The organism is Enterococcus innesii, from assembly GCF_022846515.1.
GTDB lineage: Bacteria > Bacillota > Bacilli > Lactobacillales > Enterococcaceae > Enterococcus_D > Enterococcus_D innesii.
Window position 1 is genome coordinate 2,225,858 of sequence record NZ_AP025635.1, and the last position, 115,343, is coordinate 2,341,200.

Annotated in this window: 121 protein-coding genes (2 of these 121 running past the window's edge); 103 read left to right on the forward strand and 18 right to left on the reverse strand. The window is 43.9% G+C overall.

Going from position 1 to position 115,343, the window contains the following annotated elements; translation table 11 throughout:
- From ENLAB_RS10415 to ENLAB_RS10475, 13 genes are all read left to right on the forward strand, one after another.
- Window positions 1-36 carry the end of a class I SAM-dependent methyltransferase gene (locus ENLAB_RS10415; protein WP_244351060.1) on the forward strand. The gene continues 570 nt to the left of window position 1, outside the view, so only the last 36 of its 606 coding nucleotides appear in the window; the start codon falls outside the window, past its left edge; it ends in the stop codon at window positions 34-36.
- A 249-nt stretch (window positions 37-285) separates the two neighbouring features.
- Entirely contained in the window at window positions 286-1,305 is a 1,020-nt protein-coding gene (locus tag ENLAB_RS10420; protein WP_005226832.1) for a LacI family DNA-binding transcriptional regulator, read from the forward strand.
- Between the two features lie 123 nt (window positions 1,306-1,428).
- Complete coding sequence (locus tag ENLAB_RS10425) at window positions 1,429-2,730, forward strand: pyrimidine-nucleoside phosphorylase (RefSeq protein ID WP_005226834.1); 1,302 nt, start codon at window positions 1,429-1,431, stop codon at window positions 2,728-2,730.
- A gap of 13 nt (window positions 2,731-2,743) precedes the next feature.
- Entirely contained in the window at window positions 2,744-3,406 is a 663-nt protein-coding gene (gene deoC, locus ENLAB_RS10430; protein ID WP_008376411.1) for a deoxyribose-phosphate aldolase, read from the forward strand.
- 51 nt (window positions 3,407-3,457) lie between these two features.
- Window positions 3,458-3,856, forward strand: coding sequence for a cytidine deaminase (locus ENLAB_RS10435; RefSeq protein WP_005226837.1), 399 nt, complete (start codon window positions 3,458-3,460; stop codon window positions 3,854-3,856).
- 64 nt (window positions 3,857-3,920) lie between these two features.
- Complete coding sequence (locus ENLAB_RS10440) at window positions 3,921-5,039, forward strand: BMP family lipoprotein (RefSeq protein ID WP_077453918.1); 1,119 nt, start codon at window positions 3,921-3,923, stop codon at window positions 5,037-5,039.
- Between the two features lie 138 nt (window positions 5,040-5,177).
- Complete coding sequence (locus ENLAB_RS10445; RefSeq protein WP_005232559.1) at window positions 5,178-6,788, forward strand: ABC transporter ATP-binding protein; 1,611 nt, start codon at window positions 5,178-5,180, stop codon at window positions 6,786-6,788.
- Complete coding sequence (locus tag ENLAB_RS10450; protein ID WP_305879421.1) at window positions 6,781-7,932, forward strand: ABC transporter permease; 1,152 nt, start codon at window positions 6,781-6,783, stop codon at window positions 7,930-7,932. Before ENLAB_RS10445 ends, ENLAB_RS10450 begins: the two co-directional genes overlap by 8 nt.
- Window positions 7,932-8,885 carry an ABC transporter permease gene (locus tag ENLAB_RS10455; RefSeq protein ID WP_005232556.1) on the forward strand — a complete coding sequence of 318 codons (954 nt, stop codon included), beginning with the start codon at window positions 7,932-7,934 and terminating at the stop codon, window positions 8,883-8,885. Before ENLAB_RS10450 ends, ENLAB_RS10455 begins: the two co-directional genes overlap by 1 nt.
- A gap of 194 nt (window positions 8,886-9,079) precedes the next feature.
- Complete coding sequence (gene deoB, locus ENLAB_RS10460; RefSeq protein WP_244351064.1) at window positions 9,080-10,246, forward strand: phosphopentomutase; 1,167 nt, start codon at window positions 9,080-9,082, stop codon at window positions 10,244-10,246.
- 10 nt (window positions 10,247-10,256) lie between these two features.
- A complete protein-coding gene (locus tag ENLAB_RS10465) occupies window positions 10,257-11,075 on the forward strand; it encodes a purine-nucleoside phosphorylase (RefSeq protein WP_008376402.1) in 819 nt (272 codons plus the stop codon).
- Window positions 11,076-11,100: 25 nt separating this feature from the next.
- Complete coding sequence (gene deoD / locus ENLAB_RS10470; RefSeq protein WP_005226852.1) at window positions 11,101-11,805, forward strand: purine-nucleoside phosphorylase; 705 nt, start codon at window positions 11,101-11,103, stop codon at window positions 11,803-11,805.
- Window positions 11,806-12,003: 198 nt separating this feature from the next.
- The gene (locus tag ENLAB_RS10475; RefSeq protein WP_077453914.1) at window positions 12,004-13,191 is read left to right on the forward strand and encodes an iron-containing alcohol dehydrogenase; all 1,188 of its coding nucleotides are present in this window, start codon (window positions 12,004-12,006) and stop codon (window positions 13,189-13,191) included.
- Between the two features lie 53 nt (window positions 13,192-13,244).
- On the opposite strand, the gene ENLAB_RS10480 is transcribed toward ENLAB_RS10475, so the two are convergent.
- From ENLAB_RS10480 to rpiA, 4 genes are all read right to left on the reverse strand, one after another.
- On the reverse strand, window positions 13,245-13,892 hold the full coding sequence (locus ENLAB_RS10480; RefSeq protein ID WP_244351066.1) for an SGNH/GDSL hydrolase family protein: 648 nt from the start codon (window positions 13,890-13,892) through the stop codon (window positions 13,245-13,247).
- Window positions 13,893-13,994: 102 nt separating this feature from the next.
- Window positions 13,995-14,681 (reverse strand): 2,3-diphosphoglycerate-dependent phosphoglycerate mutase, encoded by a 687-nt coding sequence (gpmA, locus tag ENLAB_RS10485; RefSeq protein WP_005226871.1) that lies wholly within the window; start codon window positions 14,679-14,681, stop codon window positions 13,995-13,997.
- Window positions 14,682-14,873: 192 nt separating this feature from the next.
- Complete coding sequence (locus tag ENLAB_RS10490) at window positions 14,874-15,455, reverse strand: recombinase family protein (RefSeq protein WP_077453912.1); 582 nt, start codon at window positions 15,453-15,455, stop codon at window positions 14,874-14,876.
- A gap of 152 nt (window positions 15,456-15,607) precedes the next feature.
- Window positions 15,608-16,282: a ribose-5-phosphate isomerase RpiA gene (gene rpiA / locus ENLAB_RS10495; RefSeq protein ID WP_142962350.1), complete on the reverse strand. Its 675-nt coding sequence runs from the start codon at window positions 16,280-16,282 to the stop codon at window positions 15,608-15,610.
- A 303-nt stretch (window positions 16,283-16,585) separates the two neighbouring features.
- Here rpiA and rpsL point away from each other — a divergent pair, with 303 nt between their 5' ends.
- The 4 genes from rpsL to tuf all read left to right on the forward strand — a co-directional run bounded on the left by rpsL (window position 16,586) and on the right by tuf (window position 21,041).
- Entirely contained in the window at window positions 16,586-16,999 is a 414-nt protein-coding gene (gene rpsL, locus ENLAB_RS10500) for a 30S ribosomal protein S12 (RefSeq protein ID WP_003127956.1), read from the forward strand.
- 70 nt (window positions 17,000-17,069) lie between these two features.
- The gene (rpsG, locus tag ENLAB_RS10505) at window positions 17,070-17,540 is read left to right on the forward strand and encodes a 30S ribosomal protein S7 (protein ID WP_003127957.1); all 471 of its coding nucleotides are present in this window, start codon (window positions 17,070-17,072) and stop codon (window positions 17,538-17,540) included.
- 80 nt (window positions 17,541-17,620) lie between these two features.
- The gene (fusA, locus tag ENLAB_RS10510; RefSeq protein ID WP_005226900.1) at window positions 17,621-19,705 is read left to right on the forward strand and encodes an elongation factor G; all 2,085 of its coding nucleotides are present in this window, start codon (window positions 17,621-17,623) and stop codon (window positions 19,703-19,705) included.
- A 148-nt stretch (window positions 19,706-19,853) separates the two neighbouring features.
- Window positions 19,854-21,041, forward strand: a complete 1,188-nt coding sequence (gene tuf / locus ENLAB_RS10515; RefSeq protein ID WP_005226902.1) for an elongation factor Tu — start codon at window positions 19,854-19,856, stop codon at window positions 21,039-21,041.
- Between the two features lie 131 nt (window positions 21,042-21,172).
- Here tuf and ENLAB_RS10520 read toward each other — a convergent pair whose 3' ends face one another.
- Window positions 21,173-21,898, reverse strand: a complete 726-nt coding sequence (locus ENLAB_RS10520; protein ID WP_244351068.1) for a nitroreductase family protein — start codon at window positions 21,896-21,898, stop codon at window positions 21,173-21,175.
- On the reverse strand, window positions 21,882-23,327 hold the full coding sequence (locus ENLAB_RS10525) for an aminotransferase-like domain-containing protein (protein WP_244351070.1): 1,446 nt from the start codon (window positions 23,325-23,327) through the stop codon (window positions 21,882-21,884). The genes ENLAB_RS10520 and ENLAB_RS10525 overlap by 17 nt, the downstream gene beginning before the upstream one ends.
- Window positions 23,328-23,434: 107 nt before the next feature.
- Between ENLAB_RS10525 and thiD the strand changes: the two genes are divergently transcribed.
- The 34 genes from thiD (at window position 23,435) to truA (ending at window position 42,258) form a co-directional block, all read left to right on the forward strand.
- Window positions 23,435-24,265: a bifunctional hydroxymethylpyrimidine kinase/phosphomethylpyrimidine kinase gene (thiD, locus tag ENLAB_RS10530; protein ID WP_140965156.1), complete on the forward strand. Its 831-nt coding sequence runs from the start codon at window positions 23,435-23,437 to the stop codon at window positions 24,263-24,265.
- 326 nt (window positions 24,266-24,591) lie between these two features.
- On the forward strand, window positions 24,592-24,900 hold the full coding sequence (gene rpsJ / locus ENLAB_RS10535) for a 30S ribosomal protein S10 (protein ID WP_003127966.1): 309 nt from the start codon (window positions 24,592-24,594) through the stop codon (window positions 24,898-24,900).
- 22 nt (window positions 24,901-24,922) lie between these two features.
- Entirely contained in the window at window positions 24,923-25,552 is a 630-nt protein-coding gene (gene rplC, locus ENLAB_RS10540) for a 50S ribosomal protein L3 (protein WP_003127967.1), read from the forward strand.
- A gap of 29 nt (window positions 25,553-25,581) precedes the next feature.
- Window positions 25,582-26,205 carry a 50S ribosomal protein L4 gene (gene rplD / locus ENLAB_RS10545; RefSeq protein ID WP_005226910.1) on the forward strand — a complete coding sequence of 208 codons (624 nt, stop codon included), beginning with the start codon at window positions 25,582-25,584 and terminating at the stop codon, window positions 26,203-26,205.
- Window positions 26,205-26,498 carry a 50S ribosomal protein L23 gene (locus ENLAB_RS10550; RefSeq protein WP_005226911.1) on the forward strand — a complete coding sequence of 98 codons (294 nt, stop codon included), beginning with the start codon at window positions 26,205-26,207 and terminating at the stop codon, window positions 26,496-26,498. The genes rplD and ENLAB_RS10550 overlap by 1 nt, the downstream gene beginning before the upstream one ends.
- Before the next feature lie 39 nt (window positions 26,499-26,537).
- On the forward strand, window positions 26,538-27,371 hold the full coding sequence (gene rplB, locus ENLAB_RS10555) for a 50S ribosomal protein L2 (RefSeq protein WP_005226912.1): 834 nt from the start codon (window positions 26,538-26,540) through the stop codon (window positions 27,369-27,371).
- A gap of 42 nt (window positions 27,372-27,413) precedes the next feature.
- Window positions 27,414-27,692, forward strand: coding sequence for a 30S ribosomal protein S19 (gene rpsS, locus ENLAB_RS10560; RefSeq protein ID WP_005226914.1), 279 nt, complete (start codon window positions 27,414-27,416; stop codon window positions 27,690-27,692).
- Between the two features lie 23 nt (window positions 27,693-27,715).
- Window positions 27,716-28,063 (forward strand): 50S ribosomal protein L22, encoded by a 348-nt coding sequence (gene rplV, locus ENLAB_RS10565; protein WP_003127973.1) that lies wholly within the window; start codon window positions 27,716-27,718, stop codon window positions 28,061-28,063.
- 13 nt (window positions 28,064-28,076) lie between these two features.
- Window positions 28,077-28,733 (forward strand): 30S ribosomal protein S3, encoded by a 657-nt coding sequence (gene rpsC, locus ENLAB_RS10570; RefSeq protein ID WP_005226916.1) that lies wholly within the window; start codon window positions 28,077-28,079, stop codon window positions 28,731-28,733.
- Window positions 28,734-28,735: 2 nt separating this feature from the next.
- Window positions 28,736-29,170 (forward strand): 50S ribosomal protein L16, encoded by a 435-nt coding sequence (gene rplP, locus ENLAB_RS10575; RefSeq protein ID WP_005226918.1) that lies wholly within the window; start codon window positions 28,736-28,738, stop codon window positions 29,168-29,170.
- On the forward strand, window positions 29,160-29,348 hold the full coding sequence (gene rpmC / locus ENLAB_RS10580) for a 50S ribosomal protein L29 (protein ID WP_002288664.1): 189 nt from the start codon (window positions 29,160-29,162) through the stop codon (window positions 29,346-29,348). The genes rplP and rpmC overlap by 11 nt, the downstream gene beginning before the upstream one ends.
- 24 nt (window positions 29,349-29,372) lie before the next feature.
- A complete protein-coding gene (gene rpsQ, locus ENLAB_RS10585) occupies window positions 29,373-29,639 on the forward strand; it encodes a 30S ribosomal protein S17 (RefSeq protein WP_003128005.1) in 267 nt (88 codons plus the stop codon).
- Between the two features lie 60 nt (window positions 29,640-29,699).
- Complete coding sequence (gene rplN / locus ENLAB_RS10590; protein WP_003128006.1) at window positions 29,700-30,068, forward strand: 50S ribosomal protein L14; 369 nt, start codon at window positions 29,700-29,702, stop codon at window positions 30,066-30,068.
- 35 nt (window positions 30,069-30,103) lie between these two features.
- Window positions 30,104-30,415: a 50S ribosomal protein L24 gene (gene rplX / locus ENLAB_RS10595; RefSeq protein ID WP_003128007.1), complete on the forward strand. Its 312-nt coding sequence runs from the start codon at window positions 30,104-30,106 to the stop codon at window positions 30,413-30,415.
- A gap of 27 nt (window positions 30,416-30,442) precedes the next feature.
- Complete coding sequence (gene rplE / locus ENLAB_RS10600; RefSeq protein ID WP_005227088.1) at window positions 30,443-30,982, forward strand: 50S ribosomal protein L5; 540 nt, start codon at window positions 30,443-30,445, stop codon at window positions 30,980-30,982.
- Between the two features lie 18 nt (window positions 30,983-31,000).
- Window positions 31,001-31,186 (forward strand): type Z 30S ribosomal protein S14, encoded by a 186-nt coding sequence (locus ENLAB_RS10605; RefSeq protein ID WP_003128010.1) that lies wholly within the window; start codon window positions 31,001-31,003, stop codon window positions 31,184-31,186.
- Window positions 31,187-31,218: 32 nt separating this feature from the next.
- Window positions 31,219-31,617: a 30S ribosomal protein S8 gene (gene rpsH / locus ENLAB_RS10610; RefSeq protein ID WP_005227093.1), complete on the forward strand. Its 399-nt coding sequence runs from the start codon at window positions 31,219-31,221 to the stop codon at window positions 31,615-31,617.
- A gap of 31 nt (window positions 31,618-31,648) precedes the next feature.
- Window positions 31,649-32,185 (forward strand): 50S ribosomal protein L6, encoded by a 537-nt coding sequence (gene rplF / locus ENLAB_RS10615; protein ID WP_005227095.1) that lies wholly within the window; start codon window positions 31,649-31,651, stop codon window positions 32,183-32,185.
- A gap of 57 nt (window positions 32,186-32,242) precedes the next feature.
- Entirely contained in the window at window positions 32,243-32,599 is a 357-nt protein-coding gene (gene rplR / locus ENLAB_RS10620) for a 50S ribosomal protein L18 (RefSeq protein ID WP_081118833.1), read from the forward strand.
- 20 nt (window positions 32,600-32,619) lie between these two features.
- Window positions 32,620-33,120 carry a 30S ribosomal protein S5 gene (gene rpsE, locus ENLAB_RS10625; RefSeq protein WP_003128014.1) on the forward strand — a complete coding sequence of 167 codons (501 nt, stop codon included), beginning with the start codon at window positions 32,620-32,622 and terminating at the stop codon, window positions 33,118-33,120.
- Between the two features lie 13 nt (window positions 33,121-33,133).
- Entirely contained in the window at window positions 33,134-33,313 is a 180-nt protein-coding gene (rpmD, locus tag ENLAB_RS10630; RefSeq protein ID WP_003128015.1) for a 50S ribosomal protein L30, read from the forward strand.
- 40 nt (window positions 33,314-33,353) lie between these two features.
- The gene (gene rplO, locus ENLAB_RS10635) at window positions 33,354-33,794 is read left to right on the forward strand and encodes a 50S ribosomal protein L15 (protein WP_003128016.1); all 441 of its coding nucleotides are present in this window, start codon (window positions 33,354-33,356) and stop codon (window positions 33,792-33,794) included.
- Complete coding sequence (gene secY / locus ENLAB_RS10640; RefSeq protein WP_005227099.1) at window positions 33,794-35,089, forward strand: preprotein translocase subunit SecY; 1,296 nt, start codon at window positions 33,794-33,796, stop codon at window positions 35,087-35,089. Before rplO ends, secY begins: the two co-directional genes overlap by 1 nt.
- Before the next feature lie 60 nt (window positions 35,090-35,149).
- Window positions 35,150-35,794, forward strand: coding sequence for an adenylate kinase (locus tag ENLAB_RS10645; RefSeq protein WP_005227100.1), 645 nt, complete (start codon window positions 35,150-35,152; stop codon window positions 35,792-35,794).
- A 188-nt stretch (window positions 35,795-35,982) separates the two neighbouring features.
- Complete coding sequence (gene infA, locus ENLAB_RS10650; RefSeq protein WP_002288695.1) at window positions 35,983-36,201, forward strand: translation initiation factor IF-1; 219 nt, start codon at window positions 35,983-35,985, stop codon at window positions 36,199-36,201.
- A gap of 32 nt (window positions 36,202-36,233) precedes the next feature.
- On the forward strand, window positions 36,234-36,350 hold the full coding sequence (rpmJ, locus tag ENLAB_RS10655) for a 50S ribosomal protein L36 (protein WP_002288710.1): 117 nt from the start codon (window positions 36,234-36,236) through the stop codon (window positions 36,348-36,350).
- Window positions 36,351-36,367: 17 nt separating this feature from the next.
- Complete coding sequence (gene rpsM / locus ENLAB_RS10660; RefSeq protein WP_005227102.1) at window positions 36,368-36,733, forward strand: 30S ribosomal protein S13; 366 nt, start codon at window positions 36,368-36,370, stop codon at window positions 36,731-36,733.
- Window positions 36,734-36,760: 27 nt separating this feature from the next.
- Window positions 36,761-37,150, forward strand: coding sequence for a 30S ribosomal protein S11 (gene rpsK / locus ENLAB_RS10665; RefSeq protein ID WP_005227104.1), 390 nt, complete (start codon window positions 36,761-36,763; stop codon window positions 37,148-37,150).
- 79 nt (window positions 37,151-37,229) lie between these two features.
- Entirely contained in the window at window positions 37,230-38,168 is a 939-nt protein-coding gene (locus ENLAB_RS10670) for a DNA-directed RNA polymerase subunit alpha (RefSeq protein ID WP_008376367.1), read from the forward strand.
- 70 nt (window positions 38,169-38,238) lie between these two features.
- The gene (gene rplQ, locus ENLAB_RS10675) at window positions 38,239-38,619 is read left to right on the forward strand and encodes a 50S ribosomal protein L17 (protein WP_003128038.1); all 381 of its coding nucleotides are present in this window, start codon (window positions 38,239-38,241) and stop codon (window positions 38,617-38,619) included.
- A gap of 271 nt (window positions 38,620-38,890) precedes the next feature.
- The gene (locus ENLAB_RS10680; RefSeq protein ID WP_005227109.1) at window positions 38,891-39,727 is read left to right on the forward strand and encodes an energy-coupling factor ABC transporter ATP-binding protein; all 837 of its coding nucleotides are present in this window, start codon (window positions 38,891-38,893) and stop codon (window positions 39,725-39,727) included.
- Window positions 39,703-40,569: an energy-coupling factor ABC transporter ATP-binding protein gene (locus tag ENLAB_RS10685; protein WP_005232516.1), complete on the forward strand. Its 867-nt coding sequence runs from the start codon at window positions 39,703-39,705 to the stop codon at window positions 40,567-40,569. The genes ENLAB_RS10680 and ENLAB_RS10685 overlap by 25 nt, the downstream gene beginning before the upstream one ends.
- The gene (locus tag ENLAB_RS10690; RefSeq protein ID WP_086293759.1) at window positions 40,559-41,356 is read left to right on the forward strand and encodes an energy-coupling factor transporter transmembrane component T family protein; all 798 of its coding nucleotides are present in this window, start codon (window positions 40,559-40,561) and stop codon (window positions 41,354-41,356) included. Before ENLAB_RS10685 ends, ENLAB_RS10690 begins: the two co-directional genes overlap by 11 nt.
- 155 nt (window positions 41,357-41,511) lie before the next feature.
- Window positions 41,512-42,258 (forward strand): tRNA pseudouridine(38-40) synthase TruA, encoded by a 747-nt coding sequence (gene truA / locus ENLAB_RS10695; RefSeq protein ID WP_077453904.1) that lies wholly within the window; start codon window positions 41,512-41,514, stop codon window positions 42,256-42,258.
- A gap of 58 nt (window positions 42,259-42,316) precedes the next feature.
- Here the strand turns inward: truA and ENLAB_RS10700 are convergent, their stop codons facing one another.
- On the reverse strand, window positions 42,317-43,630 hold the full coding sequence (locus tag ENLAB_RS10700; RefSeq protein WP_194194964.1) for an MFS transporter: 1,314 nt from the start codon (window positions 43,628-43,630) through the stop codon (window positions 42,317-42,319).
- A gap of 287 nt (window positions 43,631-43,917) precedes the next feature.
- On the opposite strand from ENLAB_RS10700, the gene ENLAB_RS10705 reads away from it, so the two are divergent.
- The gene (locus ENLAB_RS10705; RefSeq protein WP_142962356.1) at window positions 43,918-44,904 is read left to right on the forward strand and encodes an Rgg/GadR/MutR family transcriptional regulator; all 987 of its coding nucleotides are present in this window, start codon (window positions 43,918-43,920) and stop codon (window positions 44,902-44,904) included.
- A gap of 202 nt (window positions 44,905-45,106) precedes the next feature.
- Here ENLAB_RS10705 and ENLAB_RS10710 read toward each other — a convergent pair whose 3' ends face one another.
- Both ENLAB_RS10710 and rpmB read right to left on the reverse strand, forming a co-directional pair.
- Window positions 45,107-47,755, reverse strand: a complete 2,649-nt coding sequence (locus ENLAB_RS10710; RefSeq protein ID WP_077453901.1) for a YfhO family protein — start codon at window positions 47,753-47,755, stop codon at window positions 45,107-45,109.
- Between the two features lie 162 nt (window positions 47,756-47,917).
- Window positions 47,918-48,106 carry a 50S ribosomal protein L28 gene (gene rpmB / locus ENLAB_RS10715; protein ID WP_003128045.1) on the reverse strand — a complete coding sequence of 63 codons (189 nt, stop codon included), beginning with the start codon at window positions 48,104-48,106 and terminating at the stop codon, window positions 47,918-47,920.
- Between the two features lie 266 nt (window positions 48,107-48,372).
- Between rpmB and ENLAB_RS10720 the strand changes: the two genes are divergently transcribed.
- The 14 genes from ENLAB_RS10720 to ftsY all read left to right on the forward strand — a co-directional run bounded on the left by ENLAB_RS10720 (window position 48,373) and on the right by ftsY (window position 66,615).
- On the forward strand, window positions 48,373-48,735 hold the full coding sequence (locus ENLAB_RS10720; RefSeq protein WP_005227125.1) for an Asp23/Gls24 family envelope stress response protein: 363 nt from the start codon (window positions 48,373-48,375) through the stop codon (window positions 48,733-48,735).
- Window positions 48,736-48,781: 46 nt separating this feature from the next.
- A complete protein-coding gene (locus tag ENLAB_RS10725) occupies window positions 48,782-50,464 on the forward strand; it encodes a DAK2 domain-containing protein (protein WP_086293769.1) in 1,683 nt (560 codons plus the stop codon).
- 111 nt (window positions 50,465-50,575) lie between these two features.
- Complete coding sequence (recG, locus tag ENLAB_RS10730; RefSeq protein ID WP_244351074.1) at window positions 50,576-52,606, forward strand: ATP-dependent DNA helicase RecG; 2,031 nt, start codon at window positions 50,576-50,578, stop codon at window positions 52,604-52,606.
- A gap of 45 nt (window positions 52,607-52,651) precedes the next feature.
- Window positions 52,652-53,671: a phosphate acyltransferase PlsX gene (gene plsX, locus ENLAB_RS10735; RefSeq protein WP_016611488.1), complete on the forward strand. Its 1,020-nt coding sequence runs from the start codon at window positions 52,652-52,654 to the stop codon at window positions 53,669-53,671.
- 110 nt (window positions 53,672-53,781) lie between these two features.
- Window positions 53,782-54,024: an acyl carrier protein gene (gene acpP / locus ENLAB_RS10740; RefSeq protein ID WP_005227129.1), complete on the forward strand. Its 243-nt coding sequence runs from the start codon at window positions 53,782-53,784 to the stop codon at window positions 54,022-54,024.
- A gap of 323 nt (window positions 54,025-54,347) precedes the next feature.
- Window positions 54,348-55,355, forward strand: a complete 1,008-nt coding sequence (locus ENLAB_RS10745; protein ID WP_060791587.1) for an ABC transporter ATP-binding protein — start codon at window positions 54,348-54,350, stop codon at window positions 55,353-55,355.
- Window positions 55,356-56,300 (forward strand): ABC transporter ATP-binding protein, encoded by a 945-nt coding sequence (locus ENLAB_RS10750; protein ID WP_077453896.1) that lies wholly within the window; start codon window positions 55,356-55,358, stop codon window positions 56,298-56,300.
- On the forward strand, window positions 56,300-57,256 hold the full coding sequence (gene opp4B, locus ENLAB_RS10755) for an oligopeptide ABC transporter permease (RefSeq protein ID WP_005227132.1): 957 nt from the start codon (window positions 56,300-56,302) through the stop codon (window positions 57,254-57,256). Before ENLAB_RS10750 ends, opp4B begins: the two co-directional genes overlap by 1 nt.
- Window positions 57,257-57,319: 63 nt before the next feature.
- Window positions 57,320-58,189 (forward strand): ABC transporter permease, encoded by an 870-nt coding sequence (locus tag ENLAB_RS10760; protein ID WP_153883525.1) that lies wholly within the window; start codon window positions 57,320-57,322, stop codon window positions 58,187-58,189.
- A 16-nt stretch (window positions 58,190-58,205) separates the two neighbouring features.
- A complete protein-coding gene (locus ENLAB_RS10765; protein ID WP_077453895.1) occupies window positions 58,206-59,990 on the forward strand; it encodes an oligopeptide ABC transporter substrate-binding protein in 1,785 nt (594 codons plus the stop codon).
- Between the two features lie 213 nt (window positions 59,991-60,203).
- Entirely contained in the window at window positions 60,204-60,896 is a 693-nt protein-coding gene (gene rnc, locus ENLAB_RS10770; protein WP_005227136.1) for a ribonuclease III, read from the forward strand.
- 15 nt (window positions 60,897-60,911) lie between these two features.
- A complete protein-coding gene (smc, locus tag ENLAB_RS10775) occupies window positions 60,912-64,490 on the forward strand; it encodes a chromosome segregation protein SMC (protein WP_244351076.1) in 3,579 nt (1,192 codons plus the stop codon).
- Between the two features lie 12 nt (window positions 64,491-64,502).
- Window positions 64,503-65,321, forward strand: a complete 819-nt coding sequence (locus tag ENLAB_RS10780; protein WP_244351078.1) for a Cof-type HAD-IIB family hydrolase — start codon at window positions 64,503-64,505, stop codon at window positions 65,319-65,321.
- A gap of 1 nt (window position 65,322) precedes the next feature.
- Complete coding sequence (ftsY, locus tag ENLAB_RS10785; RefSeq protein ID WP_081118844.1) at window positions 65,323-66,615, forward strand: signal recognition particle-docking protein FtsY; 1,293 nt, start codon at window positions 65,323-65,325, stop codon at window positions 66,613-66,615.
- 282 nt (window positions 66,616-66,897) lie between these two features.
- On the opposite strand, the gene ENLAB_RS10790 is transcribed toward ftsY, so the two are convergent.
- Window positions 66,898-67,266, reverse strand: a complete 369-nt coding sequence (locus tag ENLAB_RS10790; protein WP_077453891.1) for a BlaI/MecI/CopY family transcriptional regulator — start codon at window positions 67,264-67,266, stop codon at window positions 66,898-66,900.
- Between the two features lie 246 nt (window positions 67,267-67,512).
- On the opposite strand from ENLAB_RS10790, the gene gshAB reads away from it, so the two are divergent.
- Window positions 67,513-69,777: a bifunctional glutamate--cysteine ligase GshA/glutathione synthetase GshB gene (gene gshAB, locus ENLAB_RS10795; RefSeq protein ID WP_244351080.1), complete on the forward strand. Its 2,265-nt coding sequence runs from the start codon at window positions 67,513-67,515 to the stop codon at window positions 69,775-69,777.
- Between the two features lie 71 nt (window positions 69,778-69,848).
- Here the strand turns inward: gshAB and ENLAB_RS10800 are convergent, their stop codons facing one another.
- Both ENLAB_RS10800 and ENLAB_RS10805 read right to left on the reverse strand, forming a co-directional pair.
- Entirely contained in the window at window positions 69,849-70,268 is a 420-nt protein-coding gene (locus ENLAB_RS10800; protein ID WP_005232469.1) for a hypothetical protein, read from the reverse strand.
- A gap of 14 nt (window positions 70,269-70,282) precedes the next feature.
- Window positions 70,283-70,735: a YueI family protein gene (locus ENLAB_RS10805; protein ID WP_086293789.1), complete on the reverse strand. Its 453-nt coding sequence runs from the start codon at window positions 70,733-70,735 to the stop codon at window positions 70,283-70,285.
- A gap of 107 nt (window positions 70,736-70,842) precedes the next feature.
- Here ENLAB_RS10805 and ENLAB_RS10810 point away from each other — a divergent pair, with 107 nt between their 5' ends.
- The 6 genes from ENLAB_RS10810 to ENLAB_RS10835 all read left to right on the forward strand — a co-directional run bounded on the left by ENLAB_RS10810 (window position 70,843) and on the right by ENLAB_RS10835 (window position 74,343).
- Window positions 70,843-71,412 (forward strand): GNAT family N-acetyltransferase, encoded by a 570-nt coding sequence (locus tag ENLAB_RS10810; protein WP_077453888.1) that lies wholly within the window; start codon window positions 70,843-70,845, stop codon window positions 71,410-71,412.
- A gap of 15 nt (window positions 71,413-71,427) precedes the next feature.
- Complete coding sequence (locus ENLAB_RS10815; protein ID WP_005227145.1) at window positions 71,428-71,805, forward strand: iron-sulfur cluster biosynthesis family protein; 378 nt, start codon at window positions 71,428-71,430, stop codon at window positions 71,803-71,805.
- Between the two features lies 1 nt (window position 71,806).
- Window positions 71,807-72,700 carry a metallophosphoesterase gene (locus tag ENLAB_RS10820; RefSeq protein WP_244353421.1) on the forward strand — a complete coding sequence of 298 codons (894 nt, stop codon included), beginning with the start codon at window positions 71,807-71,809 and terminating at the stop codon, window positions 72,698-72,700.
- A gap of 84 nt (window positions 72,701-72,784) precedes the next feature.
- A complete protein-coding gene (locus tag ENLAB_RS10825; RefSeq protein WP_244351082.1) occupies window positions 72,785-73,006 on the forward strand; it encodes a DUF2829 domain-containing protein in 222 nt (73 codons plus the stop codon).
- Window positions 73,003-73,752 carry a 3-oxoacyl-ACP reductase gene (locus tag ENLAB_RS10830; protein ID WP_201705659.1) on the forward strand — a complete coding sequence of 250 codons (750 nt, stop codon included), beginning with the start codon at window positions 73,003-73,005 and terminating at the stop codon, window positions 73,750-73,752. Before ENLAB_RS10825 ends, ENLAB_RS10830 begins: the two co-directional genes overlap by 4 nt.
- A gap of 24 nt (window positions 73,753-73,776) precedes the next feature.
- Entirely contained in the window at window positions 73,777-74,343 is a 567-nt protein-coding gene (locus ENLAB_RS10835; protein WP_086293794.1) for a nucleotidyltransferase family protein, read from the forward strand.
- A 91-nt stretch (window positions 74,344-74,434) separates the two neighbouring features.
- On the opposite strand, the gene ENLAB_RS10840 is transcribed toward ENLAB_RS10835, so the two are convergent.
- From ENLAB_RS10840 to acnA, 4 genes are all read right to left on the reverse strand, one after another.
- Window positions 74,435-74,974 carry a biotin transporter BioY gene (locus ENLAB_RS10840; RefSeq protein ID WP_086293796.1) on the reverse strand — a complete coding sequence of 180 codons (540 nt, stop codon included), beginning with the start codon at window positions 74,972-74,974 and terminating at the stop codon, window positions 74,435-74,437.
- 106 nt (window positions 74,975-75,080) lie between these two features.
- Entirely contained in the window at window positions 75,081-75,935 is an 855-nt protein-coding gene (locus tag ENLAB_RS10845; protein WP_244351084.1) for a helix-turn-helix domain-containing protein, read from the reverse strand.
- A 104-nt stretch (window positions 75,936-76,039) separates the two neighbouring features.
- Window positions 76,040-77,290 carry an NADP-dependent isocitrate dehydrogenase gene (gene icd, locus ENLAB_RS10850; protein ID WP_223079584.1) on the reverse strand — a complete coding sequence of 417 codons (1,251 nt, stop codon included), beginning with the start codon at window positions 77,288-77,290 and terminating at the stop codon, window positions 76,040-76,042.
- Window positions 77,283-79,979: an aconitate hydratase AcnA gene (acnA, locus tag ENLAB_RS10855; RefSeq protein WP_244351088.1), complete on the reverse strand. Its 2,697-nt coding sequence runs from the start codon at window positions 79,977-79,979 to the stop codon at window positions 77,283-77,285. The genes icd and acnA overlap by 8 nt, the downstream gene beginning before the upstream one ends.
- Window positions 79,980-80,213: 234 nt before the next feature.
- Between acnA and ENLAB_RS10860 the strand changes: the two genes are divergently transcribed.
- From ENLAB_RS10860 to spx, 4 genes are all read left to right on the forward strand, one after another.
- Window positions 80,214-81,575, forward strand: coding sequence for a citrate/2-methylcitrate synthase (locus ENLAB_RS10860; protein ID WP_185932301.1), 1,362 nt, complete (start codon window positions 80,214-80,216; stop codon window positions 81,573-81,575).
- A 253-nt stretch (window positions 81,576-81,828) separates the two neighbouring features.
- The gene (locus ENLAB_RS10865) at window positions 81,829-83,271 is read left to right on the forward strand and encodes a peptidoglycan DD-metalloendopeptidase family protein (RefSeq protein WP_200125825.1); all 1,443 of its coding nucleotides are present in this window, start codon (window positions 81,829-81,831) and stop codon (window positions 83,269-83,271) included.
- A gap of 286 nt (window positions 83,272-83,557) precedes the next feature.
- The gene (locus ENLAB_RS10870; RefSeq protein WP_200125827.1) at window positions 83,558-83,959 is read left to right on the forward strand and encodes an Asp23/Gls24 family envelope stress response protein; all 402 of its coding nucleotides are present in this window, start codon (window positions 83,558-83,560) and stop codon (window positions 83,957-83,959) included.
- 50 nt (window positions 83,960-84,009) lie between these two features.
- Complete coding sequence (spx, locus tag ENLAB_RS10875) at window positions 84,010-84,459, forward strand: transcriptional regulator Spx (RefSeq protein ID WP_200125828.1); 450 nt, start codon at window positions 84,010-84,012, stop codon at window positions 84,457-84,459.
- 154 nt (window positions 84,460-84,613) lie between these two features.
- Here spx and rpsD read toward each other — a convergent pair whose 3' ends face one another.
- Window positions 84,614-85,225 (reverse strand): 30S ribosomal protein S4, encoded by a 612-nt coding sequence (gene rpsD, locus ENLAB_RS10880; RefSeq protein ID WP_005227158.1) that lies wholly within the window; start codon window positions 85,223-85,225, stop codon window positions 84,614-84,616.
- 368 nt (window positions 85,226-85,593) lie between these two features.
- Between rpsD and ENLAB_RS10885 the strand changes: the two genes are divergently transcribed.
- The 24 genes from ENLAB_RS10885 to ENLAB_RS11000 all read left to right on the forward strand — a co-directional run bounded on the left by ENLAB_RS10885 (window position 85,594) and on the right by ENLAB_RS11000 (window position 112,049).
- Complete coding sequence (locus ENLAB_RS10885) at window positions 85,594-86,391, forward strand: formate/nitrite transporter family protein (RefSeq protein ID WP_077453877.1); 798 nt, start codon at window positions 85,594-85,596, stop codon at window positions 86,389-86,391.
- A 217-nt stretch (window positions 86,392-86,608) separates the two neighbouring features.
- A complete protein-coding gene (locus ENLAB_RS10890) occupies window positions 86,609-87,385 on the forward strand; it encodes a Cof-type HAD-IIB family hydrolase (RefSeq protein ID WP_081118860.1) in 777 nt (258 codons plus the stop codon).
- Window positions 87,386-87,503: 118 nt separating this feature from the next.
- Complete coding sequence (locus ENLAB_RS10895) at window positions 87,504-87,926, forward strand: methylglyoxal synthase (protein WP_008376307.1); 423 nt, start codon at window positions 87,504-87,506, stop codon at window positions 87,924-87,926.
- Between the two features lie 37 nt (window positions 87,927-87,963).
- Window positions 87,964-89,199 carry a peptidase T gene (gene pepT, locus ENLAB_RS10900; RefSeq protein WP_244351091.1) on the forward strand — a complete coding sequence of 412 codons (1,236 nt, stop codon included), beginning with the start codon at window positions 87,964-87,966 and terminating at the stop codon, window positions 89,197-89,199.
- 150 nt (window positions 89,200-89,349) lie between these two features.
- Window positions 89,350-90,147, forward strand: coding sequence for a TIGR00282 family metallophosphoesterase (locus ENLAB_RS10905; protein WP_244351093.1), 798 nt, complete (start codon window positions 89,350-89,352; stop codon window positions 90,145-90,147).
- Between the two features lie 7 nt (window positions 90,148-90,154).
- Window positions 90,155-90,544, forward strand: a complete 390-nt coding sequence (locus tag ENLAB_RS10910; protein ID WP_005227164.1) for a YlbF family regulator — start codon at window positions 90,155-90,157, stop codon at window positions 90,542-90,544.
- A complete protein-coding gene (gene mutS, locus ENLAB_RS10915) occupies window positions 90,528-93,080 on the forward strand; it encodes a DNA mismatch repair protein MutS (RefSeq protein WP_244351102.1) in 2,553 nt (850 codons plus the stop codon). The genes ENLAB_RS10910 and mutS overlap by 17 nt, the downstream gene beginning before the upstream one ends.
- Before the next feature lie 15 nt (window positions 93,081-93,095).
- Complete coding sequence (gene mutL / locus ENLAB_RS10920; protein WP_244351105.1) at window positions 93,096-95,204, forward strand: DNA mismatch repair endonuclease MutL; 2,109 nt, start codon at window positions 93,096-93,098, stop codon at window positions 95,202-95,204.
- The gene (locus ENLAB_RS10925; protein ID WP_077453872.1) at window positions 95,201-95,761 is read left to right on the forward strand and encodes a Maf family protein; all 561 of its coding nucleotides are present in this window, start codon (window positions 95,201-95,203) and stop codon (window positions 95,759-95,761) included. The genes mutL and ENLAB_RS10925 overlap by 4 nt, the downstream gene beginning before the upstream one ends.
- A 2-nt stretch (window positions 95,762-95,763) precedes the next feature.
- Complete coding sequence (locus ENLAB_RS10930) at window positions 95,764-96,162, forward strand: GFA family protein (protein ID WP_086293818.1); 399 nt, start codon at window positions 95,764-95,766, stop codon at window positions 96,160-96,162.
- Window positions 96,163-96,250: 88 nt separating this feature from the next.
- Entirely contained in the window at window positions 96,251-96,682 is a 432-nt protein-coding gene (gene msrB, locus ENLAB_RS10935) for a peptide-methionine (R)-S-oxide reductase MsrB (RefSeq protein WP_008376288.1), read from the forward strand.
- Between the two features lie 181 nt (window positions 96,683-96,863).
- Window positions 96,864-97,454, forward strand: a complete 591-nt coding sequence (gene ruvA, locus ENLAB_RS10940) for a Holliday junction branch migration protein RuvA (RefSeq protein WP_005232405.1) — start codon at window positions 96,864-96,866, stop codon at window positions 97,452-97,454.
- 14 nt (window positions 97,455-97,468) lie between these two features.
- Complete coding sequence (ruvB, locus tag ENLAB_RS10945) at window positions 97,469-98,470, forward strand: Holliday junction branch migration DNA helicase RuvB (protein ID WP_005227171.1); 1,002 nt, start codon at window positions 97,469-97,471, stop codon at window positions 98,468-98,470.
- Between the two features lie 352 nt (window positions 98,471-98,822).
- Complete coding sequence (locus ENLAB_RS10950; protein ID WP_005232388.1) at window positions 98,823-99,734, forward strand: ABC transporter permease; 912 nt, start codon at window positions 98,823-98,825, stop codon at window positions 99,732-99,734.
- An 11-nt stretch (window positions 99,735-99,745) separates the two neighbouring features.
- Window positions 99,746-100,627 (forward strand): carbohydrate ABC transporter permease, encoded by an 882-nt coding sequence (locus ENLAB_RS10955; protein ID WP_005227173.1) that lies wholly within the window; start codon window positions 99,746-99,748, stop codon window positions 100,625-100,627.
- A gap of 14 nt (window positions 100,628-100,641) precedes the next feature.
- Window positions 100,642-102,243: a type 2 periplasmic-binding domain-containing protein gene (locus ENLAB_RS10960; protein WP_005227174.1), complete on the forward strand. Its 1,602-nt coding sequence runs from the start codon at window positions 100,642-100,644 to the stop codon at window positions 102,241-102,243.
- Between the two features lie 369 nt (window positions 102,244-102,612).
- A complete protein-coding gene (locus tag ENLAB_RS10965; protein WP_081118867.1) occupies window positions 102,613-103,215 on the forward strand; it encodes a DUF624 domain-containing protein in 603 nt (200 codons plus the stop codon).
- Window positions 103,208-104,122: an acetylxylan esterase gene (locus ENLAB_RS10970; protein ID WP_244351108.1), complete on the forward strand. Its 915-nt coding sequence runs from the start codon at window positions 103,208-103,210 to the stop codon at window positions 104,120-104,122. The genes ENLAB_RS10965 and ENLAB_RS10970 overlap by 8 nt, the downstream gene beginning before the upstream one ends.
- Complete coding sequence (locus ENLAB_RS10975; protein WP_081118869.1) at window positions 104,119-104,898, forward strand: endonuclease/exonuclease/phosphatase family protein; 780 nt, start codon at window positions 104,119-104,121, stop codon at window positions 104,896-104,898. The genes ENLAB_RS10970 and ENLAB_RS10975 overlap by 4 nt, the downstream gene beginning before the upstream one ends.
- A 6-nt stretch (window positions 104,899-104,904) precedes the next feature.
- Window positions 104,905-107,055, forward strand: a complete 2,151-nt coding sequence (locus ENLAB_RS10980; protein ID WP_244351110.1) for a glycoside hydrolase family 3 N-terminal domain-containing protein — start codon at window positions 104,905-104,907, stop codon at window positions 107,053-107,055.
- Between the two features lie 15 nt (window positions 107,056-107,070).
- On the forward strand, window positions 107,071-110,361 hold the full coding sequence (locus ENLAB_RS10985) for a GH36-type glycosyl hydrolase domain-containing protein (RefSeq protein ID WP_244351112.1): 3,291 nt from the start codon (window positions 107,071-107,073) through the stop codon (window positions 110,359-110,361).
- A gap of 13 nt (window positions 110,362-110,374) precedes the next feature.
- On the forward strand, window positions 110,375-111,334 hold the full coding sequence (locus ENLAB_RS10990; protein WP_244351114.1) for a LacI family DNA-binding transcriptional regulator: 960 nt from the start codon (window positions 110,375-110,377) through the stop codon (window positions 111,332-111,334).
- A 34-nt stretch (window positions 111,335-111,368) separates the two neighbouring features.
- Window positions 111,369-111,533 (forward strand): hypothetical protein, encoded by a 165-nt coding sequence (locus tag ENLAB_RS10995; protein ID WP_016609543.1) that lies wholly within the window; start codon window positions 111,369-111,371, stop codon window positions 111,531-111,533.
- A 258-nt stretch (window positions 111,534-111,791) separates the two neighbouring features.
- The gene (locus ENLAB_RS11000) at window positions 111,792-112,049 is read left to right on the forward strand and encodes a hypothetical protein (protein ID WP_008376271.1); all 258 of its coding nucleotides are present in this window, start codon (window positions 111,792-111,794) and stop codon (window positions 112,047-112,049) included.
- A 24-nt stretch (window positions 112,050-112,073) separates the two neighbouring features.
- On the opposite strand, the gene ENLAB_RS11005 is transcribed toward ENLAB_RS11000, so the two are convergent.
- Window positions 112,074-112,967 (reverse strand): hypothetical protein, encoded by an 894-nt coding sequence (locus ENLAB_RS11005; RefSeq protein WP_200125843.1) that lies wholly within the window; start codon window positions 112,965-112,967, stop codon window positions 112,074-112,076.
- A gap of 465 nt (window positions 112,968-113,432) precedes the next feature.
- Here ENLAB_RS11005 and ENLAB_RS11010 point away from each other — a divergent pair, with 465 nt between their 5' ends.
- Both ENLAB_RS11010 and ENLAB_RS11015 read left to right on the forward strand, forming a co-directional pair.
- Entirely contained in the window at window positions 113,433-113,822 is a 390-nt protein-coding gene (locus ENLAB_RS11010; protein ID WP_244351116.1) for a hypothetical protein, read from the forward strand.
- 1,025 nt (window positions 113,823-114,847) lie between these two features.
- Window positions 114,848-115,343: the start of a WxL domain-containing protein gene (locus tag ENLAB_RS11015; protein ID WP_244351119.1), read on the forward strand. Its footprint extends 4,388 nt past the window's final position; only the first 496 of its 4,884 coding nucleotides appear in the window; its start codon is at window positions 114,848-114,850; the stop codon falls past the right edge of the window.

Here is a 115,343-nt window from a genome sequence, read left to right on the forward strand (position 1 = left end):
GGCTATTACATCATTCAAAGCGTAAAAGAAGCGTAGCTGCTCTTTGATTCTCAGCAGATCAAAGGCATCGCCAAGGCAAGCGCTGGTTAGCGGCAACTGGGCAGTTGGTTTCTCAAAAAGCCTGTTGTCAGCAGCCTTTGGAGCAATCGCAGCTCCGCTAAAAGAGCTGTCTGTATCATCGGGCCATTTTTGATCAACGAAAAAGAAAGTCGCACACTTGTTGAAAGTGTGCTATTTTTTTTGAGAAAAATTTGCTACACTTTAGGCAAGAGAGGAGAGAAGCAGATGAAATTGACGATTAAACAGATTGCTGAAATGGCTGGCGTCTCTGTCACGACCGTGTCGCAGATCCTAAACAATAAAGGCAGCCGTTTTAGTGAAGAAACCCGAAAGCGGGTCTTAGATATCGTAAATAAATATCACTATAAGCCGGATTTTTTTGCTTCGAATCTTATCAACCGCCATTCAAAAACGATCGGAATGATCGTGCCTGATGTGACGGATTTCTTTTTCTCTAAAGTTATTGAAGGGGCGGAAAGTTATTTCAATCCACTAGGTTACATGCTAGTGTTATGCAATTCGCGTCACAGCCAAGAAAAAGAGGTTCAATATTTGAATGAACTGTCTCATCGTTCGGTAGATGGCATCTTATTAGCGACGCCGCATTTGCTGCCAGAGGATTATTCCTTGAAGAGCGGGTTCTTTGATGACCGACCAATTATTTTAGTCGATCGTGGGATCAATCAGCGGGACAATGGTCGTTTGATCGTGAAAGAATACGAAGGCGCCTACCAAGCCGTCAGCTATTTGATCAAAAATGGTCACCGCAACATTGCGATGCTCAAAGAAATCACCGGCTACTATCAATTAGAGGAACGGTTCAATGGCTATCGCCATGCCTTAAAGGATCATCAGATCCCTTTTAAAGGCCGATATGTAGAAAATGCTGAATTAACGGTTACCGGCGGGTACGAAGCAACGAAGGAATTATTGAAGTATAAAGAGATCACAGCGTTCTTCTGTGGCAACGATGCTATGGCGATCGGCTGTTATCAAGCGATTTATGAGGCGGGCAAAAAAGTACCCGAAGACTATTCGGTAATCGGTTTTGATGCCTTGAAATTATCGGAATACATCACTCCACCGCTTACCACGGTCATGCAGCCGACCTTTGAGATCGGTTTTACCGCAGCAAAGTTTTTAGTGGACGCCATTGAGTTTCCGACACGGCGAATTCCAAATAAGATTTTTGATACAAAATTAATTATTCGTGAGAGCGTGAAGACATTGACAAGCGAGAAATAATGCGGTATATTTCTTCTTGTAAGTGTTTTCATAGTTTTGCGATATTTAGTAAACTGTTTTACTAAAGTGGTTTACCCTACGAAAAATTATTGTATAATGTTAAAGGAAGCGAGGGTCATTTCGATGCGAATGGTGGATTTAATTGAAAAGAAACGTGACGGCAAGTCATTGACGAAGGAAGAAATTGACTACATTGTAACTGCGTATACTGAAGGAAGTATTCCAGATTATCAAATGAGTGCCTTGTTGATGGCTATTTTTTATGTAGATATGACAGATGAAGAGATCACGAACTTAACGCTAGCAATGGCAAATTCTGGTGAAGTGATCGACCTATCCTCAATTGAAGGAATCAAAGTCGATAAGCATTCGACTGGCGGTGTTGGTGATACGACCACATTGATCTTAGCGCCATTAGTGGCTAGTGTTGGCGTACCGGTTGCGAAAATGTCTGGCCGCGGCTTAGGCTATACCGGTGGGACGTTAGACAAGCTTGAAGCGATCCCTGGATTTAAAATCGAGCTTTCTGAAGCTGACTTTATCCGATTAGTCAACGAAAGCAAAGTGGCCGTGATCGGTCAATCAGGAGATTTAGCTCCTGCGGACAAAAAACTGTATGCCTTACGAGATGTGACGGCAACGGTTAGTTCGATCCCATTGATCGCCAGTTCGATCATGAGTAAAAAAATCGCGGCAGGTGCCGATGCGATCGTGTTAGATGTAACCACAGGCGATGGCGCCTTTATGAAAAACTTGGAGGATGCCAAACGCTTAGCCCAAACGATGGTCCGCATCGGAAAATTGGCAAATCGCCAAACGATGGCAGTCATTTCTGATATGTCACAACCTTTAGGGGAAGCGATCGGCAACAGTTTGGAAGTGGTGGAAGCTATTGAGACACTGCAAGGAAAAGGACCGAAAGACTTGGAAGAAATGTGCTATGCACTGGGCAGCCAAATGGTCGTTTTAGCGAAAAAAGCTGATTCATTGGAAGAAGCACGCCAACTGTTGGAAGAAGCCTTGCATTCAGGAAAAGCGTTAGAAAAATTCAGACAGATGATCACAGACCAAGGCGGAGATGCTACAGTGATCGATGACCCGAGCAAGATTTTGACAGCGAAATATGAAGTGGAAGTCCCAGCGAAAACTAGCGGCGTGGTGACGAAATTAGTTGCCAATGAGCTAGGGATCGCGGCGATGATGTTAGGGGCAGGTCGTAAGACCAAAGACGAAGACATCGACCATGCAGTGGGCATCAAATTGCATAAGAAAGTTGGCGAATCCGTAAGCAAAGGGGAATCGCTATTGACGATCTATAGCAATACCGAAGCAATCGAGGATGTCAAAGCATTGATCGACCAAAATATTGAAATTGGGGAAGATGGCGCAGAACCGCCATTGATCCATGACATTATTACAGAATAAGGAGCGAATAAAAATGGAATTGAATCGCATGATCGACCACACGATTTTGAAAGCAGACGCAACGGAGGAAGATGTTTTACGAATCATCGAAGAGGCAAAAACCTATCACTTCTATTCTGTCTGCATCAATCCAACGTGGGTTTCATTAGCGGCAGAAAAATTACAAGGCGAACCAACGGCTGTTTGTACCGTGATCGGCTTTCCTTTAGGGGCAAACACATCTGAAGTCAAAGCTTATGAAACAACAGATGCGATCAAAAACGGCGCAGATGAAGTCGATATGGTAATCAACGTAGGTGCCTTAAAATCAAAACAATACAAAAAAGTTCAAGCAGACATCGAAGCAGTCGTTGAAGCGGCCAAAGACAAAGCGCTTGTCAAAGTGATCATTGAAACAGCGTTATTAGACAACGAAGAAATCGTCAAAGCCTGTGAATTAGCCAAAGCAGCCGGTGCAGATTTCGTGAAAACCTCAACTGGCTTTTCAACTGGTGGGGCAGTCATTGAAGATGTTCGCTTGATGCGTGAAACAGTAGGACCAGAAATGGGTGTCAAAGCTTCCGGTGGTATCCACAACGAAGCAGAAGCGGCAGCTATGGTCGAAGCGGGCGCAAACCGCTTAGGAACAAGCGCCAGTGTTGCTATCGTGACTGGCTCAACAGGTGCTGGCTACTAAGCTTAGCATTAAGTAAAGTAGCAAAAATTAAAAACAAGAGCGGGGAAGACAATGACAATAGCGAAAAAAGAGTGGATCGACACCGCCGTTTCCGCCTTAGATAAAGCGTATGTGCCGTACTCTAAGTTTCCGGTCGGTGCTTGTCTCGTTGCCAAAAATGGGACGATATATCAAGGGATCAACATTGAAAATGCCTCATATGGCTTAACAAATTGCGCAGAACGCACGGCTTTTTTTAAAGCTGTTTCTGAAGGCGAAAAAGAGTTTCAACATTTGGTTGTGGCGGGTCATACGCCAGAACCGATCTCTCCTTGCGGTGCTTGCCGCCAGGTCATGGTGGAATTTTGTGCGCCAGATATGCCGGTGACCTTAGTCGGTGATGATGGTGTCATCAAAGAAACCACGGTAGAAGGCCTATTGCCTTATTACTTTACGAACAAAGATTTATAAACCATGTTCATTCAGTCGATGCGGCTGTTGAAAAAAAACTATATTTTTAGGGGGCTTTACAGCAATGAAAAAAGCAAAATTATTTAGTTTAGGTATTGTTGCAGTAGCTGGGTTGACTTTACTTGGTGCTTGTGGCGGAGGAAATTCAGGTTCAACTGATTCAACTGGCGGCGGTTCTGCAGACGGTACGACTGATGCAGCGCATAGTGTCGCAATCGTTACCGATATCGGTGGAGTGGATGACCGTTCATTCAACCAATCAGCGTGGGAAGGCTTAGAAGCATGGGGGGAAGAACACGGGATCGCTCGCGGTGCTGGTGGATATGACTACGTGCAATCAAACGAAGCATCAGAATACACAACAAACGTAAATGGTGCCGTGCAAAATGGTTTCAAAACAGTATTTGGTGTTGGTTACCTATTGAAAGACGCAATCTCAGCGGCAGCTGACCAAAACCCTGATACACAATTCGGGATCATCGATGATGTGATCGAAGGCAAAGACAACGTCGTTTCAGCAACATTTAAAGACAATGAAGCAGCTTACTTAGCTGGTTTTGCAGCAGCGTATACAACCAAAACAAACAAAGTCGGCTTCATCGGTGGTGAAGAAGGCGTCGTTATCGACCGTTTCGAAGCTGGTTTCATGAAGGGCGTTCAAGACGCAGCTGAAAAATTAGGCAAAGAAATCACAGTTGATCCTCAATATGCAGCATCATTTGGTGATCCTGCAAAAGGGAAAGCATTGGCAGCTTCAATGTACCAAAGCGGCATTGACGTAATCTTCCACGCATCTGGCGGTACTGGTGCAGGTGTCTTCCAAGAAGCAAAAGCAATCAACGAACAATTGAACGAAGCAGACCTAGAAGACAAAAAAGTTTGGGTCATCGGTGTAGATAGCGATCAACAAGACGAAGGGAATTTCACAACTGCTGACGGCAAAGAAGATAACTTCACATTGGCTTCAACATTGAAAGGTGTTGGCGCAGCGGTTCAAGATATCTCAACTCGTGCGTTAGAAGACAACTTCCCTGGCGGCGAACACATTGTTTACGGCTTGAAAGATGGTGGTGTAGACATTACTGAAGGATTCCTTTCAGATGATGCCAAAGCAGCGATCGAAACAGCGAAACAAGACGTAATCGACGGCAAAGTAGAAGTACCAGAAACACCTGAAAAATAAAGTTATGCTTTTCGGTTATCTTGCCCTAGCTTAGGGCAAGATGATCGTTGTTGGATTACTATGTTGATGAAAGCTACGGGTTTTCATGAGGATAGTAATCATCCTAAGCAATAGCAATTATTTTTTTTGACATGACGAATGGTTTGTATAAGCGAATTAGAAAGTAAGGATGTGAGTAATTTGGCTGAGGAAAAATATGTTGTAGAAATGCGTCATATCACCAAAGAGTTTGGAACGTTCAAAGCCAATGACGATGTCAACTTGCAAGTAAGGCCAGGAGAAATCCACGCATTGCTTGGTGAAAATGGAGCGGGCAAGTCGACCTTGATGAATATGCTGTCAGGATTATTGGAACCAACATCTGGTGAGATCTGGATGAATGGTGAAAAAGTGAATATCACGAGTCCGACCGCAGCAAACAAATTGGGGATCGGTATGGTGCATCAGCATTTCATGCTGGTAGATGCCTTTACTGTAACAGAAAATATCATTTTGGGGAGCGAACCACATCATCTCGGTGTGTTAGATCGCAAGAAAGCCCGCAAAGAAATCAAAAAAGTTTCTGAACAATATGGTTTATCGGTTGATCCGGATGCTTATGTGCGTGACATCTCTGTTGGGATGGAACAACGGGTAGAGATCTTGAAGACTCTTTACCGCGGCGCAGATGTACTGATTTTTGATGAACCAACGGCAGTTTTGACACCGCAAGAAATCGAAGAGCTGATCGAGATCATGCGCGGATTGGTGCGTGAAGGGAAATCGATCATCTTGATCACCCACAAACTGGATGAGATCAAAGCGGTGGCAGACCGCTGTACAGTTATCCGTCGGGGGCAAGGGATCGGCACTGTCAATGTCAAAGACGTCAGCTCACAACAGTTGGCCGATATGATGGTTGGTCGTTCTGTGTCCTTCAAGACACCGAAGAAAGAGGCGTCACCAAAAGAAGTCGTGCTTTCTGTTGAAAACTTAGTCGTAAAAGAAAACCGCGGCTTAGAAGCAGTCAAAAACTTAAGCTTAGAAGTACGTGCAGGTGAAGTATTGGGGATTGCTGGTATCGATGGCAATGGGCAATCAGAGCTGTTACAAGCCATCACTGGTTTACGGAAAGTCGAAAGTGGCAAGGTCTTGCTGAATGGCGATGACATCACCAACTTCAAGCCTCGGAAAGTCACCGAAGCCGGCGTTGGCCATGTGCCAGAAGACCGTCACAAATACGGACTTGTCTTGGATATGATGTTATCAGAAAACATCGCCTTGCAAACCTACTACAAAAAACCTTTGAGTAATGCAGGTGTCTTGGATTATGGAGAGATCAACGAGTTTGCTCGTGACTTGATTCAAGAATTTGACGTACGAACAGTCAACGAGATCGTACCAGCACGGGCATTGTCCGGCGGGAATCAACAAAAAGCGATCATCGCACGAGAAATCAGCCGCGATCCTGATCTATTGATCGTTGCCAATCCGACCCGTGGGTTGGATGTCGGAGCGATCGAATTTATCCACAAACGCTTGATTGAACAGCGGGATAAATTCAAAGCGGTGTTGTTAGTCAGCTTTGAATTAGATGAAATTTTGAATGTATCAGACCGCATTGCTGTTATTCATGCTGGTGAGATCGTTGGGGTCGTTGATCCGAAAGAAACATCAGAGAAAGAGCTTGGCTTGTTGATGGCAGGGTACTCCTTGGAGGAAGCAAGACGAGAGCTGCAAATGGAGGAAGTAGGTGGTTCGGTTGAATAACCGCAAAGAAAAGATCCGCAATATATTAGTGCCGATCATCGCTGTCTTGTTGGGATTCGTCCTTGGCGGGATCATCATGGCGGCCTTCGGCTACAGCCCAATCACAGGGTATACACAAATGTTTCGGACCGTTTTTATCAACGGACAAACGGGTGGGTTAAATGCCCGCAACATTGGTGAGATTTTTGTTACATCAGGACCCTTGATCTTTACTGCTTTGGGATTTGCCGTTGCAAACTCAGCCGGATTCTTCAATATCGGTCTTTCTGGTCAAGCGCTAGCAGGTTGGGTGGCCAGTATCTGGGTCGCACTGGCGATGCCGGATGCACCTCGGTTGGTGGTCTTGCCATTAGCCGTGATCGTAGGGGCTTTATGCGGGGCGATCGCAGCTGCGATTCCTGGTTTCCTACGGGCATTCTTTGGAACAAGTGAAGTCATCGTGACGATCATGATGAACTATATCTTGCTTTATACGGGGAACCATTTAGTCAATAATGTGATGAGTGAATCCATGATCACGACAAAAGGGGTCACGAAAATGGTGGGGGAAAATGCCTCCATGCAGACGCCGTTTCTAGCAAGCATCACGAGTAACTCTCGCTTGAACTTAGGGATCTTCTTAGCCTTGATCTTCTTAGTTTTGGTTTGGTTCTTGATGAAAAAAACCACTCTTGGTTATGAGATCCGCGCGGTGGGCTTGAACCCAAGCGCTTCTGAATATGCGGGGATGAGCAGCAAACGGACGATCATTATCTCCATGATCATCTCTGGAACACTTGCCGGATTAGGTGGAGTTGTTCAAGGGCTAGGAACGTTTGAAAACTTCTTCGTTCAAGGGTCATCATTAAGCATCGGGTTTGACGGTATGGCTGTATCCTTGTTAGGAAGCGGCTCATCGATCGGAATCTTGCTTTCAGCCCTCTTGTTCAGTATTTTGAAATTAGGTGGACAAGGCATGCAGTTTGCAGGTATTCCATCTGAATTAGTCGATGTCAATATCGCAATTATTATTTTCTTCGTAGCGATCAGTTTTGTGATTCGTTTCTTGTTGGCAAAAATCTTTGACGGCAAAAAAGAAGCGCTGGTCGTACAGGAGATTGAAGCCCAACCAAACGATCAAGATCAGGAAGGAGGAACCATCTAATGGATATTAGTTTAATTTCTTCGATCGTCACTCAAACATTGATTTATGCGTCTCCTCTGATTTTGACGGCGCTAGGTGGCGTGTTCTCAGAGCGAAGCGGGATCGTTAACGTGGGTCTTGAAGGAATCATGGTTATGGGTGCTTTTAGCTCGATTGTTTTCAATATTGAATTTGCGTCACAATTCGGTGCGTGGACACCGTGGTTAGGGATGCTCGTCGGCGGACTTGTCGGTGTGGTTTTCTCCTTGCTGCATGCGGTGGCAACCATCAATTTCCGTGCAGACCACATCATCAGTGGTACGGTGATGAACTTGATGGCACCAGCTTTGGCCGTGTTCTTAGTCAAAGCGATCTACAACAAAGGGCAAACGGATAACATCCAACGGACATTGGGGTATTTCAATTTCCCGATCCTTAAAGATATTCCTATCATTGGCCCGATTTTCTTTAATCAAACATTCTTACCGGCGTACTTCGCTATTTTGATCTCAGTGATCGCGTGGTTCGTGATTTTCAAAACACGCTTTGGGTTGCGTCTTCGTTCTGTCGGTGAGCATCCACAAGCAGCGGATACCTTAGGGATCAATGTTTACGTGATGCGCTACTCAGGCGTCTTGATCTCTGGATTCCTTGGCGGGATGGGCGGTGCCTTGTTTGCTCAATCGATCGCGGGTCGCTTTGCCGTGACAACGATCGCCGGTCAAGGGTTTATCTCGATGGCTGCGATGATCTTTGGTAAATGGAATCCACTTGGTGCGATGGGCGCAGCGATTTTCTTCGGTTTCGCGCAAAACATCAGTATCGTAGGTGGCCAATTGCCAATCATCTCTTCCATTCCAGCGGTTTACTTACAAGCTGCGCCTTATGCCTTGACGATCATCGTGCTCGTTCTTTTCCTTGGAAAAGCTGCTGGTCCGAAAGCTAATGGGAAGAACTACATTAAATCTAAATAATTTTTTCAGTATGAAAGGGTGGGGCTATGGGACATGAATGTGTTGCTGTGTCCTGCCCTTTTTCTATCCTCTGGGTGAAAGGGAAGCGTCAGGAAATTTCCAAAGCAACCCAGCGCAATTTTTGCTTAAGTTTAGTATGATAGAGGTAGTAGATCCGCTTGTAAAAGCATAAAATAAAGAAAGTAGGGAATAGAATGTTTAAACGTGTACACTTGATCGTGATGGATTCAGTCGGAATTGGTGAAGCACCTGATGCGGCAGCTTTTGGTGATGTCGGTTCAGATACATTAGGCCATATTGCAAAAGAAGCAGGCTTAACGATCCCTCACTTGGAACAATTAGGCCTAGGTACGATTCGTCCTTTAGAAGGCGTAAAGGCGGTAGCTGACCATGATGGGTATGCAACCAAATTGGAAGAAGTTTCTGTTGGGAAAGATACGATGACGGGTCACTGGGAGATCATGGGCTTGAATATCCAAAAGCCTTTCCGCGTATTTCCAGATGGGTTTCCCGATGAATTATTGCAACAGATCGAAGCGTTCTCTGGACGCAAAATCGTCTGCAATGCGCCGTATTCTGGGACAGCAGTCATTGATGACTTTGGCGAACATCAAATGAAGACCGGCGATCTGATCGTTTACACTTCGGCTGACCCAGTGTTGCAGATTGCCGCTCATGAGGAAATCATTCCATTAGAAGAATTGTATCGTATTTGTCAGTACGTTCGGGATATCACGAAAGATGAGCCGTATATGATCGGCCGCATTATCGCGCGTCCGTATGTCGGTGAGCCTGGAAACTTTACTCGTACGAGTAATCGTCATGACTATGCACTCGATCCATTTGGCCATACAGTGTTAGATTCATTGAAAGAAGCTGGAAAAGATGTGATCGCCGTTGGGAAGATCAATGATATCTTTAACGGACAAGGAATCACCGATTCTGTACGGACGAAGAGCAATATGGACGGTGTGGATCAATTAATGAAAGTGATGAAACAAGACTTTACGGGTCTAAGCTTTACGAACTTGGTTGACTTCGATGCGCTTTATGGTCACCGTCGCGATGTCGTAGGGTATGCCCACGCCATTGAAGATTTTGATCTGCGTATTCCAGAACTCTTAGAAGCAATGGGAGATGAGGATCTGTTATTGATCACAGCTGACCACGGCAATGACCCAACCTTTACGGGAACGGATCACACGAGAGAATATGTGCCATTATTAGCCTACAGCAAGAAATTCCAAGGCCAAGGAAAATTGCCACAAGGCTACTATGCGGATATTTCCGCAACGATCGCTGAAAACTTTGGTGTTTCAGCTACAGAAAACGGAACTAGCTTTTTAAAACATTTAAACTAGAGGTGATGAAATGACAACGTTACATGAGAAATTACAAGAAACAACGGCATTTATCAAAGGAAGCGGCGTCGGTGAAGTGGAATTTGGCTTGATTTTAGGTTCTGGCTTAGGGGAATTAGCCGATGAGATCGAAAACCCAATCGTGTTGCCTTACAACGATATCCCGCATTTTCCTGTTTCGACAGTGGTCGGTCATGCCGGACAATTGGTCTATGGAACATTAGCTGGGAAAAAAGTCTTAGCGATGCAAGGGCGATTCCATTATTATGAAGGCCATTCGATGCAGACGGTCACTTACCCCGTCCGTGTGATGGCGGCATTGAAAGCTCATTCTTTAGTCGTGACCAATGCCTGTGGCGGTGTGAACGAAAGCTTCCAGCCTGGAGACTTGATGTTGATCACCGATCAAATCAACTTTATGGGGGACAACCCACTGATTGGTGAAAACGAAGAAGAAATGGGTCCACGTTTCCCAGATATGAGCCAAGCCTACCATTTGCCTTATCGGGAAGCGGCACAAAAAGTTGGCGCATCAAAAGGATTGCACTTAAAAGAAGGCGTCTATATGGGCTTCTCAGGTCCTACGTATGAAACGCCAGCAGAGATCCGCTTTGCTCGGACGATCGGTGCCGATGCTGTCGGTATGTCGACTGTCCCAGAAGTGATCGTTGCTGTTCACAGCGGCTTGAAAGTCTTAGGTGTTTCTTGTATCACAAACTTGGCTGCTGGTATGCAAGCGAGCTTGAATCACGAAGAAGTCGTGGAAACGACGGAACGGGTCAAGGCAGAATTTAAAGCGTTGATCAAAGAAACGTTAGCAGTACTATAAAAAGCAGACCAAAGGAGAAAAACGAATGAGCGTTCATATCGAAGCAAAAGCAGGCGAGATCGCAGACAAAATCTTGTTACCAGGTGATCCACTGCGGGCAAAATATATTGCTGAAACATTTTTAGAAGACCCGATCTGTTACAACAATGTTCGGGGGATGCTGGGCTATACAGGCGTTTATAAGGGCGAGCGGGTCTCTGTCCAAGGAACCGGCATGGGCATGCCTTCAGCGAGCATCTATGCCCATGAATTGATCAACTCTTACGGCGTGAAGAAATTGATTCGGGTCGGTACGTGTGGTGCCATCTCAAAAGATGTCCACGTGCGTGATCTTGTGATTGCCCAAGCGGCAGCAACAAGTTCATCGATGGTGGCAAAAAACTTCCAAAGTTTCCATTTCCCACCAATCGCTGACTTTGCACTGTTGCGTAAAGCCTATGATACAGCGATCGAATCAGGATTTACGACCCACGTCGGCAACATCTTATCTGAAGATACCTTCTACAAAGATGACATGACGGAAACGTTGCAGTTGGCAGACCTTGGAGTGATGGGTGTTGAGATGGAAGCCGCAGCCTTATACTATTTAGGGGCGAAATTCCACGTTCAAACCTTAGCGATCTGTACCGTCAGCGACCACATCATCACTGGAGAAGAAACAACGCCAGAAGAAAGACAAACGACATTTAACGACATGATCAAAGTTGGCTTAGAAACAGCGATCGCGTAAAAAAGATACCACAGGATCGGTGCATGAACGATGCGAAGGCTGCTTGCTTTGGATAGAGCAAGCAGCCAAATCGTATTGGTTTGCATGCAACCGAGAATGTGTTATCTTTTTTTGTTGGCAAAAAGCCACGAAGAAGCGTTGCACTTTTGCCAGAAAATGGTTTAATGAAAAGAAAAGGTGTGAAAAGGAGACGAGACAATGAATAATTTTACGTTTCATGTAACGACGGACATTCGTTTTGGGAAAGACCGTCTGAACGAGCTGCCAGAAGTACTGAATACATTTGGAAAAAACGTCTTGCTAGTCTATGGTGGCGGCAGTATCAAGAAAAACGGTTTGTACGATGCAGTCATGGCGCAATTGACTGCCAACGGCAATCAAGTCACTGAATTGACTGGTGTCGATCCAAATCCACGAATCGAAACCGTTCATCAAGGAGCCGCTCTTTGTCGTTCAGAAAAGATCGACGTCATTTTAGCTGTTGGCGGCGGTTCTGTCATTGATTGCAGTAAAGTGATCGCTGGGGCAGCTTGCAGTGAGCAAGAGCCTTGGGACTTAGTGCTTTCCCGCAGCTATCAAGGACCAGCGATTCCATTAGTAACGATCTTGACACTTGCGGCTACCGGCAGTGAAATGAATCGCGGCGCGGTGATCTCTAATCTAGAAACGAAACAAAAACTTGGTGTTCACGGACCCGAATTTTTACCGAAAGTATCCTTTTTAGATCCAACAACGACCTTTAGTGTCAGTCGCTATCAAACGGCTGCCGGTTCAGCGGATATCATGAGTCATCTGATTGAAAATTATTTCAGTAAAACAGAAGGAACAGATGTCCAAGACGGTGTAGCAGAAGGATTGCTAAAAGCAGTCATTAAAAATCTGCCGATCGCATTAAAGGACCCCACGGACTATGATGCACGGGCGAATTTGATGTGGGCGAGCACCTTAGCCTTGAATGGTTTGACTGGAAGCGGCAAAGGTGGAGCATGGTCTTGTCATGCGATGGAGCATGAGTTGAGTGCGTTTTATGACATTACTCATGGCATCGGCTTAGCGATCCTGACCCCACGCTGGATGCTTCATGTATTGAATGAAGAAACGGCGCCGAAATTTGCGCGTTTTGCCAGAGAAGTCTTTGGTGTCCAAGAAGCAGTGCCAGAATTAGCTGCCCGAATGGGGATTCAAAAACTCTATGACTTTTTTGCTTCTTGCGATATTCCGATGACTTTGCCAGAAGTAGGGATCGCCGATGACACCCATTTTGCTGAAATGGCGGCTCAAGCAGTTCAATTCAGCTCGATTGCAACAAATGCCTATGTACCGCTGCAAGAAGAAGACGTGATTGCAATCTACCAAGATTCATTGACTCCTTCAACCTATCTCTAATCATAAAAAAAGACCGTTCCTGCGACTTGGTTGTCGCGGAGCGGTCTGTTTATTTACCCTTCAGAAGAAAAAGCCAAACGGGTCATTAGCTGATCTGCAATCAAGGCGTGTCCAGCAGGAGTGGGGTGCACACCGTCATCGCCTGTCAGAGCCTGTGGGGAGCTAGCAACGGCTGCTTCGGCAAACAAGCCATCCAGCGGCAGCAGCTGACAATGAAAGGCGGCAGCTAAGCGACGAACGATTTGGATTTTCGGATCAAGATCGATGCGCCAGGTTTGGCGATCTTCAGGATATGGCAAAACAAAAGGTTCCAGTAAGAAAATCCGTGTGATCCCCTGTTGGGTCACTTGTTCCAGAATTTGACGGTAGGTTGCCTCAAAGGATGTTGCGGCCTCTTCTGAACCAAAATCGGGACCACCGGCATTGTGCCACGTGTCGTTGATCCCAATCATAAAGACCAAAACGTCAGGCGCTAATTGGAGGCAATCTTCTTGGAGACGGGCTAAGACATCGGCAGCTTTGTTGCCACCAATCCCGCGGTTATAAAAGGTAAATCCTGCAGTGGGGAATGTTTCTGCCAGCTGATCGGCAACGAGACGGGCAAACCCATGTCCTAAATCGTGGAGATCTTGGCGATCACGATCGCAATCTGTGATGCTGTCACCTAAAAATAAAACGGTATCATTTTTGACTAGTTTCATAATAAGCTCCTTTCGAGTACGCCCTCAATTATAAGAGAGGGGGGGAGCAAATGCCAATAAAAAAACTGCCCTTTTTTAAAAAAGGGCAGCGATAAGCGAGGCTTATAAGTAGTATTTTTTTGCAACAGTCAAATCATCGTTCAATTCATAAACAAGTGGTTGACCAGTTGGGATCTCAAGATCCATGATATCTTCGTCAGAAATACCTTCGATATGTTTTGCTAATGCGCGTAGAGAGTTTCCGTGAGCCGCAACTAAGACAGTTTTGTCGTCTTTTAATGCTGGGGCAATTTCATCTTGCCAGAAAGGCAATGCACGTTCTAAAGTAACTTTTAAGTTTTCGCCACCAGGTACGTCGCGAGGGTCAAGCATTGCATAACGACGGTCGTTTGCAGCAGAACCTTCATCTGAAGCTTCCATCAATGGAGGTAAAACATCGTAAGAACGACGCCAGATGTGTACTTGTTCGTCACCGTATTTTTCAGCAGTTTCTTTTTTATTTAAACCTTGTAATTTACCGTAATGACGTTCGTTTAAGCGCCATGATTTGATCGTTGGTACCCAAAGTTGATCAGAATATTCTAAAATGTAATTACAAGTTTTGATGGCACGAGTTAAAACAGATGTGTAAGCAACGTCAAATTCGATGCCTGCTTCTTTGATTTTACGTCCGCCTTCGATTGCTTCTTCGACACCTTCTGGCGCTAGATCAACATCAGCCCAACCGGTAAACTGGTTTAATTTGTTCCATTCGCTTAGTCCATGACGAGAAAATACTAATTTTGGCATGTAAAACTCTCCTTTAGATATTCGATATTTTTCTGAAATTTTCAATTCCGTATTTATTGTACACTCTTTCTCAAAGAATTTCCATGGTTTTGGAGGAAAAGCTGGGGAAAACGCCATTCTTAAGGAAAAACAAATGAGGATCTTTAAAAAACGGACCGCTTTTGTTTTATGCTGTTCTAGGAGAGTCGACAACTATGAACGTAACTTGCGCCATTCTTCTTCGGATAATTTTATGTATTTGTAGCAGGTACCTACAGAAACACCGCATTTCTCAGAAATATATTGAATCGTTTCTTTTTTCTCGTAGTACAAATGACGGATTTTTTTGATCGTCTTCGGATCGATCTTCGGACGACCGCCAATTTTGCCTTTTTTGCGGGCTTTGTTTAAGCCGACTAGCGTGCGCTCTTTGATCAATGAGCGTTCCATGATCGCAAGTCCTTCCATCAAATTGAAGTATACTTCACCCATCGGTTCACGCGTGTCGATGTTTTCTGCTAACGAAACCAAATGTAGTTCTCGCTGCTTTAATAGATCAGTAAGCTCGGTCAGCTGTCTGGTCGTTTTTCCTAAACGATGCAGTTCCGTAACAACTAAAGTGTCGCCGGGCTGCATCTGGGCCACCACTGACTCCAATGAATGATTTTCTTCACTTTCTTCCAAGCTATAGGTTTCGTGGAAATAGTCATTACAACCGAATTCCTTAAGTTTGTTTATTTGTTCACTTGTGGAGTTATCGGTAATCGTTGAGCGAGCATAACCTATGATTTTCATAAAACCCTCCTACCTTTCCCTTTTTATTGAATGTATCATAATTACTTCTTAAATGATAGGGTAATTTGCACAAAAAAGTATAAAAACAAGTATGGTTGAAGATAAATAACAAAAAAAGAAGAAGCGATAAGGCTTCTTCTTTTTTGTTATTCTTAGCGGACCTGCTTTGTACTTGGTCCTGTAGGTAGACCAATGATGATGGTGTGAACCATATCCAAAAACAAACCGTGTTCCACCACGCCGACCGTAGCATCTAATTCTTGTGCCAATTCGTTAGGTGCTGTGATGGTTTCTAGATGGAGATCGATGATGTAATTGCCACAATCTGTTTTCAATGGTTCGCCTTCTTCATTTAAACGTAGTTTTGGACGATAGTTTTTCTTATCGAAAAGACGTAGCAGTTGCTGACTACCATAAGGAATCACTTCCACTGGAAGGGGAAAGGCACCAAGTGTCTCGACCATTTTGGATTCATCGACGATCCACAAGACTTTCTTGGAGTTAGACGCCACGATTTTTTCAAACAAAAGAGCCGCACCGCCCCCTTTGATCCCATGGTAATCCTTGCTGATCTCATCTGCACCGTCGATCGTAAGATCCACAGCATCCACTTCATCAATGGTGCGAATCGGGATGCCTAGCCCTTCTGCTTGTCTTTTCGATGCCCAAGAAGTGGGGACACCAGTGATCGATAGACCCTCTTCTTTTACGCGTCGTCCCAGTTCTTCGATCATATAGTAGGCTGTTGAGCCAGTGCCCAAACCAACCACCATGCCGTCTTTTACATAACCAGCCGCTTCAATGCCGACCATTTCTTTTAGGTTCATTTTCTTCCCGCCTTTTTTAATAGATGCTTTGTTTCTATTATATAGGAAGAAGTGTAAAAATTGCGGATTTTTTCGTAACAGATTTCTTTTGAAAAAAGCTCGGGAGGATACTTGACAGGTAAGAATAAGCATGATATTCTATCAAAGGTGCTTTATCTACAGGTCTCTCGTTGGAGACGTGCTGACTGTCTATCAAAGCATAGTTGATATGAATGCAGAGAATGCATTATTTTTTATCGCAAAAAAAGAACCACCTGGATGTGTGGGACTATAAAGCGAATCAAGGAAGGAGGACAACTAGGGATGCCTACAATTAATCAATTAGTACGTAAACCTCGTAAATCCAAGGTTGAAAAATCAAATTCACCAGCATTGAACAAAGGATATAACAGTTTCAAGAAAGCTCAAACGAATGTTAACTCACCTCAAAAGCGTGGGGTAGCTACTCGTGTGGGAACTATGACACCGAAAAAACCGAACTCAGCTCTACGTAAATATGCGCGTGTTCGTTTGTCAAACTTGATTGAAGTGACAGCTTATATTCCAGGTATCGGACACAACTTACAAGAACACAGCGTGGTCTTGTTACGTGGTGGACGTGTAAAAGACTTACCAGGGGTACGTTACCATATCGTTCGTGGTGCATTGGATACTGCCGGTGTTAACGATCGTAAACAATCTCGTTCTAAATATGGTACAAAACGTCCTAAAGCTTAATCTTTAAGACAAACAGATCAAATGAATCTTATTTAAATCAGAACTGATATCTCGGAAGGAGGAGTTACGGATGCCTCGTAAAGGTCCTGTTGCAAAACGTGATGTTTTACCAGATCCTATTTATAACTCAAAATTAGTAACTCGTTTGATCAACCGTGTAATGGTTGATGGTAAACGCGGTGTTGCTGCAAATATTATCTACAATGCTTTTGGCATTATCAAAGAATCTACAGGAAATGATCCATTGGAAGTTTTCGAACAAGCAATGAAAAACATTATGCCTGTATTGGAAGTTAAAGCTCGCCGTGTCGGTGGTTCTAACTACCAAGTACCAGTAGAAGTACGTCCTGAACGTCGTACAACTCTAGGTCTTCGTTGGGTGGTAAACTACGCTCGTTTGCGTGGCGAACACACAATGGAAGAACGTCTTGCAAAAGAAATCATGGATGCAGCAAACAACACTGGTGCTTCTGTGAAAAAACGCGAAGACACACACAAAATGGCGGAAGCCAACCGCGCATTTGCTCACTATCGTTGGTAAGATCCTCACTGCTTTTTATTGGAAGGTACTGAGACAACCTTAGCTTAAGTTAAGTAAGAATGAGAGGGGAACAACCTAGAATGGCAAGAGAATTTTCGCTAGAAAAAACTCGTAATATCGGGATCATGGCCCACGTTGACGCTGGTAAAACAACGACAACTGAACGTATCCTTTATTACACAGGTAAAATCCATAAAATTGGTGAAACACATGAAGGTGCTTCTCAAATGGACTGGATGGAACAAGAACAAGAACGTGGGATCACAATCACTTCTGCTGCGACAACTGCGCAATGGAAAGAAAACCGCGTAAATATCATCGACACACCAGGACACGTGGACTTCACAATCGAAGTGCAACGTTCATTGCGTGTACTTGATGGTGCTGTAACTGTGTTGGACTCACAATCAGGTGTAGAACCTCAAACAGAAACAGTTTGGCGTCAAGCGACAGACTACCGCGTACCACGTGTTGTATTCTGTAACAAAATGGACAAAATTGGTGCAGACTTCTTATACTCTGTATCAACTTTACATGATCGTTTACAAGCAAATGCTCACCCAATCCAATTACCAATTGGTGCGGAAGATGACTTTACTGGTATTATCGACTTAGTAAAAATGAAAGCTGAAATCTACACAAATGACTTAGGAACTGAAATCCAAGAGACTGAAATTCCTGAAGAATACGTAGAATTAGCTGAAGAATGGCGCGAAAAATTAATCGAAGCTGTTGCGGATACTGATGAAGAACTAATGATGAAATTCTTGGAAGGTGAAGAAATCACTGAAGAAGAATTGAAAGCTGGTATTCGTCAAGCAACATTGACTGTTGACTTTTTCCCTGTTCTTTGCGGATCTGCCTTTAAAAACAAAGGGGTTCAATTGATGTTGGATGCAGTCATCGACTACTTGCCTTCACCACTTGATGTTCCTGCGATTAAAGGGATCAATCCTAAAACAGACGAAGAAACTGATCGTCCGGCTGACGATGAAGCACCATTTGCTTCATTAGCATTTAAAGTAATGACTGACCCATTCGTAGGTCGTTTGACATTCTTCCGTGTGTATTCAGGTATCTTGAACTCTGGATCATACGTATTGAATGCTTCAAAAGGCAAACGCGAACGTATCGGTCGTATTCTACAAATGCACGCCAACACTCGTGCTGAAATCCAAACAGTATACTCAGGCGATATCGCCGCTGCTGTTGGTTTGAAAGACACAACAACTGGGGATACACTATGTGATGAAAAATCACCAGTAATCCTTGAATCAATCGAATTCCCAGAACCAGTTATCGAAGTCGCTGTTGAGCCTAAATCAAAAGCTGACCAAGATAAAATGGGGGTTGCTTTACAAAAACTTGCTGAAGAAGATCCATCATTCCGTGTGGAAACAAACGCTGAAACAGGCGAAACTGTTATCGCTGGTATGGGAGAACTTCACTTGGACGTCTTAGTTGACCGTATGCGTCGCGAATTTAAAGTTGAAGCAAACGTAGGTGCGCCTCAAGTTTCTTATCGTGAAACATTCCGTGCAGCAACACAAGCGGAAGGTAAATTTGTACGTCAGTCTGGTGGTAAAGGTCAATACGGTCACGTATGGGTCGAATTTACACCAAACGAAGAAGGTAAAGGCTTCGAATTCGAAAACGCGATTGTCGGTGGTGTGGTTCCTCGTGAATACATCCCAGCAGTTGAAAAAGGACTTGAAGACTCAATGGCGAACGGTGTCTTAGCTGGTTACCCATTAGTAGACATCAAAGCAAAACTTTATGATGGTTCATACCATGATGTCGATTCAAGTGAAACTGCCTTCCGTGTTGCAGCTTCTATGGCTTTACGTGCTGCAGCGAAGAAAGCAAACCCAGTAATTCTTGAACCAATGATGAAAGTAGTTATCACTGTACCAGAAGATTACTTAGGTGATGTTATGGGTCACGTAACTGCTCGTCGTGGACGCGTAGAAGGAATGGAAGCACACGGTAACTCACAAATCGTGAACGCAATCGTGCCATTAGCTGAAATGTTCGGTTACGCAACAACACTTCGTTCATCAACACAAGGTCGCGGTACGTTCATGATGACATTTGATCACTATGAAGATGTACCTAAATCTGTTCAAGAAGAAATCATCAAGAAAAACGGCGGCAAAGCTGAATAATTGATGGAAGTATAGGAAATTAAGTAAAAAGCTATATTTTTTTCTGAGTTTCGTGTACAATATTATCGATGATAAGGGATGGGGAGCTGCGGCTCCCTACCTATCAAATATAAAAAATAAACTGCATTTTTAGGAGGAATATTTTAAAATGGCAAAAGAAAAATTTGACCGTTCTAAACCCCACGTAAACATTGGTACGATCGGACACGTTGACCATGGTAAAACTACACTTACAGCTGCTATCACAACTGTATTATCTAAAAAAGGTTTGGCTCAAGCTTCAGCTTACGACCAAATCGATGGCGCTCCAGAAGAACGCGAACGCGGAATCACTATCTCAACTGCTCACGTTGAGTACGAAACTGAAGCACGTCACTATGCTCACGTTGACTGCCCAGGACACGCGGACTACGTTAAAAACATGATCACTGGTGCTGCTCAAATGGACGGCGCGATCTTAGTAGTATCTGCTGCTGATGGTCCTATGCCTCAAACACGTGAACACATCTTGTTATCACGTAACGTTGGTGTACCATACATCGTTGTTTTCTTAAACAAAATGGATATGGTTGATGACGAAGAATTACTAGAATTAGTTGAAATGGAAGTTCGTGACTTATTGTCAGAATATGACTTCCCAGGCGACGATGTTCCTGTAATCGCGGGTTCTGCTTTGAAAGCACTTGAAGGCGATGCTTCATACGAAGAAAAAATCATGGAATTAATGGCTGCAGTTGACGAATACGTTCCAACTCCAGAACGTGACACTGACAAACCATTCATGATGCCAGTCGAAGACGTATTCTCAATCACTGGACGTGGTACTGTTGCTACAGGCCGTGTTGAACGTGGACAAGTTCGCGTTGGTGACGAAGTTGAAATCGTTGGTATTGCTGAAGAAACTGCTAAAACAACTGTAACTGGTGTTGAAATGTTCCGTAAATTGTTAGACTATGCTGAAGCAGGGGATAACATTGGTGCATTGCTACGTGGGGTTGCTCGTGAAGACATCCAACGTGGACAAGTATTAGCTAAAGCTGGTACAATCACACCTCATACAAAATTTAAAGCTGAAGTTTACGTTTTAACAAAAGAAGAAGGTGGACGTCACACGCCATTCTTCACTAACTACCGTCCTCAGTTCTACTTCCGTACAACTGACGTAACTGGTGTTGTTGAATTACCAGAAGGAACTGAAATGGTTATGCCTGGTGATAACGTAACAATCGACGTTGAATTGATCCACCCAATCGCTATCGAAGACGGAACTCGTTTCTCAATTCGTGAAGGCGGACGTACTGTTGGTTCAGGCGTTGTAACTTCAATCCAAGCTTAATTTGATTGATCGAAGAGCAAAAGCGTACGCGCTTTTGCTCTTTTTTTTTCGACTCTTGTAGAAAAAAAGCCGCTCTCACTAGCGTTGATGAATCCGTTAAGGTTCATCGAAGCTAAAGAGAGTGGTGCTTTTTATTTTATTAGTTTTTGCTTCTTCAAGAAGGCGTCAAATCCTTGGTCAGGGCGATTGCTGTAAAACCCAGCAAATTTTTCTGACCATGGTTTGGTCTCACGGGCTTCTCCAAAAGCAGTCATCGTTTGATCGTAGGCTTCGACCGCATCATAAGAATAGTCCTGGTAGTGGTTGTAATGAATGACCGCTTCTTCTGGCAAGCGAGGTTTGACCTTCATTTCTACGATTGGTTTACCGATGCTCAAGCCAGCCACAGGATAGACGTATTCCGGTAAGTGCAACAATTCAGCGATTTTGGCGCTGTCTTTGCGGACGCTACCGGAAATGACGGTGCCTAAGCCCAGTGATTCAGCAGCGATCGCACCGGATTGCAAAGCGATGCTGGCATCAGTGGTGGCGATCAATAATGGCTGATAGCCCTCATCGATTGGATAGGGGCTCTGTTTTTTGTCAGCAACTTTTTTGGTTCGGTTTAAATCTGCGAGAAACAGCAGAAAGAGCGAACTTGCTGCGATATGAGGATTGCCGGGATTCCATTCGACCATTTGTTGGCGGATCTGCGGGTCGTCGATCACCAGGATCGAATAGGCTTGCCCATTCATCCAGCTTGGTGCTTGACGAGCGGCAGTCAAAATCGCGGTTACTTGCTCTTGGCTCAAGCGATAGTCAGGGTCAAATTGTCGGTAAGTGCGGTGGTTGTGCAAAAGCTCAATGGTTTCGTTCATAGGTTTGCTCCTTTAACTGTTGGGTGATTTTTGTGAATCGTTCTTGAAATCGTGGTAAATCATCTTTAGCTAAGCGGGTATAGTTCAAACGCAAGCCATTCGTATCGTTACTGAAAAGAAAAGCAGGTGCTACTAAGCAATCGTTCGCCAAAAAGAGCGACCAATCTTTGCGAGTCAATGTGCGGTGACGCCAAGTCAACCACAGGTAAAGACCGCCTTTCGTCGACTGCCATTGCCAATCCTCCTGAAATGCCAGCAAGAGTTGATGTAGGTCTTGCTGGCGCTGGGCCATTTCTGTAAGCAGTGTCCGCTGCTGCTGGTGGTAATCAGAGGAGCGTAGGGCGATATTGGCAAGGACTTGCGGGAAGATCGTGGTATCGATCGCCATCCGTTTTTTCGCTTGGGCAAATTGGTCGGCTAACGCTTCTGGCACCAAAAGCCAACCAATTTTGATCGAGGATCCTAGTAATTTTGAAAGCGAGCCTAAATAAATGACAGTTTCGGGAGCCATGGATTTTAGCTTGGACGGCACTTCATCAAAAGCCAACTCACTAAAAACATCATCCTCAATGATCGGTACTTGGTAGGTCTGGCAAAGGCGGATGATCGCTTGGCGCCGATGCTCACTCATAGTATGGCCCGTTGGGTTTTGGAAGGTGGGGTTCAGATAGACGAATTTGATCTTCTTTTCCTTCAGCACTTTCTCCAACGCGGCGGGTCGCATCCCTTCGCTATCTTGTTTGATCCCAATCAACTGGACATTCATCGTGGAAAACAAGGGGAGAGAGAACAAGAAAGAAGGGTCCTCTGTCGCGATACAGTCCCCCGCTTGCAGTAGCACTTGCATTAGTAACGTAATTCCTTGTGTCGAACCGGCAGTAATTACTAGTTTTTGACCGCTAGTGGGCAAATTGAAGGAATCCGCAAGGTGTTGCAATAAGATTTCTTGCAGAGGCTCGTAACCAGTTGGCAAAATTTTGGTGCTTTCTTTGCGAATCTCTTCCCAGGTAAAGGCAGGAAACGTGAAGTCGGGGATCAGATCGGCAGGTAGGTCACCTGTATACAGATCCAGCACATCTTTTTCAGCACGTAAATGTTGGATTTGTTGAAGGAAAGGGTCTTGCTGCAAGTAAGGGCTGCTTAAAGACGAGCGTAAATAAGAAAGTGGGGTTTGGCGGTTCCCCCAGCGACCTTCTAACACACGAGAACCACTGCCTTGTTTTCGTTCGATCCATCCTAAGCTTTTCAATTCGTCTAGCGCTTTGACGACGGTGGAACGATTGATGCCAAAAGTCTGGGCCAAGCTGCGCTCTGGTGGTAAACGATCCCCAGGTCCATAGGTTCCCGCTTGGATCTCTTCGATAAAATGAGTCACGATCTGCTGGTAAATCGGTTGTTTCTTCTGTTTGTCGATACTTGATGAAGCCATCCTACACCACCTTTTTCAATTGGATGGTTTAAAAATAAGCCAAATGGCTCTTTTCGTCAAGGGGAAGATTGACTATACTTAGCAAAAAGCACAAGGAGATGAGGAAGATGGAAAAAGTCATATCAATTGCCGGGTCTGATTCAACCGGAGGTGCCGGGATCGAAGCAGATTTAAAAACGTTTCAGGAGTATGGTGTCTTTGGTTTTGCCACGATCGCTTCGATCGTCACGATGGATCCACAAGCGGGTTGGAGCCATGAAGTAACAGCAATGGAACCAGCGCTTGTCGAAAAACAATTGATCTCCGCCTTTGCAGGTGATCCGATGGATGCCCTTAAAACGGGGATGTTAGGCAATGAAGACAATATTGTACAGGCAGCTAAGATGATCCAACAGCAGCAAGTCAAAAATGTGGTGATCGATCCCGTCATTGCTTGTAAAGGGACCGCAGAAATCTTACAGCCGAAAAGTGTCGATGCCATCATCACGCATTTGTTGCCTTTAGCAGATGTTGTCACCCCTAATTTAGTAGAAGCGGGGATTCTTTCAGGTTTGGGGGACTTGACGAGTGTGGAAGCCATGAAGCAAGCTGCTGAAAAAATCCATCAATTAGGTGCTAAATACGTCGTGATCAAAGGCGGTCATCGATTGCCAGGAGCAAAAGCCATCGACCTTGTTTATGATGGAGAATCCTTCCTCCTGTTGGAAAGTGAAAAAATCGCTACTGATTTCAATCATGGGGCAGGCTGCACCTTTTCAGCGGCAATCGCTGCCGGTCTTGCAAAAGGCAAACCCGTCGTGGAAAGTGTTCGCTTAGCGAAAGCCTTTGTCACAGCGGCAATCAAAGAAGGAGTGGTCATCAATCCTTATGTGGGCCATGTGTGGCATGGTGCCTATACTCACGCCCAAAGCCGTATGAATGAGGAAGCGCCGCAATAGCAGGTTTTCTTCTATATAAATAGGAAATGAAGAAGCGGTCAACGCTTCTTTTTTTTATTTCGAAACTAAAAGAAAATTTTCTGAAAGAAATGCAAAAGAATCCCGGTTTTTCCATAAAAAAAGCTTGCAATCAATGTTTATCCGTAATATAATCATAAAGGTGCTGTTTACGTAAATACGTAAGTCACACTGGCAGCAAAGAAATTTTCTGCCGGCTACGAAACGAGAGGTTGCGACACGCCCGGACGCTTTGCCATGGACGAGCGTGACGGAAAATTTTCGTGGAGCTATGTCTACTTTTCAAAATAGGCGAAGGAGGGAAAACAATGGCAAAACAAAAAATTCGTATCCGTTTAAAAGCGTATGAACATCGTATTTTAGATCAATCAGCGGATAAAATCGTAGAAACTGCAAAGAGAACTGGAGCTGGCGTATCTGGTCCAATTCCATTACCAACTGAACGCAGCTTATACACGATCATCCGTGCGACGCACAAATACAAAGATTCACGCGAACAATTCGAAATGCGTACACACAAACGTCTAATCGACATTGTGAATCCAACACCAAAAACTGTTGATGCTTTAATGAAGCTAGACTTGCCAAGCGGTGTTAATATCGAAATCAAACTATAATAATTAAGATGGAGGTGTAATCATGACCAAAGGAATCTTAGGGAAAAAAGTGGGAATGACTCAAATCTTCACTGAATCTGGCGAATTGATTCCAGTAACTGTAGTAGAAGCTACACCAAACGTAGTGCTACAAGTGAAAACAATCGAAAATGACGGCTACGAAGCAATTCAAGTCGGCTACCAAGATATGCGTGAAGTTTTGTCTAACAAACCTGCGAAAGGTCATGTTGCAAAAGCAAACACGGCTCCTAAGCGCTTCATTCGCGAATTCAAGAATGTAGAGCTAGAGGGCTTAGAAGTAGGATCAGAAATCAAAGTTGATATTTTTGAAGCAGGAGACATCATCGATGTAACCGGCACTTCGAAAGGTAAAGGATTCCAAGGCGTTATCAAACGTCACGGACAAAGCCGCGGACCAATGGCTCACGGTTCTCGTTACCACCGTCGTCCTGGATCAATGGGTCCAGTTGCACCTAACCGTGTATTCAAAAACAAACGTCTTGCTGGACGTATGGGCGGAAATCGCATCACGATCCAAAACTTGGAAATCGTACGCGTAGACGCAGAACGCAACGTTATCTTGATCAAAGGTAATGTACCTGGCGCGAAAAAATCATTGATTACAATCAAATCAGCTGTGAAAGCTAAATAAGTAGATAGGAAGAAAGGAGGAACTAAGGAATGCCGAATGTAGCATTATTCAAACAAGATGGAAGCCAAAATGGCGAAATTACATTGAACGAAGAAATCTTCGGAATCGAACCAAATGAATCAGTTGTCTATGATGCAATCATCATGCAACGCGCTTCATTAAGACAAGGAACACACGCTGTGAAAAACCGCAGTGCCGTTCGTGGCGGTGGCCGTAAACCATGGCGCCAAAAAGGAACTGGACGTGCCCGTCAAGGTTCAATCCGTTCACCACAATGGCGTGGAGGTGGCGTAGTTTTCGGACCAACACCACGTTCATACAGCTACAAACTTCCTAAAAAAGTTCGTCGCTTAGCAATGAAATCTGTATTGTCAGAAAAAGTTGCTTCAAATAACTTGGTAGCAGTAGAAGGATTAAGCTTTGATGCTCCAAAAACAAAAGAATTCAAACAAGTTTTAGCTAACTTGACAATTGACTCTAAAGTATTGGTAGTTTTAGAATCTGAAAACGACTTTGCCGCTTTATCTGCGCGCAACTTGCCAAAAGTTTCTGTAGTTACTGCTGATAACATTAGTGTTTTAGACATCGTTTCTAACGACAAAATGTTAGTGACACAAACTGCTCTTACTCAGATCGAGGAGGTGCTTGCATAATGAACTTACTAGACGTTATTAAACGCCCAGTGATCACTGAAAAATCAATGCTTGCCATGGATGACAAGAAATACACTTTTGAAGTGGACACAAAAGCTAACAAAACTTTAGTAAAACAAGCTGTAGAAGCTGCCTTTGACGGAGTGAAAGTGGCAAACGTGAACATCATCAACGTTCGTCCTAAATTCAAACGCATGGGTAAATATGCAGGATATACAAAAAAACGTCGCAAAGCTGTTGTGACTTTAACTGAAGATTCTAAAGAAATCCAAATTTTCGAAGCTGCTGAATAAGCAACTCACGCATAAACTTTACATGGGAGGGAAAAAGACGTGGCGATTAAAAAGTACAAACCTACCACGAACGGCCGTCGTAATATGACAAGTTCTGATTTCGCTGAAATCACAACTTCAACACCAGAAAAAACATTGTTAGCTCCTTTGAAAAACAATGCTGGTCGTAACAACAACGGACGTATCACGGTTCGTCATCAAGGTGGCGGTCACAAACGTCAATACCGTTTGATCGATTTCAAACGTAACAAAGACAACGTCGTTGCTACGGTTAAAACGATTGAATATGATCCAAACCGTTCTGCTAACATTGCGTTAGTACATTACGAGGATGGAGTAAAAGCATACATCTTAGCACCTAAAGGATTAGAAGTTGGCATGACTGTCGTTTCTGGTCCAGATGCAGATATTAAAGTAGGGAATGCATTACCACTAGAAAATATTCCAGTCGGTACTGTTATCCACAACATCGAAATGAAACCTGGTAAAGGTGGACAATTGATTCGTTCAGCTGGAACAAGTGCTCAAGTACTTGGTAAAGAAGGCAAATACGTATTGATCCGCTTGAACTCTGGTGAAGTACGGATGATCTTAGCATCATGTCGTGCAACAATCGGTTCTGTTGGTAATGAACAACACGAATTGATCAACATCGGTAAAGCCGGTCGTTCTCGTTGGATGCGCAAACGCCCAACTGTACGTGGTAGCGTAATGAACCCTAATGATCACCCACACGGTGGTGGTGAAGGTAAAGCACCAATCGGACGTAAAGCACCAGTTTCTCCTTGGGGACAACCTGCACTTGGTTACAAAACACGTAACAAAAAAGCAAAATCAGACAAACTTATCGTTCGTCGTCGTAAAACTAAGTAATATACTTGACCGTGTGTCGCACATTTTGAGAGGAGGTACACCATGGGTCGTAGTTTGAAAAAAGGACCTTTTGTCGATGACCATTTGATGAAAAAGGTCGAAGCACAAGAAGGCGCTGAAAAGAAAAAAGTGATCAAAACTTGGTCACGTCGTTCTACAATTTTCCCTAATTTTATCGGATTTACAATTGCTGTGTATGATGGGCGGAAACATGTACCAGTTTACATCCAAGAAGACATGGTAGGACACAAATTAGGTGAATTTGCACCAACAAGAACTTATCGCGGACATGCTGCCGATGATAAGAAAACAAGACGCTAATTTTGAGGGGAGGATATCCAAAAATGGCAGAACAAATCACATCAGCGAAAGCAACTGCTAAAACAGTCCGCGTTTCTCCTCGTAAATCTCGTCTAGTTATTGACTTAATCAGAGGGAAAAGCGTTGCTGAAGCAATCGCGATCTTAAAGTTCACACCAAATAAAGCAGCTGGAATCATCGAGAAAGTCTTGATGTCAGCTATTGCCAATGCAGAAAATAATTTTGACTTAGATGTTGAAAACTTGATTGTTTCTGAAGCATTCGTAAACGAAGGACCAACGATGAAACGTTTCCGTCCACGTGCGAAAGGTTCAGCTTCACCGATCAACAAACGTACAAGTCATATTACTGTAGTCGTATCAGAAAAATAAGGAGGGACAATCAGTGGGTCAAAAAGTACATCCAATTGGAATGCGTGTAGGCATCATCCGTGACTGGGATGCTAAATGGTATGCTGAAAAAGAGTATGCTGAATTTCTACATGAAGATTTGAAAATCCGTAAATTTATCGCATCTAAACTTGCTGATGCCGCTGTGTCTACAGTTGAGATCGAGCGTGCAGCAAACCGCGTGAATATTTCAATCCACACAGCTAAACCAGGTATGGTTATCGGTAAAGGCGGATCTGAAGTCGAAAACCTAAGAAAAGAATTAAATAGCCTAACTGGCAAACGAGTTCACATCAACATCGTTGAAATCAAAAAACCAGATTTAGATGCTAAATTAGTAGGCGAAGGAATCGCACGTCAATTAGAAAACCGTGTTGCTTTCCGTCGTGCGCAAAAACAAGCGATCCAACGCACAATGCGTTCTGGCGCTAAAGGAATCAAAACACAAGTTTCTGGCCGTCTAAATGGTGCGGATATCGCGCGTTCAGAAGGTTACTCAGAAGGAACCGTTCCACTTCATACATTACGTGCGGACATTGATTACGCATGGGAAGAAGCAGATACAACATACGGAAAACTAGGAGTTAAAGTGTGGATTTATCGTGGAGAAGTTCTTCCAACTAAAAAGAACACTGAGAAAGGAGGGAAATAAACATGTTAGTACCTAAACGTGTAAAACACCGTCGTGAGTTCCGCGGAAAAATGCGTGGCGAAGCGAAAGGCGGAAAAGAAGTAGCATTCGGTGAATACGGCTTACAAGCTGTTGAATCACACTGGATCACAAACCGTCAAATCGAAGCTGCCCGTATCGCAATGACTCGTTATATGAAACGTGGCGGGAAAGTATGGATCAAAATTTTCCCTCACAAATCTTATACTGCCAAAGCTATCGGGGTACGTATGGGTTCTGGTAAAGGGGCTCCTGAAGGATGGGTATCACCAGTTAAACGTGGTAAAATCATGTTTGAAATTGCCGGTGTACCTGAAGAAGTTGCGCGCGAAGCGCTACGTCTTGCTTCTCACAAATTACCAGTGAAAACGAAGATCGTAAAACGTGAGGAAATGGGTGGTGAATCGAATGAAGGTTAAAGAAATCAGAGAATTAACCACTGCCGAAATGCTAGATCAAGAAAAACAATTGAAAGAAGAATTGTTCAATCTTAGATTCCAATTAGCAACAGGTCAATTAGAAAACACTGCACGTATCAAAGAAGTACGTAAATCGATTGCACGCATTAAAACAGTATTGCGTGAACAAGCTAAGTAATAGTGGAAGGAGGCCATTTAGCGTATGACTGAAGAAAGAAATCAACGCAAAGTTTACCAAGGTCGCGTGGTATCAGACAAAATGGATAAAACTATCACTGTTGTCGTTGAAACAAAGAAAAACCACCCTATCTACGGCAAACGTCTGAACTATTCTAAGAAATACAAAGCACACGATGAAAACAACGAAGCAAAAGTTGGCGATATCGTGAAAATTATGGAAACTCGTCCATTATCAGCTACGAAACGTTTCCGTCTAGTAGAGATTGTTGAAAAGGCAGTGATTATCTAATCACACGAGATTTTCCTATATAGATTGTGAATTGCAAAATCTGAAAGGAGGATACACATCGTGATCCAAGCAGAAAGCCGATTAAGAGTGGCGGACAACTCAGGTGCCCGTGAAATTCTAACGATCAAAGTCCTTGGCGGATCTGGTCGTAAAACTGCCAATATTGGTGACGTGATTGTTGCTACGGTTAAACAAGCAACGCCAGGTGGGGTTGTCAAAAAAGGTGACGTCGTTAAAGCCGTTATCGTTCGTACTAAATCAGGAGCTCGTCGTACAGACGGTTCATACATCAAATTCGATGAAAATGCTGCGGTTATTATCCGTGACGATAAGAGCCCTCGTGGAACTCGTATCTTTGGCCCAGTTGCCCGCGAATTGCGTGAAGGCAACTTTATGAAGATCGTTTCCCTAGCACCAGAAGTATTGTAATAGTGATTCTTATCTAAAGGAGGTGCGAAACAAACATGTTTGTTAAAAAAGGCGATAAAGTTAAAGTTATCACTGGTAAAGACAAAAACAAAGAAGGCGTTGTGCTAGCAGCGTTTCCTAAAAAAGACAAAGTCGTTGTTGAAGGTGTCAATGTTGTCAAAAAACACCAAAAACCTTCTCAAACTGCTCCTCAAGGCGGAATCGTTGAAATGGAAGCACCAATTCATGTTTCTAACGTGATGGTGGTTGATCCATCGAACGGTGAAGCTACGCGTGTCGGTTACAAAGAAGTTGACGGCAAAAAAGTCCGCGTTTCTAAGAAAACCGGAGAAGTTCTTGATAAATAATCTGATGAAGGAAGGAGGGGCTAACAGATGAACCGCCTTAAAGAAAAATATTCAAAAGAAGTTGTCCCATCATTAATGGACAAATTTAACTACAGCTCAATCATGGAAGCACCAAAAGTTGATAAAATCGTTATCAACATGGGTGTCGGTGACGCTGTTTCTAATGCTAAAAACTTAGACAAAGCTGTTGAAGAATTACAATTGATCTCAGGTCAAAAACCATTGATCACAAAAGCGAAAAAATCTATCGCAGGATTCCGTTTACGTGAAGGAATGCCAATCGGTGCGAAAGTAACACTACGCGGCGAAAGAATGTATGAATTCTTAGATAAACTAGTAAGTGTGTCATTGCCACGTGTCCGTGACTTCCACGGTGTGAGCAAAAAAGCGTTCGACGGACGCGGAAACTACACTTTAGGTATCAAAGAACAATTGATTTTCCCTGAAGTAGATTATGATTTGATCGACAAAGTACGTGGTATGGATATCGTGATTGTAACAACAGCAAACACAGATGAAGAATCTCGTGAATTGTTGACACAATTAGGCATGCCATTCCAAAAATAAAAAAAGGAGGCGAACTACGTGGCTAAAAAATCAATGATTGCTAAAAACAAACGCCCTGCTAAATTCTCAACGCAAGAATACACTCGTTGTGAACGTTGCGGACGTCCACATTCAGTTTATCGTAAATTTCATCTTTGCCGTATTTGCTTCCGCGAACTTGCCTATAAAGGACAAATTCCCGGCGTGAAGAAAGCTAGCTGGTAAACTATACTCGCATAAAGGAGGTAAATTATCCCATGGTCATGACAGATCCAATTGCAGATTTTCTAACGCGCGTGCGTAACGCAAACATGGTTAAACACGAAAGCCTAGAAGTACCTGCTTCAAAAATCAAACGTGATATCGCTGAAATCTTGAAACGTGAAGGTTTCGTCCGCGATGTTGAATACATTGAAGATGACAAACAAGGCGTGATCCGCGTATTTCTTAAATACGGTAAAAACGGTGAACGTGTTATCACAAACTTAAAACGTATCTCTAAACCAGGCTTGCGTGCTTATGTCAAAGCTGACGAAGTACCAAAAGTATTGAATGGTCTAGGAATCGCGATTATCTCAACTTCTGACGGTGTAATCACTGACAAAGAAGCTAGAGCAAAAAATGTTGGCGGCGAAGTAGTCGCTTATGTATGGTAATTTAAAATATTCCACAAGGAGGTGCCTCTAAGTGAGTCGTATCGGTAATAAGATCGTCGTTCTTCCTGCTGGTGTTGAAATCAAGCAAAACGGAAACGACATTACAGTTAAAGGACCTAAAGGTGAATTAACACGTACTTTCTCTTCTGATATCACAATGAATATCGAAGGAAACGAAGTAACATTCACTCGTCCAAATGATAGTAAAGAAATGAAAACTATCCACGGAACTACCCGTGCAAACTTCAACAACATGGTTGTTGGTGTTTCTGAAGGTTTCCAAAAAGCGTTAGAATTAATCGGGGTTGGGTACCGTGCTCAATTACAAGGAAAAAAACTTGTATTGAACGTTGGTTACTCTCATCCAGTTGAAATCGAAGCGCCAGCTGGAATCGAAATCGAAGTTCCTTCAAACACTTCTGTGATCGTTAAAGGATCAGATAAAGAAGTCGTTGGCGAATTGGCTGCCAATATCCGTGGCGTTCGTCCTCCAGAACCTTACAAAGGCAAAGGAATTCGTTATGTTGGCGAATTTGTACGCCGTAAAGAAGGTAAAACTGGTAAATAGTCGTAATTCTTTACGACTAGCAGCTTAGGCTAGCAAAATTAAAAGAGGTGACAAATTGTGATTACAAAACCAGATAAAAACAAGACACGTCAGAAAAGACATCGTCGTGTACGTAACAAAATCTCTGGTACTGCTGAGTGCCCACGCTTAAACGTGTTCCGTTCGAACAAAAACATCTACGCACAAGTAATTGATGACGTAGCGGGTGTGACGCTAGCAAGTGCCTCTGCCTTAGACAAAGAAGTTTCAGGTGCAACAAAAACTGAACAAGCACAAGCTGTCGGTAAATTAGTCGCAGAACGTGCAGCAGCAAAAGGTATTAAAGAAGTAGTCTTTGACCGTGGTGGATACCTTTACCATGGCCGTGTAGCAGCTTTAGCTGAAGCAGCTCGCGAAAATGGACTGGAATTTTAAGAGAAGGAGGAACACCATTCATGGTTTATATTGATCCAAAACATTTGGAATTAGAAGACCGCGTTGTTGCGATCAACCGTGTAACTAAAGTTGTTAAAGGTGGACGTCGTCTACGTTTTGCTGCATTAGTTGTTGTCGGTGACAAAAACGGACACGTAGGTTTCGGTACTGGTAAAGCACAAGAAGTACCAGAAGCAATCCGTAAAGCAATCGAAGACGCGAAGAAAAACTTGGTGGAAGTACCAATGGTTGGTTCTACAATCCCTCACGAAGTTATCGGTGTATTCGGCGGCGGACGCATCCTTATGAAACCTGCTGTAGAAGGTTCTGGGGTAGCTGCTGGTGGACCAGTTCGTGCCGTATTGGAATTAGCTGGGGTAGCTGATATCACATCTAAATCTTTAGGTTCTAACACACCAATCAACGTTGTTCGCGCAACAGTTGAAGGTTTAAAACAATTAAAACGCGCTGAAGAAGTGGCAGCACTTCGCGGCAAATCAGTAGAAGAATTAATCGGTTAAGGAGGACACTATAATGGCTGAATTGAAAATTACTTTAAAACGCAGTATTATCGGACGTCCCCAAAACCAACGTGATACTGTAAAAGCGTTAGGTCTTACCAAGTTGAATTCAACAGTTGTAAAACCTGCTAATGATGCAATCAAAGGCATGGTTAACACTGTTTCTCACTTAGTGGACGTTGAAGAGGTCTAAGGATCAGCAGATCTAGTTTGATTAAGGAGGTGCCAAACCTATGAAACTTCATGAATTAAAACCATCAGAAGGCTCACGCCAAGTACGTAACCGTGTCGGTCGAGGAACTTCATCTGGTAACGGTAAAACAGCTGGACGTGGACAAAAAGGTCAAAAAGCTCGTTCAGGCGGCGGAGTACGTCTAGGATTCGAAGGTGGACAAACACCATTGTTCCGTCGTTTACCAAAACGTGGCTTTACAAATGTGAACCGCAAAGAATATGCAGTCATCAATCTTGATGTCTTGAACCGCTTTGAAGACGGTGCTGAAGTAACACCTGTTGCTTTACACGAAGCTGGAATCGTCAAAGACGAAAAAGCTGGAATCAAAGTATTAGCTAACGGAGAATTAACGAAGAAATTGACTGTGAAAGCAGCTAAATTCTCAAAAGCAGCTGAAGAAGCAATCGTTGCTGCTGGTGGATCAATCGAGGTGATCTAATGATCAGACTATTGAAGGATGCCTTTAAGGTTAAGGATATTAGATCCAGAATATTGTTCACCGTCTTAATCTTGTTTGTCTTTCGTCTGGGAACACATATTACTGTGCCAGGCGTAGACGCAAGTCGCCTAAACACCATCGCAGATCTACCATTTTTAAACATGTTAAACTTGGTAAGTGGTGGCGCCATGCAACAATTTTCGATTTTCTCGATGGGGGTTTCGCCTTACATCACTGCCTCAATTGTTATTCAGTTGTTGCAGATGGATATCGTACCAAAATTTGTTGAATGGTCGAAACAAGGTGAAGTGGGTCGTAAGAAACTAAATCAGGCAACACGTTACTTGACGTTGGTATTGGGCTTTGTCCAATCCATGACATTAACGGCTGGATTTAACTATTACACTCAACTCGGGTTTGTAAACAATCCTAATATGGCAACCTATATCGTGATCGGTCTGATTTTAACAGCCGGAACGATGTTAGTCACTTGGTTAGGAGAGCAGATCACCGAGCGTGGTATCGGAAACGGTGTGTCAATGATCATCTTTGCAGGGATCATTTCACGCTTACCAGCAAGCATCAAAGAATTGATTGAAGATTACTTCATTAACGTGGATCAATCGGATATCTGGCTAAATGCTATCTTTATGGCGCTGCTTGTGATCGCTGTGTTGATCGTCATTACTTTAGTAACGTATGTTCAACAAGCGGAACGCAAGATTCCGATCCAATATACAAAACGGGTAGCAGGAGCGCCTACCAGCAGTTACCTTCCCTTGAAAGTAAATGCTGCCGGGGTTATCCCAGTTATCTTTGCCAGTTCTTTTATTACAACACCAAATGCGATCATTCAAGCTTTAGGTAGTTCATATAGAGGAGAAACTTGGTACGAAGTGGTGCAAACGATCTTTAGTTACAACACTGTACCGGGTGCGATCATCTACACTGTCTTGATTGTTGCGTTTACCTTCTTCTACGCATTTGTTCAAGTGAACCCTGAGAAATTAGCGGAAAACTTGCAAAAACAAGGAAGTTACATTCCGAGTGTGCGTCCTGGTAAAGGAACCGAAGAATATGTATCGCGTTTGTTGATGCGATTAAGCACGGTTGGATCGATCTTTTTAGGATTGGTTGCTTTACTTCCAATCATCGCTCAGATGGCTTGGAATTTACCGCAATCGATCGGACTAGGTGGAACGAGTCTATTGATCATTATCGGTGTGGCACTTGATACTGCCAAGCAGTTAGAAGGGCTTATGCTGAAACGGAAATATACTGGTTTCATCAATTAAAGTTATTGAAGTGTTGAGGATTTCCTCAACACTATTCAAAAACTTACAGGAGGAATTAGAATGAACTTCATTTTAATGGGATTACCTGGTGCTGGAAAAGGTACTCAGGCAGAACGTATCGTTGCTGAATACGGTCTTCCTCATATTTCAACAGGCGATATGTTTCGGGCTGCGATGGCGAACGAAACAGAACTAGGCCTTAAAGCAAAATCATACATGGATCAAGGCGCATTAGTTCCTGATGAGGTTACAAATGGGATCGTTAAAGAACGTTTAGCTGAACCTGATACCGAGAAAGGTTTCTTATTAGATGGTTTTCCTCGTACATTGGATCAAGCAAAAGCGTTAGATGAGATGCTAGCTGACCTTAACAAAAAACTTGATGCCGTTATTGATATTCATGTTCCTGAAGAAGTTCTTGTAGAACGTTTAGCCGGCCGCTTCATGTGCCGCAATTGTGGGGCAACTTATCATAAATTGTTCAATCCTCCCAAAGAGGAAGGAACATGTGATCGATGTGGAAGTCATGACTTCTACCAGCGTGAAGATGATAAGCCTGAGACGGTCAAAAATCGTCTAGCTGTCAATATCAAAAGCAGTGAACCAATTTTGACTTATTACAAAGACAAAGGGTTATTGCAATCGATTGATGGGGATCGCGACATCGACGCTGTATTCGAAGATGTTCAAAAGATCATTGACTAATCATAGATTGCCCGAGTCCAACTTGCAGCTTAAAACTTTCTCTTGAAATCTTTGACAGGATATGATAGAATATGTCAGTCCGACTTCTACTTTTTATTAAGTAGGAGCATAGTTTGAGAATATCAGGTGGGAACCGAGTTTCCGCCATTTTATCGTGTGAAAATCACAAGTACAAGGAGGTACTGTGCGTGGCAAAAGAAGATATGATTGAAGTCGAAGGTACAGTCGTCGAAACTTTGCCGAATGCAATGTTTAAAGTAGAATTGGAAAACGGACACCAAGTTCTAGCGACCGTTTCTGGTAAGATCCGGATGCACTACATTCGTATTTTACCTGGAGACAAAGTGACGGTGGAATTATCCCCGTATGATCTGAACCGTGGCCGCATTACTTATCGCTTTAAATAATTGTACTCCGTAAAACCACAGGAGGTATTATCATGAAAGTAAGACCATCAGTAAAACCAATGTGCGAACATTGTAAAGTAATTCGTCGTAAAGGACGCGTTATGGTGATTTGCCCAGCAAATCCAAAACATAAACAACGTCAAGGATAATCGGAGGTGTAACAAATATGGCTCGTATTGCAGGAGTAGATATTCCTCGTGATAAACGTGTGGTCGTTTCACTTACTTATATCTATGGTATTGGTAACACGACTGCAAAACAAATTTTAGCTGACGCTGGCGTGTCTGAAGAAGTTCGCGTTCGTGATTTAACGAATGAACAAACAGATGCTATCCGTGCAGAAGTTGATAAATTAAAAGTTGAAGGTGACCTTCGTCGTGAAGTGAACTTAAACATCAAACGATTGATGGAAATCGGTTCTTACCGTGGGATCCGTCATCGCCGTGGATTGCCAGTTCGTGGACAAAACACGAAAAACAATGCACGTACTCGTAAAGGCCCGTCTAAAACAGTCGCAGGCAAGAAAAAATAATTCCTAAGTGAAGGAGGTTAAAACTTCATGGCAGCAAAAAAAGTGAGTCGTAAACGCCGTGTGAAAAAGAATATTGAAGCGGGTATTGCACATATTCACTCAACATTCAATAATACAATCGTAATGATCACTGATACTCATGGTAATGCATTAGCATGGTCATCAGCTGGTTCATTAGGTTTCAAAGGAAGCAAAAAATCTACTCCTTTTGCCGCTCAAATGGCAGCAGAAACAGCTACCAAAGCAGCAATGGAACACGGATTAAGAACTGTTGAAGTAACAGTTAAAGGACCTGGTTCTGGACGTGAAGCAGCAATTCGTTCATTACAAGCAGCAGGTTTGGAAGTGAGTGCGATCCGTGACGTGACTCCAGTCCCTCATAATGGATGCCGCCCTCCAAAACGCCGTCGTGTTTAATGAGTGCTGCTCATTTTGAGTGTAACAAAAACGTCATTGAACAAGACACTTTTCGTTTTGAAAGGGGTAATAGATAAGAATGATTGAATTCGAAAAACCAAGAATCGCAAAGATTGATGAAGACAAAGATTATGGCAAGTTCATCGTGGAACCTCTTGAAAGAGGCTACGGAACTACACTAGGAAATTCCCTACGTCGTATTTTATTATCTTCTTTACCTGGTGCGGCAATCACCAATATTCAAATCGATGGAGTTTTACACGAATTCTCAACTGTTAAGGGTGTTCGGGAAGACGTTGCTCAAATCATCTTGAATATTAAAGGTCTTGCATTGAAAATGTACGGGGATGAAGAAAAGACCCTTGAAATTGATATTTCAGGACCTGCTACAGTAACTGCTGGCGATATCATCGTTGATAGTGATGTAGAAATCCTTAACAAAGATATGTATATCTGTACCGTTTCTGAAGGTGCTACGTTCCATGCTCGCTTAACAGTGAAACCTGGCCGCGGCTACGTTCAAGCGGACGAAAACAAAAAAGAAGACATGCCAATCGGTGTTCTTCCAGTCGATTCAATCTATACACCAGTACGTCGTGTCAACTACCAAGTAGAAAACACACGTGTCGGTCGTCGGGATGATTTCGACAAATTAACGATGGAAATATGGACTGATGGCTCAATCGAACCATTGGAAGCAATGAGTTTGTCTGCGAAGATCATGACTGAACATTTAGACATCTTTGTAAACCTAACGGATGAAGCGAAAAACGCTGAAATCATGGTTGAAAAAGAAGAAACACAAAAAGAAAAAATGTTGGAAATGACGATCGAAGAATTAGACTTATCTGTTCGTTCATACAACTGTCTAAAACGTGCAGGAATCAATACTGTACAAGAATTGACAAACAAATCTGAACCAGAAATGATCAAAGTAAGAAACTTAGGCCGTAAATCTCTTGAAGAGGTCAAAGTGAAATTACATGATTTAGGTTTAGGACTACGTAAAGACGATTAAACCGTTTTCGATTACGTTAGTTCGGTTCGTCTGACCGATACAACATTCGAAAGTGAAGGAGGGAAACCACGTGAGTTATCGTAAACTAGGACGCACATCTAGCCAACGTAAAGCGATGTTGCGTGATTTGACAACTGATTTATTCATTAACGAACGTATCGTTACGACTGAAGCTCGTGCGAAAGAAGTTCGTTCAACTGCAGAAAAAATGATCACTTTAGGTAAACGTGGTGATTTGCATGCACGTCGTCAAGCAGCAGCATTCGTTCGTAATGAAGTTGCAAGTGTACGTGAAGAAAACGAAGAAGTAGTTATTGAATCAGCATTACAAAAATTATTCAATGATATCGCTCCTCGTTACACAGATCGCCAAGGTGGATATACTCGTATCTTGAAAACAGAACCAAGACGCGGAGATGCTGCACCAATGGTTATCCTAGAACTTGTTTAAAATCACACTTATCATCACTTTATAGATGTTTACTAAGAGTGTTATGATGTTGGAAGAAACTTTCCGAGTCTAGCTCAGCGCCTACACCTCGATGTATTTCGAGGTGTACGCACTCATCATAAAGTGCTTTTTTTTTACTTTCGATTACCTGTCAAGACAGGTGATGGCAAGTGAAAAAAAGATCTGGAGACAAATCGTGCGTGAATCATTGAAAAACGTGCGCTTTTTTGGTAGTGTTAGAAAGAATTAATCGCAAATGAAGGAGTCTATCATGAAGCCAATCATTGAATTGAATGCTATTACTGTGCGTTATAGCGAAGAAGAGCGTGCCGCGTTAAATAACGTATCCTTTTCCATCAACAAAGGGGAATGGGTGGCGTTGATCGGCCATAACGGCTCTGGTAAATCAACTTTAGCAAAAACCATCAATGGCTTGATCTTGCCACAAGAAGGCAGTGTTTCTGTCGGCGAATTGCCTTTGAATGAAGAAAATATCTGGAATATTCGAAAAATGGTCGGTATGGTCTTTCAAAACCCTGACAATCAATTCGTTGGTTCGACGGTGGAAGATGATGTGGCTTTCGGTTTGGAAAATCAAGGAATCCCGCGAGAAGAAATGCTGGTTCGTGTCAAAGACGCTCTGGAACAAGTACGGATGAGCGAGTTTGCGACTCGGGAACCCGCGCGTCTTTCTGGTGGTCAAAAACAGCGGGTAGCCATTGCTGGCGTCGTTGCATTGCGCCCAGATATCATCATTCTTGATGAAGCCACTAGTATGCTAGATCCAGAAGGCCGTGAAGAAGTGATCGCAACGATCAAAAAAATCAAAGAGAAAAACAATTTGACCGTGCTTTCGATCACCCATGATATCGATGAAGCAGCCAATGCCAATCGGGTGCTGGTGATGCGTCAAGGAGAGCTCGTCCGCGAAGGGACACCCGCAGAGATTTTTTCTGCAGGTCCAGAACTGATTGAGCTAGGCTTAGATCTGCCATTTCCTGAAAAATTAAAGGCGGCACTAAAACAGCGGGGCGTCACGGTACCGCAAGCGTACTTAACTGAAGAAGGGATGGTGGATTGGCTATGGACATCCGTTTTGAACAAGTAGGATTCACCTACCAACCGCATTCTCCGTTTGAACAACGGGTTTTGTTCGATATCGATTTAGAGATCAAAGAAGGCTCTTATACCGCCTTAGTCGGTCATACAGGGAGCGGAAAATCTACGTTGCTGCAGCACTTGAATGCATTATTAAAACCAACGACTGGCACGGTCACGATCGGTGAGCGAGTCATCAAACCCGAGACAGACAACAAAAATCTAAAACCGTTACGTAAAAAAGTTGGGATCGTTTTTCAATTTCCTGAATCCCAATTATTTGAAGAAACCGTGGCGAGAGATATCGCTTTTGGACCGAAAAACTTTGGGGTCTCCGAAGAAGCAGCCAAAGGATTAGCCCAAGAATACATTCAATTGGTAGGTTTAGATGAAAGTTTTCTGGAACGTTCACCATTTGACCTTTCAGGGGGCCAAATGCGCCGTGTAGCGATTGCTGGGGTCTTGGCTATGGAACCAGAAGTTTTGGTCTTAGACGAGCCGACAGCGGGCTTAGATCCACAAGGACGCAAAGAGATGATGGAAATGTTTGATCGCCTGCATCGGGAAAAGAACATGACGATCATTTTAGTGACCCACTTGATGGATGATGTGGCAAACTATGCTGATTATGTCTATGTGTTAGAAAAGGGCCGTCTCGTCAAAGCCGGCACGCCGTCCGTTGTGTTTCAAGATACTGCCTGGTTGCAAGAAAAGCAGTTAGGGGTACCGACAGCAACCGCATTTGCGGAGCAACTCCAAGCCAGAGGATTGGCATTTGAGCAGTTGCCGCTAACGGCTGATGAACTGGCAGATGTTTTAGTAGCAAAGGGGGCGACTGCCCATGATGAATAAACTGATTTTCGGTCGTTTTATTCCCGGGGACTCCTTGATCCACCGTTTAGATCCACGGGTCAAATTGATTGCTAGTTTTTATTTTATCGCGATTATCTTTTTGGCAAATAATTGGCAAAGCTATTTATTAGCGGGGGTTTTTACGCTTTTTTGTATCTCCTTTTCAAAAATTGATTTTGGCTTCTTTATTCGCGGCGTACGTCCTTTGATTTGGCTGATTTTGTTTACCGTGGCGTTACAGATTTTATTTACTACCGGCGGCGACGTCTACTGGTCTTGGTGGATCTTTAACATCACAGAATTTGGTGTCCAAAACGGGATTTTTATTTTTTGCCGTTTTGTTTTGATCATTTTCATGTCGACCTTGTTGACGTTAACGACGCCTCCATTAGAGCTTTCAGATGCGATCGAATACATTTTGCGTCCTTTAAAAGCGATCCGTTTCCCTGTCCATGAAATCTCACTGATGCTGTCGATTGCGTTGCGCTTTGTGCCAACCTTAATGGATGAAACAGAAAAAATCATGAACGCCCAGCGTGCCCGTGGGGTCGATTTCGGCGAAGGGGGACTGTTGCAGAAGATGAAGGCGATCGTTCCTTTGTTGATTCCTTTATTTGTCAGCAGCTTTAACCGTGCGGAAGATCTAGCTACCGCTATGGAAGCCAGAGGCTATCAAGGCGGCGAAGGGCGTACCAAGTATCGTATTTTGCACTGGCATCAACGGGACACATTGGTTGTCATCGTTTTTGCGCTCTTTACAGTAGCGTTAGTGTTCTTAAGAGGATAAACGAAGACCTATGATTAAAGTCAACTCACGAAAGGTTCTTAACGAAGCAACGAGACTGCTGGCAATCCCAGCGGCTGGTTGGAAAAGGCCTGTCGATCGATCAGACTTTTCTCATAGGCCTTTTTTTGAAAAAATAGAAAGAAACAGGTGATTCAATGGTCCGCTATAAAGCGACGATCGCTTATGATGGTACGAATTTTCAAGGATTTCAGCGTCAACCCAATGGACGAACGGTTCAAGAAGAGATTGAAAAGACATTAACGAAGATGAACAATGGGCAGCCGATCCAGATTCATGGCTCTGGCCGCACCGATGCGGGGGTCCATGCGCAAGGGCAAGTGATCCACTTCGATTTCCCTCAAAAGCGTCCACTGGAAAAAATGCGCTTTGGTTTAGATACCCAAACGCCAGAAGATGTTGCGGTAAAATCGGTGGAGATCGTTGACGATACCTTCCATGCCCGCTACTTAGTCATTGAAAAAACCTACCAGTTTCGGGTAGACATTGGGAAACCCCGCAGTCCTTTCCGCCGCCATTATGCCAGCTATTATCCGTATCCGCTAGATTTGGAAAAAATCCAACGGGCGTTGCCAGATTTTTTAGGCACCCATGACTTTACCAGTTTTTGTGCGACGGGCAGTTCCGTCGATGACAAAACACGGACGATCCATGAGGCGTCCATGGCGGTCAATGACGCTGGAGATGAGTTGATTTTTACCTTTCGCGGCGATGGATTTTTGTATAAGATGATTCGGATCATGGTGGGCACATTGCTGAAAATCGGCAATGGACGCCTCGCACCTGACAGTATTCCTGCAATCATTGCGCAAAAAGACCGAAATGCGGCAGGACCCACAGCTCATCCAGAAGGATTGTATTTGGTTCATGTTGCCTATGAATAAGGAAAAAACACAAGCTTCGCTGCTCTTGTCCAACAAGAGAAAGCGAAAGCTTGTGTTTTTATTTTTTCTCAGGCAAAACAGGGGTGGTTTCTTGCCAATCTTCAGTCCTTTCCGCCGCGATTTTAGGCGCAGCAGTGGTGGGTGTTTTTTCCAAGGTACTGGCAGCAACTAAGGCGGCGATGGCTACCAGAAATGCGAAAAGCAAGTAAAGCAGCCAGCTCCAAGCAACGTGATAGCGATTGCCGATGCCTAAAAAGACCATTTGACCGACGGGTCCCCCTAGCATCACGATGGTGGAAAAGATCCCGCTGCTGATGGCGAGATGTTCTTCATCGATCTCACGAATCAGATGTGCCGAAAAGCGGGGATTGATTTTCCCAATCAGGTAGCCTTCAGCAAAGAGCAGCGCAATCATGAGCCAACGGTTATGCAGGAAGAGAAAATTCAAGGTCAACAGACACAAAACGAAAGCGGTATACGCAATCAAGCGAACCAGACCGGTATTCTTGAACCAGTCGGCAGCAAACAAGGCACCGGCGACCATACCGATCGAAGTAGCGATGCCTGCCATCGCAACGGTGTTGCCATAAGTGGCAAACCAAAGCGCAAGGTCATCCAACAGCTGGAGATTTAGTAGACCGCTCGTACTAGCTGCTAAGGTATTGATCAGTAAGGCAAAGAGGATCATCTTTTTAAGAAAAGCCGTACCAGTCAATAATTTAAAGGTTTCCGAGAAATTCTGAAAGAGTGGTGTGGGTGCTTGATTGATTTTCCCAGGCACCGCATAAAAGAGTGAGCGGTTCCAGAAAATCACGATTGTGGCTAAGAAAAACGTCACGGCATTGATCAAACCAAAAGCGGCAAAATTATTATTCAGTAAAACGATCCCCCAAGCACCGATCCCTTGAAAGACGATTTGAACGGTGGTTTGACACGCCATTTGAAAACCCATGGCACTGTCTAAGGCGTCAGCAGGCACAAGACGGCGAACATAGGGCAACTGTAACCCAGAACAATAAGCGCCCAAACAATCAGATACAATGTTGATGCCTAGCAAAAGGAAGAAAGACCATAAACTAGGCGGCAATTGGATCAAAAAAGTGAGTGCTACAAAAAGTACTCCTTGTAATAGTCGACTGCTGATCATCCATTGCACTTTGTTTTTGGTACGATCGGCTAGATAGCCCGTCAGGATTCGTAAGAGATCAGGGACCAGCAGGGCCATGGAGGCTAAGGAAACAGCAAGGGCATTAAAGGGTAATGTACTGGCGTAAACTACAAAGACGATATTAAATAAACTCATGCCGATGCCACTGAGTAAGGCGGCGTTGACTAAGGCACGATAGCCTTTGTTTTGTTGATATTCTTTCATCGAAATCATCCTTTCACGTTCTACGTTGTAAAACCAGTATAGGATGCTTTATACTAGGAAGAGAAAATATTCCACTATAGTGGAATTTAAATGTACCAGGAGCATACCAGAGGTTACTGTCACGAGTGGCTAACAGCTAAAAGAGTGGCATATAAATAGGGTACCGTAGGTTTTGTTCCTCAACATTTTATAAGGTTGAATCTAAAATAGTAAAATTTAATTGCGGAGCTTCATTCGTGAAGCGGGTTTGGTTTGGCGTTTGCAGACTGATCGCTAGGAGGATAGTCATGGAAGAAGGAAAATTGTACCGACAATTGCGCAAAGAGCGCGGCTATACGATTGCTCAAGTGGCGGATGAACAAAACAGTCGCTCGTTTATCAGTAAATTTGAGCAAGGTGCTTCAAGTATCAGTATTCATCGATTGGAACGCCTATTAGAAAATATCCATGTTACGGTGGAGGAGTTTTATTATTTACGTGCACAGCAAAAGGGCGTAAAAAGTCACGACAACCTGATGAGCTTTCCCAGCTATATGACGAGCGAATTTATGGATTTACTGGATCGAATCTTAGGGATCAACAAAGAAGCTTACTTGAGTAACGCCCACGCCCAGCGAAGCAAAGAAGGGCTGGAGGAAATGCGCAGCGAACTGATCGCCGCTTCCAAACAGCATTCTTTTGTTTTTCTGTACCTTGAGATTACAAAGGAGATACATGAAATCAATCTCTCAGGTTCTAAACCCGACCGCTCACCTGATGAATATATGGAAAAGCTACGCATCAAAACCCGACCCGTCATCTCCTACCTTATGAAAGTAGACAACTGGGGCGTCTATGAGATTTTGCTGTTTCGCTATTTTCAATTCTTGTTTCCTGTCGAAACCTCCTATCACTTACTGCAGGTTGCTATTTCACGGACCAAAAAAGAACAAGGTTTGTCCTTGATGCGAGAAATACAAATGGATTTGATTTTTAGTTGTTTTACGACGTTTGTCAATTTTCGCCGTCTGGAGTGGGCAAAAGAGGTGTTGACCATTGCGGAGGAATTATTGGCAGATCGCGGAGACATGCTAAACAGCACGCATCTCCTTTGCTATCAAGGATGGTATTGGTATATTTATGGCGATCAAGAAAAAGGACTGTTGAAAATCGACCAAGGGCTTTCGATCTTTCGCGTCTTGAAACAAACCAAAATGGTTAAATTATGGGAGCGATCGTTGCACTCCATCAAGAAAAATGCGGAAGAACCTAACAGTTATCTTATGTTTCGCTAAACGCTCTAAGGGCTAGGTATTTGGCCCCCGAATCGAAGGGGACCTAGTCGATAGTGGATGCTAAGACCACTAGAGCGAACAGCTGCGGAACCCCAGCACAAAAAAAGAACCAAACTCACCGATCATTGAGGGACACCCATAAGTCAGCGTTTGCTCTAACTTAAGGGGATCACCTCAAAGGGACGAGTTGGTTCTTTTTCGATTAGTTTTCTGGCGCTTGATCCATGAGTTGACGTTGTTCGGCCAAGACTTGCTTTTTGGCTACTTGTTTCTGGTAAAACCAAGCAAACAAGATAAACAATGCGATGCAGCCGAAGAACAAGAAAACACCGATAACAAAGCCTTGCGGCAAGAAGGACAGTTCCAAGTGATGGCTACCACTTGGGATCGTCACACTGATAAAGCCGTCTTGAAAGGCCGTGATTGGGACTTCTTTGCCATCAAGCGTAGCAGTCCAGCCCTTGTCATAAGGGATGGTCGTCACAAGCTGCTGCTCTTTTTCAGTCGTGATATCGGCTTTGGCACTGCGTTTGCCGACAGTCATAGCGACCCCTCGATCTTGGATCGCATCAATTGCTTGTTGGTAGGCGTTGGTATCCAAGGTGACGACTTGCGGGTTTTGGAATGAGATCTCAGGTGTTCCGTAGAAGCTGACGGTGAATTGAACCGTCGTATCGGTCTCGTAGTGCCCTAAGTCGTAGTATTGACCATTGATACTGATTTGCGTTTCTCGCTGCTGGCCGTTGACTGTTACGGTGGCAGATGAGCTTTCCAATTCTCCGAAGTTGGCAGGGAAGAGACTCAAGTACGCTTGCGAGTTCGCCGGAACCTCCACTTGCCAAGTCACTTCTTTTGCGACATTGCTTTCTTGCTCGGTAAATTTCATATACATGCCGTCATTGGTGATATCTGTATTTTTACTATGGATCACCGTGATCGGCTGAAAGGCAAAATACTCTAAATTTAAATCGGCCAAGCCATTGAAAAGATTTTTCTGGCTCGTCAAGTTGTCGTTTTGCGGCTGTTCAATCGATTCGATGGTCGGTTCAGCCAAGAAACCTAGCGGTAACGCATTTTGATTTTCATAAAGCTTGTATTCACCAGATTCCCCGACTCGTTGAAAGCCATATTTGGTGAGATTTGGCTTGGAGATATTGTATTTGATCCCTGTAAAAGCATCCATCAGCAAGGTATTATTCGGATAGCGGATATTTAAATTGGTGCCGCGGGACCGAAAGCCCAGTTTGTCCAGGTAGCTTGAAGAATTGCGGTTACGGATCGAAGAAAACATGCTGACACCGCTGTAGCCATAATTGATACTGTCATTGGAAGAAACAGGATCAAGGTTTTCTAATCGGAAAAAGGTATCATTGTCTTCGTTGGCTTGAGTGACAAGTTTTTTGATGTCCGGATAAGGTTCTGTATACAAACTGCGAGAAGCATAGTTCCAATCATTCAAAATTCCGCGAACCATGCCGCTGGTATTGACGGCCATTTCTCCGCAGACGAAGATCAGCATCAAGATCGTCACTCGTTTTTGTGTTAAAAGCCCTAATTGCCCGAACCCAATACATAACAAGTAAAGAACAAAGAATACGATCGTTAGCGCAAAAGAAGTAGCGGAAACATATTCATAGGTTCCAGGTCCTTTCAATGCGTAGGAGAGGGCAAACACCACGATCGTAGAAAGACCAATAATGAGAAACAATCCACGATCTTTTTGCTGCAGCTGCTCCCACCCGTATCCCGCCAGCATGATCACTAAGAAGGAGAACAAATAGGCATAACGGAAAAGGAACATATTTGGGGCATGCATCCCGTGCCAAAAAAGATTCATCGGCACGATATAAAAACTGGCGATCAAAACAGCAAACATGCCAGCGTATAAGAATTTATCCTTCAAGCGGATTTTCTTCGAAACAAAATATAAAATACACAACAGCAACGGCAATAAGCCGATATAGATGAAGGGAATGGAGCCGTATTTTGTTGTATCGTATACTCCAATCATGTTTTTCATTACAAGGTCAAAGACATCGGTGGCTTCGGTTTTAAAGGAAGAAATCGTCGTCAACTCTTCCCCGTTCGACCGCAAATCCAGCAGGGCAGGTAAGATGATCACCATTGAGGCGCCCCCTGCTAACAAGGAGGTGATGCCGTAAGGGATGATCGCCCCGCGAGCTTGTTTCCAGTTGCGGCCCAATTGGACCAAGAAATACATCACGGAAAAGAGACCAATCATAAAGCCCATGTAAAAACTGGATAAAAATAACAGCAAGTAGCTGATAAACAGCACGACTGGTTTTTTCTTTTTCACTAAACGGTCAATGCCTAAAATCACCAGTGGCAGATAGATCATGGCATCAAGCCACATGATCAGTTCCGAATGGGCGGTGATGAAGGACATCAAGGCATAACAGACGGCTAAGGTCACGTGTTGCCAACGTTGGATCTTAAAGGTTTGGCTGGCATAAAACCAAAACGCCAAGCCCGCGCTGCCGATCTTGATCAAGGTCAAAAAGTACAGCGCATCTGGCATCAGCTGATTCGGGAATAACAAGACCAGGGGAGTGAAGATCCCGCCTAAGTAATAGGAGATCAATGCCAGATAATTTAAGCCTAAGGAGGCGTTCCACGTATAAAAGATACTTTGCTTGCCTAAGAGCATATTGCGGAAGCTGGCATGAAAGTTTGAGAATTGCGAAAAGGCATCACTGGCTAAGACACTGCGGCTGCTGCCAGGGTAGATGCCAATGGTCAAATAGATCACTGCCATGATAAGAAACGGCAAGAAGAAACTAGCAAGCATATAAGGCCAATGTTGTTTGGCAAATGTTTTTATTTTCGTCACAAGAAGTCACCTGTTCTTTATCAATTTTTTCTTAGTTTACCACAGGTGAATCGATTAAAAAAACAAAGACCTGTTTTCTTTAATGAAAACCTAAGTGAAAGCGCACCAAAGAAAAAAGGGCACAAAAAAAGCCGTTCAAAACGAACGGCCGAAAAGGTCTAATTATACGCGCTCAACTTTTCCAGATTTCAAAGCACGAGTTGACACCCAAACTTTTTTAGGTTTTCCGTCAATCATAACGCGAACTTTTTGCAAGTTAGGTTTCACAGTACGTTTTGTCGCATTCATTGCGTGAGAACGATTGTTTCCACTTGTAGTTTTACGTCCAGTAAAGTAACAAACTTTAGCCATGTGGTTATTTCCTCCTTTGCCTTGATGTTGGAGCGCTATTTCAGCTCATACCATCTGAATTTATCACAGAAAGGTGAAAAAAGCAAGAGTAATTTTCAAGAAACATTGACTTTTCCCGGTAAACATTGTAAATTAAACAAGGTCGAAATGCAAGACGTTTGGTCAGAAAGCCCCTTTTCATATGTCTCATCCTTTTATTTGCGGTACAGCTATGATAAAATATGTAAGAAGAAAGATGGGTCATGCCCATTGAAGGAGGCTATAAAATGGCTGTAAAAATTCAAACCTCATCAGGTATTATTGAAATCAGCAATGAAGTCATTGCAACAGTGGTCGGAGGCGCAGCAACAGATGTGTTCGGCATTGTTGGTATGGCTAGCAAGAAGCAAATCAAAGATAACATCAATGAAATTTTACGAAAAGAAAATTATTCTCGCGGTGTCGTTGTCCGCCAAGAAGAAAACGGCATTGCAGTGGATGTATACACGATCGTCAGCTATGGAACAAAAATTTCCGAAGTTTCCCGCAACGTGCAGGAAAAAGTGAAATACAACTTAGAAACGATGCTAGGTGTATCTGCGAACTCGGTAAATGTATTTGTTCAAGGCGTACGTGTACTGCCAGATTAGGCAAGGGATCCGTTCATGGCGGATGATTTTAAGGAGGACTATCTAAGTGAAGGTAACGAATATCAGCGCAAGTCAGTTTCAAGAAATGGTGCAGGCAGGCGCGGCTCGTCTACAAGTTAATGCAGAGTTTGTCAACTCATTGAATGTGTTTCCTGTTCCAGATGGAGATACCGGGACAAACATGAATCTATCCATGACCAGTGGAGCAAAAGCGGTCGCAGATGCGACTTCAGAAAACGTCGGCGATCTTGCCGCTACACTTTCAAAAGGACTATTGATGGGCGCACGTGGGAATTCCGGCGTCATTTTGTCTCAATTATTCCGCGGTTTTTCTAAAGCAATTCCAACCGTAGAAACACTCACTGCACCAGAATTGGCTCAAGCCTTTACTCATGGAGTAGAAACCGCCTATAAAGCAGTCATGAAGCCTGTGGAAGGAACCATCCTGACTGTGGCACGCATCGCCGCTGAATATGGCGAGAAGAAAGCCCAAACCACTGATGATTGTATCGAAGTCATGAAAGCAGTGGTTCATGGCGCAAAACGGTCATTGGCGAAAACCCCTGATTTATTACCGGTTTTAAAAGAAGTCGGTGTGGTAGATAGTGGCGGTCAAGGCCTGTTGTTTATCTATGAAGGATTCTTAAATGCATTGACCGGGGAATACCCAGCCGATGAAATTTTTGAACCATCTCCAGCTGCAATGGATGAAATGGTCAATGCGGAACATCATCGCAGTGTCCAAGGGCAATTAGCGACTGAAGATATCACTTTTGGTTATTGTACAGAAATCATGGTGAAAATTGGTGAAGGTCCGACCGTTGATAGTGAATTCGATTATGAAACATTCCGTAATTACTTAAACGAGTTGGGAGATTCCTTATTAGTGGTCAACGACGATGAGATCATCAAAGTCCATGTTCACACGGAACATCCCGGCGAAGTCATGAATTATGGGCAAAAATTTGGTTCATTGGTGAAAATCAAAGTCGACAACATGCGCCTTCAGCATGAAACGATCTTGGAACACGATCAGCAAGAAGCAAAACCAGCACCAGTAAAACGTCCGCGGACACCATTTGCGATCATTGCGATCGCGGCGGGGGAAGGCTTGAAAGAATTGTTTACTAGCCTAGGGGCTTCTTATGTCATCAGTGGTGGCCAAACGATGAACCCAAGTACAGAAGACATTTTGGTGGCAATCAATGAAGTCAATGCTGATCAAGTGATCGTCTTACCGAACAACAAAAATATCTTTATGGCTGCGCAGCAAGCAGCGGAAGTTTCCGAGATTCCAGTAGCGGTTGTTGAAACACGGACGATCTCTCAAGGGATGACGGCGATGCTAGCCTTCCACGAGCAGTCCACACTAGCTGAAAATCAGCAAGCCATGACCGATGTCTTAGCAAGTGTTGTCAGCGGATCAGTGACTCATGCGATCCGTAATACATCAATCGATGGCATCGAAATCACAGAAGGCGACTTCTTAGGAATGGTCGACGGCAAAATCGTTGTTTCTGTTCCTGATCGTTTCTCTGCTTCTATGACTACCTTAGAAAAAATGATCACAGAAGATACTGAGATCGTCACCATCATTATCGGGGAAGAAGGCAAAGCCAAAGAAGCAGCCAAAATCGAAGAAGCGATCGTTGAACTGCATCCTGAGATCGAAGTAGAGATCCATCAAGGAGATCAGCCGGTTTATCCGTATCTTTTCTCAGCAGAATAAACAAATTAGGCGGCGGGGGCAAAAATCGTAGATGATTTTTGGCTCCGTCTTTTTCTATGAATGCAGGAATCTCTGCAATAAATAAAATCACTTTGGAAAAGGAGGGTACCTATGCTGAATCAGCCACTTACGGTATTAAAGGGTGTCGGAGAAAAACGCGCCCAAGACTTGGCGAGTTTAGGAATCGAAACCATCGAAGACCTGCTAAAGTATTACCCGTTTCGTTATGAAGACATTCAAGAACGGCAATTAGCGGAGATTCAAGACCAAGAAAAAGTAACGATCAAGGGGATCGTCGTTTCCCCACCGGTCGTCAATCGCTTTGGCTACAAGAAAAGTCGGTTGCAATTTCGCATGATGCAAGACCACGATGTCTTTAATGTCTCCTTTTTCAATCAACCTTATTTGAAGGACAAAGTAGAGGTCTCAGAAGAGATCGCCGTCTATGGCAAATGGGACGCCAAACGCAAAGGTCTGACGGGGATGAAAATTCTTGGCAGCAAAAGTGGCGAGGACTTTGCCCCCATTTATCATGTCAATAAAGCCGTGCGTCAAAGTGTGTTGATCGAACTGATCAAACAGGCATTCCTTGATTTTGGTGATCAGATCACAGAGATCTTGCCTTTGTCATTGATCGAAAAATATCGCTTGTTGGATCGGAAATCCGCGATGTTTGCGATGCATTTTCCCAAAGATCCCCAAGAGAGTCATCAAGCGAAGCGGCGGGTGATTTTTGAAGAGTTCTTTTTGTTCCAAATGCAGATCCAAGGACTGAAGAGAAGCGAAAAAGCCGAGAAAAACGGCTTGGCGATCGATTACGATGTGCAACGCTTGAAAGAATTTACTCGTAAACTGCCCTTTGAATTGACCAATGCGCAAAAGCGCGTGACCAATGAAATCTGCCATGACCTGAAAAGTCCGCAGCACATGCAACGGCTCTTGCAAGGAGATGTAGGGAGTGGGAAAACAGTCGTGGCGGCGATCGCCCTCTATGCTACGATGACGGCTGGCTTTCAGGGGGCGCTGATGGTGCCGACTGAGATTTTGGCCCAACAGCACCTAGAGAGCTTGAATCAACTCTTTGACCCCTTAGAAGTGACCACCGCTCTTTTGACAGGCTCGACCAAACCAAAAGAACGGCGGGTCATCTTAGAACAATTAGCAGCTGGGGAGATCGACATCATCGTTGGGACCCATGCGCTGATCCAAGAAGGGGTAGACTTTGCACATCTTGGCTTAGTCATCACCGATGAACAACACCGTTTTGGGGTCAATCAGCGAAAAGTCTTAAGGGAAAAAGGCTATCTGCCTGATGTGCTCTTTATGACCGCCACGCCGATCCCTCGTACGCTAGCGATTACGGCTTATGGCGAAATGGATGTTTCGGTGATCGATGAGATGCCGGCAGGACGGATTCCTGTAGAGACGCGCTGGGTCCGACCGCCGCAGTTTGAATCGATCTTAGAGTGGGCGCAAAAAGAATTGGCCCAAGGGCATCAGATGTATGTTATCTGTCCTTTGATCGAAGAATCCGAAATGCTGGATGTCAAGAATGCCACGGAGATTTATGAGCAGCTGCAAAGTTACTTTTCTCCTACTTATCAAGTGGGAATGCTGCATGGGAAAATGAAGAATCAAGAAAAGGACAGCATCATGGAAGCTTTCAAAGAAAATCAACTGCAGATCTTGGTTTCCACAACGGTCATCGAAGTAGGGGTCAATGTCCCCAATGCGACAGTGATGCTGATCATTGACGCTGATCGCTTCGGGTTAGCCCAGCTCCACCAATTACGTGGACGGGTAGGACGCGGCGCCGATGCTTCTTACTGTATATTGATCGCAAACCCGAAAAATGAGACGGGGGTCGAACGAATGAAGATCATGACAGAAACCACCAACGGCTTTGTAGTCAGCGAAAAAGACTTGCAGTTGCGGGGGCCAGGAGAAGTCTTCGGCAATCGACAATCGGGCTTGCCAGAGTTTGCGGCTGCCGATTTAGTCGCGGATGCCCACATTCTAGAAGTGGCTCAAGTTGAGGCAACCCAGCTTTGGCAAAAAAATGGCTGGCAGCTATTGCCGGAATTTTCGGCATTGGCGAACTATTTAGCAGCAAAAAAAGCAGACAAACAATTTTTTGATTAAAGAATATGCTATACTGATTGGGAAAATGAAGGGAGTGGCAGCGAGATGCGGATTGCTGTTGATGCAATGGGCGGAGACAACGCCCCAAAAGCGATCGTAGAAGGAGTCATGCTGGCGAAAAAAGATTTTCCAGAGATTGAATTCCTCCTTTACGGAAAAGAAAATGAAATCAAAAAATACATGACGGATGATAAAAATGTCACTATTATCCACACAGATGAAAAAATCAATAGTGATGATGAACCTGTTAAAGCAATCAGACGAAAAAAAACGGCCTCAATGGTCTTAGCGGCACAAGCAGTGAAAAATGGCGAAGCAGATGCGATTTTTTCAGCCGGAAATACCGGTGCTTTATTAGCGGCCGGGTTGTTCATCGTTGGTCGGATCAAAGGGATCGACCGTCCCGGATTGATGTCCACAATGCCAGTGATCGGCAAAGATGCCGGCTTTGACATGCTGGATCTAGGCGCTAATGCCGACAATAAACCAGAACATTTGGCAAACTATGCCGTCTTAGGGTCCTTTTATGCCCAAAAAGTTCGCGGGATCAATCGACCACGGGTCGGCTTGTTAAATAACGGAACGGAAGAAACCAAAGGTAGTGAATTAACGAAAAAAGCCTTTGAACTGCTGTCAGCGGATCCTACGATCCACTTTATCGGCAATGTCGAAGCCCGGGAATTACTGGATGGTGCAGCTGACGTCGTCGTGACAGATGGCTTTACTGGGAACGCTGTTTTGAAATCGATCGAAGGAACCGCCTTGAACTTGATGGCGTTGTTGAAACAATCGATTCTTGATTCAGGTACCAAAGGAAAATTAGGGGCGTTGTTACTGAAAGATGCATTGCGGAAAGTGAAAAATGAAATGGATTATGCGAAACATGGCGGGGCCGTATTGTTTGGTTTGAAAGCACCAGTCATCAAAACCCATGGTGCGACAGGACCAGAAGCGGTAGCGTACACCATCAAGCAGATCCATACGATGCTAGCAACAGATGTTGTGGCACAATTGGTCGCCCACTTTGAAGAAATGCCGACTGCAAAAGACGAAACGCAATCATAATGCAATCATTGTAATGAAATTGCAAAAATATCTAGACAAAAAGCATAGAAAGCAGTACAATGTTTGTTAGCCATTCTATGTTTTGTGCAAACGCGTGGAGGTGAAGCCAGTTGACACGAGATGAAGTATTCAAGAAAGTTGCGGTCGTGATCGCCAATCATTTTGAAATTGACGCAGAGAACGTAACGGATACGATGAGCATTAAAGACGACTTGAACGCTGATTCGATCAGTGTGATGGAATTCGTCCTTGAACTAGAAGATGAATTTGGTACCGAGATTTCTGATGAAGATGCCGAGCAGATCGAAACAGTCGGTGGAGCGGTTGATTATATTTCAAGCCATCTTGCTTAAGACAGACATAAGAGCTAAGTCCTAGATGACTTAGCTCTTTCTTTCTCATAATTGATCCGCCGTGATTTGGGCGGCTTTTCTTTAAAATCAAAATCTAAAAAACGATGGTTAAACCTGACATAACGGCGTTGGAAGCGTAATGTAAATTTTCTGAAAATTCAGTGTTTTAAGTTTTCTGGGACTTGCATTATTGTTAGCATTTCTATATAATTATTAAGAATATATTATACAATGTTAAGAAAGCTTTTGGAAATGAAATGCATGTTCCTTCTTTTTTTACATTAAAACGCAAGACATCTTAGAAAGTAGAGAGGGGTATTCGATTGTCCAGAGATAATCAATTACTAGATGTTCAAAACCTTCACACAGGTTTTCGTATCAAAGACGATTACTATGACGCAGTAGATGGTATTTCTTTTACACTAGATCGTAATGAGATCTTAGCAATCGTAGGAGAATCTGGTTGCGGAAAAAGTACGTTAGCTACAACGATCATGGGGCTACATGACCCAAACAACACGAAAATCACTGGAGAAATCTTATATAAAGATTTAAACTTGTCAAACTTAAACGAAACGTTATACAACAAAATTCGCGGAAATGATATTGGGATGATTTTCCAAGATCCGTTGTCTGCACTGAATCCGTTGATGCGGATCGAAGACCAAATCAAAGAAGGCTTGTCTTATCATACAGATATGAATGCCGAACAGCGCCAAGCACGGGCATTAGAATTATTAGAACAAGTTGGGATCCCGAATCCACCGCGAGTAGGACGTCAATACCCTCATGAATTGTCAGGTGGGATGCGTCAGCGGGTCATCATTGCGATCGCGATTGCTTGTAAACCACCAATCATTATTGCCGATGAGCCAACGACCGCGTTGGACGTGACGATCCAAGCACAGATCCTTGATCTACTAAAAGATTTGCAAGAAGAAACGCAAACGGGGATCATTTTGATCACCCACGATTTAGGTGTCGTAGCAGAGATGGCCGACCGAGTAGCCGTAATGTATGGGGGACAGTTTGTGGAAGTCGCAACAGCCGAAGAGTTGTTTGCCAATCCGAAACATCCATACACCCGCTCACTGCTTAACTCGATCCCTCAAGAAAATTCTCAAGACAGTGAACTGCATGTGATCGAAGGGGTGGTTCCTTCCTTGAAAAATATGCCTCGGACTGGTTGTCGGTTTGCTGCACGGATTCCTTGGATTCCTGAAAGCGACCACGAAGCAAACCCAGTCTTGCATGAAGTAGCACCTGATCATTTGGTCCGTTGCACATGCTACAAGCATTTTCATTTTAGAGACGAAGAAGGAGAAGTGTAGATGACAGAATTAATTACAATCAAAGATCTGAAAGTCCACTATCCTATTCGCAGCGGATTCTTCAACCGCGTCACGGACCATGTGTATGCCGTTGACGGTGTGGACTTCATCATAGAAAAAGGAAAAACCTACGGATTGGTTGGTGAGTCTGGTTCTGGTAAATCCACGACGGGTAAAGCCATCGTTGGGTTAGAAAAAATCACCAGTGGCGAAATCATTTATGATGGGCAAGACGTGACCAAACGTTCCGTCCGCAAAAAAATGAACTACAACAAAGATGTCCAAATGATTTTCCAAGATTCAATGTCTAGCTTGAATCCTAAAAAACGCGTGGTAGACATTATCGCAGAACCATTGCGCAACTTTGAACGCTTAAGCGATCAAGAAGAGAAAACACGTGTGAAAAGCCTTCTGGATATCGTTGGGATGCCAGAAGATGCCCTATACAAATATCCTCACGAGTTCTCTGGTGGACAACGTCAGCGGTTAGGGGTTGCCCGCGCGGTAGCATCCAATCCAAAACTGATCGTCGCCGATGAGCCGGTTTCAGCTCTTGACTTATCCGTGCAAGCGCAAGTACTGAACTTTATGAAACGGATCCAGCAAGAATTTGGCTTAAGTTTCTTATTTATCTCTCATGACTTAGGGGTCGTAAAACATATGTGCGACAATATCGCCATCATGTACAAAGGCCGCTTCGTTGAGATCGGGACACGGGAAGACATCTACCAAGACCCGCGTCACATCTATACAAAACGTTTATTATCAGCGATTCCTCAAATCGACGTAAAAAATCGCGATGCTCACAAAGAAAACCGCCGCAAGGTCGAGTTGGAATATGTGACCCATCAAAAAGATTACTACGACGAATCTGGCAGAGTGTATGACTTGCGTAAAATCACCGAGTCGCACCAAGTCGCATTGAAAAACGGGGGTGCTGAATAATGTGGAAAACAATTCTACGTCGTTTGTTGTTGATGATCCCGCAAGTCATTATTTTGAGTATCTTGATTTTCTTGATCGCACAAGCAATGCCTGGGGATCCATTTACTGGTTTGATCAATCCAAACCAAGATCCAGCTGTTATTGAGCGGATGCGTGAAGCCGCTGGTTTGAATGACCCATGGTATACCCAGTATTTCCGTTGGATCGGAAATGCCTTAAAAGGGGACTTTGGACAAAGCTTTATCTTTAAATTGCCTGTTTCAACATTATTAGCAGGACGTATCAGCAATACATTGTGGTTATCTTTATTGACGGTCATTTTGACTTACGTGATTGCCATTCCTTTAGGGATGTGGGCAGGACGTTACCAAAATTCATTGCTTGATAAAGTCGTCGTTGTTTACAACTTCTTCAGTTTCGCCGTACCGTTGTTTATCTTTGCGTTGATCGCATTGTTCATCTTCGGTTACCGATTGGCTTGGTTCCCAACGGGTGGTTCCGTTGCACCGGGGGTCAGCGGCATGGCTGAGTTTTGGAGTCGTTTGTATCACCTACTATTACCGGCAATCACTTCTGCATTATTAGGAACAGCAGTGACGATCCAATACTTGCGAAGTGAAGTCATTGATTCGAAATCATTGGATTTCGTTCGTACCGCTCGTTCAAAAGGGGTACCAACGAATAAAGTCTTCTCACGTCACGTTTTCCGGAATGCATCGTTGCCGATCGCATCACAAATGGGCTACGAGATCACGTCATTGATCGCAGGTTCTGTGGTCATTGAGAAAATCTTCGCCTACCCAGGTGTCGGAAAACTGTTTATCGATAGTATCGTCCAACGGGACTATGCCGTGATCACTTCACTGACATTGATCTTAGGACTAGCGACCTTGATCGGTACGCTACTGTCAGATATCATCATGAGTATTGTCGATCCAAGAATCAGAATCCAGTAATAGGAGGGGATAAATGTGTCTGAAAAGAAAGAAAAAGTACTAAAACAAGAGAGCATCCCGCCTATGGGATTGAAAATGATTTTTCGCGAATTCTTAAAAGATAAAATGGCGATCTTTTCATTAGTATTGTTAGTCGCAGTTTTATTATTCGTGTTTATCGGCTCGGCAGTTATCGATCAATCACAAGTGATGCGTGTCAGCATCCTTGATAAATACGCTGTACCTGGCGCGATTTCGCCAAACGGCGGCACCTACCTTTTAGGGGCGGATGAAGGTGGCCGTGATGTTTGGGGACAATTGATCATCGGTGCGCGTAACTCAATCTTGATTGGTTTTTCAATCACGATCATTACGTCGATCGTTGGGGTCGGACTAGGGATCATCTCAGGTTATTATGGCGGTATCATTGATAATATTTTGATGCGTATCGTTGACTTCGTTATGATTTTACCGATCATGCTGATCATTATCGTTATCGTATCGATCGTACCTCGTTATAACGTTTGGACCTTTATATGGGTCATGAGTGCCTTTTACTGGGTCGGAAAAGCAAGGCTCTTCCGAAGTAAGACCCTTTCAGAAGGCCGTCGCGACTATGTTAGTGCATCGAAAACCCTCGGAACCAATGACTTTGTCATCATGTTCCGCGAAATCATGCCGAACCTTAGCTCATTGATCATCACCAACTTAACAATGAACTTTGCAGCGAATATCGGTATTGAAACGACACTAACATTCTTAGGTTTTGGTCTGCCGACCAATGTTCCAAGTTTGGGGACACTGATCGGGTATGCCAGCAGCGGTGATGTGCTGGTCAACAGACAGTGGATCTGGTTACCCGCATCAATTCTAATTTTAGTCTTGATGTTGAGTATCAATTACGTTGGTCAAGCATTTAAGCGTTCAGCGGATGCGCGTCAACGACTAGGATAAACAAGGAGGATACAGGATGAAGAAAAATATTTTTGGTATGGTCACTCTTTTGTCAGTGTTAGCATTGGCAGCGTGTGGCAGCAACGGCGGCGGAACCGATTCTTCTGGTGGCGGTAATTCAGCGACAGAAACAGAAGATATCAGCTCAATGCCAACAGAAGTCAAGAATGACGAGGATGCAATTGAAGGCGGAACATTGGATGTTGCAGTAGTGATGGATACGCAATTCCAAGGGTTGTTCCAAACAGAATTTTATCAAGATAACTATGATTACCAATTTATGCAACCAAGTAATGAAAGTTTATTCTTAACAGACGCTGATTTCCGAATCGTTGATGGTGGTGCGGCTAATCTTGAATTAGACGAAGAAAACAACACAGCAACGATCACATTGCGTGATAACTTGAAATGGTCTGACGGTGAAGATGTAACGGCAGATGACGTGATCTTTTCTTATGAAGTAATCGGTCATAAAGATTATACAGGTATCCGTTACGATAATAACTTTACTAACATTGTTGGTATGGAAGATTATCATGATGGCAAATCTGATACAATTTCTGGTATCACCAAAGAAAGTGACAAAGTCGTTAAAATTCAATACAAAGAAGTTCACCCTGGTATGATGCAAGCCGGTGGCGGTATTTGGTCTTCAGCATTACCAAAACACGCCTTTGAAGGAATTGAAGTCAAAGATATGGAATCAAGCGATCCTGTTCGTAAAAATCCAATCGTCTTTGGTCCTTATGTGATGTCAAATATCGTTGCGGGAGAATCTGTTGAGTATGTACCAAATGAGTACTACTACGGTGGCGCTCCTAAAATGGATAAATTATCATTTAAAGCTGTTCCAACTTCTTCAATCGTAGAAGCTTTGAATGCAAAACAATATGATATTGCATTGTCAATGCCAACAGATACGTACCCAACATACAAAGATACAGATGGCTACCAAATCTTGGGTCGTCCTGAACAAGCCTATACTTATATCGGCTTTAAATTGGGAACTTGGAATGATGAAGAAGGAAAAGTTAATTACGATCCTGATTCAAAAATGGCGGATAAATCATTGCGTCAAGCAATGGGCTATGCATTAGATAATGATGCTGTCGGAAGCCGTTTCTACAATGGTTTGCGTACAAATGCAACGACATTGATCCCACCAGTATTTGGCACATTGCACAACACCGAAGTAGAAGGCTACACTTTAAACATCGACAAAGCAAATCAATTACTTGATGATGCTGGCTACAAAGATGTTGATGGTGATGGCATGCGTGAAGACAAAAATGGTGAGAAATTGACCATCAACTTTGCTTCAATGTCCGGTGGCGAAACAGCACAACCATTAGCAGATTACTACATCCAACAATGGAATGAAATTGGACTTGATGTACAATACACCACAGGTCGTTTGATCGACTTCCAAGCATTCTATGACAAGTTGAAAAATGATGATCCTGAAGTTGATGTTTACCAAGGTGCATGGGGAACTGGATCAGATCCTTCTCCAACTGGCCTTTATGGACCAAACTCAGCATTCAACTACACTCGTTTTGAATCTGAAGAAAACACGAAGCTATTAGAAGCAATCGATTCAAAAGATTCATTTGACGAAACAAAACGTAAAGAAGCATTTGATGCATGGCAAGAATATGCTGCAGATGAAGCATTCGTAATCCCAACACTTTATCGGAATGAAGTTTTACCAATTTCAAACCGCGTGAAAGACTTTACATGGGCATATGATGCAGACCATAATACATGGGCAACAGTTTCAGTTACAGCTGAATCTCGTTAATCAATGATCGGTGAAAAGACGTCCTTTCTGGGACGTCTTTTTTTTCTGTTTTTTTGCGGGTATCTGAGGAAAACAGGCTTTTTTATACAGGAGAAGATTAAGTAGATAAATTTTTATTACAGTCTTTCCAAGAATTTGGAGGAAACATTTCATAATTCGACAAAAACCAGTATAATAGGGAAGTGTCGATAAACTAATGAAGGAATGTGACAAATGAATACACAATTAACGAAAGAACTAAAAGAAAAGTTTGATATTGTGTTCCATGATGTAGATCTGCTTGAACAAGCGTTTACGCATTCATCTTATGTGAATGAGCACCGCAACTTGCACTTGTCAGATAACGAACGTTTAGAGTTTTTGGGCGATGCTGTCTTAGAGTTGATCGTTTCACGGTATTTGTATCGTGAATTGCCAGATCTGCCCGAAGGTAAGCTGACGAAGCTACGGGCGGCAATCGTTCGCGAAGACAGTTTATCCATGTTTGCCAAAGATTGCCGATTCGATGAATACATTCGTCTAGGCAAAGGGGAAGAAAACTCTGGCGGTCGTAAACGACCTTCTTTGCTTTGTGATCTATTTGAAGCCTTTTTAGGTGCGTTATACTTGGACCAAGGACTGGAAAGTGTCAGCGGCTTTTTGACGAAAGTTGTTTTTCCAAAAGTAAAAGCAGGTGCTTTTTCCCATGAGATGGATCATAAGACTCGCTTGCAAGAAGTCTTGCAGCGTGGTGGCGATGTTTCCATCAATTATCGTTTGATCAAAGAAGCAGGCCCCGCCCATGAACGGATTTTTTGGACGGAAGTCTATTGCGATGATACCTTGATCGGAAAAGGACAAGGAAAATCGAAGAAATTATCAGAACAGGACGCCGCGGCGAATGCCTTGGCAGATCTTGAACAGTAAGAGAGGACTGGCGGAGTGTATTTAAAACGAATAGAGATTGCCGGCTTTAAATCCTTTGCCGACCGCACAGTCATTGATTTCGAACATCGTGTGACTGCAGTCGTCGGACCAAATGGCAGCGGCAAGAGCAATATTACCGAAGCGATTCGTTGGGTTTTAGGAGAACAATCTGCCAAAAATCTACGTGGTGGCAAAATGCCTGATATTATTTTTGCAGGTTCTGACACCCGCAGAGCGCTAAATATAGCGGAAGTGACGATCGTTTTAGACAATAGCGATCATTATTTACCGATGGATTACAGTGAGATCAGCGTGACTCGCCGCTTGAGAAGAACCGGCGAAAGCGACTTTTTCTTAAATAAACAAGCTTGCCGCTTAAAGGATATCCAAGAGTTGTTTATGGACTCTGGGTTGGGGAAAGAATCATTTTCGATCATTTCCCAAGGCAAGGTAGAAGCAATTTTCAGCAGCAAACCAGAAGACCGTCGTGGGATTTTTGAAGAAGCGGCGGGGGTATTGAAATACAAACAGCGGAAAAAGAAAGCTGAGCAAAAGTTGTTTGAAACGGAAGACAATTTAAGCCGTCTACAAGATATCATTTATGAACTAGAAGATCAGTTGGTGCCTTTGGCAGCCCAAAGTGAAGCAGCCAACCGTTTTTTAGCGTTAAAAGAAAAATTGACGACGGTTGATGTGGCCTATGCAGTCTTAGAGATCACGAAAGCAAAAGAAGCGTGGGAGACAGCCAAAGCTCAACTAAGTACCTTTAACCAAGAACTGGCGCAGATTTCCGAAAAGATCAATCAAGGGGAACTGTCGCTACATTCTTTGCGGCAACAACGTACTGCTTTTGATGAAACGTTGGAGCGTTTGAATCAGCAGCTTTTAGAGGTCACCGAAGGACTGAAGCAAGCTGAAGGACAAAAAGAAGTCTTGGATGAGCGATCAAAACATACGCAAAAAAGTTCTGCGGAATACCAAGAAACCTTAGAGGAAGTCACAGAACGGGTCACACTTTTAAATGAAGAAAAAACGGAACTGATCGGCTTGCTTTCACAAAAGAATCGTAGTGTGCAGGAAGTTGAAGCAGCGATGCTGGCGTGTCAGCAAGAGCAGGAAAAGTACCAACGTTCAGCAAAAGAAATCATCGAAGAGTTGCGTAGCCAATATGTCGAAGCCATGCAGGAGCAGGCAACGATCGGAAACGAATTGAAATACTTGGAGCGTCAATACCAACAAGAAGCCGCGAAAAATCAAACGGCGTTAAGCAAGCAGACGCAAATGAATACGTCGTTGAAAGAAAAGACGATGGAAGCGCAAATCGTGGAAGAACAACTGACGCAGGCTAAGGCGATTTTAGAAGAACAACGCAAGCAATACATCCATCTTCAAGAAAAAGCTCAGACCAACAAAAAACGCTTTGATGAAGAACAAAAGAAAATGTATCAGTTAATGAGTCAAGTGCAGCAGGTACGAGCGAAACAGCGCAGTCTGCAAGACATTCAAGAAAATTATAGCGGCTTTTATCAAGGCGTTCGCTTGATTTTGAAAAACAAACAGCAGATCAGCGGCATCGTTGGCGCAGTAGCGGAGTTGATCGATGTGCCACAAGACTATACCGTGGCGATCGAGACCGCATTAGGCGCCGCTGCACAGCATGTCGTCGTTGAAAATGAACGGGATGCACGGGCAGCCATCACGTATCTGAAAGAAAATCGCGGCGGTCGTGCCACTTTCTTACCGCTGACGACTATCAAAGCCCGTCATTTGCCAGATTATGCCCGCAATCAAGCCAAGCAAGTGTCCGGCTTTATCGGCGTTGCCAGCGAATTGGTCCAGTCGCCGGAACACGTCCAAACCATTACGGATAACTTGTTAGGCAGTATCTTGATTGCCGAAGACTTGCAAAGTGCTAATGCGTTAGCACGAGCATTGAACTATAGCTATCGGGTCGTTTCTTTAGAAGGGGATGTCATGAATGCTGGTGGTTCCATGACGGGTGGCGCAACGAAGAAAAATGCCGGTAGTTTGTTTAGCCAAAGCAATGAGCTGCAACAATTGACGGCACAAGCGGTGCAACTGGATGAGCGGCTTTTAAAAACGGAAAAGCAAGTCCAGCATTTTGAAGCAGCGACCAAAGAAGCACAAGCAGCACTAGAAGAATTGCGGACCCAAGGCGAACAGGCTCGCATGACGGAGCATGAGCTGCAAAGCCGCTTACAAAATCTTGAGAATGACCTGAGCCGCTTGAAGCAAGAGCAGCAAGTGTTTGATTTTGAACATCGCGAAGTGCAAGCCTTCTTTGAAGAGTACGATGAGAAGAAGACGAGTTTGGAAGAACAGCAAAAGAATATTGCGGCGCAATTGGCGAAAATCGATCAAGATATTCATCAAATGAATGCCGAAGAAGACTTGATCGAGGAAAAACGCCAAACCTTAGCACAAGAAAGTGCGCGCTTGCAGGCAGCTTTCGCCGTTCAAAAAGAACAAGTGGCGCATTTGCAGCAAAAAATTGCCGCTACGAATCAAGCATTGGAAGAAAACGAAGCGCGTCAACAATCCTTAGAACGGCAGTTAGCTGCCTTGACAAGCAACGTCAGCGATCATGAGTTTTCAGAAGAAAGCATTCTTCAGCGAATTGAGGCCTTCACAACCACCAAGCAGCAGGTAACAGCGGAATTGACGGTGATTCGGGAACAACGTCAAGTCGTTCAACAAGAAATCGGCGCATTAGACGAAGCCCTGAGTGCTGAAAACTTAACGCAAAAAGAAAAGCTGTCAGAAAAAACCGAAGTTGAGATCGAAAAAAATCGCGCAGAATTGGTGATGGATAATCGTTTGTTGTATTTACAAGAAGAATACAATCTCACCTTTGAAAAGGCAGCGCAAGATTTCCCTGAAATCGAGGATGCAGAACAAGCCAAAGTCGACATTCAGGAACTAAAACATGCGATCGAGCAAATTGGTCCAGTCAATTTAAATGCGATCGAACAATATGAACAAGTCAATCAACGGCATTTGTTCTTAACGAGTCAGCGAGATGATCTGCTGTCGGCTAAAGCACAGCTGTTTGATACGATGTCTGAAATGGATGAAGAAGTCAAAACCCGTTTTGGCGAAGTCTTCGATGCGATCCGTCTGCAATTCAAACAAGTATTTCCTAATATGTTTGGCGGCGGTCATGCGGAATTAGTCTTAACAGATCCGAAAGATTTATTGAACACTGGGATCGAGATCGAAGCCCAACCGCCGGGCAAGAAATTGCAAAACCTCAGCTTGCTATCAGGGGGCGAGCGGGCGCTGACTGCGATTGCGTTATTGTTTTCCATTATTCAAGTTCGTCCAGTACCGTTTTGTGTGCTTGACGAAGTGGAAGCAGCATTGGATGAAGCCAATGTCTCTCGTTTCGGTCATTACTTGAGTGCTTTCCAAAATGATACGCAGTTTATCGTCGTAACTCACCGCAAAGGAACGATGGAGGCAGCAGATGTGTTGTATGGTGTGACCATGCAAGAATCTGGAGTGTCGAAGACCGTGTCCGTACGCTTAGAAGAAGTGCGTGAAGGCGGTAGTTTTGCAGCAGATCAAGCATAGAGGAGGAATGATATGATTAAACTGATTGCGATCGATTTAGACGGAACGTTATTGAATGACAAAAAAGAAGTGACTCCTCGCAACAAAGAGGTACTTGCTCGTGCCAAAGCACAAGGCGTAAAAATCGTCATTTGTACCGGACGTCCATTACGGGCGATCCGTCCCTATTTAGAAGAATTATCGCTGAAAGAACCCGGCGACTATAGCATCACCTTTAACGGCGGTTTGGTTCAAAAAAATGAGACTGGCGAGATCATTGAAAAAGCAGCGATGCAGCTGGCAGATATCCATGAATTGATTTCAGTGGCGGAAGACTTGAATTTGCCTCTAGACGTGGTATCAGAAGAGATCGTCTTGAGTTTACCGACTTCAGCAGCGCATCCATCAATTTATGGCTCGTTGAATCCTTTATTGGATTGTCGTCCTTTTGCTGTAGCTGATCTGGATGAATCGATGCTCTATAATAAAGCGGTGATCGCCTACCATCAGGAAGTTTTGGATCCTAAAATCCCTGAGATTTCCTCAGCGATCCGCGAGAAATATGAAATCATCAAAAGCCGGAATAACCTGTTAGAATTTATGCCTAAAGGAATCACCAAAGCCTATGGCATCAGCCTATTGGCGCAAGATTTAGGGATCAAGCAAGAAGAAGTGATGGCGATCGGTGATGAAGAAAATGACTTGCCAATGATTCGCTATGCAGGGATTGGCGTAGCGATGGCCAATGCCGTGCCAATCATTAAAGAAGCGGCTGACGTTGTCACCGTTTCAAACCAAGAAGACGGTGTGGCAGCAGTGATTGAAGAATATGTCTTAAAAGGAGGTGCGTAAGATGGGATTTTTTGACAAAATCAAAAAAGCGCTGATTGGAGAAACCAAAGAAGCAGAGCAAGAAACCGATAAACCGTTAGTCGATGCTGATTCACCAGAGAATCAGCCTTCAGAAGAAAGCCAGCCAGCACAAACACCTGCTGAACGAGAAGCTTCAGAAGCAGTGGCACCTACAGATGCCGCCGACGCCAGTGATTTGAAGGCAGAGCAAGAAACTGCCGAAGCGTCCCCACAGCAAGAAGCAACGGTAGCGAATAAAGGAGAAGAAGCACCAAGTGTTCCAGTAGAAGTGACCGAGAACACACCATCAGAGGGTGCACCAGCTTCTGAACCAATCCTTCAACCAGCGCCAGAGACGGAAAGTGTGCAGGACAAATACACCAAAGGATTGACGAAATCACGAAAAACCTTTGGGCAACGGATGAACGAATTGTTCGCCAATTTCCGTACGGTGGACGAAGACTTCTTCGAAGAAGTGGAAGAAACGTTGATTGGTGCAGATGTTGGCTTTGATGCGGCGATGAAGATCGCGGATGCATTGAGACAAGAAGTCAAACTACGTAATGTAAAGAAAACAGCGGATGTCCAAAATGTCATCATCGAGAAATTAGTTGACCTATATGGGGAAGCGGGTGTCGGTGAAGTCAACGAGTTGAATATGCAACCGGGGTTGACTGTCATTTTATTTGTTGGCGTGAACGGTGTTGGAAAAACCACCAGTATCGGGAAATTAGCCCACCAATTCAAAGCCGAAGGCAAGAAAGTCTTATTGGCTGCAGCGGATACTTTCCGTGCCGGTGCCATCGATCAATTAGTGGTCTGGGGGGAACGGGCTGGTGTTGAAGTCGTTCGTGGCAATGCCGGAGGCGATCCAGCAGCGGTCGTGTTTGATGCGATGGAGCGCGCAAAACGAGAAAATGCTGACGTTTTATTAGTAGATACAGCTGGTCGTTTGCAAAACAAAGTCAATTTGATGAACGAATTAGAAAAAATCAAACGGATCATTCAGCGAGTGGACCCAACGGCCCCTCATGAAGTCCTGCTTGTGTTGGATGCAACAACGGGTCAAAACGCCATGAATCAAGCAAAACAATTTAAAGAAACGACGGATGTTTCTGGTCTCGTCTTAACGAAACTTGATGGAACAGCCAAAGGGGGGATCGTCTTGGCGATCCGTAACGAGCTACGGCTGCCCGTCAAATTAGTGGGACTTGGAGAAGGCATCAATGATTTAGAGCCATTTGATCCAAATGAATTTGTTGTCGGCTTATTCAAAGGCTTGATCAAGGAATAAAAAAGAAGAGCCCTGTGTCAGGTAAAATACCTGCACATGGCTCTCCTTTATTGTTGCTTTTATTTCAAATGAAGGCAATAGCAAACGAGTTGCCGTTCAGCTATTGCCGATCAATCTGGGGCGTAAAGGTTACAATGTTTAGCTAGGTCAAATACGGATACAGCGATGTACGAATTTGCCTTAAAGCATAAAACGATTTTTTTTGAGTGGCTAACATTTTTCGTTCTTCTAAAGTCTGGGAAGTATCAGATAGAATAAAATGAAAAGCTCAGCTACAAAAAATTATTTTTTTAGCTCCCCTTGGCGCTCGATGATCATTTTTTCTAAGTTGTTCAACGTATCGATATCTTTATTGGTTTCGATAAAATTCGTAATCAAATTCAATAACGATTGATCAGACAACTCTGCTGCTAAGAAGTCTTCTTGGGTCACATTCGGAGAATACAACCGAGTCAAAACAGTACCGCTGTAGCCGATATCTGCTACTTTCAATAAGTCGTGGTTTTTTAGTTTACGTACGACTGCTTGAATGGTATTCTTGCTTAGATCTTGCTGTTGGACAGCAATGTCATTTGCAGAAAGAGGTTTGTCTGAATTCCAAAAGATATTCATGATTTGACGTTCACGTTTGGTAAGATTAAGTGGCTTCATTCACTATTCTTCCTTTCAAAAAAGAGTAATATGGACATAATATTTTACTGTTCTATAAGCAGTATACTTTATTTTGAAGGTAAATATCAAATTTATTCAAGTATTTTATAAATTCTTGGTAATTTTATTCAGAGATACTACAAGTGAAGAGCAAATTCCTGCTTTTTTCGCCATTTTTCACTATAATGGATGGAAAGAAACAGATTATAAGAAAAAATCTAGTAGAAGAACATAGAGGGCATTCGCATGAAAATAAAAACATTATTATCACATAAAGAGCTTTTTCCCTATTTATTGAAAGGGCGTTACGGGATTGAGCGAGAAGCACAGCGGGTACGATTAGACGGAACTTTTGCTGGAACGAATCATCCTGAAAAGCTAGGTAATCGTCGCTTCCATCCCTATATCCAAACGGATTTTGCGGAAAATCAACTGGAACTAATCACGCCGGTCGCGGATTCAGTGGATGAGTTGTTCCGTTTCTTAGGGGCCATCCACGATGTGGCATATCGTTCAATGGCAGCAGAAGAAATGCTCTGGCCTTTGAGCATGCCACCAGCTTTACCAGAAAAAGAAGAAGACATCGTCATTGCAAAATTAGACCAATTTGAAGATGTGCTTTACCGCCGCTATTTGGCCAAAACGTATGGTCGCCGTAAGCAAATGGTCAGTGGGATACATTTCAATTTTGAATTTGCGGAAGACTTTTTGCAGCAACTGTATGCTTTATCTGAAACGAATGAAAGCTATCAAGCCTTTAAAACGGCGCTTTATTTGAAAGTAACTCGCAATTATTTGCATTATCGCTGGTTTTTGACGTATTTCTTTGGGGCGACCCCTGCTTCAGAAGCCAATTATTTTACGACAGAAAACGGACCGCAAGAACCAGTCCGCAGTATTCGCAATAGCCATTATGGCTACACGAATCACGAAGACGTCAAGGTATCTTATGCTTCGTTAGAGACCTATCTTGCAGATATTGCCAAATTAGTGGAGACAGGAAAGCTTTCAGAAGAAAAAGAATTTTATGCGCCAGTGCGTTTACGTGGGGGAAAACGGGTCGCAGATCTAGCCTCAGCTGGTATCCGTTATATTGAGTTAAGAAATATCGATATCGATCCCTTTGCCCGCTATGGCATTTCCAAAGAGCAAGTCGCGTTCTTACATTTCTTCTTATTGTTTTTAAGTACAAAAGAAGAAGGCAACGATGCCGATGCGTGGATCGAAGAAGGCAATCAGAAAAATGATCAGGTGGCATTAGAGCATCCCTTAGCGCCATCGACTTATCAGCAAGAAGCGCAAGCACTGATTGCTGAAATGATGGACTTTGCCCAAGCCCTTGAGCTGCCGCATCCGCCATTTTTGGATCAGCTTTCTGAGATGCTGGCTGAACCAGAAAGAACCTTCGCTGGACGTCTTTTCTCAGCGAGTCAAGCAACCAGCCAAGCGCAGACAGCAACATTGCTGGGACAAAAGTATCATCATGCTGCTTGGGAAAAACCGTATCAATTGGCTGGTTTTCGAGCAATGGAATTGTCGACCCAGATTCTCTTGTTCGATGCGATCCAAAAAGGTATCGAAGTGACGGTACTGGATGAAACGGATCAGTTCTTGAAATTAGCCGTGAAAGACCACGTTGAATATGTTAAAAATGCCAATATGACCAGTAAGGATCAGTACATCGTCCCATTGATCATGGCGAATAAAACGGTCACCAAAAAAATCTTAGCCGAAAATGGCTTTCATGTACCAGGTGGCGCTGAATTCGCTTCGGCAGAAGAAGCGATCGCGTTTTATCCTCAGATCGCCCACAGCGGGTTTGTGGTAAAACCGAAAACCACCAACTATGGGATTGGTATCTCGATTTTCAAAGAAGGTGCTTCTTTAGCGGATTATCGGGCGGCGGTCGCCATTGCCTTTGCGGAAGATGATTCGATCCTCGTTGAGACCTTTTTATCAGGGACGGAATATCGGTTCTTCGTGATCGATGGGCGAGTTGATGCGATTTTATTACGTATCCCAGCCAATGTCGTGGGTGACGGCAAGCGCACGATCACGGAACTCGTCGCAGAGAAAAATCTCGATCCATTGCGCGGCACCCATCATCGGACTCCATTAGAGTTGATTCAATTAGGGGAACTGGAACAACTGATGTTAAAAGAGCAAGGGTATCAAGTTGATTCAGTGCCAGAAGAGGGGCAGATCGTTTATTTGCGAGAAAACTCGAATATCAGTACTGGCGGTGATTCTATCGATGTAACGGATGACTTCAACGATGACTACAAACAAGTAGCAGTCGATGCGGTAGCCGCATTACAAGCATCTATCAGCGGAATCGATCTGATTATTCCAGATAAAACCAAGCCAGCCAATGAACCGGGGGCTTATGGAATCATTGAAGCCAATTTCAACCCAGCGATGCATATGCACGTTTATCCATACAGCGGGAAAGGCCGACGCTTAACTATGTCTGTTTTACGACTGTTGTTCCCTGAAGTCTTCGAAAGCTGATGGAAGCTCAGAGAGCAAAGAACTGCACACTCTGGAAGGTGATTCCCTTCGAAAGTGTGCAGTCTTTTTTATTAGGATTCAAAAGCAGCGATCTCAATCGTTTGTTTTGTTTCTTCCACCTTGAGACCTGTTCGGGCTTCCCACCATTGTTTCATTTCTTTTTCATACGTGGTAGGAAAACGTTGGATCAAGGTCAATAACGGTACGCCTTGAATCGAGGCATAGGGAAAGTTTAAAACGAGATTGTACTTCAGTTCCGATAGGAGGCTATAATATTGAAACATCATAAAGTTCATTTCATTCTGATCCTCCAGTAGGAGTACTTTCGGAGCGCGATCCAGCATAAAACCCAAGCTGCGCATCATGAACAATACGCCATCCAGATGGCTCGATTCGATCGTAGGGGCCGTTTTCAACAAATCGATATGCAGATCCAAAGCATCAAGCAGTTCTTTCTTTAATGAAAGGTAGGGCGGTGTTGATTGTTCCATGATAGTTCCTCCTTTTAATGGAAAAGACGTTTCCAAAATGACGTTTTCTCTGGTTGTTCGTGCTCTTTATCCGATTGCGTAGTAGCTGCAGGGTATTTTTGTTCGATATCGATGACGTCTTGATTGACGGCTTCTTTCCCGGCAATCAGCAAGCCGATACTGTCTGGACCGGCATCTTGTGCATCGGAGACGATCCGAAATTCCATCTGTTGTTGAGTCAGTAAAGTGATGTAATCGGTCTGGATCGATTCTGGCAATTTTCCGTTAAGCAACACGAGCGCTCCTTGATAATCTGGTAAGGCGTTCAAGAGCGTTTTCTGGTTGTCCTTCTTCTTCATTTCTGTTACTGTCATACTAAGATAACACCGTTCACGAAACGTGCCTAAATACTTGCGCTGTTCATCTGGGTTGACGCGAGGCGTCCCATACATTCCTGTATCAAGGCGTTTTTCTAATTCGTCTGACATTGAAGTATCCTCCTCAAAGCGTTTACTTATGCTTATTATAGCATATCCAGCAAATAGCAAAAGAGGGGTGCGATCGTGAGAGAGTTTTGATAGAAAGTAGGGATCCTATGACAACAAAAGAACGACATTTGCTATTATTAGCAGAAAATCAGCAGTTGGAGACACCGAGGCTGCTCTTGCGTCCTGTTTCCTTGGCAGATGCAGCGGACATGTTTGCCTATGCAAATGATGAAGAAACGACGACCTTCGTCTTTGCTAGACATGGGTCGGTTGAAGAAACAAAACTACGCATCGCCGAGTATTTTGTTGCTGCACCCTTAGGAAAATATGCGATCGAAGAAAAAGACTCAGGCAAAATGATTGGGACCATCGATTTGCGAGTAGAATCAGAAAAAGAGATCGCTGAGCTCGGTTATACATTAAGTCGCGATTATTGGGGACAAGGGATCATGCCAGAAGCGGCAATGGCACTGCTGCATTTCGGTTTTGAAACACTCGAATTGATTCGAATTTTTGCTCGACATGATGCTCGAAATCCCAAGTCTGGACGGGTCATGGAGAAAATTGGGATGAAATTGGAAGCAACGATCCCAGCTGCCCGCAAATCGGGTGAAGAAATCATCGATGAAGTCACGCGCGGCATCACCCTAGAGGAATGGAAAAAACGTATCATGTAAAGGAGGGCTCTCGTCATGGAACTGAACATTGAGCCAGCAGCAATTGAAAAAATAACCCCTTATGTGCAGCCAGATGATCGTCTCTATTTGGATTTTGAAGACGGCGTCGGTCCGTTTCCTGCAACGGAGATCACCTGCCGTTTGGACATCCATTTTCGCCTGATCATCGTGCCGCAGAGCTATCCAGAAGAAGGATTGGCGATCTACGACACCCCTTTAACGACACCCTTAGGCACGATTTGGTTGAAGCAAGGGGCTCAGGTGTATTTAGAAGAACAGACTCGGATGCAGGTGGAACCGACCTATCAACGGTTGCAATTGGTGGGAAATAGCGGGATCTTAGCAAATGATGTTCAATTGTTACGGATCGAAAAGCAGACGGCAGGCCGCTGATATGGGCACGCTGGCGGTTATTAGCGACTTGCACGTCGATATCAACCAATTATTCGCCCCCCATCTGCAGCTGATCGCTGATTATTTGCAGCAAAATCAGGTGACCCATCTGCATCTGGCAGGAGATGTGGCGAATAAAAAGCAACGGCTATTAGACGTGGTCGCATTTTTTCAAAGTCGACAGGTACCAACGACCTTTCACTGGGGCAATCATGAAATGGTGGACTTGACGGAACAAGAGATCGAGGCTTTCGATGATCCCGCCTTTCTTAATTTTCAGACGTATCGCTTATCAGAAAAAACACTGCTGTTGGGAATCAATGGCTGGTATGACTACCAATATTCTGATTTGACCAGTGAAGCTGAGATCTTGCGGCTGAAAAATCTGTTTTGGTATGACCGCATGATTCAACGAAAGGGATCGGATAAGGGAATCAGCCAAGCCATCAATGAGCGTTTAGCGGAAACATTGGCCCATTTGCCGCAAGACCAAGAAATTCTTCTTTCTACCCATTTTGTGCCTCAAGAAGCGTTTATTGTGCGGCAGACCGGCAAGTACGCCCGCTGGAACCACCTAAATGCGTTTTTGGGGTCGCCTGATTTTGGCGCAGTGATCGATCAGTACGCCAATGTGCGGGCAGTCGTCTTTGGGCATACCCATCGACGCTTTGAGAAAAAAGAGCTTGCGGGAACCAGCTACTATTGCCGTCCCTTCGGCTACTATTATGAATGGCAGTTGACCCGACGCTTCGTTTTGGAAAACCACTTAGCAGAAGCATATTCGCCAACGAAAGTTCGGACGCTGCTGCGAAACCATCATGAGGCATTTGAGGACTATAAAACGGCGCATCTTGTAGAGGAATTGGCGCAAGCGATCACGCTGCTGCCGTATTAGCGCAGCAAACGAGTCCTGCTTGTTTTCGTAATTGAATTCCCACGCAATTTAAAACACAAAAGAAACACACAAAGGAGAAAAATCATGACATTTGAAGAAATCTTACCAGAATTAAAAGCCGGCAAAAAAATCATTCGTGAAGGTTGGGGTGGCTTTGAACTTTATGTGACATTCGTTGAAGGAGAAGTGTACGACAATGCACCAGTCACCCCTTACTTTTTGATCAAAACAACAGATGAAGGATTCTCGAGTTTCGCACCGACTGTTTGCGACATTCTTGCGGAAGATTGGAAAATTGTGGAATGACAGCACCGTGGATCAATGACAAAACGATTGTGTTTGTCACAGGTGCTGCTTCAGGCATCGGCAAAGCACAAGCAGAGGCGTTTCTTGCAGAAGGCGCCCAAGTATTTGGGGTTGACTGCCAATCGTTTCCCGATACGCTTTTAGCCCAACCCCGCTTTTTCGGCACGTGTTGTGACTTAGCGGTGAAAGAAAATTGTTTTGCAGCGGTCCAAGCTTGTGTGACGCACTTTGGCGGTATTACGGTCTTGTTAAATACAGCTGGGAAACTTGACGGCTATCATACGATCGCTGAGACGACCTCAATGGAGTGGGAGGAGATATTTCAAACCAATGTCTCCAGCATGTTTTATTTAACGAAAGAAATCTTGCCACTGATGCAAGCCAATGGCGGCGGAACGATCATTAATATGGCGTCGATCGCTGGAATGGTCGCAGGTGGAGGTGGGATCGCTTATACAACCGCAAAACACGCGATCGTCGGGTTTACCAAACAGTTGGCATTGGATGTTGCAGATCAAGGGATCTCGGTGAAGGGCATCGCGCCAGGTGCGATTCAAACGCCGATGAATGCGGCTGATTTTGCCGGTGACGGGAAAATGGCGCAATGGGTGGCAGAAGAGACGCCAGTCAAGCGTTGGGCGCAACCAGAAGAAGTTGCAGCACTGACCCTTTTTCTTGCCAGTCCGCAAGCTAGTTACTTGCAGGGGGCGATCGTGCCCATCGACGGTGGTTGGACCTTGAAATAATGAGCCCATTAGAGGAGGACGCCAATGAAGGAACAAGCGATCCAGCACTTGCTTGCAAAAAATCGTGAATGTCGACAACTGCTTACGATCATTGAAGCGTTGCAGCTGCCGGATTGCTGGCTCTGTGCCGGGTACCTGCGGAATTATTTATGGGGATTTCTCAGCGGAAAAATAGCGGAGGTGCCGCTGACCGATATTGATGTCGTGTTTTATGATCCGACTGTAAGCATAGAAGAAACAGCAGCGATCGAAGCGCAACTGCGCCGTTCGTTTCCCAAATTTCCTTGGGAGGTTCGAAATCAAGCGGTGATGCACCAGCACAATTTTGCCGAGGAGCCGCCTTATACAAGTACCTTCGATGCTTTAACGAAATTTCCAGAGCGTTGTACAGCGGTGGCGGCACGAATGAATCAAGGTAAGCTTGAATTGATGGCGCCTTTTGGTTGGCAGGATGTTTGCAGTTTTCGGGTGCGGCCAACACCGCATTTCGCCCAAAATGAACAGTACCTTGCGGTTTACCGACAACGCCAAGCGATCAAGCAGTGGCAGAAAATTTGGCCGCAGTTGTCGATTGAAGAGATCGACAACTAAAAAAGAACACTCGCGTGATGCGGCGATTTCCAAAAGTTAGACGAAAAAGCTAACTGATGGGAATCGCTGCATATGACGCGAGTGTTTTTTATTAACGCAAAGCCAATGGTTGCGCCAAGCGGTTTCTTAAAAAGATACCTAGATAAGCTGCGGCAACGGCTTTGATGATCCCGGGGATAATAAACAAAACAAAACCACCGTTAAAAGCAGCCGGCCATGCCATGCCCGTGCTCCATTTCAGCCATAATGTACCAAACAACAAAGTTGCCAGCGCACCGACAATATTGCCGATCACTGCTCCTGTGTAGCGAAACGCCGTTTTTTCTACGACCAATCCAGTAAGCAATCCGTTAAAGAGGAAGCCGACTAAATAGCCTCCGGTTGGTCCTAACAAAACACCGATACCGCTGGAAAAACCAGCGAAAACGGGCAAACCGATCAATCCTAACAGCAAGTAGATGATGATCGCCATCGTTCCTGTTCGCGTGCCAAGGAAAGTCACCGCCAGGCCGATCGCAAAGGTTTGTCCTGTCAATGGGATCAAACCTAACGGAATCGTCAATTGGGAAAGACCAGCAATAATGATCGCAAATAATGCGGCATGGATTTGTTCACGTAATGATAATTTCATCGAATCCTTCTCTCTCATAATAATTTCGTTAACCTGAAAAATGATTTATTTAGTTAACGAAATTATAAACGGTGGTTTACCAAAAGTAAAGAAGAATCTTGTTTTTTTAGTGTCCTTTTTTTAATAGGACAAGTAAGTTCTTTGAGGAGAGGAAAGGAGCGATTTCTTCCAACTCATCTGTTGAGAAGGGCAGTGCTTGAACAAGCCGGCAGATCGTTGCTTCTGTCAGAAAAGGCAGCAGTTCTTCGATTTCATCATAAGATAAGCGCTCTGAAGCGACAACGTTTGGCTGTTCCAGGGCGGTCAGCAGGAGCTCATCCAGATACGGTGCAGGTAAAAAGGGCAACAGTTCTTCAATCTCAGAAAAGCGAAAGTCAGGGGTTTCAAGCCAACCTTTGATTTCTCCCGCCAAAAAGCTGGGGGGTAAAAAGGGCGCCGCCTCTTCCCAAAAAGCCTTGGAATAGTGGTTGCCTTTCAGGAGCTCTTCTATTTGGGGCTTTTTCAAAAACGGCAAGAGTTCTTCCATGACATCTTCTGGGATATTCTCGGCGCCATTTAACAGGTGTTGTAAGTCGGCGCTGGTCAAATGAGGTGCTAGCCTAGGCAATAAGTCTAGGTCTAAAGAAGTTTCTTGAAACGGCTCTTCTTGAATCAATACCGACAATTCTTGCGGTTTGATCAGCGGAGCTAGTTCGGCGATTTCTTCTGGCTGTGCGGTTCCTGCTTGATAATGTTGAACCGCAGCTGCTGGCTTCCCTAACAGCTCATCGATGGATAAGTCTAAAATCGCTGCTAGCTGCGGCAATTTTTCAATGTCCGGCAGTGAGTTTCCCCGCTCCCAATTACTGACCGCCTGATAGCTGACAAGTAACTGGTCTGCCAAGTTGCTTTGGGTCAGATTTTTTTCTTTGCGTTTGGCAGCGATCTGCTGACCAATTTTTCTCATGTTGAATTCACTCATAAATGAATTCCCCCTTTCATGCTCTAAGTATAGTTTCTCAGAAGGTGGAAACGCAATCAAGCTGTGGTTGAGCAGGCGAATGCCGACTCAATCACAGCTTGAGTTTACGAATGGATGAGCTGAAGGAGGTGTTCACCAAACGCTTGTGTCGTTAAACAGACCGCTTCTGGCATCAACTGTGCGAAGTCGGCAGTGACGTGCTGACTTTGCAAGGCTTGTTCAATGGCTTGCGTCAGTATCGCAGCAGCTTCCGGCCAGTTCAAATGTTCTAATAGCATGCACGCCGATAGCAACAGGGAACAAGGATTGGCTTTGCCAAGTCCTGCGATATCCGGTGCCGTTCCGTGGGTAGCTTCAAAGATGGCTGCTCCGGTATCGTAGTTGATATTGGCGCCGGGGGCGATCCCGATGCCGCCGACTTGTGCAGCCAGTGCATCAGAGATGTAGTCGCCGTTTAAATTACAAGTGGCAATGACGTCGAATTTTTCTGGATACAAAAGGATCTGCTGTAAAAAGTTGTCGGCGATCACGTCGTTAACAACGATTTTCCCAGCCGCTTTTGCCGAGGCAAGGGCGGCTTCGGCTGCCTTTGAGCCGTTTTCTGCTTTGATTTTGTTGTATTGATTCATTGTAAAACACTGGGCGGCATACGTGGTCTCTGCAAGCTGATAGCCCCAGTTTTTAAAGCCGCCTTCTGTAAATTTCATGATATTACCTTTATGCACCAGTGTCACCGTGGGACGCTTTTGAGCGATCGCATACTCAATGGCAGCAGCGATCAAGCGCTGACTGCCTTCTAAAGAGATCGGCTTGATGCCAATAGCGGCAGTTTTAGGAAAACGAATCGCCTTGACGGCAAAGTCTGCTTGCAGTGTCTGGATCAAACGCTGTGTTGCGTCGTCGTCTTTGGCAAATTCGATGCCAGCATAAACATCTTCAGTATTTTCTCGAAAGATCACCATATCGGTTTTTTCTGGCTGTTTTAAAGGCGAAGGGACTCCTGTAAAATAGCGAACAGGTCTGACACAGGCATAAAGATCTAGCGTTTGCCGCAAGGTGACATTCAAGGAGCGAAAGCCTTCGCCAATTGGGGTAGTCAACGGTCCTTTTAAGGCGTATTGCTGGGCTTTGATCGTATCGATGGTTGCTTGCGGCAGCCATTCCCCCGTCTGTTCAAAGGCGGCTTCTCCAGCTAAAACTTCTAGCCATTCGATGTGGCGCTGATTTTCATAGGCTTTATTCACAGCTGCATCAATCACAGGTTGCGCAGCCTGCCAAATCTCGGCACCAATGCCGTCTCCTGCAATGTAAGGAATGGTGATCGTCGTTGCTTGATGGGTTGTTTGGTTAGGCATGGGCAGTTCCTCCTAATTCAGCTTTTTTTCGAATGACCATCGGTAAAATTCCTTGATGCTTCCAATAGCGAATATCTGCAGGGGCATCAAAACGCAGGCGGGTCATAAAGGAGACCGTCCCTCCGTCGATCCGTTGCGCAGTGACTTCGATCAGCTGCTTGACCACTGGCTCTTCTGGCAAAGCGATCGAGAATGTTTCGCTGCCGTCCAAATCAAACGATGCGGCACTTTCACCAGCAAGATATTCAAGCGGAATGATCCCCATCATGACCAAGTTGCTGCGATGGATTCGTTCGAAGCTTTCTGCTAAGACGACTTTAACGCCTAACAATTGTGTTCCTTTGGCGGCCCAGTCGCGAGAAGAACCCATGCCATAATCTTTACCGGCTAAAATGATACAGCTTTGGCCGGCTTTTTGGTAATTCATAGCGGCGTCAAATATCGACAAGGTTTCCCCAGTTGGAAAATAATGCGTGACACTGCCAGTACTGCCAGGAACCAGCTGGTTTTGCAGACGGATGTTGCCGAAAGTCCCCCGCATCATAATCTGATGATTGCCGCGCCGCGAACCAAAGGAATTGAATTCACGATACGGAACCTCTTTTTCTTGTAAAAATTTTCCAGCTGCAGAATCCATACTGATGCTGCCAGCAGGAGAAATATGGTCAGTGGTGACCGAATCACCCAATTTTGCCAAGACTTTCAGATCGGCTAAGACATCTGGTTTAGGCAATTCTTTGGTCAATGTTTCAAAGTAGGGTGGATGAGCAATGTAAGTGGAATGTTCCTCCCATTCATAACATGCGCTCGTGGTGGTTTCGATCGCATTCCAGCGTTCATTGGCATCAAAAAGATGCTCATAGGCAGCGCGAAATGCTTCTGGTCCGACGTATTCTTGAACGTAAGCATTGACTTCTTCATTGCTAGGCCAAATATCAGACAAATACACCGGCTCATCATTGACGATAGCTAATGGTTCTTTTGTCAGATCTTTGCGAATGCTGCCAGCAATCGCATAGGCAACTACTAACGGCGGTGAAGCCAAATAATTGGCTTTGATCTGTGGATGGATTCTTCCTTCAAAATTCCGATTGCCTGACAGAACCGATGCTACCAATAGATTTTCTGCCTCAATTGCTTCAGCGACCGGCGCTTCTAAAGGACCGGAATTTCCGATACAGGTAGTACAACCGTAGCCCACTAAATAAAAGCCGAGTTGCTCTAAATACGGCAATAAACCACTGTTTTGCAAATAGGTGGTCACGATCTGGGAGCCAGGTGCAAGGGAGGTTTTGACCGTACGCGGAACAGTCAGACCTTTTTCAACGGCCTTTTTGGCCAATAAGCCTGCAGAGAGCATGACGAAAGGATTGCTAGTATTCGTACAGCTAGTGATTGCCGCCAAAACGATATCGCCGGTCGCTAATTTGTCAGGTGCAGCATCTGGCCAAGTAACGGTGGCTTCTTTTTGCCATTCATCCTCCGAAAGACCAAAGCCCTTAGGACCAACGGCTGCCGTGACAGATTGCTCAAAATCATGATGGACCGCCGGAAGCAAAATCCGATCTTGCGGGCGTTTGGGGCCCGCTAATGCCGGCTGAACTTCTGCTAGATCAATGGTGATCGTCTTAGTATAGGTCGGCACGGTCGTTTCATCATAAAAGAAATGGTTGGCTTTGGCGTAAGCGGCAACGAGTTCGATCAGCTTGGTGGAGCGACCGGTCGTTGCTAAGTAGTTCAAGGTCTCTTGATCGATCGGACAAAAGCCGCAAGTCGCACCATATTCGGGAGCCATGTTTGCTAGCGTTGCTCGATCAGCTAAACTTAAATGACGATAGCCAGGACCAAAATATTCGACAAATTTTCCAACCACTTTTTCGATTCGCAGCACTTCAGTTACTTTTAGTGCTAAATCGGTAGCGGTGGTACCTGCAGGCATCTCGTTGATAAACTTCACTCCAATGACTTCAGGTGTAGGGAAGAAAGAAGGCTCGCCAAGAATCGCAGCTTCCGCTTCAATACCGCCAACCCCCCAACCGAGAACCCCCAGACCATTGATCATCGTGGTGTGAGAATCGGTTCCTTGCAATGTATCAGGAAACAGCAGACGTTGATCTTCGTGTGTTTTTTGCAAGATCACATCAGACAATGATTCGATGTTGACTTGATGAATGATCCCTGTTTCAGGCGGAACGACTTCGAAATTGTCGAAAGAACCTTGCGCCCATTTCAAGAATTGATAGCGTTCTGCGTTGCGTTCAAATTCCCGCTCCGTATTAAAAGCGATCGCCCCAGGCTTACCAGCTTGATCGACTTGCACAGAGTGGTCGACGACGAGTGTGACGGGGATCTCAGGATTGATGTCTTCTGCGGCACCGCCTAAAGCGACCATCGCATCCCGCATGGCAGCCAAATCAACGACTGCCGGTACCCCAGTAAAGTCTTGCAAGACGACCCGCTCTGGTTTGAATGGCACGACGCCAGTAGGGCTTTCTGCCTGCCAATTCGCTAAAAATGGTAAATAATCCTCTGTAATTTCCTCGTCTTGATGACGAGCAACACTTTCCAATAAAACTCGAATGGAGTAGGGCAAGCGAGATAAATCAGCCCCTAAGTCTTGGGTGATTTTCGCTAAGTCAATATACGTGTATTGGGTGTCATTGACGGTTAATTGAGTTTGCCACTTCATAAGAATCCTCCTTTTACGAAGATAATCGTACTTATTAGGAATAATTATACGTTGATAATTTAAAAAATCAATTAAATTTATGAAAAATATTTCATTTTCTCGACATCATGCTATAATGTGTGAAAGTTTGTTAAAAAGCAGCGATTCTTTCGGATGGTTATTTTAACGATGTTTGTATACGGTTAAATAACATTGAAGTAGCTGGTTCGGAGAAAGATTGGAGGTAACATCACCGTGGAAAGATTAGAAAAGAAAGAGAAAATGGCATATCTGGCATCGCAATGTGAGAAATACAATTTGATCGATGTGAATCTTTATTCAGAATATGATGTTAAGCGTGGTCTAAGGGATTTGAATGGAACTGGTGTATTAGCTGGATTAACGACAATCTCGACTATTTATCCAGAAAAAATCATTGCCGGGAAGCCGATCGAGGCTTGTGGCGAACTGCGTTATCGCGGAATTGACATCAACGAGTTAGTTGCAGGCTTCGTCAATGAAAAACGCTTTGGCTTTGAAGAAGTTGCATATTTATTACTTTTTGGCGAACTGCCAAATAAAACAGATCTTGCGGCGTTTCATTGCCTATTAGCAGAAAAACGTACTTTGCCGACCAATTTTGTTCGTGACGTCATTATGAAAGCACCTTCTTCTGATATCATGAATAGTTTATCTCGCAGTATCTTGACACTGGCAAGTTATGATCCACAAGCAGATGACATCAGCATTGAAAATGTATTGGAACAAAGTCTGATGCTGATCAGTGTCTTTCCGCTCTTGGCAATCTACGGTTATCATGCCTACAATCATTACAATCAAGGGGAGAGTATGTATATCCACCGCCCGACCGAAGAGTTGAGTACAGCTGAAACGATTTTGACTATGCTGCGCCCAACGAAAGAATATAGCTTCCAAGAAGCCCAAACATTGGATATGGCACTCGTTTTGCATATGGAACATGGCGGCGGGAATAATTCGACCTTTACGACACGAGTGGTTACCTCCAGTGGGACGGATACCTATTCAACGATTGCCGCAGCACTAGGTTCTTTGAAAGGACCTAAACACGGTGGTGCCAATATCAAAGTGACAGAAATGATGGGGGATTTGAAGCGCAACGTTGCTGACCTTACCGATGAACAGGCGATCCGCAGCTATTTGGAAGCAGTCTTAGATAAAGAGGCGTTTGACCGTAAAGGCTTGATTTATGGCATGGGCCACGCGGTATATAGCGACAACGACCCCCGTGCGGCGATTTTTAAGAATTATGTGGCAAAACTGGCGCAAGAAAAAGGATCAGAAGCTTGGCAAGAATATCAATTGTATACGATGGTGGAACGTATTGCTCCTCAAGTCATCAATGAAAAGCGCAAAATCTACAAAGGAGTCAGTGCCAATATCGACTTTTTCAGCGGGTTTGTTTATAACATGTTGGATCTACCAGAAGAACTGTATACACCAATGTTTGCTATTGCACGGATCGTCGGTTGGTCCGCCCATCGGATCGAAGAGCTGGTCAACGCACAAAAAATCATGCGCCCCGCCTATAAAGAAGTGTCCAGCGATCGCGAATATATCGATATTGAATCAAGGTAGATCAAAACAGCAGGGAGGACGCTCGCTGCTGTTTTTCATAGGAAAAGCACTTTTTACATAAATAAAGCAGGTTTTTGGCGTATTTTTTATAGAAGAAAAGAGAATAAAATGCTAGATTTGGTGAAGGAAATTGTTATAAACGTCACTATATCAGTGTTTTCCTTTTTTTCACACAGAGATGCAAAAAATGATTATAAAATTAGGTGCTTTTTAGGTATGATAGAAGGTGTGACAAAGGAGGATGACTTATTTAATGAAAATGAAAAAATGGATGGCAATCTCTGTCATTTCCAGTCAATTGTTGACCCTGTTGCCGGTTTCTGCTGCGGCTTCTGCTGTGAGTCGTGAATCAAATGTTGATCAAACGAGTGCATTGATGTCTGTGTCAAGTGAAGACGGAGGAGCAACTACAGAAGCATCGACCGGAGAGTCTGACGTGCCAAGAACGCCAGCTGAAAATGATGAAGCTGTTCCGGCACAACCAGCACCGACGCCGGAACCCGAGCCCAGCCCGGAGCCAACACCAGAACCTGAGCCGAGTCCGGAACCAACACCGGAACCTGAGCCAAGTCCAGAACCGTCAGAACCAACTGAGCCTGCTCCGGAACCGACACCAGAACCCGAGCCTACGCCAATTCCGGCACCGGCACCGGAGGAACAAGATCCAGAGGGGGAACCAAGTCAACCGACAAAACCAGAAACGAACCCGAGCCAGCCAACGCCTGAGATCAAGGAAGTGCCCAATGTACCTGAATTGACAATCACAACACCTCAGACTGGTGGCACGTCAAAATTTGAAGTCACCCCAGTCAAAGAAACATGGGACTTTATTATGGAGATTGGTGAGGATGCCCGTAAAGTCGGCTTAGAAGAAGATCTTTACGCATCTGTGATGATTGCCCAAGCAATCTTAGAATCCGGTAGTGGGCAAAGTCAGTTGAGTCAGGAGCCGTTCTATAATCTTTTTGGGATCAAAGGACTATATGAAGGAAATGGGGTTTCTTTCCCAACACAAGAAGACGATGGAAACGGCAATTTGTACACCATCCGTTCGACCTTCCGTCAGTATGACAGCATCGAATCTTCTTTAAAAGATTATGCGAAATTGTTGAAAGAAGGATTGGCTCACAATCCGAATTTTTATAAAGGCGCTTGGAAGTCAGAAACCGAAACCTATGAAGATGCCACGGAATATTTGACGGGACGGTATGCATCAGATACGCAATACAATGAAAAATTGAACGCTTTGATCGAAGCTTATGCGTTGACGAGTTATGACAAAGAGAAAGCAGAGTTGCCAACGGGTAATGAAAAAATGATTTATCCGGTTAGTGATCCGGTCATCTCATCAATGTTTGGTCCACGGGGTAGCGGGTTCCATCGTGGGGTCGACTTTGCAGCACCTCAAGGAACCCCGATCATGGCTAGTCTTTCAGGAACGGTGATTCGCTCAGAATATCATGCTTCCTGGGGGAATTATGTAGCGATCGAACATCAAAATGGCTTGACGACACTGTATGCTCACAATCACCGCAATTTAGTAGAGGTTGGGCAGACGGTGGAACAAGGCGAAGTGATTGCTTCCATGGGAAGTACGGGGAACAGTACAGGTCCTCACTTGCATTTTGAAGTTAGTCTTTCACCTAGTTTAGCCCGGCATCAACTGATTGATCCATTAGATGCCTTGTCAAAATAACAAAGAAAAAAGGAGAGCAGTGTAGCTGCTTTCTTTTTTTTGTCAAGAAAAACGAATCATTTCAAGAAAATTATGCTTTGAGATTTTTTTAGCGCATTCATTTTATTTCGCATGATAAATTTATTCCGAAAACAAGTGTTTTTCTTTGTAAAAAAAACAAAAAGAATTTATGCTAGAAAGGTAGGGAAAAAAATTCCCAAGAGGAATGTCCACTTTAGACAAGGTCGTGTATGCGACTTTGCGATGTCTCTAGTATCCTTTCTTATTTAACCAAGGAGTGTGAAAAATGACTGACGATCAGCAAACAACGAATGTGTCTAATGAAGCAGCGCAAGCAAGTCCACTGTCCTTTGAAGAGAAAGTCATTGAAACAATTGTTGGTGTCGCTTTGCAGTCAATTGATGGCTTGATTAGTGTAAATGGCAGATTTCTTTCAGATATGACCGAAAACCTTGAAGAACAGCCGCAAGTCGCGTCTGGTATTGATGTGGAAGTTGGCAAAGAAGAGGTTGCAGTTGATTTGGAAGTAATCGTGGCTTACGGCAAAGATATCCCCAAACTCTTTGCGCAAGTCCAAGAAGTGGTCTTAGAAGAAATTAGCCGCTTGACTTCTTTGAAAGTCAAAGAGATCAATATTCGAATCGCCGATATCGTCAAACAGGAAACGATCCATCAAATCGAAGGTTGAGCACCAGACAAAAAATCGAAGTACATCAAAGAGAAAGGAAGAATGAACAAATGATATCACTATATACAACACCCAGCTGTACGTCATGTCGTAAAGCCCGTGCATGGTTGACCGAAAATGAACTACCATTTAAAGAGAGAAACATTTTTAGCGATCCATTAAATAGTGATGAACTAATGGAGATTCTTTCTTTAACGAAAAATGGAACGGAAGACATTATATCTACTCGTTCGAAAGTGTACCAAAAGTTAGACATTGATTTAGAAGAGTTGAAGCTAGAAGAGCTGCTTTCATTGATCGAAAAATACCCGAACTTATTGAAACGACCAATTATATTAGATGAGAACAAACTCCAAGTGGGGTACAATGAAGAAGATATTCGTAAATTCGTGCCACGAAGCTTACGAAAGATCATTTTCAAACGACGCCAAACAGAGCTGCTCATGTTTAATTATCGCCAAAAGCAAGAAGAAGGCGAATCTGTTGCGAACTTTATCTAATAAAATAATAGGAACAAAACCGGCAAATGAATACAGCGATGTATCATTGTCGGTTTTTTAGTATTTTTTCAAGGGTCTTCTTAAGAGGATCCGTAAATCCGTTGATTCCAAAAAAAAAACACGATTCCAAAAAGGAATCGTGTCGGTTGAAATCTTAAAGTTTTTGGTTGTAGAATTCAACGACTAGTGCTTCGTCAACTTCTGCAGACAATTCATCACGCTCAGGTAAACGAGTTAATGAACCTTCTAATTTTTCGCTATCAAAGCTTACAAATGACGCGCGGCCAGCTGTTGCTTCAACTGCTTCTTTGATTGTTGAGATGTTTTGTGATTTTTCACGAACGCTGATGACTTGTCCAACTTCAACGTGGTATGAAGGGATATCAACGCGTTTGCCATCAACTAAAACGTGACCGTGGTTTACTAATTGACGTGCTTGACGACGAGTAGTTGCTAAACCTAGACGGTAAACAACGTTATCTAAGCGTTGTTCTAACAAGATCATGAAGTTAACACCGTGTTTACCTTCTTTGATTTTGCTTGCTTTGATAAACAATGTACGGAATTGACGTTCGTTCATGCCATACATATGACGCAATTTTTGTTTCTCAGTTAATTGCATGCCGTATTCTGATTTTTTGCCACGGCTGTTTGGTCCGTGTTGACCTGGAGCGTAAGGGCGACGTGCCAATTCTTTTCCAGTTTCTGATAAAGAAATTCCTAAACGACGAGAAATTTTCCATGATGGTCCTGTATAACGAGACATAATTTAGTTCCTCCAATAAAATAGTTTGGAGTAAAATAATCCGTTGAAAAACTCACATTCGTGCAGTTCGTTCTTCAATCTTCACCTTTGCAGCCGCGGTTACGCAATTGCACCCGAGGGGCAACGAACTGGTGACGAGCTGTTATTTTCCTGCTGCATTATTTTACACAAGGAATAGTATACGACAAACTAGGGGCAAAAGTCAAGATGGAACTGACTTTGGATTTGATGAAAACAAATCTTGAAATTTTTCATTAATTACTTATATTTTCAAATATCTCTTTACAAAACAGCTTTTCGTCATTAGAATATGAAAGTATTGTGCAAATGATAACGAAGTGAAATTATTCATAAAAGGAGTAGAAAAAATGAATCCAGTATCCCCATTATTTGAGAAGATCGATTCTTCCATAGAAAAGAAAATCGATCTGATCAAGAGTAGTTATTTGCGTTACGCTGTACGTGCGATGATGGCTTGTTTATTCTTGACCCTCGGAACAGCTATTGCTTTTGCGATCGCTATGAAAGGTGAATCGATGGTTCACGGGTTAGGAAAAATTTTGTATGCATTTATGTTTAGCTGGTCTTTAGTCATGATTCTTTATATGAACGCAGAATTAGGAACATCGAATATGTTATATATGACTGTTGGGGTTTACCGGAAACGTCTAAGTATTCCTTTGGCATTGAAAATTTTGTTTACGTGCGTCTTATTCAACTTGATCGGCGGCGTGATCTTTGGCTCGATCGTTGCGCTGACAGGTCCGTTCCAAGGACTGACAGCAGATAACTTTATGCTGACCTCGATCACTGCGAAATTAGAAAAATCCACTATCCAAATTTTAGTAGAAGCGATGTTTGCTAATATCGTAGTAAACACAGCCGTGTTAGTAAGTATGCGGATGAAAGATGACGCCGGAAAAATAGCGGCCATCATTTTCATCATCTTCATCTTTGCTTTCTTAGGCTTTGAACACGTTATTGCTAACTTCCCAGCATTTACTTTAGCTTTCTGGGCTTCAGGCGGACACTTGGCAGGTATGACTGTCGGCAGTGTGATCCATAATTTAGTCTTTGCCTTTATCGGCAACTATATCGGCGGTGGCTTGGTCATGGGGCTGGGTTACGCATGGTTGAACAACTCAAAATCGACCTATGTCGACTAATCATAATCAAGGAAAAGAAGCAGCGATGCTTCTTTTTTTCTTTTCTCTAACATTTCTCCAGGAAGAAGCTATCATCCCTTAACGGAGCGTTGAAATCAGCGCCTATTTGTGTTAAGAATAAGTATGTACGGTTTTTCTTGCTGTTTTTTGTAAAAATGACCGCAACCAAGACCAAAATCTTAGTTACTTCTTAATAGAAAGCGAGCCTTAACCTTTTATGAATCGGAAATTCTTTGCCTTTGATATTGATGGAACCTTGCTTGACTCGAACAAACAGCCACTAGACAGTACGCTAAAAGCCCTTGATCTTTTACGAGATGCTGGCCATTTCGTGACCGTTGCCACTGGGCGCAGTCGTTTCCACGCCCAAGATATTATTCGTTCGTTGTCCTTTGATAATTACATTTTATGTAATGGGGCAGCTGCTTTTCTTTCGCATCAGCAGGTATATAAAAACTTACTCGATGAAACGCAATTGGCTGCTTTCGTGGCAGAAGCCCAAGAGCTTGGGATCGACACGGCATTTGTCGGGATGGATACAGCGAAACGAGCGTCTTCGTTGGATATTGCTAAAATGGAAGCAGCGATGCATTCCTTTGGTGCCCAACTTCCTGAGTTGGACATGGATTTTCCCGAAGAAAAAGAAGTCTATCAAGCATTGGCTTTTTACGGAAAAGAGTATGAGCATTTCTTTGACGAGAAATACAGCAAACTGCGTTTTGTGCGTTGGCATGAAAACAGTGTGGATGTCGTTCCAAAAGAAGGCTCCAAAGCAGCAACGATCCTGTGTGTCGCGGAACAATTAGGGATAGCGCAAGAAGATGTGATCTGCTTTGGTGATGGCCAAAACGATCGTGAGATGCTGACCGCCGCAGGTGTCGGTGTGGCCATGGGCAATGCGGTCTCTGAGATCCAACAAGTCGCAGATATGGTGACCGCTAGCAATGATGAAGATGGCATCTGGTTAGCCTTAAAAGAATTACAACTGATTTAAAAGGAATCCTTTAGACATAGCACAGCCGGTTTGCGGCATCTGTGCTATGTTTTTTTGTTTTTTCTCGGTCGCAAAGAAAATAAATTGGTACAATAGAAAAAAAGGGGGAATGCAGCAAATGAAAATCGCATTGATTGCTCATGATCGAAAAAAGGATGTAATGGTAAAATTAGTGACTGCCTATCGAGAAATTTTAGCGCAGCACGAACTTTTTGCAACAGGAACTACGGGAAAGAGAATTGAAGAAGCAACCCAGTTGCCTGTCCACCGCTACAAATCAGGACCGCTGGGAGGAGATCAGCAAATTGGCGCCATGATTTCGCAAGATGATTTGGACATGGTGATCTTTTTGCGCGATCCTTTAGCCGCACAACCCCATGAACCAGATGTAACGGCATTGATTCGCTTGTCAGATGTATACGAGATTCCTTTAGCCACCAATATGGGAACGGCAGAAATCTTGCTGCGCGGGTTAGCAGCTGGCTTTGCTGATTTTCGACAAGTGATCCACGAAACGGACAATCGACCCTTGTCGTTATAGGGAGAACAAAATAATTGAAGAAAAAGGACGTGCAGAATTGAAAGCAATCTTAAAGGATTTTTTGACCTATGCAAAAATGAATACTCGCTCGGACGCGACGAGTCAGAGCATCCCAACGACGCCGGGACAAGTTGAGTCGGCTCTTTTATTGAAAGATCAGTTGATCGAGATGGGGGTAGCGGATGTTGCTTACTATGAAAAGAATAGTTTTGTGATCGGACGTCTACCTGGTAATCCTGAAAAAACGGCGATTGGCTTTATTGCCCATGTAGATACGGCAGATTTCGAAGCTGAAAATATTCAGCCGCAGATCCATGAAAATTACGATGGCAAGGATGTTTGTTTAAATAAAGAAAAAGCCATTTATATGACAACTGCTGAATTTCCGAACCTCAAAGACTATATTGGCGAAACGTTGATCACAACGGATGGAACGACCCTGCTGGGGGCAGATGATAAAGCTGGTATCGCAGAGATCATTGACGCGCTGCGCATCTTACAAACGATGGATGCGCATAAACGTGGCGATGTCTGGGTCGCTTTTGGTCCTGATGAAGAGATCGGGACTGGCGCTGATCGCTTTGATGCGGCGGATTTTCCAGTGGCATTTGCTTACACGATGGACAGTGGTCGTGTGGGGCATATGGAATATGAAACCTTTAATGCTGCTCGTATCGATATAACGATCGATGGTACGAGTGTGCATCCTGGGACTGCTTACGGTCGTTTGGTCAACGCCTTGAAAATCGCGCATCAAATCGACGATGCATTACCAGCAGAGGAAGTTCCTGAACGCACCCGCGGGTATGAAGGTTTTTACCTACTGCACAATTTGACGGGACATATTGGTCGAGCAGAAGTTTCTTATATCATTCGTGATCATGACCATGCGCTTTTTGAACAGCGAAAAGCCAACATCGTGGGGATCATTGACGAATTGAACACAGCCTATGGGCAAGAACGTATCAACTATACGCTGTATGACCAATATTACAATATGGGGGATTTGATCAAGAAAGATCCCCGCAGTATCGAAGCTGCCCGAGCAGGGATGCAAGCGATTGGCGTGACGCCGATCGAAGCGCCGTTTCGTGGCGGGACCGATGGCTCGAAAATCACCTATAAAGGCATTCCAACACCGAACTTATTTGTCGGTGGTGAAAACTTCCATGGCCAGTATGAATTTATTACTGTGGAAGCGATGGAAAAAGCCCGTGATTTGATCGTGGCGATCGTGGAACATGTAGGACAAGAGGACACCACTGTTTCCTAAGAGAATCGAGCGACACGCTAGACCCATGCGAAAGAGTCTAGCGTGTTTTTTTGTTTTGTTGCAGGGAAGAACCGCAAGTGAAAGAACCTTTTTTTTCTGGACCAAAACCCTTATAATAGAAAAGAAGCTAAAAGAGAAGAGGAAAAATGTGTGCGGGTATTATTCATTGGAGATGTAGTTGGTTCATTAGGAAGAGAAACGATCACGGAGTACCTTCCAAAATTAAAAAAGGTGTATCGACCACAGGTGACGATCGCAAACGGCGAGAATGCGGCGGCGGGTCGTGGGATCACTGGAAAAATCTATAAGAAATTTTTGCAAGATGGTGTCGATGTCGTGACATTAGGCAATCATACATGGGACAACCGGGACATTTTTGAATTTATTGGCGATGCGAAGAAAATGATTCGTCCAGCCAATTTTCCAGAAGGAACACCGGGCGTCGGCATGGTATTTGTGAAAGTCAACACCATTGAATTGGCGGTGATCAACATGCAAGCTCGCTCGTTCATGGTCGACCTTGATGATCCGTTTCGCAAAATGGATGAACTGGTTGCGATTGCCCGCAAACGTACACCGTTTATCTTTGTGGATTTTCATGGGGAAACCACCAGCGAAAAACAAGCGATGGGCTGGTATTTGGATGGCCGTGTTTCGGCAGTCGTCGGCACGCATACCCATGTCCAGACCAATGATGCGCGGATTTTGCCCCAAGGAACAGCTTATTTGTCAGATGTCGGCATGACTGGTCCTTATGATGGGATCTTGGGGATGAAACGCGAACCAGTCATTGAAAAATTTTTGACGGCGTTGCCGCAACGGTTTGAAGTGATTGAAAAAGGCCGCAGTATTTTGTCGGCTTGCTTGCTTGAGATTGATGAAGCCACTGGTAATGCAAAATCGATCCGTCCGATCCAAATCAGTGAAGATCGCCCGTTTACAGAATAGGAGAAGCATGGAAGAGCAATTAGTCAAAGAACCACACGTTGCCCAAGAGCTGGCTGCTTTGCAAAAGCTCTTGTCTGATCATCCGATCGTTCAAGAATTTCAAGAAATCCAAGCACGAGCCTTGCAAAACCAAGGGCTATTGGAGCTGGAAGAAGCGCTGAAGCAAGCGCAAAAAGAGATCGTTCAATTTGAGCATTATGAGAAACCCGAAGCAAAAAAAGCTGCCGAGCAGCGTTATGCGTCATTGACAAACGAATACGAGCAGCATCCTTTAGTGGTTGCTTATCGTCAAGCGTTACTGCAAGCAGATGAATTGCTGCAATATGTCACGACGGAGATCCAAAAGAAAATGAATAAAGCCATCGAGGAGGATGAAACCAATGCCTCAAAAAACTAAAAATACCCCGATGATGGAACAGTATTTAAGCATCAAGGCTCAGTACCAAGATGCTTTTTTATTCTATCGTTTAGGGGATTTCTATGAATTATTTAATGAGGATGCTGTCAAGGCAGCACAAATTTTAGAACTGACGTTAACCAGCCGCAACAAAAATGCGGAGGAACCGATCCCTATGTGTGGGGTGCCTTACCACGCCGCCAGCAATTACATCGACACCTTGATCGAGCAAGGCTACAAAGTAGCGATTTGTGAGCAAGTGGAAGATCCAAAAACCACCAAAGGAATGGTCAAACGCGAAGTCGTTCAACTAATCACGCCGGGAACGGTGATGGACAGTAAAGGCCTATCCGCCAAAGAAAACAACTTTTTGACAGCTGTTTTGCAGCAAGGGGAGCGTTTTGGCTTTGCCTATGTCGATCTAAGTACCGGTGAATTAAAAGCAGCGCAATTGGAAGATGAAGAAGCTGTCGTCAATGAGGCAGCCGCTCTCCAAACGAAAGAAGTCGTTTTGTGCAGCGAGATCCCTGAGTCATTGCAAACAACACTGACCAATCGCTTGAATGTCGTGTTTTCTAAGCAAGAAACGTTGGAAGAAAATGCCGAATTTCAATTTTTAACAGAACCTCTCTCCCAAGAGTTAGAAAAAGTAGTCACAGGGAAGTTGCTAAGTTATTTGGCGATCACCCAAAAACGCAGTTTAGCGCATATTCAACAAGCCGTGGAATATCAGCCCGATCATGCCTTGAAAATGGATCATTATTCCAAATTCAACTTAGAATTGACGCAGTCGATTCGAACTGGCAAAAAACAAGGGACTCTTTTGTGGTTGCTGGACGAGACAAAAACCGCAATGGGGGGACGTTTGTTAAAGCAATGGTTGGACCGTCCCTTGATCCAGCCAAAGAAAATCACTGCCCGCCAAGAAATGGTCCAATCGTTACTAGACAGTTTCTTTGAGCGAGCAGATCTGCAAGAAGCGCTGACGAAAGTCTATGACATGGAACGCTTAGTCGGACGGGTCGCCTTCGGAAATGTCAATGGCCGCGATTTGCTGCAGTTGAAATCTTCTTTGGAGCAAGTGCCTTTGATCGCGCAATTGCTGCAAGGCATCAACCGTGGCGAGTGGAATGACTTGCTGCTGGAATTAACGCCCCTAGATGATTTGGTTGCACTGATCGGTGCGGCGATCGATGAAGATGCCCCGTTGCAGATCACAGAAGGCAACATCATCAAAGATGGGTTCCATCAACAATTAGATGAATACCGTACAGCGATGCGTAACGGCAAGCAATGGCTGGCGGAATTAGAAGCCAACGAACGCCAAGCGACGGGGGTCAAAAACTTGAAAGTTGGGTTCAACCGCGTCTTTGGCTATTACATTGAGATCACGAAAGCCAATCTAGTGAATTTAGATACCTCTCGCTACGAGCGCAAGCAAACGTTAGCCAATGCGGAACGGTTTATTTCACCCGAGTTGAAAAAACTGGAGACTTTGATTTTAGAAGCCGAAGAGAAATCGGTGGATTTGGAATACCGCCTGTTTCTTGACGTTCGTGAAGAAGTGAAAAAGAGTATCACCCGTCTACAAAAGTTAGCCAAAGCCGTCAGTGCGGTCGATGTCTTACAAAGTTTCGCCACGGTTTCGGAACGTTACCAATACGTGCGGCCGACAGTAGCGAAAAAACGAGCGGTATCGATCATCGACGGCCGTCATCCTGTAGTGGAAAAAGTCCTTGGTCACCAAGAGTACATTCCGAATAGTATCGTGATGGATGAAGAAACAGAGATCCTGTTGATCACAGGACCAAATATGTCTGGGAAGAGTACGTACATGCGGCAGTTTGCCTTGCTAGTCATTATGGCGCAGATCGGCTGCTTCGTACCGGCACAATCTGCAGAGATGCCGATTTTCGATCGGATCTTTACTCGCATCGGTGCCAGCGATGATCTGATCGCCGGTCAAAGTACGTTTATGGTGGAGATGATGGAAGCCAACCAAGCGCTGCGTCATGCAACGCCTAACAGCTTGATTTTGTTTGATGAGTTAGGGCGTGGGACTGCGACCTATGATGGGATGGCATTGGCACAAGCCATCATTGAATATATCCACAAAGAAGTTCATGCCAAAACACTTTTCTCTACCCATTATCATGAGCTGACGGTTTTAGATGAGGAATTGGCACACTTGCGCAATGTCCATGTTGGTGCCGTTGAAAAAGAAGGCGAAGTCGTCTTCTTGCATAAGATGATGGAAGGGCCCGCAGATAAAAGCTATGGGATCCATGTAGCCAAAATCGCTGGACTGCCAAGTGCACTCTTACAGCGCGCAGCCACGATCTTAAAAGCGCTGGAAGAACATGAACCGACGGTACAGCCAAAACCAGTCGTCGAAGAAAGTCAGCAGTTGTCGTTGTTTAGCGAAGTATCTACGGAAGAAATCGGCGTTATCGATCAGTTGAAGAAATTGAATCTGTTGGAAATGACCCCGATGGATGCTCTGAATACATTGTACGAGCTGCAAAAACGAATTTAGAAAGAAGGTCAGCAGATGGGAAAGATCCAAGAGTTATCCGAACGTCTGGCGAACCAAATCGCGGCAGGAGAAGTCGTTGAGCGACCAGCTTCTGTCGTCAAAGAATTAGTTGAAAACGCCGTGGATGCCGGCAGTACCCAAATCGATATTTTTATTGAAGAAGCAGGCTTGCGTAAAATCCAGGTCATCGATAATGGCGAAGGAATTGCAGAAGAGGATGTCTTGACTGCCTTTAAACGCCACGCCACCAGTAAAATCCACAATCGAGATGACTTGTTTCGAATACGTACCCTCGGGTTTCGCGGGGAAGCTTTGCCTAGTATCGCTTCGGTTTCGATCCTCTCGATTGAAACGGCAGTCAAAGGCGCCCAACAAGGCTCCTTTGTGCGCTTAAAAGGCGGCGCTGTTGAAGAGCATTTGCCTGCCAACTTGCGGCAAGGAACCAAGATCACTGTGGAAAACCTCTTTTACAATACACCGGCACGCTTGAAATATGTCAAGACGCTGCAAACGGAACTAGCAAATATCGGCGATATCGTCAATCGGATCGCCCTAAGCCATCCAGAAGTGGCTTTTCGTCTCGTTCATGAAGGCAATAAGATGTTGAGCACCACTGGAAGTGGGCAGTTAAAACAAACCATCGCCGGGATCTACGGGGTGGAAACCGCCAAAAAAATGATCGCGATCGATACTGAGGACCTCGACTTTAAAGTCACTGGCTTTGTGTCACTGCCAGAAGTCACCCGAGCTAGCCGCAACTATTTATCCACGATCATCAATGGTCGTTATATTCGCAACTTTGCTTTGAATAAAGCGATCGTTGCTGGTTACGGGTCAAAATTGATGGTCGGTCGTTTTCCATTAGCTGTCCTTGAAATCAAAATGGATCCCTTATTAGTCGATGTCAATGTTCATCCGACTAAGCAAGAAGTTCGTTTGTCAAAAGAAGAAGAACTGACCAAACTAATCAGTAAAGCCATCAATGAGGCGCTGCGGGAAATCAATTTGATTCCTAACGCCGCTGACAATCTGCGGTTTAAGAAAAAAGTTGCCGATCAGCCAAAAGCCCAGCAGCTTGGCTTGGAACTGGAGTCAGCAGGAAATTCGACTTCTGGGTTGTCTTATAATCGCGAAACCGGGAAATTTGAGGTGCAGGGCAGTACTTATCAACAGGCTGTGGATAACTCTGTGGAAAAGCCTGTGGAGGAAGGTGGAAAACTTCCAGAAATGCCACAGGAATCTAGCGAAAACTTGTTGGAAGAAACTGAGGAAACCTTTCGCAGTTTGGAAGAGACGTTGCCAAATAAGCCTGTCCGAAAACCATTTGTGGAAGAACAGACGGAAACAAAAGCGCCGCTGCCAGAAGCGCCTGCCTTTCTTCCAGATGAGACGCCAGAGCTTACGGCGCAAGATCTGCAAAGTCAAGCGACTCTTCACCCGGAAATGCATGGGGATGACCGCAACTACCTGAAAACGGTCGAACGGTTGCTGGAAGAAGAACCAGCGAAGGAGCGTTTTCCCCAACTGGATTATTTTGGGCAGATGCATGGGACCTATTTGTTTGCCCAAAGCGAGGCGGGGCTATATATCGTCGACCAGCATGCGGCACAAGAACGAATCAAATATGAGTATTACCGCGAAAAAATCGGCGAAGTGACCAATGATCTACAAGAATTGTTAGTGCCGATCGTTTTGGATTATCCCAACAGCGATGCACTGCAATTGAAGGAACAAAGTGACAAGCTGGCAGAAGTCGGGATCCATCTGGAATCTTTTGGGACCAATAGTTTCATCGTCCGGGCGCACCCGACGTGGTATCCTAGCGGTGAAGAAGAAGCCATTATCCGCGAAATGATCGATATGTTATTGACCACAGGAAGTGTCAGTGTCAAAAAGTTTCGTGAAGCAACAGCGATCATGATGAGCTGCAAACGATCCATCAAAGCCAATCACTATTTGAATGAAGCACAAGCGCGAATCTTGTTGCAAGACTTAGCGAAATGCGAGAATCCCTTCAACTGTCCCCATGGTCGCCCGGTGCTGATCCATTTCACCAACAGCGACATGGAGCGGATGTTCAAACGAATTCAAGATCCTCATCGAGCAAGGAGTGGCATGGAATGATTATTTTGGCTTCACAGTCGCCGCGGCGCAAAGAATTATTAGCGGAGTTAGTCCCGGAATTTGCGGTCATACCAGCGGATATCGATGAGTCAGTCCGACCGAACGAAGCGGCGATCCCTTATGTCCAACGGATGGCAGCAGAAAAAGCGGCGGCTATTACGCAAGCATATCCTGAAGATCTGGTGATCGCGAGCGATACGACGGTCGTGGTGGATGAAGAAATCTTAGGAAAGCCAGTAGACCGTAAAGATGCTCGGTCGATGTTGCGAAAAATGAGCGGACGGACCCATTGGGTGCATACCGCCGTCGTTTTGCAAAAAGGCAAACAGCAACGCCAAGCAGTGGTTTCGACGGAAGTTGTGTTTCGTCCTTTGACGGATCAAGAGATCGACAAGTATCTTGTCTTAGATGAGTACCAAGACAAAGCGGGCGCCTATGGGATCCAAGGGGCGGCCAAAGTATTTGTCTCATCGATAACCGGCGATTTTTATACGATCGTAGGGTTTCCTGTCGCTACGGTCTATCAGTTGTTGCAAGAGTTTACGGAGGAGGAATAAGGATGGATGTTTCTGGTAGTTGTCTTTGCGGCAAAGTCACGATCAACTTGACGGGAGTTGCGAAAGAAATCACGGTTTGTCATTGTAGTCTCTGCCAGAAATTTCACGGCGGACCAATGTTCGCTCTTGCGCCATGCGCTGAGGACCAGATGGCTCTTCAAGGAGCGAAGTGGCTGCGACGTTACGATTCTTCTGAGTGGGCACAGCGAGGATTTTGCAGTCAATGCGGCTCGAGTCTGTTCTTTTACCTCAAAGAAACACACACCTATTTTTTTGCGGCTGGGTTATTTGGCAACTTGCCAGAAGCTGTCTTAACCGAAGAAATCTATACAAAAGACCAACCGCAGTTTTACCATTTTGCGGAACCAACGACTCGTTGGGAAAAGCTGCAAAACCCTTAAATAATTTGAGCAAGTCATTTTACATTCGCTAAGAAAAAAGGCATGATAGAGCATACAGGATGAGTCTAGAGGAAAAGCAGGTGAAAAAATGACAGATAAAAAAGAATTAAAAGAAAAATTGTCGCCGATCGAATATGCGGTGACCCAAGAAAATGCAACCGAACGCCCCTTTACTGGCGAGTATGATGATTTTTATGAAAAAGGGATCTATGTTGATATCGTCAACGGAGAACCATTGTTTGCTTCTACTGATAAATATGACGCTGGTTGTGGCTGGCCGTCCTTTTCGAAGCCGATCAGTCGCCAAGATATTCAAGAAAAAGCCGATTTTTCTCACGGCATGCATCGAGTAGAAGTCCGCAGCAAAGAAGCTGACTCTCATTTAGGACATGTTTTTTCAGACGGTCCTCAGGACAAAGGCGGTTTGCGCTATTGTATCAACTCGGCAGCATTGAAGTTCATCCCTTTGGCAGAAATGGATGAAAAAGGCTATGGCGAATTCAAATCACTCGTTGAGTAAGTATTAGGAACTGTGTGCGAAAAAAAGACGCAGCAGCATGTCTCGTTTGAAAAAATGCGACTGAAACAACGGTTTTTCCTCCGTTTGTTTCCTGCTAAGCCTTTTCCTTCGTTCACAGTCCTTTTTTTGCCCTCTCGTCTGTGCTACAATAAAGGGAACGTATGTACAGAAAGGAAAGCACATGTACGAATATATCATAGGAAAAGTAACGGATATCTTTCCGGCGTATATCGTCGTTGAGACCCATGGCATCGGCTATCAGATCGCTTTTGGCAATCCGTATTCATTTAGCGGCAAGTTGAACCAAGAAGTAAAAATCTATCTGCACCAAGTGATTCGTGAAGATGCCCATAGTCTCTACGGCTTTGCCACGATCGAAGGCAAGCAGTTGTTTTTAAAATTGATCAGTGTCTCAGGTATTGGACCAAAGAGTGCGTTAGCAATCATGGCCAATGAAGACCATACGGGGTTGATCACGGCAGTCGAAAATGGGGACGTCAACTATTTGACTAAGTTCCCAGGTGTCGGTAAAAAGACGGCGCAGCAAATGATCCTAGACTTGAAAGGCAAAGTGGCTGAACTGGTGGGAGAAGAAGCGATCGTTCCTCTAAGCGTGGCAACGACTGCTTTAGATGAAGCGATGGAAGCCTTGAAAGCATTGGGGTATAGCGAAAAAGAAGTCAAGAAAGCCGAAAAACAATTAGCGGCGAATACGACAAAATCGACGGATGAGTACTTGCGGGAAGCTCTCCGATTGATGATGAAAAAGTAAGGAGCAAGTAGACGATGGATGAACGAATTGTTTCGCCAGAAAGTACTGAACAAGAAGAGATCATCGAAAAATCCTTGCGTCCGCAAACCCTTGCCCAATATATCGGACAAGACAAAGTCAAGCAGGAGCTTTCGATTTATATCCAAGCGGCGAAAAATCGAGAAGAAGCGTTGGATCATGTCCTCTTATATGGTCCGCCAGGCTTAGGGAAAACGACGATGGCAATGGTGATCGCCAACGAGATGCAGGTGCAAATCAAGACGACCAGCGGTCCTGCGATCGAAAAACCAGGGGATTTGATTGCGATCTTGAATGAGCTACAGCCAGGGGATGTTCTGTTTATCGATGAGATCCATCGCTTGCCTCGTGTCGCCGAAGAAATGCTTTATTCGGCAATGGAAGATTTTTATGTGGATATCATGGTGGGGCAAGGGACAACGGCTCACCCAGTTCATTTTCCGCTTCCGCCATTTACCTTAGTCGGCGCAACGACGCGGGCGGGGATGCTCTCGGCACCACTACGGGATCGCTTCGGGATCATTTCGCATATGCAATATTATGAAGACCATGATTTAAAAGAGATCGTGCAGCGGACTGCGTCCATCTTTGAAACGGATATCGTGGAAGAAGGGGCGATCGAAATCGCCCGTCGGTCCCGAGGCACCCCGCGGATCGCCAACCGGTTGCTTAAACGAGTTCGCGATTATGCGCAAGTGCAAGCAGATGGCTTGATCGATCGCACCGTTGCTGATCAGGCATTGGCGCTTTTGGCAGTCGATCATGCTGGCTTGGATTATATCGATCAGAAATTGATTCGGACGATGATCGAATTGTATCAAGGCGGCCCGGTGGGATTAAGTACGATCGCTGTCAATATCGGGGAAGAAACCGAAACAGTGGAAGATATGTACGAACCGTTTTTGATCCAAAAAGGATTTTTGAAACGGACCTCACGTGGGCGGATCGCAACACCGTTAGCGTATGACCATTTTGGCTATCCGCAAAGAAGCGAATAGAAGGAAGCGGCAATCAGCAATGATTGCTGCTTTTTTGTGCATTTGGTGAAACGTTTCTTTTTATTTTTTAATAATTTCTGAGGAGTAATCGATGTTGGGAAAATGTGATATTTGTGAAATTTGATTAATTAGAAGTTCTTAGGGAAATAATTTCATCTTAAAACATTGATATAAAAGCTTTTATATTTGTGAGGAACCCAACAAGATTTGTGAAAAAAGAAAAGCTGAAAAAAATAATTGGAAAGGCTTGCATTTTCGAATGGCAGCGGATATAATCTTTTTGTAGAAACGTTTCACCGAAGTGTGGAGATATACGTAGTGTTACGAGGATAGAAAGAAGGAGATTTTGTGTATGAGTAAACTGCAAAAGTTTTATAGTCAACGGCAGCTTCACTGGATGGTTTTTCCCGGCGTGGCATTTATGATCGTATTTAATTATATTCCGATCTACGGAATTATAATCGCTTTCAAAAACTATACGGTGATTGACACGATTTCATCAGCACCATGGGTCGGGTTAGAGAATTTCCGTATCATTATGAATGACAGTTTTTTCTGGGAAGCGGTTAGAAATACGTTAGCCATCAGCTTATTGAAATTAGGATTAGGTTTTGCGATCCCGATTGTGTTAGCCATTATGATTTTTGAAATGCAAGATGGCCGCTTGAAGAAATTTATTCAAACGGTTTCATACATTCCCCATTTTTTCTCATGGATCGTGCTAGGTGGGATGATGATTTCTTGGCTGTCAACGAACGGCTTTATCAACCAAGTGCTGATGTCTGTAGGATTGATGGACAAAGGGGTCAATCATCTATTGGATCCAAGCAAATATTGGTGGATCGCGGTCCTTTCTGATCTATGGAAAGAAGTCGGCTGGGGAACGATCCTTTACTTGGCAGGGATGTCGCGGATCGATCCAACGTTTTATGAAGCCGCACGAATCGATGGTGCCAGCAAGCTAAGACAGATTCGCTCGATCACATTGCCATTACTGACACCGATCATCTCCTTAAACTTGATTCTGAATGTGAGCGGTATCTTAGGGTCAAACCTAGATCAAACATTAGTTTTGATGAATTCACAGAACCAAAACCGTTCAGAAGTCATCAACTCCTTTGTTTATAAAATGGGGTTGACGCAAGGTGATTTCTCTTATGCAACTGCTGTCGGCTTGGGGATCGCGGTCATTTCCGTCATCTTATTGGTGATCACGGATCGAGTGACCCGCAAGTTGAACAACGGCAATTCAGTTATCTTATAGGAGGAAAAAACATGATCAAAAGAAAAGCAAAAGAAAACACATGGTTTTACTTCTTCAATACCGTGATCTTGATTTTATTCTCATTGATGATCATCGTACCGATTTGGAATATCTTGGTTTCCTCCGTGTCTTCTAGTTCTGGATTAGCGGGCAACGGCCTCGTGTTATGGCCCAAAGGCTTTACCTGGGAAAACTATCGGAAAGTTTTTTCCGACGCAAGTATCCCTCGTGCCTTCTTGATCTCAGTGTTAAAAACGGTTCTTGGGGCTGCGACCCATACCTTGTTTTGTGCGATCGTGGCTTACGGATTGAGTAAATCACGCTTGGTTGGCCGCAACATCTATACAACGATGGGGGTCATAACCATGTACTTCAGTGGTGGGATGATTCCAACGTACTTGCTGATTCGCTCGCTAGGATTACTGGATTCTTTCTGGGTCTACATTATTCCAGCTTTGTTCAGCTATTATGATGTCGTGATTTTAATGAACTTTTTCCGTGAGATTCCGCCTTCACTCGAAGAATCGGCGAAGATCGACGGTGCAAGTGAATTCCAAATCTTCTATAAAATCTTCTTACCATTAACGAAACCGGCCTTGGCAACCATCATCTTGTTCAACGGGGTTGGCCAATGGAATGATTTTATGACGACAAAACTGTATATCACAAAAGAGTATCTCTATCCGCTGCAAATGAAGATTTATGAAATCATCGTCCAATCCAACTTGAGTACGATGACTGAAAGCGGTAGTACTGACTTTATCGTCCAAGCAACGACCCGTGGGGTTCAGTTGGCTACGATCGTCATCACGACAGTGCCAATTTTAATTATATATCCATTGCTTCAAAAACACTTTATCGGCGGTATGATGGCCGGTGCAGTAAAAGAATAGAAAGAGGGATAGACATGAAAAAAGTAGTAGGCGGTTTATTGGCAGCATCAGCATTACTCAGCTTAGCAGCATGTGGCGGCAGCTCAGACAATGCCAGCAGTTCGGATTTTTCTATCAAAGATCGGTATGAGTTAGATGAAAAGACACCAGCATGGAAACTCGATACCAAAGAAGAACCAACCAAGATCACATGGTACATCAATTCAGACTGGACAGCTTTGCCATTTGGTGAAGATGTGACGACAGCCCAAATCAAAAAAGATTTGAACATTGATATTGAATTTATTTCAGGGGATGATTCGAAATTAAATGCCTTGATTTCAAGTGGTGATATGCCTGATATCGTGACGTTGATGGATAAAACCAGTCAAGCAGCCACAAAAGCTGATAGCTGGGCATACTCATTAAACGATTTAGCGGAACAATACGATCCGTATTTGATGAATGTCGTGACCGAAGATACCTTCAAATGGTTTGCTTTAGATGATGGCAAAACTTATGGCTATCCAAACTATTCCAACACTGCAGCGGACTACGAAAGCGGCAATATTCCCGTCAACGACAACTTTGTGATCCGTGAAGATGTCTATGAAGCATTAGGCAAACCAGATGTTTCGACTCCAGAAAACTATGTGAAAGTCATGAAAGAAATCAGCGAGAAATTCCCTGATTTGACACCGATGGGCTTCACAACGATCGGCGAAACAGCAGGACCATTCTTAGATAAATTGCAAGATTTCTTAGGTGTTCCATTAGAAGATGAAGATGGTGCTTTCTACGACCGTAACTTAGATGAAGAATATATCTCATGGTTGAAAACCTTCAATCAAGTGTATCGTGACGGCAACATCAGTGATGACAGCTTTACTGATGACGGCCCAACCTATGATGAAAAAGTAAAACAAGGGGACTATGCAACGATCTTAGTCGCAGGAACGAGTGGACAAGGTGGGAACTTCACTGAATTCATGAAAAACTCTGACACACGCTACATCGCAATCGATGGCCCTGCCAGCACGTCTGGTCGTGAAGCAACCTTGAACCAAACAGGAATCTCTGGCTGGTTGATCAACTACATCACAAAAGATGCAGCGGATCCAGCAAAAGTAACCCAACTCTTCACGTACTTGATCGATGAACCAGGACAAATTTTGACAAAATTCGGTGTTGAAGGCGTGACGTATGAATACAACGATGAAGGCAAAATCGATTACTTGCCAGAAATCAAAGAAATGGAACAAACCGACAACGAAGGCTACAACAAAAAATATGGTATCAGCCGTTTCAACTACTTTAACAATGACCGTGTCAATGCACTGAAAGTCAAAACCGAAAATGCGTTGACTCAAATGCAAGAATGGGGCGAAGGCAAATTGTATCCACACTTTGTGATCGAAAATACGGATCCAGATGCCGGAACTGCTGAAGCACGTTCAAACACAGCCATCAAAACCAAAATCAACAGCACGATCATCTCATTGATCCGTTCAAAAGATGAAGGAACATTTGACAGCACACTAACCGACTTTGAAAGCTTCTTAGATTCAAACAACTGGGATGCAATCAAAGACATTAAAACTGAAAAAATGGCCGAAAACCGCGAACGACTAAAATAACCCCCATAGGAGAGGAAAGGAAGCCAAAAAAAAGACCTTTCCTCTCCTTTGCTTTGAAACACAGGTTTTGCGCGCACTTTGCGCAAAATCTGATGTTTCAAAGTACTAGGCGACCGCAGGGAGCGTAGTGACCAACCAAAGAAACACAGGTTTTGCGCACACTTTGCGCAAAATCTGATGTTTCAAAGTACTAGGCGACCTTAGGGAGCGTAGTGACCGTACAAAGAATCACTGCGATTGGCTCACTGAGTGAGACCTGCAACCCAGAAAACTGTACGTTGAGAAACGACCCAAAATCACAAGAAGGTAAGAAACAGGTTTACGCAGCACCCGCAGCACAAATCAGCAAGTTTTGATTGGAGGATCATAATGAATCGACTATTTTCTTATGAAGGATGGTACTATCGGGTCTTTGCTTTTTTAGCAGATATGATCATTGTTAGTTTTCTCTTTATGATTCCAGCAATGACGCTGATTCTCGCAGGACCAGCATTGATCGCGCTGTATCAGACGATCGATCAATTGTACAAGGAACGGGATGTCCCGATTTGGCAGCGATACAAGCAAGCATTCTTAAGCAACCTCAAACGTGGGCTCTTCTTAGAAGGTCTTGTTATTGCGTATGTCGCAGTCTTTGCTGGGTTGATCTATTCCTTGATGATGATTACACCTTACTTTGGCGTTTTAGCCGTGATCCTCGTCAGCTTGGCTGCGCTGTATCTCGTCGTGTTCATTCTCTTGTACAGCTTGTTTGCCCAATCATTGCAAGAAACAGCGAAAGAAACGGCGTATGCGGTTCTTAGCAGTACGGCGAATGCGATCATTTTATTGGTGATCCCAATCATTGTTTTTGTATTGTGCAGCAAAGTGAACCTATTCTTATTTGTTTGTTTAGGGATCTCAGGCTCAGCCTTTATCCAAGTGTTGTTTTTCAATAAAGTATTAGCGAAGGGGGAAGAGACAAATGACTGAATCCACAGCGACTGATCGATCCTGTTTTTGGGCTTCGGTCCAACAAGAACTTGACGCCCTTCCGCTAGCCTTTGAAAGAACCAAACAAGCACCTTTGCTAAAAGGGATCGATTGTTTTACGATTTCTTTTCAAAGTCTTGGTAATGAAACGATCTATGGGCATCTGCTGCTGCCAGAACAAGCGGCAGATTGTCCAATCGTGATTGATTTTTTAGGCTATATGAATCATGTGCAAGAACCGTTCCAATTCGCTTATTGGTTATTGATCGGCTGCGGCTGTCTTGTCATCGACAATCGCGGACAAGGAGGACGCACGAAAGATCAAGTTCCTTATGAAACCACGCAGCATGAAGCACCTTTTGGACGCGGCATCTTGAAAAAAGAAGATTTTTATATGAAGCGATTGGTCGCAGATAGTCTGCGCACACTAGAAGTCCTTCAACAGATTCCGGAAATCGATCCGCAGCGCATTATTTTAAGAGGCGGCTCACAAGGAGGCGGCATCGCCTTATTAGTCAACGCATTAACGAACGTCCCGATTTTTGCGACGTTTGCCGATGTGCCAAGCCACTCCAATCTTGTCCATCGGATCGAACAAAAAACAGGAAGTTACCAGGTGATCCAAGAGTATATCGAACAATTTCCAGAAACGCGGGAAACGATCTATCAAGTCATGAGTTATTTTGATTTGAAGTATTTTGCTCATCAGATAACTGGTCCTGTTTATACATCGGTCGGCAGTGCTGATCCGATCTGCCCCATGGAAGATTTCTTCGTTTCCTATAAAAAGATTCCTGGACCGAAAGAATTGCGTATTTACTTAAATAAAGGGCATGGCGGCGGCGAAGCGAAACAAATCCGTCGTGAAATGCAGCAAATCACAAAATTACTCAAAGGAAATGAATGAAGATGAAAGTAGCAACCTACAATCTACGAGTCGATACCGACTATGACCAAGAATGGCAATGGCACTATCGATCGGAGGTGGTCTGCTCCTTGATCGATTACTACGACTGGGATGTTCTGGCGATCCAAGAAGCCCGACCTAGTCAATTTGCAGATTTAGCAAAGCTAGCGCAGTATGCTTCCGTCACGGCTGAACGTGACGGTGATGGCTTAGGCGAAGGCATCGGACTGTATTATCAAAAAGATACTTTCGAGTTATTAGCTTCAGGTTCGTTTTGGTTGTCATTGACACCGACTGAACCAAGTATTCATCCAGAAGCTGCGTATTCACGCTTATGTGTTTGGGCAGTCTTACAGGAAAAAAAGAATCCGCCGTTTCTTGTCATCACGACCCATTTAGATAATATTTCAGAAATGGCTCGTTTTGAAGGGATGAAAGTGATCTTTGAGCAGCTGGCAGATCAGATCGAACGCTACCCTGTATTACTAATGGGCGACTTGAATGCGGAGCCAACCGAGCGGGTGCATCGGTACTTAGAGCGGCATTTTCGAAATGCCAAAGAACACGGACAAAAGCCGCATCACGGACCCAAAGGCTCCTATCAAAATTTTATTTATACGTTACCATGGCAAGAATTAGAAGAAATTGATTATATCTATACGAAAGGCTTCACGGTGGTCAAAACCGCCTGTCTAACGGATTCTTGTGATCGTCGTTTTCCCTCCGATCATTTCCCTTTAGAAGCAGAAGTCCAATTTGAAGAAAGCAAAGGATGAATAAAAATGGAACAGCAGAAATTAACCGAACTACTTTCAGAAATGACCTTAGATGAAAAAATCGATCAGTTGCTGCAACTGGCAGCGGCTTTTTATTCAGATAAAGCAGAAGAGAAAACCGGCCCAATGGGCGACTTAGGACTGACACAAGAGAACATCAACAATGCGGGAACAACGCTAGGTGTTTCTGGTGCGAAAGAAGCGATCCGCGTCCAAAAAGAGTATATCGCCAATAACCGCTTGAATATCCCGACGATATTGATGGCGGATATCATTCACGGCTTTCGGACGATTTTCCCGATTCCATTAGGATTAGGCAGTTCATGGGATTTGGCAGCAGCGGAGAAGATGGCGGAAGTATCTGCCAAAGAAGCAGCTGTTTCTGGCTTGCATGTGACCTTTTCACCGATGGTGGACTTAGTAAGAGACCCACGATGGGGCCGTGTCATGGAATCGACAGGGGAAGATCCTTACTTGAACAGTCGCTTCGCTGAAGCCTTTGTCAAAGGCTATCAAGGGGATGATCTGCGAACGGATTTCAACCGCCTGGCTGCGTGCGTCAAACATTTTGCGGCTTACGGTGCGGCTATCGGCGGTCGCGACTACAACACGGTCAATATGTCAGAACGCCAACTGCGAGAAAGTTATTTGCCAGGCTATAAAGCAGCCCTTGATGCTGGTGCCAAGCTGGTGATGACCTCCTTTAATACGGTAGACGGCATTCCAGCCACGGCCAATCGCTGGCTTTTCCGTGATGTTTTGCGAGAAGAATTCGGGTTTGAAGGCGTTGTGATCTCTGACTGGGCAGCAATCAAAGAAGTGATCGCTCATGGCGCAGCGGAGGATGAAAAACATGCCGCTGAACTAGCCATCAAAGCTGGGGTCGATATCGAGATGATGACGACTTGCTACACCGATAACTTGAAAGAGTTGATCGCAGAAGGCACCGTTGAGGAAGCCTTAGTCGATGAAGCGGTGCTAAGAATCTTGACCTTAAAAAATGAGCTGGGGCTATTTGAAAATCCATACCGCGGCGCTGATGAAGCCGCTGAAGCAGCCACTGTTTTGTCTCAAGAACACCGAGAGATCGCCAGCGATATTGCAAAGAAATCAATGGTGTTGTTGAAAAATGAAGGTGTCTTGCCGTTGCAGAAAACCGAAAAAGTGGCGATCGTGGGCCCAGGTGCTCACTCCCGTGATCTATTAGGGGCTTGGTCTTGGCAAGGGAAACAAGAAGAAGTAGTGACTTTAGTGGAGGGTGCTCAAGCCTTGGGTGCAGATCTGTTGATCGGTCAAGAACCCTTTGATTATTTTGCACCATCTGAAGCGGCGATCCAAGAAGCGATCGAATTAGTGAAGGCAGCCGATAAAGTAGTCCTAGCACTAGGGGAGCAGGAATGGATGAGCGGCGAAGCTGCCAGCCGCAGCGACATTCGCTTGCCGCAAGCGCAATTGTCCTTGGTTGAAACCTTGAAAGAATACAACGAGCAATTGATCGTAACTCTTTATAACGGTCGTCCTCTTGATTTGCAAGGTGTGGATGCAGCCAAAGCAATCGTCGAGGCTTGGTTCCCTGGAACCGAAGGCGGAAACGCACTTGCTCAGATCCTATGGGGAGAATACAATCCAAGCGGCCGCTTGAGTATGTCATTCCCAGAAACCGTTGGACAAGTCCCTGTGTATTACAACGTTGACAATACCGGTCGTCCTTATGAAAGTGCACCGGATGAAAAATATGTCTCAAAATATTTGGATGTCTCCAATTATGCCAAATATCCATTTGGGTTTGGCTTGAGCTATAGCCCAGTTGCGTATTCTGCGGTGACGTTGGATCAGCCAACTATGACCAAAGATCAAACGGTCACGGCTTCCATCACTGTTACCAACCAAGGAATAGCAGCGGTCTGGGAAACGGTCCAATGCTACATTCGCGATTTAGTCGGTGAAGTGGTTCGCCCAGTGAAAGAACTGAAAGGCTTTAAGAAAATTTGGCTAGAGGCTGGCGAATCAGCAACCGTTCAATTTGAGATCACGGAAGAACTGCTGCGCTATGTTCACAGCAACCAACAAGCAAGCAGTGATCCAGGGAAATTCCACATCATGATTGGTGGGAACAGCCGAGACACCCAACAAACAACCCTGCAATTAGTTAGGTAAGATAGGAAGGTTTCTATGACGAAAAAAATAGTGATGAATAATGCAAATACGACCGTGACGTTTTTACCAAACGGTGATTTATATGAGATCAAAAGTCACGGTGTGATGATCAATCAGTTGAACGGAAATGCGCTAGATGGTAGTTTAAATCAAATCTATCTACGACTGCGTGAAGCGGGGGAATTGTCCTTTATTCCCTTGATCGGTTCAAATGCCGACAGTGCCTTTGCCTACTCAGACAAACAGCTGACCTGGACTGGGACGTATCAGTCCATCAATTACCAAGTTGATTTCCAATTGGCACAAGATTGCTGGTTCTGGCGGGTTCAATTGAGTGGTTCTGGGGAAGCGGAACTGGTTTACGGACAAGATCTTGGCAATGCCGCCAAAGGGGCTGTTCAATCCAATGAAGCCTATGTTTCGCAATATATCGACCATCATGTTAGCCATGATAAGGATCGCATCGTGCTTTCTTCGCGTCAAAATCAACCACAAAATGGTCAATTTCCACTGGTGGAACAAGGCAGCTTCCAAGCCTTAAAAGGCTTCTCGACGGATGGCTATCAATTTTTCGGTCGCAGCTACAAAGAAACAAATCAACCAGCTGCACTTAGCCAAGAAACGTTAGCCAATGAAGTGTATCAATACGAATTTGCCTATACGGCACTACAAACGCAATGGTTGACGGTAAGTGAGACGCCTACGGAAATCGTTTTTTACGCAGCGGTCAAAGCCAATCAAGCGACGGCAGTCAATGAACCGCAGTTTGCACTTGAAACGTTGAAAGAAACGTATCAAGCCTTGTCCTTCGACTCGTTGCAAGCAACGGCGCAGCCACGAAAAAACTTTGGTCAACCGCTCACAGGGCTGACATTTACCACGGAAGAAATCAACGAGCGATTTCCTCAGCAAGAAGCAGTGGAAATCGTTGACGAACAGCTGTATTCCTTTTTTACCCCTGACTATCACCATGTCGTGTTGAAGGAAAAGGAAGCACAGATGGAACGCTCCCATGGACATATTTTGATGAGCGGACAAGATCTGATCGTCGATCAACCCATTTTGAGCACGACCGTTTACATGACGGGGATGTTTAACTCCCAAATCGTATTAGGCAATACGAACATGAATAAATTGTTGAGCAATAGCCGCAACTCATTGAATCTTTTCAAACGTTCCGGTCAGCGGATCTATTTGAAAGACGGCGATCAATGGCGGATTTTAACGATGCCATCTGCCTTTGAAATGGGCTTGAATTCGGCGACGTGGTACTACAAAACAGCCGATGATGTCATTCAAGTAACGACCTTCACGAAAGCAAATGGACGCACGATTGCAACCACCATCACTAGTGAACAAGGTCGTGACTACACCTGGGCCATCACTAATCAATTTGTGATGGGGATCGATGAAGCTGCACCGACTGCTACCATTTCCCAAGATCAACAATTGCTCACCATCAAAGGAACAGCGGATTCACCGATTGCGGAAACTTATCCAGAATTGACGTATTATCTCTATGCGGCTCAACCTTTTGAACTGACCGATGAAACGATTTTCAATGTGGCAGCCGACGATAGCACGACCGTATTGACCTTTGCAGAACAGGCGACGGTTTCCTTCGTGATCCAAGGCACACTGACTGGTGAACCCTTTGTTTCCGAAACGTTAGATCGCCAGCAAGAAGATACTGCCTATACGGCCTTTGTCGATGATTTGTTGAATCAGTTTGAATTGAAACATTCGCAGGCGGACGTTACATCCTTCAATCACTTGGCACGTTGGTACACCCACAATATGCTTGTTCATTACCTGTCTCCTCATGGTCTTGAACAGTACGGTGGTGCTGCTTGGGGGACTCGAGACGTTTCCCAAGGACCGACTGAGTATTTCTTAGCACTTAATCGTCCTGAAATGGTGGCGTCCATCATCGAGCATTTGTTTGAAAATCAATTTGCAGATGACGGCAACTGGCCACAATGGTTTATGTTTGATCGCTATGAGAAACAAAAAGCCGATGAGAGCCACGGAGATGTGATCGTCTGGCCAATGAAAGTCGTTAGTGACTATCTCGAAAAAACCAAAGATTTCGCGATTTTGGAAAAAGAACTGCCTTATACGGATCGCGCAACCTTCTTGAAAACCAAGACCAAAGCTTCGTTGTTTGATCATTTGAAAAAAGAAGTGGCGTATATCGAAGCGAACTTCTTGGAAGGAACGTACCTGTCTTGTTATGGTGATGGCGATTGGGATGACACCTTGCAGCCAAATAACAGTAAGTTGAAGAAACAAATGGCCAGCAGCTGGACCGTTGCCTTGACCTATGAAGTATTGAAAAAATTGGCCAGCCAGTTGCAGTCGGTTGACCCAGAGTATGCCAAACATTTAACAGAACTGTCTGCGGGCATCAAACACGACTTTGAAAAATACATGTTAGCTGATGGCACTTTGCCAGGATTTGTCTATATGGAAGATAGCGAGCACGTGGAACTGATGGTCCATCCGACTGACAAGAAAACCGGTATCCAATACCGCTTGCTGCCGATGCAGCAAAGCATGATCGGTGAGCTGTTATCTCCCGAACAAGCCGATCATCATGTGGCGATCATCAAGGAGCATTTGCAATTTCCAGATGGGGTGCGTTTGATGAATCGTCCAGCGACTTATGCGGGTGGTGTCAGCACCAATTTCAAGCGAGCAGAACAAGCAGCCAACTTTGGACGAGAAATCGGTTTGCAGTACGTTCACGCCCACATCCGCTTTACCGAAGCGATGGCGAAATTAGGTCGTGAAGAAGAGACTTGGCAAGCGCTTGGGGTCATCAATCCGATCCAGATCGCTCAACGGGTCGAAAACGCGGAGATCCGTCAAGCAAATGCGTATTTCAGCAGTTCTGATGGCGATTTCAAAACAAGGGTTGAAGCCCAAGAAAATTTTGGTAAACTTAAGGAGGCAGCAGTCGGCGTCAAAGGCGGCTGGCGCATCTATTCTAGTGGTCCAGGGATCTATATGAATCAGTTGATCAGCAATGTGTTAGGCATTCGTACCTTTGTTGATCATGTTGAACTTGATCCTGTCTTGCCAGCGGAATTAGCAGGATTGACTCTGACATATCGACTCTTTGATCGGCCGGTCGAAATCGTCTATCATTCGGCAAGTACGCCGAAAGTATTGATCAACGGGGAAGAAATGTCCACTGAGTTTGCGGAAAACCGCTACCGTCAAGGTGCGTTTGTCCTGAAGAAAGCAGCGCTTTGCGCCCAATTAAACGAAAACCAAACCAATACGATCGATATCTATCGTTAAGAAAGGAGAAGCCATGGTAGGAATCAAAGATATTGCCCAAAAAGCGGGTGTCTCCATATCCACCGTTTCGTATGCATTGAATGGCAGTCCAAAAGTGACCGAGGAAACCCGCGCGCGGATTCAAGCGATCGCAAACGAATTGAACTATGTTCCGAACATGGCTGCTCGCACACTGAAACGCAGACAAACCAACATCATCGGTGTTTATCTCGCCGATTATGCCGGAAGTTTTTATGGGGAATTGCTAGATGGCATCAAGAAAGGGTTGGAACTTTTCGGCTATGAAATGATCGTCTGCAGCGGCAAGAAATCACACTTGTTTATTCCTGAGCGGATGGTGGACGGTGCCATCATTTTGGATTGGACGTTTCCAGCAAAGGAAATCGAGCAATACGCCCAACGAGGGCATCAAATCGTCGTGTTAGACCGTGTCTTGCCTCATGAAAACATCCATCAAGTCTTGTTGGACAATAAAGGAGGGGCGGCGCTGGCGATCGATCGCTTGATCGCTGGACAAAGCCAAAAAGTGTTTCTCTTAGCAGGGCCAGAAAAAGGCTACGACAGTCGGGAGCGGCTAGACGCTAGTACGAAAGAATTGACGCGCTTTGGTATTCCTTATGAAGTGATTCCTGGTGACTTCACGGAACCTTCTGGCTATCGCGCAGCAAAACAGCTCTTAGCAAATGATCCTCAGTTTCCCATTGATATCTTTGCCTTCAATGATGAAATGGCAATCGGAGTCTACAAATATGTCCGCGAGACCGACTATCGCATCGGAAAAGAGATCCGCATCATCGGGTTTGATAATACGGAATTAGGCGCTTTTGTGCAGCCGCGCTTAGCGACGATCTCCTATTCGAAACATCGATGGGGCATGGTGGCAGCTGAGAAAATAGTCCAATCGATCCAAGGGGAACCAGTGGCGGACGAGCATATTTATACCACTTTTGTGGATGGTGGATCATTTATTTAATTGATCCACTAAAGGAAAAATAGTTGAAAAATGAATGGTGAAATGGGGAGGATTTTATCTTACAGAACATACCAAAGCAATTGATGGAGAAAGAACTATTGAAAGAAGTAAACCAATTCAAAAGTTCCAGATGGATGTTAATGAGATCGCCGAAACTTTAAATCAGGCAACACTCAAGAACAAATCAGTAGCTATCTAAATTGAAGCGCATGATCGAGATGGGAATTACTTTCCTGATATAGTTGGCCATATTTAGGGGGCATGATGAACTAGAAATATATGTTGGTGGTAATAAGGTTGGCTATGATAAAATTAGGAATATTAAAATAGCTAACATAACCAAGTGGTCGGACAAAAGTAACCTCTTATAAAAAGTACTCACAAATTATTAAATTATATTAGCGATAATTATTTAAAGCTGCCTTTCTGATATAATAGTTTGTAAAGGAGTGCTAAGATGATTAACTTTTTAAAAGGCTTAAAAATAAGAATCCTATATATATATTCAATGATTTCGCTACTTATAGGTGTCTATTTAAGTGTAAATTGGATTCCTGTAAGCGTTGAAGGACTAAGCAAATCCCAAAAACAGGAGCTTTTAAGAGAAGGATCAATCAACTGGGAACTTGGTGTAGTTTTTAAGGTATTAGCCCTGATACTTTTCTTAGGTGCACTAGTAAAATCCATTATATATATCTTAAACAAAAAGAGATAAGCGTAAAGCTCATCTCTTTTTATACTATCTAGAAACTTCGTGGATCACTTCGATTTTATAAGGAATGATGAATCCTGCTCTTTGCATTGCGTAACAATAATTGTTTCCAAATCCCACCTCGAAGTTGCCATCATAACCATTTAGCTCCCATTTGAAATCAAATATATCCGTAACCTTTACTTGAGTCCAATAATTTCCATTGGCTTGTTTCATATAAGTTACTGTGTAACTAACTCCACGTAATGCTGTGTGAAGTTGGCCGCTTAGAAATGTATAACTTCCTGAGAAAGAACCAGATTTTTTACCTGTAGAAAATGCTTCTTTTTTAAGTCTAGAATAATAAGCGGTCATTAACTCCTCGCCGTCTACAGTCTTTGCCCAGCTATCGTTTTTATTAACATATGTCGAAGGTTTCCATGTTGGATTCCAATAGTAATTCTCAGCAGAAATAATGGCGTGCTTCATATAAGCAGCAGTCTGATTGTGACCTTTTTTCTTAACCATTGATATACCTTTATTGTATGCAGCAATTGCAGCCGCATAAACTGGATTTGCAGGAGTTACCGATGATCTAGCACCTATCTTAGACTTTGGTTCAACATAAAAAGGATCAACTGATTCGGCAACGTCCGCTTTATACTCTTCCAACAATGCATCTTGTTCGGCATCATAGGAATTTAAAACTGTTAAACTCTCATTTAAAGATGCGTTGAACTCTTCCGCACTATCAGAATCTTCAAACATTCTAATTACACCATCAATATAATCTCTATTGGACTCTTCATTGGATATTGCCTCATTAATTAATGATTGATTAGTTTCATCTATCTCAAAACCATTCTCATCTGCATAACCATTTATTTGACCAAAACTTAAAACTGATATACCAAACACTACACTAATTAAAAACTTCTTCATTGTTTTAATCTCCTTTTTAATTATTATTTTACTAACAAATTTAATATACCATACTATAATATATAAAAAACATTTTAAGTTATATTTATATCCTGACAATTTTGTAATATATAGGAAAGGATGTAAAATTGAACAAAGTTGAATACAATAATATGCAAGTAAATCTTCGTTCTTTGCGGCACAAACTTGATTTTCAATGCATAATATTCGTTATTCTGTATTATTAAAAAAGGAACATAATAGGGTATTTATGAAAAAAGTATAAAAATATTAGGGTTTATCTTGTTGGTTATAATTGGATTTGTAGGGGGCTATTTTCTATCTGTAGATCCAGCTAAAGACTTCTATGGTGATTGGTATGGTGTTGCTAACGAGGGGGAGGAGAGTTTTCTTTTAGAATAGATAAAGAAAAAAATAATCGATTATGGAAATGATGATTATAATTCACCTGGTTCTCCTTACATAGTGAAAAAGTCTGGAAATGGATTTTATATTGAAGTGTCTGATGATGAGCTAAAAAATATTTTTCCCGAATTAATAAACTTTAAGTATAAAAACAATATGACATTTTTCCTGAATGATGATGAAGAATCAATTGAGTACTTTGTGGCTATAGATGGTTTTTTGAATAATGTAAAACTACATAAAACATCCTTTGAAGATTCGTATAACAAAACCGAAGAGTCAACCTCACAAAGTCTAATAGCAAGTGAAACAGAAACTTTTTACAGTTCTATGCTTAATGAAACTCATTCATCAGAAACGACATCATCAATTGATTCTCCAAAAGTATCAGATCTAAGTGAAAAAATTGATTTATTTATTGCGAATTATACGTCAATTCCACCAGATTAGATTATGGAAAAGGAACTTGATGGAATTACAATAAGAGCAACAAACTTTACTGCAACAAATGAAGCCGAGGCATCATCTATTCAGTATCATTTGCTAATGGAGAGGCAACATCTTGCAACGATGTATACGCACAAGTCATTGGAGAATAATAGCTATTTTCAATAGAGGCTAATATGCAAAAAGATAAATCTGAGCAGGATGAAACTCATTCTAGCTCAGATTTTTTTGAATATTACTTTCCTTGTTTTGTATTCATATTTGATAGAATCATTCATACCACTTATCGTCCTCTTAGTTTGTTTATTTTGTCCTGATTTAATCATATTAGAGAACGATATGTTTTTTAATATCTAAAACGAAAATGGGGCTGAAGAATCAATTCTGATTCATCAGTCCCATAAATTATAGAGCCTTTCTTGCGGCTTTCTTTTATGGGCTTTTGTCACAGTCTCTTTTTTGCGTTATTTCAAAAATAACTTTACTTATTTTATCGAAATCAGTGATTTATAAAAAAAATAATATTTTTTATTTTGTTATTTTATATGTACTGATTTTTTTAAATAACGTTTTTTATTCATTTTTTGATTATAACATTATCATTATCTACAGAGAGAAGATGGGAAGCGTTCTTTTAACTTATCATTTTTGGGAGATAGAAAAGCTTTTTTCTTCACGGGATTTTGTCAAATATTTTATCTTTTTATTTATTTTTCTCATCTTAATTTAATTGTTGGTGTTGATTTATCCCTCGTTTTTTGTATTATTTATGAAGGAGAAAAGCAGTTTTTCGAAAAGAATCGATGATTCATCCTGATAATTTGCGATTTTTTCAATCGATGAGTAACAGATAGCTGTAAGATGTGGAAGTTACTAAAATTGGAATTATGAAAAAACAATTATAATCATAATTTTGAACGGGAGAAAAAAAGAATTATAATTTTTTTTCTTGAAATCGCTAAACTAAGAGTTGTAACACAGGGCGTGCACTGCGCGATACGTTCATTTTTTTAGATAGGAGGGATAAAGTGAAACGGTTTTTAACAACTTTACTTGTTTTTATACTAACATCAGGTCCGTGTTTTTCATATGCAACGGTAGTGGCACAAGCCGAAAGTGTTACAAAAACAAGTGAAGAACAAAGTACGCCTTCTGCTGACTCTGTCGTTTCATCGATCGACAGTCTGGAAGAGACGAACGGAACGGAAGTGCAAGCATCTAGCGAACCTGCTTCGACAGATTCTACAGAAGCAACTGCGAAGACATCTTCGTCAGAGACCGAAGAGTCATCTGAAGCCGTAGAAGAAGTAAAATTGACTTTTTTGACAGATACTGAGCATGTATTTGCTACCGGAGAAACCCGCATCCAGATCAGCAAAAACAAAGGGGAAGCAATAGAAAAAAGTGAACTACCAGTTTTTGAGGATGATACTGATTTTGAAGGATGGGCGTTAGACGGGACAGTTTATACGAGCCAAGCGTTGACTGAATTGATTTTCACGGAGAATCAAACCTTAACTGCTG

What these genes read in the sequence shown, in the direction of transcription:
- ENLAB_RS10420 (WP_005226832.1), top strand. Translation starts at nt 286, where the DNA reads ATGAAATTGACGATTAAACAGATTGCTGAAATGGCTGGCGTCTCTGTC.
- ENLAB_RS10425 (WP_005226834.1), top strand. Translation starts at nt 1,429, where the DNA reads ATGCGAATGGTGGATTTAATTGAAAAGAAACGTGACGGCAAGTCATTG.
- deoC (WP_008376411.1), top strand. Translation starts at nt 2,744, where the DNA reads ATGGAATTGAATCGCATGATCGACCACACGATTTTGAAAGCAGACGCA.
- ENLAB_RS10435 (WP_005226837.1), top strand. Translation starts at nt 3,458, where the DNA reads ATGACAATAGCGAAAAAAGAGTGGATCGACACCGCCGTTTCCGCCTTA.
- ENLAB_RS10440 (WP_077453918.1), top strand. Translation starts at nt 3,921, where the DNA reads ATGAAAAAAGCAAAATTATTTAGTTTAGGTATTGTTGCAGTAGCTGGG.
- ENLAB_RS10445 (WP_005232559.1), top strand. Translation starts at nt 5,178, where the DNA reads ATGGTTTGTATAAGCGAATTAGAAAGTAAGGATGTGAGTAATTTGGCT.
- ENLAB_RS10455 (WP_005232556.1), top strand. Translation starts at nt 7,932, where the DNA reads ATGGATATTAGTTTAATTTCTTCGATCGTCACTCAAACATTGATTTAT.
- deoB (WP_244351064.1), top strand. Translation starts at nt 9,080, where the DNA reads ATGTTTAAACGTGTACACTTGATCGTGATGGATTCAGTCGGAATTGGT.
- ENLAB_RS10465 (WP_008376402.1), top strand. Translation starts at nt 10,257, where the DNA reads ATGACAACGTTACATGAGAAATTACAAGAAACAACGGCATTTATCAAA.
- deoD (WP_005226852.1), top strand. Translation starts at nt 11,101, where the DNA reads ATGAGCGTTCATATCGAAGCAAAAGCAGGCGAGATCGCAGACAAAATC.
- ENLAB_RS10475 (WP_077453914.1), top strand. Translation starts at nt 12,004, where the DNA reads ATGAATAATTTTACGTTTCATGTAACGACGGACATTCGTTTTGGGAAA.
- ENLAB_RS10480 (WP_244351066.1), bottom strand. Translation starts at nt 13,892, where the DNA reads ATGAAACTAGTCAAAAATGATACCGTTTTATTTTTAGGTGACAGCATC.
- gpmA (WP_005226871.1), bottom strand. Translation starts at nt 14,681, where the DNA reads ATGCCAAAATTAGTATTTTCTCGTCATGGACTAAGCGAATGGAACAAA.
- ENLAB_RS10490 (WP_077453912.1), bottom strand. Translation starts at nt 15,455, where the DNA reads ATGAAAATCATAGGTTATGCTCGCTCAACGATTACCGATAACTCCACA.
- rpiA (WP_142962350.1), bottom strand. Translation starts at nt 16,282, where the DNA reads ATGAACCTAAAAGAAATGGTCGGCATTGAAGCGGCTGGTTATGTAAAA.
- rpsL (WP_003127956.1), top strand. Translation starts at nt 16,586, where the DNA reads ATGCCTACAATTAATCAATTAGTACGTAAACCTCGTAAATCCAAGGTT.
- rpsG (WP_003127957.1), top strand. Translation starts at nt 17,070, where the DNA reads ATGCCTCGTAAAGGTCCTGTTGCAAAACGTGATGTTTTACCAGATCCT.
- fusA (WP_005226900.1), top strand. Translation starts at nt 17,621, where the DNA reads ATGGCAAGAGAATTTTCGCTAGAAAAAACTCGTAATATCGGGATCATG.
- tuf (WP_005226902.1), top strand. Translation starts at nt 19,854, where the DNA reads ATGGCAAAAGAAAAATTTGACCGTTCTAAACCCCACGTAAACATTGGT.
- ENLAB_RS10520 (WP_244351068.1), bottom strand. Translation starts at nt 21,898, where the DNA reads ATGAACGAAACCATTGAGCTTTTGCACAACCACCGCACTTACCGACAA.
- ENLAB_RS10525 (WP_244351070.1), bottom strand. Translation starts at nt 23,327, where the DNA reads ATGGCTTCATCAAGTATCGACAAACAGAAGAAACAACCGATTTACCAG.
- thiD (WP_140965156.1), top strand. Translation starts at nt 23,435, where the DNA reads ATGGAAAAAGTCATATCAATTGCCGGGTCTGATTCAACCGGAGGTGCC.
- rpsJ (WP_003127966.1), top strand. Translation starts at nt 24,592, where the DNA reads ATGGCAAAACAAAAAATTCGTATCCGTTTAAAAGCGTATGAACATCGT.
- rplC (WP_003127967.1), top strand. Translation starts at nt 24,923, where the DNA reads ATGACCAAAGGAATCTTAGGGAAAAAAGTGGGAATGACTCAAATCTTC.
- rplD (WP_005226910.1), top strand. Translation starts at nt 25,582, where the DNA reads ATGCCGAATGTAGCATTATTCAAACAAGATGGAAGCCAAAATGGCGAA.
- ENLAB_RS10550 (WP_005226911.1), top strand. Translation starts at nt 26,205, where the DNA reads ATGAACTTACTAGACGTTATTAAACGCCCAGTGATCACTGAAAAATCA.
- rpsS (WP_005226914.1), top strand. Translation starts at nt 27,414, where the DNA reads ATGGGTCGTAGTTTGAAAAAAGGACCTTTTGTCGATGACCATTTGATG.
- rplV (WP_003127973.1), top strand. Translation starts at nt 27,716, where the DNA reads ATGGCAGAACAAATCACATCAGCGAAAGCAACTGCTAAAACAGTCCGC.
- rplP (WP_005226918.1), top strand. Translation starts at nt 28,736, where the DNA reads ATGTTAGTACCTAAACGTGTAAAACACCGTCGTGAGTTCCGCGGAAAA.
- rpmC (WP_002288664.1), top strand. Translation starts at nt 29,160, where the DNA reads ATGAAGGTTAAAGAAATCAGAGAATTAACCACTGCCGAAATGCTAGAT.
- rpsQ (WP_003128005.1), top strand. Translation starts at nt 29,373, where the DNA reads ATGACTGAAGAAAGAAATCAACGCAAAGTTTACCAAGGTCGCGTGGTA.
- rplX (WP_003128007.1), top strand. Translation starts at nt 30,104, where the DNA reads ATGTTTGTTAAAAAAGGCGATAAAGTTAAAGTTATCACTGGTAAAGAC.
- rplE (WP_005227088.1), top strand. Translation starts at nt 30,443, where the DNA reads ATGAACCGCCTTAAAGAAAAATATTCAAAAGAAGTTGTCCCATCATTA.
- rpsH (WP_005227093.1), top strand. Translation starts at nt 31,219, where the DNA reads ATGGTCATGACAGATCCAATTGCAGATTTTCTAACGCGCGTGCGTAAC.
- rpsE (WP_003128014.1), top strand. Translation starts at nt 32,620, where the DNA reads ATGGTTTATATTGATCCAAAACATTTGGAATTAGAAGACCGCGTTGTT.
- rpmD (WP_003128015.1), top strand. Translation starts at nt 33,134, where the DNA reads ATGGCTGAATTGAAAATTACTTTAAAACGCAGTATTATCGGACGTCCC.
- rplO (WP_003128016.1), top strand. Translation starts at nt 33,354, where the DNA reads ATGAAACTTCATGAATTAAAACCATCAGAAGGCTCACGCCAAGTACGT.
- secY (WP_005227099.1), top strand. Translation starts at nt 33,794, where the DNA reads ATGATCAGACTATTGAAGGATGCCTTTAAGGTTAAGGATATTAGATCC.
- ENLAB_RS10645 (WP_005227100.1), top strand. Translation starts at nt 35,150, where the DNA reads ATGAACTTCATTTTAATGGGATTACCTGGTGCTGGAAAAGGTACTCAG.
- rpmJ (WP_002288710.1), top strand. Translation starts at nt 36,234, where the DNA reads ATGAAAGTAAGACCATCAGTAAAACCAATGTGCGAACATTGTAAAGTA.
- rpsM (WP_005227102.1), top strand. Translation starts at nt 36,368, where the DNA reads ATGGCTCGTATTGCAGGAGTAGATATTCCTCGTGATAAACGTGTGGTC.
- rpsK (WP_005227104.1), top strand. Translation starts at nt 36,761, where the DNA reads ATGGCAGCAAAAAAAGTGAGTCGTAAACGCCGTGTGAAAAAGAATATT.
- ENLAB_RS10670 (WP_008376367.1), top strand. Translation starts at nt 37,230, where the DNA reads ATGATTGAATTCGAAAAACCAAGAATCGCAAAGATTGATGAAGACAAA.
- ENLAB_RS10680 (WP_005227109.1), top strand. Translation starts at nt 38,891, where the DNA reads ATGAAGCCAATCATTGAATTGAATGCTATTACTGTGCGTTATAGCGAA.
- ENLAB_RS10685 (WP_005232516.1), top strand. Translation starts at nt 39,703, where the DNA reads ATGGACATCCGTTTTGAACAAGTAGGATTCACCTACCAACCGCATTCT.
- ENLAB_RS10690 (WP_086293759.1), top strand. Translation starts at nt 40,559, where the DNA reads ATGATGAATAAACTGATTTTCGGTCGTTTTATTCCCGGGGACTCCTTG.
- truA (WP_077453904.1), top strand. Translation starts at nt 41,512, where the DNA reads ATGGTCCGCTATAAAGCGACGATCGCTTATGATGGTACGAATTTTCAA.
- ENLAB_RS10700 (WP_194194964.1), bottom strand. Translation starts at nt 43,630, where the DNA reads ATGAAAGAATATCAACAAAACAAAGGCTATCGTGCCTTAGTCAACGCC.
- ENLAB_RS10705 (WP_142962356.1), top strand. Translation starts at nt 43,918, where the DNA reads ATGGAAGAAGGAAAATTGTACCGACAATTGCGCAAAGAGCGCGGCTAT.
- rpmB (WP_003128045.1), bottom strand. Translation starts at nt 48,106, where the DNA reads ATGGCTAAAGTTTGTTACTTTACTGGACGTAAAACTACAAGTGGAAAC.
- ENLAB_RS10720 (WP_005227125.1), top strand. Translation starts at nt 48,373, where the DNA reads ATGGCTGTAAAAATTCAAACCTCATCAGGTATTATTGAAATCAGCAAT.
- recG (WP_244351074.1), top strand. Translation starts at nt 50,576, where the DNA reads ATGCTGAATCAGCCACTTACGGTATTAAAGGGTGTCGGAGAAAAACGC.
- plsX (WP_016611488.1), top strand. Translation starts at nt 52,652, where the DNA reads ATGCGGATTGCTGTTGATGCAATGGGCGGAGACAACGCCCCAAAAGCG.
- ENLAB_RS10750 (WP_077453896.1), top strand. Translation starts at nt 55,356, where the DNA reads ATGACAGAATTAATTACAATCAAAGATCTGAAAGTCCACTATCCTATT.
- opp4B (WP_005227132.1), top strand. Translation starts at nt 56,300, where the DNA reads ATGTGGAAAACAATTCTACGTCGTTTGTTGTTGATGATCCCGCAAGTC.
- ENLAB_RS10760 (WP_153883525.1), top strand. Translation starts at nt 57,320, where the DNA reads ATGGGATTGAAAATGATTTTTCGCGAATTCTTAAAAGATAAAATGGCG.
- ENLAB_RS10765 (WP_077453895.1), top strand. Translation starts at nt 58,206, where the DNA reads ATGAAGAAAAATATTTTTGGTATGGTCACTCTTTTGTCAGTGTTAGCA.
- rnc (WP_005227136.1), top strand. Translation starts at nt 60,204, where the DNA reads ATGAATACACAATTAACGAAAGAACTAAAAGAAAAGTTTGATATTGTG.
- ENLAB_RS10780 (WP_244351078.1), top strand. Translation starts at nt 64,503, where the DNA reads ATGATTAAACTGATTGCGATCGATTTAGACGGAACGTTATTGAATGAC.
- ftsY (WP_081118844.1), top strand. Translation starts at nt 65,323, where the DNA reads ATGGGATTTTTTGACAAAATCAAAAAAGCGCTGATTGGAGAAACCAAA.
- ENLAB_RS10790 (WP_077453891.1), bottom strand. Translation starts at nt 67,266, where the DNA reads ATGAAGCCACTTAATCTTACCAAACGTGAACGTCAAATCATGAATATC.
- gshAB (WP_244351080.1), top strand. Translation starts at nt 67,513, where the DNA reads ATGAAAATAAAAACATTATTATCACATAAAGAGCTTTTTCCCTATTTA.
- ENLAB_RS10800 (WP_005232469.1), bottom strand. Translation starts at nt 70,268, where the DNA reads ATGGAACAATCAACACCGCCCTACCTTTCATTAAAGAAAGAACTGCTT.
- ENLAB_RS10805 (WP_086293789.1), bottom strand. Translation starts at nt 70,735, where the DNA reads ATGTCAGACGAATTAGAAAAACGCCTTGATACAGGAATGTATGGGACG.
- ENLAB_RS10810 (WP_077453888.1), top strand. Translation starts at nt 70,843, where the DNA reads ATGACAACAAAAGAACGACATTTGCTATTATTAGCAGAAAATCAGCAG.
- ENLAB_RS10815 (WP_005227145.1), top strand. Translation starts at nt 71,428, where the DNA reads ATGGAACTGAACATTGAGCCAGCAGCAATTGAAAAAATAACCCCTTAT.
- ENLAB_RS10820 (WP_244353421.1), top strand. Translation starts at nt 71,807, where the DNA reads ATGGGCACGCTGGCGGTTATTAGCGACTTGCACGTCGATATCAACCAA.
- ENLAB_RS10825 (WP_244351082.1), top strand. Translation starts at nt 72,785, where the DNA reads ATGACATTTGAAGAAATCTTACCAGAATTAAAAGCCGGCAAAAAAATC.
- ENLAB_RS10830 (WP_201705659.1), top strand. Translation starts at nt 73,003, where the DNA reads ATGACAGCACCGTGGATCAATGACAAAACGATTGTGTTTGTCACAGGT.
- ENLAB_RS10835 (WP_086293794.1), top strand. Translation starts at nt 73,777, where the DNA reads ATGAAGGAACAAGCGATCCAGCACTTGCTTGCAAAAAATCGTGAATGT.
- ENLAB_RS10840 (WP_086293796.1), bottom strand. Translation starts at nt 74,974, where the DNA reads ATGAAATTATCATTACGTGAACAAATCCATGCCGCATTATTTGCGATC.
- ENLAB_RS10845 (WP_244351084.1), bottom strand. Translation starts at nt 75,935, where the DNA reads ATGAGTGAATTCAACATGAGAAAAATTGGTCAGCAGATCGCTGCCAAA.
- icd (WP_223079584.1), bottom strand. Translation starts at nt 77,290, where the DNA reads ATGCCTAACCAAACAACCCATCAAGCAACGACGATCACCATTCCTTAC.
- acnA (WP_244351088.1), bottom strand. Translation starts at nt 79,979, where the DNA reads ATGAAGTGGCAAACTCAATTAACCGTCAATGACACCCAATACACGTAT.
- ENLAB_RS10865 (WP_200125825.1), top strand. Translation starts at nt 81,829, where the DNA reads ATGAAAATGAAAAAATGGATGGCAATCTCTGTCATTTCCAGTCAATTG.
- ENLAB_RS10870 (WP_200125827.1), top strand. Translation starts at nt 83,558, where the DNA reads ATGACTGACGATCAGCAAACAACGAATGTGTCTAATGAAGCAGCGCAA.
- spx (WP_200125828.1), top strand. Translation starts at nt 84,010, where the DNA reads ATGATATCACTATATACAACACCCAGCTGTACGTCATGTCGTAAAGCC.
- rpsD (WP_005227158.1), bottom strand. Translation starts at nt 85,225, where the DNA reads ATGTCTCGTTATACAGGACCATCATGGAAAATTTCTCGTCGTTTAGGA.
- ENLAB_RS10885 (WP_077453877.1), top strand. Translation starts at nt 85,594, where the DNA reads ATGAATCCAGTATCCCCATTATTTGAGAAGATCGATTCTTCCATAGAA.
- ENLAB_RS10890 (WP_081118860.1), top strand. Translation starts at nt 86,609, where the DNA reads ATGAATCGGAAATTCTTTGCCTTTGATATTGATGGAACCTTGCTTGAC.
- ENLAB_RS10895 (WP_008376307.1), top strand. Translation starts at nt 87,504, where the DNA reads ATGAAAATCGCATTGATTGCTCATGATCGAAAAAAGGATGTAATGGTA.
- ENLAB_RS10910 (WP_005227164.1), top strand. Translation starts at nt 90,155, where the DNA reads ATGGAAGAGCAATTAGTCAAAGAACCACACGTTGCCCAAGAGCTGGCT.
- mutS (WP_244351102.1), top strand. Translation starts at nt 90,528, where the DNA reads ATGCCTCAAAAAACTAAAAATACCCCGATGATGGAACAGTATTTAAGC.
- mutL (WP_244351105.1), top strand. Translation starts at nt 93,096, where the DNA reads ATGGGAAAGATCCAAGAGTTATCCGAACGTCTGGCGAACCAAATCGCG.
- ENLAB_RS10925 (WP_077453872.1), top strand. Translation starts at nt 95,201, where the DNA reads ATGATTATTTTGGCTTCACAGTCGCCGCGGCGCAAAGAATTATTAGCG.
- ENLAB_RS10930 (WP_086293818.1), top strand. Translation starts at nt 95,764, where the DNA reads ATGGATGTTTCTGGTAGTTGTCTTTGCGGCAAAGTCACGATCAACTTG.
- msrB (WP_008376288.1), top strand. Translation starts at nt 96,251, where the DNA reads ATGACAGATAAAAAAGAATTAAAAGAAAAATTGTCGCCGATCGAATAT.
- ruvA (WP_005232405.1), top strand. Translation starts at nt 96,864, where the DNA reads ATGTACGAATATATCATAGGAAAAGTAACGGATATCTTTCCGGCGTAT.
- ruvB (WP_005227171.1), top strand. Translation starts at nt 97,469, where the DNA reads ATGGATGAACGAATTGTTTCGCCAGAAAGTACTGAACAAGAAGAGATC.
- ENLAB_RS10950 (WP_005232388.1), top strand. Translation starts at nt 98,823, where the DNA reads ATGAGTAAACTGCAAAAGTTTTATAGTCAACGGCAGCTTCACTGGATG.
- ENLAB_RS10955 (WP_005227173.1), top strand. Translation starts at nt 99,746, where the DNA reads ATGATCAAAAGAAAAGCAAAAGAAAACACATGGTTTTACTTCTTCAAT.
- ENLAB_RS10960 (WP_005227174.1), top strand. Translation starts at nt 100,642, where the DNA reads ATGAAAAAAGTAGTAGGCGGTTTATTGGCAGCATCAGCATTACTCAGC.
- ENLAB_RS10965 (WP_081118867.1), top strand. Translation starts at nt 102,613, where the DNA reads ATGAATCGACTATTTTCTTATGAAGGATGGTACTATCGGGTCTTTGCT.
- ENLAB_RS10970 (WP_244351108.1), top strand. Translation starts at nt 103,208, where the DNA reads ATGACTGAATCCACAGCGACTGATCGATCCTGTTTTTGGGCTTCGGTC.
- ENLAB_RS10975 (WP_081118869.1), top strand. Translation starts at nt 104,119, where the DNA reads ATGAAGATGAAAGTAGCAACCTACAATCTACGAGTCGATACCGACTAT.
- ENLAB_RS10980 (WP_244351110.1), top strand. Translation starts at nt 104,905, where the DNA reads ATGGAACAGCAGAAATTAACCGAACTACTTTCAGAAATGACCTTAGAT.
- ENLAB_RS10985 (WP_244351112.1), top strand. Translation starts at nt 107,071, where the DNA reads ATGACGAAAAAAATAGTGATGAATAATGCAAATACGACCGTGACGTTT.
- ENLAB_RS10990 (WP_244351114.1), top strand. Translation starts at nt 110,375, where the DNA reads ATGGTAGGAATCAAAGATATTGCCCAAAAAGCGGGTGTCTCCATATCC.
- ENLAB_RS10995 (WP_016609543.1), top strand. Translation starts at nt 111,369, where the DNA reads ATGGTGAAATGGGGAGGATTTTATCTTACAGAACATACCAAAGCAATT.
- ENLAB_RS11000 (WP_008376271.1), top strand. Translation starts at nt 111,792, where the DNA reads ATGATTAACTTTTTAAAAGGCTTAAAAATAAGAATCCTATATATATAT.
- ENLAB_RS11005 (WP_200125843.1), bottom strand. Translation starts at nt 112,967, where the DNA reads ATGAAGAAGTTTTTAATTAGTGTAGTGTTTGGTATATCAGTTTTAAGT.